The sequence below is a fragment of the Pseudescherichia vulneris NBRC 102420 genome (genome assembly GCF_000759795.1).
Lineage (GTDB): Bacteria > Pseudomonadota > Gammaproteobacteria > Enterobacterales > Enterobacteriaceae > Pseudescherichia > Pseudescherichia vulneris.
Genome location: NZ_BBMZ01000002.1, coordinates 456,168 through 571,157, shown reverse-complemented (window position 1 = coordinate 571,157; position 114,990 = coordinate 456,168). Strand labels below are relative to the sequence as shown.

Genomic DNA, 114,990 nt, shown 5'->3' with positions numbered 1-114,990 from the left:
TGGAGGGCTTATCGCCATTGCCCTCGGCGGATCCCGCAGTAAGAGCTAAAATTGAACAGATGGCGGCAGAGCAGGGGTGGGAAGCGCTGCACAAGCAGCTGGCAGAGGTAGATCCGCTAGCGAGTGCACGAATTCATCCCAACGACCCGCAAAGGCTTTCCCGGGCACTGGAAGTTTTTTTCATTTCGGGTAAAACTTTAACGGAACTGACGCAAACGTCAGGAGAAGCTCTGCCGTATCAGGTGCATCAGTTCGCCATCGCCCCGGCGAGCCGTGAACTGCTCCATCAACGAATTGAGCAGCGTTTTCATCAGATGTTGGCTTCAGGTTTTGAAGCAGAAGTGCGGGCGCTTTTTGCTCGTGGAGATTTGCATACGGACATGCCTTCCGTTCGTTGTGTGGGATATCGCCAGATGTGGTCCTATCTTGAAGGCGAGATCTCATATGATGAAATGGTTTATCGAGGTGTTTGCGCGACGAGACAGTTAGCGAAACGCCAGATAACCTGGCTTCGCGGTTGGGAGGGCGTTCACTGGCTCGACAGTGAAAAGCCAGAACAGGCGCGAAATGAAGTATTACAGGTTATTGGTGCTAACGCAGACTGAATGTGTACAATTACATCGGATCGTGCGCAAAATTTTACGCAGTTTTCAGGGCCTTCGGGTTCAAAGTACAAAACAAGCATATAAGGAAAAGATAGAATGGCTAAGGGGCAATCTTTACAAGACCCGTTTCTGAACGCGCTGCGTCGGGAACGCGTTCCGGTTTCTATTTATTTGGTGAATGGCATTAAGCTGCAAGGTCAAATTGAGTCTTTCGATCAGTTCGTGATCCTGTTGAAAAACACGGTCAGTCAGATGGTCTATAAGCACGCAATTTCTACTGTTGTCCCGTCGCGTCCGGTTTCTCATCACAGTAACAACACCGGTGGCGGCACCAGTAACTATCACCATAGCAGCAACGCGCAGGGTTCTTCTGCATCACAACAGGACAGCGAAGAGACCGAATAAGGTTTTTTGCTGTTTTCCATGTCGGGGAGCCAGGTGTTCCCCGCTGGTATTCTAAGAGGGTTTACGCTTGTTTGACCGTTATGATGCCGGTGAGCAGGCGGTGCTGGTACACATCTATTTTTCGCAAGACAAAGATATGGAAGATCTCCAGGAGTTTGAATCCCTGGTCTCTTCAGCTGGCGTCGACGCAATGCAGGTGATTACCGGTAGCCGTAAAGCACCGCACCCAAAATATTTTGTTGGTGAAGGTAAGGCAGTTGAAATAGCGGACGCCGTTAAAGCATCGGGTGCATCGGTTGTGCTCTTTGATCATGCCCTAACCCCAGCCCAGGAACGAAACCTGGAGAGGCTGTGCGAGTGTCGCGTTATCGACCGCACCGGACTCATTTTAGACATTTTTGCGCAACGTGCACGTACCCATGAGGGGAAATTGCAGGTTGAGCTGGCGCAGCTGCGCCATCTGGCAACGCGCCTCGTGCGCGGCTGGACCCACCTTGAGCGTCAGAAGGGCGGGATCGGTTTGCGTGGTCCGGGTGAAACCCAGCTCGAAACCGACCGTCGTTTACTGCGTAACCGTATCACTCTGATCCTCTCGCGCCTTGAGCGCGTTAGCAAACAGCGCGAGCAGGGGCGTCGGTCGCGCGCGAAAGCGGATATCCCTACGGTATCGCTGGTAGGCTACACCAACGCCGGTAAATCGACGCTGTTTAACCAGATCACCGAAGCGCAGGTCTACGCTGCGGACCAGCTGTTTGCCACCCTGGATCCGACCCTGCGCCGAATTAACGTCGCTGACGTCGGCGAGACGGTGCTGGCAGATACGGTAGGGTTTATTCGCCACCTGCCGCACGATCTGGTTGCTGCGTTTAAGGCGACCCTGCAGGAGACGCGCGAGGCTACGCTGCTGCTGCACGTGATCGATGCCGCCGACCTCCGTCTACAGGAAAATATTGATGCGGTGAATACCGTGCTCGAAGAGATTGATGCTCACGAGATCCCGACCCTGCTGGTCATGAACAAGATCGATATGCTGGACGAGTTCGAACCGCGTATCGACAGGGACGATGAAAACAGACCGATTCGGGTTTGGCTGTCAGCGCAAACCGGAGCGGGTGTACCACTGTTATTTCAGGCGCTAACCGAGCGTCTTTCCGGGGAGGTTGCCCAGCACACGCTGCATCTGCCTCCGCAGGAAGGGCGGTTAAGAAGCCGGTTTTATCAGCTTCAGGCGATAGAAAAAGAGTGGATGGAGGAGGACGGCAGTCTGGGTCTGCAAGTACGTATGCCGATCGTTGACTGGCGTCGCCTCTGTAAACAAGAACCTGCATTGGTTGACTACGTAGTCTGACCTGGCGGCTTGCCTGAAGACATTTCCCCTCCAGGGGATAACGAATAACAAATATGGAGCACATACATGGCGTGGAACCAGCCCGGTAACAACGGACAAGACCGCGACCCGTGGGGAAGCAGCAATAATCAAGGCGGCAACTCTGGGGGAAATGGAAATAAAGGCGGTCGCGATCAGGGGCCTCCTGATTTAGATGATATCTTTCGCAAGCTGAGCAAGAAACTGGGCGGCTTTGGCGGTGGCAAAGGAACCGGCTCCGGCGGTGGTGGCGCTGCGCCAGGCCCGCGCAGCCGTATGGGTGGACGCATTGTGACCATCGTTGCGGTTGCGCTCGTCATCTTCTGGGCGGCCAGCGGCTTCTACACCATCAAAGAGGCGGAGCGCGGCGTCGTGACCCGTTTCGGCAAATTTAGCCATCTGGTGGAGCCAGGCCTGAACTGGAAGCCGACCTTTATTGATAGCGTGACGGCGGTCAACGTGGAGTCGGTTCGTGAACTGGCGGCCTCCGGCGTGATGCTGACCTCTGACGAGAACGTGGTGCGCGTTGAGATGAACGTTCAGTATCGCGTAACCGATCCTGAGCGCTACCTGTTTAGCGTGACCAGCGCTGACGACAGCCTGCGTCAGGCCACCGACAGCGCCCTGCGTGGCGTGATCGGCAAATACACCATGGACCGTATCCTGACCGAAGGCCGTACCGTGATTCGTAGCGATACCCAGCGCGAGCTGGAAGAGACGATTCGCCCGTACAACATGGGTATTACCCTGCTGGACGTCAACTTCCAGGCCGCTCGTCCGCCGGAAGCCGTACAGGCCGCGTTTGACGATGCCATTGCCGCCCGTGAGAACGAGCAGCAGTCTATTCGTGAAGCGGAAGCCTACGCCAACGAAGTTCAGCCGCGTGCTAACGGCCAGGCGCAGCGTATCCTTGAGGAAGCGCGTGCTTACCGTACCCAGACCGTTCTGGAAGCGCAGGGTGAAGTGGCGCGCTTTGCTAAGCTCCTGCCGGAGTATAAAGCGGCCCCGGAAATTACCCGCGAGCGTCTCTATATTGAAACCATGGAAAAAGTGCTGAGCCACACCCGCAAGGTGCTGGTTAACGACAAGGGCGGTAACCTGATGGTTCTGCCGTTGGATCAGATGCTGAAAGGCGGCGCGCCTGCGGCAAAGAGCGATACCAGCGGGGCGAATAACCTGCTGCGCCTGCCGCCTGCGTCGAACACCAGCGCGAGCACCAGTAACGCACCGTCTGCTGGCCAGGGTGACATCATGGACCAACGCCGTGCTAACGCACAGCGTAACGACTACCAGCGTCAGGGGGAATAACGATGCGTAAGTCTGTAATTGCGATAATTATCATCGTGCTGGTAGTGCTCTACACCTCAATCTTTGTTGTGAAAGAGGGCGAACGCGGCATCACGCTGCGCTTCGGTAAAGTGCTGCGTGACGATGAGAACAAACCCCTGGTCTTTACGCCAGGCCTGCACTTTAAGCTGCCGTTTATTGAGGCGGTTAAAACGCTGGACGCGCGTATCCAGACCATGGACAACCAGGCCGATCGCTTTGTGACCAAAGAGAAGAAAGACCTGATCGTTGACTCCTATATCAAATGGCGCATCAGCGACTTCAGCCGCTACTATCTGGCAACCGGCGGCGGTGACGTCTCCCAAGCCGAAGTGCTGCTGAAACGTAAGTTCTCTGACCGTCTGCGTTCTGAAATCGGCCGTCTCGACGTGAAGGACATCGTAACCGACTCCCGCGGTCGTCTGACCCTGGAAGTGCGTGACGCGCTGAACTCTGGCTCTGCTGGCACGGAAGATGAAGTGGCTACACCAGCCGCTGACGATGAAATTGCCAAAGCGGCTAAGCGCATCACGGCGGAGACGAACGGCAAGGTGCCGGTCGTGAACCCGAACAGTATGGCTGCGCTGGGTATCGAAGTGGTGGATGTACGCATCAAGCAGATCAACCTGCCGAGTGAAGTCTCTGAGGCGATCTACAACCGTATGCGTGCCGAGCGTGAAGCGGTTGCCCGTCGTCACCGTTCACAGGGCCAGGAAGCGGCAGAAAAACTGCGCGCGACGTCTGATTACGAAGTGACTAAAACGCTGGCAGAAGCCGAGCGTCAGGGGCGCATCTTGCGCGGTGAAGGCGATGCGGAAGCGGCTAAGCTGTTTGCCGATGCATTCAGCCAGGATCCGGACTTCTACGCCTTTATCCGTAGCCTGCGTGCCTATGAGAGCAGCTTCCAGAGCAATCAGGATGTGATGGTTCTCAGCCCGGATAGCGACTTCTTCCGCTATATGAAAACGCCAGGAACGGTTACGCGCTAAGCCTGCAGCTGTAATTACGCTAACTAAACCACCGTCATCCTCCGGAGACGGTGGTTTTCTTTTGAAGGACGCATAATGAACTCCACCATTTGGCTGGCGCTGGCACTCGTTTTGGTGCTGGAAGGGCTGGGACCGATGCTCTATCCGCGCCTGTGGCGACGCATGATCGCCTCGCTGGCTCTGCTGCCGGATAACATGTTACGCCGTTTCGGCGGAGGATTAGTGGTTGCCGGGGTCGTGATCTACTATATGTTGAGGAAAACGATTGGCTAGAGAAATAGCACGCAGATTGGCCGAAATTTGCCGACAAAAAGTGCTGATTATCAGAAAAAGCGATGGTAGAATCCTTTTTTAAGCAAACGGTGATTTTGAAAAATGGGTAACAACGTCGTCGTACTGGGCACCCAATGGGGTGACGAAGGCAAAGGTAAGATCGTCGATCTCCTTACTGAACGTGCTAAATATGTGGTTCGCTATCAGGGCGGTCACAATGCAGGCCACACTCTCGTAATCAACGGTGAAAAAACCGTCCTCCATCTTATTCCATCAGGCATTCTGCGTGACAATGTGACCAGCATCATCGGTAACGGTGTGGTGCTCTCTCCTGCTGCGCTGATGAAAGAGATGAAAGGCCTGGAAGAGCGTGGTATTCCGGTACGCGAACGTCTGCTGCTCTCTGAAGCTTGCCCGCTGATCCTCGACTATCACGTGGCGCTGGACGTGGCGCGTGAAAAAGCGCGCGGCGCGAAAGCGATCGGCACTACCGGTCGTGGTATCGGCCCGGCTTACGAAGATAAAGTGGCCCGTCGCGGCCTGCGCGTTGGCGATCTGTTCGACAAAGAGACCTTTGCAACCAAGCTGAAGGAAGTGATGGAGTATCACAACTTCCAGCTGGTGAACTTCTACAAAGCCGACGCCGTTGACTACCAGAAAGTGCTGGACGATGTGATGGCGATTGCCGACATCCTGACCGGCATGGTGGTGGACGTTTCCGATCTGCTGGACCAGGCGCGCAAGCGTGGCGATTTCGTCATGTTCGAAGGTGCGCAGGGTACGCTGCTGGATATTGACCACGGTACCTATCCGTACGTGACCTCCTCCAACACCACCGCCGGTGGCGTGGCGACCGGCTCCGGCCTGGGTCCGCGCTACGTGGACTACGTGCTGGGGATCATCAAAGCCTACTCTACCCGTGTAGGCGCGGGTCCGTTCCCAACCGAGCTGTTTGACGACATCGGCGAGTTCCTCTGCAAGCAGGGTAACGAGTTTGGCGCGACCACCGGTCGTCGTCGTCGTACCGGCTGGCTGGATATCGTTGCGATCCGTCGTGCAGTGCAGATCAACTCCCTGTCCGGCTTCTGCCTGACCAAGCTGGACGTGCTGGATGGCCTGAAAGAGGTGAAAATCTGCGTGGCTTACCGTCTGCCGGACGGCCGCGAAGTGACCACCACGCCGCTGGCCGCTGACGACTGGGAAGGTATCGAGCCGATCTACGAAACCATGCCGGGCTGGTCTGAAACCACCTTCGGTGTGAAAGAGCGCAGCGGCCTGCCGCAGGCGGCGCTGGACTACATCAAGCGCATCGAAGAGCTGACCGAAGTGCCGATTGATATTATCTCTACCGGCCCTGACCGCAGCGAAACCATGATCCTGCGCGATCCGTTTGACGCGTAATGTGATGTGACTTTGCCCGGCGGCACTCTGCTTGCCGGGCTTGCTTGCCCTCTTTTCACTTCTTCTATTCAAATAAATTAGCTGCTTACTCTCTGGCTGGTTTATCATCAATAATGTTAATACCAACTGGTATCCCCCGTTTTTCCCTTTATCCTGAGGTTGATGTGCAGTTAACGAGTTTCACCGATTACGGATTGCGTGCCCTGATCTATATGGCGTCGCTACCGGAAGGGCGAATGACCAATATTTCTGAAGTGACGGCAGTGTACGGGGTTTCCCGCAACCACATGGTCAAAATAATCAACCAGCTAAGCCGGGCGGGCTACGTCGCGGCTGTTCGAGGGAAAAACGGCGGCATTCGCCTGGGCAGGCCTGCTAATACCATCCGCATTGGTGACGTCGTGCGTGAGCTGGAACCGCTCACGCTGGTGAACTGCAGCAGCGCATTTTGCCATATTACCCCTGCCTGCCGTTTGAAGCAGGCACTCTCTAAGGCCGTGAACAGTTTTCTGATGGAACTTGATCACTACACGCTGGCCGATTTGGTTGAAGATAATCAACCGCTGTATAAATTATTAATGGTGGAGTAAGAGAACGCTCTGCCAGAGCTGACAACGGAGGAACCGCTATGTCACATGATCCTTTCCAGGAGCGCGAAGCTGAGAAGTACGCGAACCCTATTCCTAGCCGCGAGTTCATTCTCGATCACTTATCAAAACGCGAAAAACCCGCTAACCGTGAAGAGCTGGCGCAGGAACTCAATATTGAAGGCGAAGAGCAGCTAGAAGGGCTGCGCCGCCGCCTGCGCGCTATGGAGCGTGACGGGCAGCTGGTCTTTACCCGCCGCCAGTGTTACGCCCTGCCGGAACGCCTTGACCTGCTCAAGGGGATAGTTATTGGCCACCGCGACGGCTACGGCTTCCTGCGCGTCGAAGGCCGCAAAGACGATCTTTATCTCTCCAGCGAGCAGATGAAAACCTGCATTCACGGCGACCAGGTGCTGGCTCAGCCGCTTGGTGCAGATCGTAAAGGCCGTCGTGAAGCGCGTATCGTACGCGTGCTGGTCCCGAAAACCGGCCAGATCGTGGGTCGCTACTTTACCGACGCGGGCGTAGGCTTTGTGGTGCCGGACGACAGCCGCATGAGCTTCGACATCCTTATCCCGCCGGAAGAGATTATGGGCGCGCGGATGGGCTTCGTGGTGGTGGTTGAACTCACCCAGCGCCCGACGCGACGCACCAAAGCTATTGGTAAAATTGTTGAGGTCCTTGGCGATAACATGGGCACCAGCATGGCGGTTGATATGGCCCTGCGTACCCATGAGATCCCCTACATCTGGCCACCTGCCGTTGAGCAGGAAGTCAGCGGCCTGAAAGAAGAAGTCCCGGAGTCAGCGAAAGCCGGGCGGGTCGATCTGCGTAACCTGCCGCTGGTCACTATCGACGGTGAAGACGCCCGTGACTTTGACGATGCAGTCTACTGCGAGAAAAAACGCGGCGGCGGCTGGCGTCTGTGGGTAGCCATTGCCGACGTAAGCTACTACGTTCGTCCGGGCACCGCCCTGGATGACGAAGCACGCAGCCGGGGTACCTCGGTCTACTTCCCGTCGCAGGTTGTACCGATGCTGCCGGAAGTGCTCTCCAACGGCCTCTGCTCCCTCAACCCGCAGGTTGACCGTCTCTGTATGGTTTGTGAGATGACCATCTCCACCAAGGGACGTCTGACCGGCTACAAATTCTACGAAGCGGTGATGAGCTCCCATGCACGTCTGACCTATAACAAGGTATGGCATATGCTGGAGGGAGACCAGGAGCTGCGTGAGCAGTACGCGCCGCTGGTGAAACACATTGAAGAGCTGCATACCCTCTACAAAACGTTGAGCCAGGCGCGGGAAGAGCGCGGCGGTATCTCGTTTGAGAGCGAAGAGGCGAAGTTTATCTTCAACGCCGAGCGCCGTATCGAGCGTATTGAGCTGACCGAGCGTAACGACGCTCACAAGCTGATTGAAGAGTGCATGATCCTCGCCAACATCTCTGCAGCCCGCTTTGTTGAGAAGGCGAATGAGCCAGCGCTGTTCCGTATTCACGACCGTCCGACCACCGAAGCCATCACCTCGTTCCGCTCGGTATTGGCCGAACTGGGTCTGGAGCTGCCTGGCGGTAACAAGCCGGAGCCGCGAGACTATGCCGCGCTGCTGGAGTCCATCGCCGATCGTCCTGACCATGAGATGCTGCAGACCATGCTGCTGCGCTCCATGAAGCAGGCGATTTACGATCCGGAAAACCGGGGCCACTTTGGTCTTGCGCTGCAATCGTATGCCCACTTTACCTCGCCGATCCGCCGCTACCCGGACCTCTCTCTGCACCGCGCCATTAAGTACCTGGTCGCCAAAGAGCAGGGGCTTGAGGGTAACAGCACCCCGTCGGGCGGCTGGCACTATCCGATGGAAGCGGTATTACAGCTGGGTCAGCACTGCTCGATGGCCGAACGCCGTGCCGACGAAGCAACTCGCGACGTTGCCGACTGGCTGAAGTGCGACTTCATGCAGGATCACGTGGGCAGCAACTTCCAGGGCGTGATCGCCAGCGTCACCGGCTTCGGCTTCTTCGTGCGCCTTAACGAGCTGTTTATCGACGGTCTGGTTCACGTCTCCTCGCTGGATAACGACTACTACCGTTTCGACCAGGTTGGTCAGCGCCTGATTGGCGAATCCAGCGGCCAGACCTACCGGCTGGGCGATCGCGTTGAAGTGCGCGTCGAAGCGGTAAACATGGACGATCGCAAGATCGACTTTGCGCTGATCTCCAGCGAGCGTGCTCCGCGCAACGTCGGCAAGACCGAACGTGAGCGTGCTAAAAAAGGCGCGCCGGGAAAACCCAGCGGCCGTCGTCGCCAGGTCGGTAAAAAAGGTAACTTTGAGCCGGACAGCGAGTTCCGCCGCGAGAAGGGCAAAGGTAAAGGAAAAGCGACCGACGGCGCACAGCCGAAGGTGAAGAAAGAGAAAGCGCCGTCGGCAAAAGCGCCCTCTGCGAAAACGCAAAAAATTGCCGCCGCCACCAAAGCAAAGCGCGCGGCAAAAAAGAAAACCGCTGAGTAACCTTATTAATCCCCTTTATGCGTAAAGGGGATTTTTTATTTCTGCCGTTAGCTAATTTCTGGCAATCGATATTTTTTATTTGTCCTTAGCCTAAAAGCCCGCCTGTGTATAGTAGCTGCATAATTGTTAAATATCTGATGCGTTAATTCGCAAGGAGCTATTATGCATCTGGCACGTTTCCCCCGCCTCTCCCTGGGCCATTTTCCGACGCCGCTTGAGCCTTTAGAGACTATCTCCGCACTGCTGGGCGGGCCGAAAATATGGATTAAACGCGACGATGCAACAGGCCTTGCGACCGGCGGAAATAAGACCCGTAAGCTTGAGTTTTTGCTGGCGGATGCACAGCAGCAGAACGCTGACGTGATTATTACCCAGGGTGCTACCCAGTCTAACCATGTACGCCAGACCATCGCTGGCGCGGCGAAGCTGGGTCTGCCAGCGAAAGTGCTGCTGGAGAAGCGGGTCACCGACTTCGGTGAGGATTATCAGCGCTCCGGCAACGTGCTGCTGGATGAGCTGCTCGGCGGTGAGATCGTCGCCCATCTGCCGGGTGGCACCGACATGCAGCAGGCCATGGAGAGCTATGCCAGCGAACTGCGCGATAAAGGCCATCGCCCCTACGTGATCCCCGGCGGCGGCTCTAACCCCATCGGGGCGCTGGGCTACGTTGCCTGCGCCGAAGAGCTTCTCTATCAATCTTCCCAGTTGCGCCTGCGTATTGACCATGTGGTCCACGCCACCGGCAGTACCGGCACCCAGGCCGGACTGGTAGCAGGGTTCCACGCCACCCATAGCCACGTTCCGGTGCTCGGCATTAGCGTGCGTGCGCCAAAGGTGAAGCAGGAGGAGAACGTCTGGAATCTGGCCTCCCGCACGCTTGAGCTGCTGAATGTGCCAGGCGAGCTGCCGCGCAATGCCGTCGTGGCTAACAGCGACTACGTTGGCGAAGGCTACGGGCTGCCGACCGAAGGCATGCTAGAGGCGCTGCGCCTGCTGGCGCGTCACGAGGGTATTCTGCTGGATCCGGTCTACTCTGGCAAAGGCTTTGCCGGGCTGGTGGATCTGATCCGCAAGGGCCATTTCCGCAAAGATGAGAACGTAGTATTCATCCACACCGGCGGCTCTGCCGGGCTGTTTGGTTATCGGCAGGTGCTGGAAGGATGAAACCGTTTTTGTTAGGCGTTCTCGGCGGCATGGGGCCGCTGGCGACAGTGGATTTTATGGCGAAGCTGCTGGCCGCCACGCCTGCGACCCGCGATCAGCAGCAGATCCCGGTCGTCGCCTGGAACGTTCCCCAGATTGCCGATCGGCAGAAGGCGCTGGCCGGGCTTGGCCCGTCGCCGCTGCCTCAGCTACTGAACGGCATCGAAAAGCTCAACGCCGCCGGGGCAAGCCATATTGCCATTCCCTGCAATACGGCCCATCACTGGTATGACGCCCTGAGCCGCGCCAGCGACGCGCCGATCCTGCATATCGTTGAGGCGACCCTTGAGCGTGTTGCCGAGCGTGCGCCGACGCGCGTCGGGGTCATCGCGACTCACGGCACGCTGGCGGCGGGTTGGTTTCAACAGGGGCTGGAACGCCTTAACGTTACCCCGGTTCTGCCTACTGAGCAGGAGCTGGAGAGCTGGTTTGTTCCCGGCTGCTACGCGGTAAAGCGCGGTGCGCTGCGCGAGGGCGGCGAGCTGCTCTCTCTTCAGGCCCAGGCGCTGGTTGAGCGGGGCGCGGAAACGCTCATTCTTGCCTGCACCGAAGTCCCAGTGGCGCTCGACGCCATTGACTCCCCCTTTCTTGCCCACGCCATCGATCCTGCCCAGGCGCTGGCGGAGCGATGTTCGGCCCTCTGGCAGAAATATCGTTAATCTCTTCACTCTCTAACAGGATAAATAAAATGAAAAAAAGTCTCTGCTTATTACTGGCAGCGGGTAGCTTGTGGACAAATATGACCTGGGGCGCCTCACCGGAAGAAGTGCGTGTCGCCTACAGCGGCGGTTCACAGGTATTAATGCTGGCGAAAGCCGACGGCTCGCTGGATAAAGCGTTAAACAGCAAAGTGAAATGGGTGCAATTTGCCTCCGGTGCGGATGCGCTGAGCTATTTCGCCAGCAACGCCATCGATATTGCTAATTTTGGATCCAGCCCGGCCACCGCTGGCGTCGTGCGTAAATTACCGGTAGAGATTATTGGCGTCTCCGGGGTGATTGCTAGCTACGAGCGCCTAATTGGCAAAGACGGCATTAATAACATTAAGGATATCGAAGGCAAACGCGTGGCTTACCCGCCTAACTCCACCGCACAGTACGCGCTGGAGGCGGCGATCAGCGTCAATAAGCTCGACCGCAGCAAAATTACCCTGCTGCCGCTGCGTCCGGCCGAGATGGTCGCCGCGTGGAAGCGGGGCGATATTGACGCAGGCTACGTCTGGGCCCCCTTTGCCCAGGAGCTGGAGTCGTCCGGCGGCCATCAAGTCTTCGCCACCAAAGATCTGCAGAAAGATGGCTACCTGATCTACAACAACTACGTGGTGCGTAAGGCCTTCGCCGAGCAGTATCCGGAAACCGTTAGCGCCTTCCTGCGCGTGCATCAGGAGAAGGTCGACGAGTTCAAGAAGGATCCTGAGCGGGCTGCAGCCATTGTGGCAAAAGAGGTCGGTGCCCCGGTAACGACCGCGGCTAACACCCTCGGCGGCCTGGAGTATCCGACCCTGGCCGAGCAGGGCACCGCCGCCTGGTTGGGCAACGGCACTCAGACTACCGACAGCGGTATCGGCAAGGCGCTGAGCAAAACCTCCAGCTTCCTCGCCGGCATCGGTGAGATCCGCAAGCGTGATATTCCCGCCAGCTGGGATCAGGCCATCAACTCCGAATATATTCGTAAAGCGGCGGTAGCTACGCAATGAGATTGAGTCAGCACATCGCCATCAGCGTTGCATCGGTGGCGATCTTTTTTGTGATTTGGCAGGTGGCGGCTACTCGGCAGTGGGTGGATCCGCTTCTGCTGCCGTCGTTAACCGATATCGGGTTAACCACGGAAGAGCTGCTGGCGGACGGCTACCGTCAGGTGCCGCTCTGGGAGCACGTCATGGTAAGCCTGGCGAGGGCGCTAAGCGCCTTTACCGTGGCGATTGTGGTGGGTATCCCGCTCGGGCTGCTGATGGGCCTCTCCAACGGCCTGTCGGCAGTGCTGAACCCCTTCGTTCAGTTTCTGCGCCCGCTGCCGAAGATTGCTCTGATCCCGCTGGCGGTGGTGTGGCTGGGCATCGGCGAAGCGTCGAAGTTCTTTCTGATCTTCATCGCCACCTTCCTGAGCGTGGTGGTGGGGGCCAGCGCAGCGGTTGAGCGCATCGGCCGGTCACGCATTCGCGTCGCCCAGACGCTGGGCGCCACCAGGGGGCAGATCTTTCTGCGGGTGGTGCTGCCGGACGCGCTGCCCGATCTGTTCACTACCGTCAGGCTCTCCATTGGCATCGGCTGGACCTCGCTTATCGCGGCGGAGATGGTGGCTGCCAGCTCGGGCCTCGGCTGGATGGTGATCAACGCCAGCTCCTACCTGCGTACCGACATTGTGATGCTGGGCATTCTGCTGCTCGGCGGAATTGGCTATCTGCTGGATCTTCTTCTTTTGGGCCTGCAACGCCTGTTTGTGCCGTGGGCGGGGAAAGAATAATGGCTGTACAGATTGCGCTGGAGAACGTATCTCTCCAATTTGCGGCGAAACCGCACCCTTTTACCGTGCTTGAGGATATCTCCCTCTCCCTACAGAAGGGTGAGTTTGTGGTGCTGCTGGGGCCGTCGGGCTGCGGTAAATCCACCATCCTCAACCTGGTGGCGGGCTTTAACCAGCCCGACAGCGGGCGCGTGCTGTGCGGCGGAGAGCCGGTGCGCCAGCCCGGCCCATCGCGGGGAATGATCTTCCAGCAGCCGAACCTGTTTCCGTGGCTGTCGGTGCTGGACAACGTCACCTTTGGCCCACGCCTGGGCAAGCATAACCGCGACAAGGTTAACGCCCAGGCGCGAGAGTGGCTAACGCGCGTTGGGCTGAGGGGCTTCGAGAACCACGCCCCCTGGCAGCTCTCCGGCGGTATGAAGCAGCGCGTGGCGCTGGCTCGCGCCTGGCTGCCTGGCCCAGAGGTGCTGCTGCTCGATGAGCCGTTTGGTGCGCTTGACGCCCAGACGCGCCTAATGATGCAGGAGCTGCTGCGCAACGCCTGGCTGGCAACTGAGACCACGCTGCTCTTCGTCACCCACGACGTGGAGGAGGCGCTGTTCCTCGCCGACCGCATTCTGATCATGTCGGCCAAGCCGGGAAAAATCGTCGAAGAGCTGACCCTGCCGTTTGGCCGCGAGCGCGATATCGAAAACCTGGCGGCGCACCCGCTGTATAGCGAGATCAAGCAGCACGTTCTGCACCGCGTCCGCCAGGAGGCAAAGCGCCATTTTTAGTGGATCCGTGGTTCCCGGTGTCGGGAATGAATCGACTGTCATCAACATAAGGTGGAAGCAATGAGCATTAGCGAATTAAAAGCCCGGCTGGAACAGAGTATTCACCAACACCGCGACGAATATATTGCGATCTCGAAAGATATTCATGCCCATCCGGAGACCGGGAATAACGAGTACTACGCCAACGGCCTGCTGACGGCGCTGCTGGCGAAAAACGGCTTCGAGGTAACCTCGAACGTGGCCGGACACGAAACGGCATTCTATGCGGTGAAAGAGAGCGGCAAACCGGGGCCGACCATCGCCTATCTGGCAGAGTACGATGCCCTGATCGACATCGGCCACGCCTGCGGGCATAACATCATTGGCGTGACCAGCATCGCGGCGGCGATCGCCCTGAGTGAGACCCTGGCCCAGACCGGCGGCAGGGTGGTGGTGCTCGGCACCCCTGCCGAAGAGGGCGGCCTGCGCGGCAAGGGCGGGCCAAACGGCAACGTCAAGGCGCGCTTCGTTGAGCACGGTTTCCTAAAGGACGTGGACGTGGCGATGATGGTGCACCCCGGCGGCAAAACCCAGCTGACCGGGCCATTCTTAGCGAACAACCATCTCTATTTCCACTTCTATGGCAAGCCTTCGCATGCGGGCAGCTCACCGCATAAAGGCGACAACGCCCTCGACGCGCTGGTGCTGCTCTATAACGGTATCAGCGTGCTGCGTCAGCAGCTGCCGGACGGCGTCCGCGTGCACGGCATCATCACCAACGGCGGCCAGGCCCCGAACGTGATCCCAGAGTATGCCTCTGCGCACTACTACATTCGGGCGGAAACCCGTGAGGCGGTGGAAGCTCTGGAGCCGCGCATCCGCGCCATTGCCGAGGGCGTCGCCATCGCCACCGGCACCACGGTAAAAATTGAGCACCAGGTTGGCCCGCGTGACTTCAATATCAACCAGACGCTGAACAACCTCTTCCTTGAGGAGTTTACCGCCGTGGGTGAACAGGTCGATCTGCGTCAGAAAGAGGGCAAAGGCTCCACCGACGTGGGGGATATCAGCCACGCCGTGCCGACTGCGCATCCGTCGATCAAGATTGGTCCGGACGATCTGATTGGCCACACCGTCGCCTTCCGCGAAGCCGCTAACTCCGAGCAAGGCTACGACGCGCTGGTGACCGGCGCGGTGGTGCTGGCTAACGCGGGTCTGCGCCTGCTGACCGAGCCAGCGCTGTTGCAGGAGGCGAAAGACGAATTTGCCGGGCGCAAAACTAGCCCACACGCCGACAGAACCCTGACCGGAGCCGCTGCTGAATGAAAAACGTGTTCTCTGCCGCCGCACTGTTGCTGGCGGCCTCTTTACCTTGGGGAAGCGCGCTGGCTGAAACCGTGAACCGCAACGCCACGCTGAATATCGCCTATGGCAACCGGCCCGGTACGCTGGATCCTTACTTAACCACTAACAACGCCACCTCAGATGTGGATCGCCACATCTTTGAAGAGCTGTTTACCATCAACGATAAGTTTGAGCCGGTGCCGGATCTGGTGGCGTCCTATACCCTGAGCGACGATCGCAAAACTTACACCTTTGTGCTGCGGGACGGTGTGCGCTTCCACGACGGGCAGCCGCTGACGGCGGATGACGTGGTCGCCTCGATGAGTCGCTGGCTGGCGGTTTCCACTCAGGGGAAAGCTAACCTCCCCGGCGCGGTCTTCAGCAAGGTTGATGATAAGACCGTGCGCCTGACGCTTCCCGAGCCGTCGCTGATTACGCTCAACGTGCTGGCCGACGTAAAGAACATCGCGGCCATCATGCCTAAACGCCTGATTGACGCAGCGAACAGCAGCAAAAAACCGGTAAGCGAGCTGATTGGCACTGGGCCGTATAAGCTGGCGGAGTTTAAGCAGGGCGAGTACCTGCACCTGACCCGCTACGACGGCTACGCCGCCCGCAGCGAGCCAGCCAGCGGCCTCTCCGGCCAGAAGCAGGCCAACGTGAAGGATATCTGGTTCCGCTACATTACCGATGAGTCAACCCGGCTGGCGGGGGCGATGACCGGCGAGTACGACATCGTCTTCAACCTGCCGAAAGACAATATCGATGCGCTGACCAGCGCGCCGGATCTCACTCTGGCCCAGCCGGAGAGCGGTGGGTCGCTCATCACCTACCTCTTCAACAAGCAGCAGGGGCCCTTTGCCAACGTCAAGCTGCGCCAGGCGTTTAACCTTGCCCTCGACGTTCACCAGACGCTGCTGGCAGGCTACAGCGATCCGCGCTTCTTCAAAGAGGATCCCTCTCTGGGCTTCCCTAATCAGGTCGACTGGTACAGCGAGGCGGGCAAGCCGTTCTGGAACCAGCATAAGCTCGATGAGGCCCGCCAGCTGGTGAAGGCGTCCGGCTATAACGGCGAAGAGGTGGTGATCATCGCCACCAAAGAGTATGCCGAGCTCTATAACCTGGCGATTGTCGCCCAGCAGGTGCTGAAGCAGATCGGCGTTAAGTCGCGCCTCGACGTCTACGACTGGCCCACCGTGCTGCAGCGCCGCCAGGATCCGAAAAACTTCGATCTCTGCGCGCTGGAGTTCTCGATGCGCCAGGTGCTGCACCAGTATCCGTTCCTCGACTCGCGGGCCAAGTTCCCGGGGCTGAGTAACAGCCCGGAGATTGACGGCGTGCTGGATGCGATCAAGCAGGCTCCATCGCTGAAAGAGGCCAGGCCGCTGGTGGATAAGCTCAACGTGCTCAGCTGGCAGTATCTGCCGGTGATTGTGCTGGGCCACGCCACACCGGAGCCGGTTGCCATCAAGAAAAACGTGAAGGGGTACCACGACCTGATTGGTCCGGTGCTGTGGAACGTGACCGTCAGCCAGCCCTGAGGGGAGTGACAGCCTATGAAGTGGTTTCTGTTTCACCGGATCATGGCGCTGCTGCCGGTGCTGTTCGTCGTCTCGCTGGTGGTCTTCTGCCTGGTGCATCTCGCGCCGGGCGATCCGGTTATGGTGATCCTCGGCAACGACGCCAGCCCGCAGGATATCGCTACTCTGCGCCAGCAGATGGGACTCGACAGGCCGCTGCTGGTGCAGTTTGTTCGCTGGTTCGGCGCGGTGCTCTCTGGCGATCTGGGCCACTCGCTGTTTCTTAACGCCAGCGTCAGCGAGCTGTTTTTGCAGCATCTGGCTCCGACGCTGGCCCTGGCGCTCTATGCTCAGGCGATTGCGCTGGTGCTTGGGCTGGCGAGCGGAGTCATCAGCGCCTGGCAGCACGGGCGCTTTGCCGATCGGGCGATCCGCGCCCTCGCGACCTTTGGCATGTCGGTGCCGGGCTTTCTGCTCGGCCTGTTTCTGATCTTCTTTTTCGCCGTGCAGCTGCGCTGGTTCCCGGTCGTGGGTTACCGCTCCACCAATGACGACTGGCTGCAAAACGTCTGGTATCTGACGTTGCCCGCCATCGCGCTGGGGTTTCGCATCGCGGCGCTGATCTCCCGCATGACCCGCGCCGTGATGCTCGACGTGTTGCAGGAGAACTTCATCAACACCGCCCGGGCGAAAGGGGTGCCGGAGCGCACGGTGCTGCTGCGCCATACCCTGAAGAACGCCCTGATCCCGGTCCTGACCATCTGTGGGGAGTCCTTCGCCTCGCTGGTCACCGGGACCATCGTCATTGAGAGCGTGTTTGGTATTCCCGGCGTTGGCTCGCTGATCGTCGACTCCATCGAGCGGCGTGACTTCACCGTGATCCAGGGCGTCGTGCTGCTGATCACCGTCTGCTACGTGCTGATTAACCTGGCGGTGGACGTGCTGAGCTACGTGGTCGATCCGCGCCTGTCCGTTGAGGGAGGGGAGCGCTCATGAAGGATCACAAGCTGCTGCTGTGGTGCGGCGTGCTGGCCGCCATTGTGCTGCTCTCGTTCTGCGGCAGCCTGTTTAGCCCGTGGGATGCCTACAGCATCGATCCGCTGAGCCGCCTGAAAGCGCCCAGCACCGTCCACTGGTTCGGTACGGATAACTTTGGTCGGGATCTCTTCGTGCGCGTGGCGCTGGCGGTGCGGGTCTCGCTGAGCGTCGGTGCGGCGGTGGCGCTGATTGCCGGGGCGGTTGGCATGGTCATTGGCCTGCTGTGCGCCTGGTATCGGTCGCTGGATCGCATCCTGATGCGCGTCTGCGACGGGCTGTTTGCCTTTCCGTCGCTGCTGCTGGCGATTGCCATCGTCGGCGTGCTCGGCCCCAACGTAGCGAACGTGGTGCTGGCCCTGTCGCTGGTCTACGTCCCCTCTATTGCCCGGGTGATCCGCGGCGCGGCGATGGTGGTGAAAGAGAAAAACTTTATCGAAGCGCTGCGCGCCCAGGGGGCGACCTCAGGACGGATCGTCTGGCTGCATCTGCTGCCCAACGTCATCTCCCCGCTGATTGTGCAGGTAACGTGGGTCTTTTCGGTGGCCATCCTGACCGAGGCGGCGCTGAGCTTTCTCGGATCCGGCGTGCCTGCCCCGACGCCGAGCCTCGGCAACCTGCTGCTGGAGGGCAAAGCGGTGATCTTCACGGCCTGGTGGATGACCTTCTTCCCCGGCATCGCCATCGTGCTGCTGATTCTGGCCCTGAATATTGTCGGTGACGATCTACGCGACAGCGCCGAACCGGGCCTCAGGCCGCTGCCCAGGCGCGTGCTGCGCCTGCTGAAAAAGGGAGAACAGCATGGTTAATCCACCGCCACTGCTTAGCGTGAATAATCTGCGGGTCAACTTTGCCACGCCGCAGGGCGTCGTCTCCCCGGTGCGCGGGGTCTCCTTTACGCTTCATCAGCAGGAGACGCTGGGCATTATCGGCGAGTCCGGCTGCGGTAAAAGCGTAACTGCTCAGGCGCTGATGGGCCTGCTCTCTCCGCGCACCAGCCACACCGTCGGCGAGGTGACCCTCAACGGCGCGCGGCTGGATACGCTCTCCACAAGAGCGAAGCGCCAGCGCTGCGGGCGCGATATGGCGATGATCTTTCAGGATCCGCTCTCTAGCCTGAACCCGGTCTTTACCATTGGTTTTCAGATCGACGAGAGCCTGAAGCTGCATACGTCGCTGGATCGTTCCGCACGGCGGGAGAAGATCCTTAGCCTGCTGGCACAGGTGGGGATCGCCGATCCGGCGCGCTGCGCGAATGCCTATCCTCACGAGCTCTCCGGCGGCATGCGTCAGCGGGTGATGATCGCCATTGCTATCGCCAGCGCCCCCTCGCTGCTGATTGCCGATGAGCCGACCACCGCCCTCGATGCCACGATCCAGGCGCAAATTCTGCGCGTGCTGGAGGAGATCAAGCAGCAGTCGGCGATGGGGATCGTGATTATCACCCACGATCTCAGCGTGGTGGCGCAGCTGTGCCAGCGGGTGGTGGTGCTCTACGCCGGGCAGGTGGTGGAGGAGTGCGACGTCAGCACGCTGTTCCATCGCCCGCGTCACCCCTATACCCAGGCGCTGCTGGCCGCGCGGCCATCGCAGGATCGCGCCCCGAAAACCCGGCTGGCAGAGATCCGCGGCAGCGTGCCGCCCCTTAACGCCCTGCCGGTGGGCTGCACCTTTGCCGATCGCTGCCCGCTGGCGACGGAAACCTGCCGCAGCCAGCCGCCCGCGCTGCGCGCTATCGACAGCCGCACGCACCAGGTGCGCTGCTGGCGGGCCGAAGAGACGGGAGTCAATGTATGAGCCAGCCCCTGTTAACCGTAGAGCATCTGTCGAAAACCTTTTCCCGCCGCGGGCATACCGTCCACGCGGTGCAGGACGTGAGCTTTACCCTCAACGCCGGAGAGACCTACGCCCTGGTGGGTGAGTCCGGCAGCGGTAAGAGCACCACCGGCCGCTCGATTCTGGGCTTGACCCCGGCCTCCGGCGGGCGGGTAGAGTTTGCCGGGCATTCGCTGCGCGATCTTAACCCCCGCCAGTGGCGGGAGATGCGGCGATCGATCCAGATGATTTTTCAGGATCCGCTCTCGACGCTGGATCCTAAACGCACGGTGGGTTACTCCATTGAGGAGCCGCTGATTATTCACGGCGAAAAGGATGCAGCGCTGCGCAAAAAGGCGGTTGCCGCTATGCTGACGCAGGTAGGGCTAGGGGCGCACGACGCCGGGCGCTATCCCCACGAGTTTTCCGGCGGCCAGCGCCAGCGCATCGGCATTGCCCGGGCGCTGATCCTGCGGCCAAAGCTGATTATCTGCGACGAGCCGGTATCGGCCCTGGACGTCTCTATCCAGTCGCAAATCCTCAACCTGCTGATGGATCTGCAACGGGAGTATGGCCTGGCCTACCTGTTTATCTCCCACGATCTTAACGTTGTGCGCCATATTGCCGATCGGGTGGGGGTGATGTATCAGGGACGCATCGTGGAGGAGGGGCCGTGTCTGGATCTCTTCGCCCGTCCGCAGCACGAGTACACGCGCTATCTGCTGGACGCCATTCTGCCCGCCCATCCGTCGGAAAAGCATGCGCTGGTGAAGGTCAGGGCGTAACGGGAAGGGACGTTGGGGGGCGTCGTGGGTTATAATGGGGCGGAAAGACCCTTTTAACCTCGATCGAGTACCCTTCATGAGTGAAATGATTTATGGCATCCACGCGGTGCAGGCACTGCTGGAACGCGCCCCGGAGCGCTTTCAGGACGTTTATATTCTGAAAGGACGTGAAGATAAACGTCTGATGTCGCTGATCCATGCCCTGGAAGCCCAGGGTGTGACTATCCAGGTGGCGAGCCGCCAGTTTATGGATGAAAAAAGCGAAGGCGCGGTGCACCAGGGGATCATTGCACGGGTGAAACCGGGACGTCAGTATCAGGAGAACGATCTGCCGGATCTGATCGCCAGCCTCGATCGGCCCTTTTTCCTGATCCTTGACGGCGTAACCGATCCGCATAACCTCGGGGCCTGCCTGCGCAGCGCCGACGCCGCTGGCGTCCATGCGGTGATCGTCCCGAAAGATCGCTCGGCCCAGCTTAACGCTACCGCGAAAAAAGTGGCTAGCGGCGCAGCAGAGAACGTGCCGCTGATCCGCGTGACCAACCTGGCGCGCACCATGCGTCTGCTGCAGGAAGAGAACATCTGGATCGTCGGCACCGCGGGCGAAGCGGATCACACCCTGTTCCAGAGCAAAATGACCGGCCCGATGGCGCTGGTGATGGGCGCAGAGGGCGAAGGCATGCGTCGCCTGACCCGCGAGCACTGCGACGAGCTGATCAGCATCCCGATGGCGGGCAGCGTCTCCTCCCTGAACGTCTCCGTCGCGACGGGCATCTGCCTGTTTGAAGCGGTTCGCCAGCGCGGCTAAGCTTCACCGTTGACCTAACCACCCTGCGGGGTGGTTTTTTGTGACCCCTGCTGCGGCCGAAAAATTCTCCCTGTGCATACTGAATGGCAACGCCATTGAACAGGGGAGAGAGTATGCGCTGGCAAACCCACACCGTTTTCAATCAACCCATTCCGCTCAACAACAGCAACCTTTTTCTTTCTGATGCCTCGCTACGCGACGCCGTAGCCCGTGAGGGCGCTGGCTGGGATGCCGAGCTGCTGGCCAGCATCGGGCAGCAGCTCGGCACAGCGGAGTCGCTGGAGCTGGGCCGGCTGGCGAACGCCAATCCGCCGGAGCTGCTGCGCTACGATCCCACCGGTGAGCGCCTCGACGACGTGCGCTTTCATCCCGCGTGGCATCTGCTGATGCAGGGGCTGTGCGCCAACCGCGTTCACAACCTCGCCTGGGAAGAGGAGGCCCGCGCCGGGGCGTTTGTCGCCCGCGCGGCGCGCTTTGTCCTCCACGCCCAGGTGGAAGCGGGCACCCTCTGCCCGGTCACCATGACCTTTGCCGCCACGCCGCTGCTCCAGCAGGCGCTGCCCGCGATGTTTCAGGGCTGGCACAAACCGTTGCTGAGCGATCGCTATGACGCCCATCTGGCCCCCGGCGGGCAGAAGCGCGGGGTGCTGATCGGCATGGGAATGACGGAGAAGCAGGGCGGCTCGGACGTGCTCAGCAACACCACCCGGGCAGAGCCGCTGGAACGCAAAGGCAGCGGTGAGGCCTATCGGCTGGTGGGTCACAAGTGGTTTTTCTCCGTACCGCAGAGCGATGCCCATCTGGTACTGGCTCAGGCAAAAGGCGGACTCTCCTGCTTCTTTGTACCGCGCTTTCTGCCCGACGGTACGCGCAACGCCCTGCGCCTTGAGCGCCTGAAAGATAAACTCGGCAACCGCTCCAACGCCAGCAGCGAGGTAGAGTTTTTAGACGCCACCGCTTGGCTGCTGGGCGAGGAGGGGGATGGCGTCCGGCAGATCCTCAGGATGGGCGGCCTGACGCGTCTCGACTGCGCCCTGGGCAGCCACGGCCTGATGCGCCGGGCCTTCTCCGTTGCGCTCTACCATGCCCATCAGCGGCAGGCGTTTGGTAAGCACCTGGTCGATCAGCCTCTGATGCGTGACGTGCTCTCTCGTATGGCGCTGCAGCTAGAGGGGCAGACGGCGTTTCTTTTCCGCCTGGCGCGAGCGTGGGAGAGCCGGGAGAGCGTGCAGGAGACGCTGTGGGCGCGCCTGTTTACGCCAGTGGCGAAGTACGCGGTGTGCAAGGCGGGGATCCCCTTTGTCGCCGAGGCGATGGAGGTACTCGGCGGCACGGGTTACTGTGAGGATAACGAGCTGCCGCGCCTCTATCGGGAGATGCCGGTTAACAGTATCTGGGAGGGATCGGGCAATATCATGTGTCTGGACGTGATGCGGGTGCTCGGCAAGCAGCCCGGCGTGATGGAGCTCCTGAGTGACACCTTTGGTGAGGTGAAAGGTCAGGATCGCCACTTCGATCGTGCCTGGCGACGGCTGCAGCAGCGGCTGCATCGACCGCAGGAGGCGCAGGCCCGGGAGATTACCCAGCAGCTCTACCTGCTGGCCGCCGGGGCGCAGATGCTGCGTTACGCCTCACCGCCTGTTGCCCAGGCGTGGTGTCAAGCTATGCTGGATACCCGTGGCGGCGCGCTGCTTAGCGCTCAGGTGCAAAACGATCTGCTGCTGCGCGCCACGGGTGGGGTAGGTTAGAGGCGGAACAGGCTAACCAGCTGCTTCAGGTGCGCGCCTTTTTCGCGTAGGGTCTGGGCTGTCTCTTCGCTGCGGGAAACGCGTTCAGCGTTGACGTGCGTCGCATCGCCAATGTGGGTCATCGCCAGGTTCACCTGGTTAATCCCTGCCGACTGCTCGCGGGAGGCGTGGTTAATCTCCGTCACCAGCTGGTTTATATTGTCCATGTGGTCGATGATCGATGTCATGGCCTGACGCGTCTGCTCAGAGAGCGTGTGTCCTTCGGTGACCTTTTGCAGCGTATCGGCAATCAACGTCTCAATCTCTTTTACGGCGTTGGCGCTGCGGGCCGCAAGGGCGCGAACCTCCTGGGCCACCACCGCAAAGCCTTTCCCATGCTCACCGGCGCGGGCGGCCTCAACCGCAGCGTTAAGGGCGAGAATGTTAGTCTGGAAGGCAATGGATTCAATCACCTGAGTGATATCCGCAATACGCTGTGAGGCGCTGCGGATATCGCTCATGGTCGCTACCGCCCGGCCTACCGTCTGCCCGCCGCTCTGCACCGCCTGTGAGGTTTCGTTTACCAGATGTTGCGTCTGCTCCATGCTGGCCGCGTTTTGCTGCACGGTGGCGGCAAGCTGCTCCATGCTGGCAGAGGTCTCCTCCACGCTGCTCGCCTGCTTGTTGATCTGATCGCTGATTTCGCTGCTGTCCGCCGCCAGGGCGTTGGTGGCGAAGTGAATATCGCCTGCCGCCTCGCGAACCTGATGCACCATGTTCTGCAGACCGTTGCCGATGCCATTGATAGCATGGATCAACTGACCTACTTCATCCTGGCGCGTAGAGGTGAGGGAGGCGCGCAGATCCCCGGAGGCGTAGGTCTGGGCAAGGGCCGTGACCTCGCGCAGCGGGCGGGTCAGCCAGCGGCGAGTAATGATCACAAACAGCGCGGCAAAGAGCAGGGAGACCAGCACGCCGGCAATCAGAAACTGGTTGCGCAGACGGGTCACATCCTGCAGCAGCACGGCCTTATCGACTTCGCCGACGATCGTCCAGTTCCAGCCCGGCAGGGCGGTCCAGGAGACCAGCAGGGTGCGGCCATCCTGAGTTTTACGCTCCAGCGTGCCGGAGGCCAGGGTCAACAGCTGTTGTTCAGCATCCTCGCCCCACTGCGGACGCTGTCCCTCTTCGCTGGCGTGGAACAGCCAGGTGCCGTAGTTTTTACCGGCGCTGCGGTTCAGAACGAAGAAATGCCCGCTCTCGCCCAGTCGGCGCTGGAGGATCTTGTCCCGCATGATGTCCCAGGAGCGGGTGATATCTACGCCAACGAACAGGATGGCAATGGTTTTACCGCTGGCGTCCTTCATCGGTTGATACTGGGTGATGTAGCGCTTGCCAAACAGCAGGGCGAGGCCGCGATAGATATCACCGCGCAGGACGGGAGCCAGGGCCGGGCTGGCGCTGTCCAGCTGAGTGCCGATAGCGCGTTCGCCGTCTTCTTTACGCAGGGAGGTTGCGACGCGCACAAAGCTGTCGCCGTTGCGCACGAACAGGGTCGCAATCGAGCCGGTGCGCTGGAAGAAGTCGTCCGGTATGGCGTTATTTTCGTGCAGCTCCGTCTCGCCGCCCTTCAGCAGGGGAACGGTGAGGCCGTTGATGGTGCGGGTTTGCGTTGCATCGAGAGAGACCGGCTGGGGAATAAAGGTGCTGAACTGACGGGTATAGCGCTCGACTTCGTCACTGAGGCTGCTGCTAAACATTTCAACCATATCGGCCACGCCGGTAGCCTGGTTATGCAGATCTTCAGTCGCCAGCGCTTCAAGCTGCTGGCTTGCCTTGTGGCTCATCAGAGAGGTAAACAGCAGAAAAAGTGCCGCGACGCTGATGCCCGTCAGCAACGAAAGCTTTGTGCCTAAACCAGCACGTCGAATAAGAGCGTTCATAGAGTGTCCGTTGCCCGAGAAGTGTGGCTCGTTCAACGGCAGTTACGCGCTAATATTTAGCGGATCTGTGTAACAAAATGTTACTAAAATGTATTGGCACACTCACAATATGGTAATTAAAAAGCAACAAAATGAGTAGCCACTGTTTTTAGGGGGCTTAGTTCAGAACGTGATCAAGCCGAACGGGCTTAGGCGTAGAGGATCGCCTGCGCCTGCCAGCTATTGGCGCTCTGTACCTCATCCATTTTGATGATGCGGTACCAGGAGGCGCCCTGTTCGTCGGCTTTCAGGGCAATGGCACGCTCTACATCCTGTACGCTGCCGGAGACGTTGCTCACGGAAATAAGGCCAATCTCATTCAGACCAGTCACACAATCGGCGCTGGCAAACTCTGCAGACTGCGCGGTGGTGCTCACCAAACCGACGGAAAGCAGCAGCGACGTTAAAGCAAGAGATCGTTTCATAAATCCGCTCCTTTTACCTATTCCTGACCGACCCTGAATGATTGTAAGTGCGAAAAAGTCTACGGACGCAAAGCAGTGTAAATATCCTTTAAAAAACAATGCGCCATTACTGACGATACAAAATGGCCTGTCCGTATCGTTGGCCGGGGACGACCGTTTCATCATCTAAAAGAATGACATAGTAGTCCGCCTTCATGGCCGCTGCTTTGGCTTTGATTTCCGACTCGACGTCCATCGGCGATCCACGCACCATCACGCTAATGGTTTCCATCTTTTGCAGACCTGCCGTCTGGTTGCGGCTGATCTCCTGCGGCTGGTCGCTCACCGGCGGGGCAGGATGCGGCGTATTTTGCAGCATGCTACAGCCGCTGAGGCTCAGTGCTAAAAAAAGTGGTGTGAGTCGATGCATAGCGTTTTCTCGTTTCCCGTTAGCCCTGTCCCGTTAGCGATAGTGTAGTGCTTCCTTTAATAACCTTATGGAGAATGTTCCCATTTTGTTAGCTCTCACGCTATTTTCCGCTGTAAATAATGCGAAAGCGTAATGTACTTCTCACTGTTTTCTTGTACGCGCAGCGGCAGCCGCTTGCGTAGCGCAGGGGGACGTGGCATACCAAGGGCTTTATCAGGAGATCGCCATGATTGAACTTGAAACGCGCCAGCTGGCAGGCATTGAGATCCTGCACGCGGCTCCCGCCGGAAAACGCGCCGTACCGCTGCCCACCGTGGTCTTTTATCACGGCTTTTGTTCATCGAAGCTGGTCTATAGCTACTTTGCCGTTGCGCTGGCGCAGGCGGGTTTTCGGGTTGTGATGCCCGATGCGCGCGATCACGGGGCACGCTTTAACGGTGACGAGCAGGCGCGGCTGGGGCAGTTCTGGCAGATCCTGCAGAGCAACTTTCATGAGTTTCCGGCGCTGCGGGATGCGCTGGCGCATGAAGGCTGGATTGCCGAGGGGCGTCTGGCAGTGGGCGGGGCGTCAATGGGTGGCATGACGGCGCTTGGCCTGATGTCACAGCACCCGGAGCTGGTGTGCGTCGCCAGCCTGATGGGCTCCGGCTACTTTACCTCGCTTGCCCGAACGCTGTTCCCGCCGCAGGCAGAGACGGCTGCCGAGCTTCACGACATTATCGCCCCGCTGGCTGCGTGGGACGTGGCGGATCGGCTGGCACAGCTTGCTTCCCGCCCGCTGCTGCTGTGGCACGGCGAAGACGATGACGTCGTCCCGGCGGCTGAATCGCACCGCTTACACAGGGCGCTACAGGATGCAGGCCTGGATCGACATCTGACCTGCCGCTGGGAGGCGGGCGTTCGCCATCGGATCACCCCAGCGGCGCTGGAAGCGGCGGTAGGCTTCTTTAAGGCGCATCTTTAGACGCGCATCACCTTAACGCCCTGCGCCTCAAGCTGCTTAACAATCTCCGGGCTGGCCTGCTTCCCGGTGATCACAATATCGATCTGGTCAGCGCGGCTAAAGAGCATCCCGGCGCGCTCGCCAACCTTGCTGCTGTCTACCAGCACCACCAGCTTGCCCACCACGTTAAGCATCTTTTGCTCGGCCATTGCCGTCAGCATGTCGGTTTTATAGAGGCCGTCGGCGGTCAGGCCGATGCCGCTGGTAAACATCCAGTGCCCGGCATAGAGGCTGTTTTCGCTGCCCTGTGGGCTCAGGGTGATGGACTGGCTCTTGTTGTACTGCCCGCCCATGATCACCACGCTCTCGTGCTCCTGATCGATCAGGTAGTTAGCCAGCGGCAGATAGTTAGTGATGATCTGCACCGGCCTGCCGCACATTTCACGGCCCAGCAAAAAGGCCGTTGAGCCGCAGTTGATCACCACGCTTTCGCCCGCGTTCACCAGCAGCGCGGCTGCTTTAGCGATACGCATCTTCTCATCAAGATGCTGCGCCTGATGGATGTTCATTGGCGACCAGCGCGGTCGCTGCTGGTTAACGATGGCCTCTGCGCCGTTACGGACCTTTTTCAGCCTGCCGCTCTCATCAAGCTTATTAATGTCGCGACGCGCCGTGGCGGGGGAGACGCTAAGCCGGTCAATGACCTGCTCTACGGTCACAAACCCGGTCTGCGCCAGCTGTTCAAGTAAAATTTGGTGTCGTTGCGCTTCCGTCATGAGCTATGCCGATTAAACATGATTTTTTACGATATTATTTGAAATAGTCGTGAATTACTAAGCCTACAGGTAAAAAGTGCCGGGCTTAGCCGGCACGTTCTGCGTTTTACAGGAAGGATTTAAACGGCAGGTCAGGCTCGCAGGTAAAGCAGTCATCAAACCCACGTGGGAAGTGGAATTCCAGATTGTCCTTGTCCAGCGGCCAGGTGAACTTGCCGCCCGGCTGCCAGATAAACGGCTTAAAGCCATACTTCAGGCGATCTTTTTTCATCTCCCACAGGACGCGGATCTCCTGTGGATCGGCCTGGAAGTTTGACCAGATATCGTGGTGGAACGGAATGACCACTTTAGTGTTCAGCGCCTCCGCCATGCGCAGGATATCGGCGCTGGTCATCTTATCGGTAATGCCGCGCGGGTTCTCGCCGTAGGAGCCTAGCGCGACGTCTATCTGATGCTCGTTGCCGTGCTTCGCATAGTAGTTGGAGTAGTGGGAGTCCCCGCTGTGGTACAGGGAGCCGCCGGGCGTTTTGAATAGGTAGTTTACGGCGCGCAGATCCATCCCGTCAGGCAGCACGCCTGCGGCTTTCTGATCCGCCGGCAGGGTGATCAGCGCCGTGCGGTCGAAGGCATCCAGGGCGTGGATCTCGATATCCTTCACCTTCACTACGTCACCGGGCTTCACCACGATGCAACGCTCCCGCGGCACGCCCCAGCCGACCCACAGATCGACGCAGGTTTGCGGTCCGATAAAGGGCACGTCGCTGGCGCAGTTCTGCATCACGGCGGCGGCGACGTTAACGTCAATATGATCGTTGTGATCGTGGGTGGCCAGCACGGCGTCGATCTCACGGATAGCAAAAGGATCCAGCACAAACGGCGTGGTGCGCAGGTTAGGCTGAAGCTTCTTCACGCCCGCCATGCGCTGCATCTGATGGCCGTTTTTCATCAGCGGATTGCCGTGGCTCTGCTTACCCGTACCGCACCAGAGATCGACGCAGACGTTGGTGCTGCCCTCTGATTTGAGCCAGATCCCGGTACAGCCCAGCCACCACATAGCAAAGGTGCCGGGAGCGACGCGCTCCTGTTCAATCTCTTCATTCAGCCAGCTTCCCCACTCTGGAAAGGTGCTCAGGATCCAGGATTCACGGGTAATGGTCTCCACTTTACTCATCATGCTGCTCCTTACGGATAGTCAATATAAATCATTTTGTGATTGCTTTTGATTTATGCTGTCACCGTTTTATCAGCAATGCAACGAGAAAATGTGGCTTAAAAAATACATTAGGGAATGCTGTTATGGCCATCACCTTGATTTAAACGCACTGTTATTTATTTAAGTGTTTGATATTAATATCTATTAATTGCATACATCTATTACCGTATGTAATGTAGGGAAATAAATTGCGCGATGCATCACAAATAATCACATTCAATCTTTTTGTGATTATTTTTGATGGGTAGAGTAGTGGGCACATCCTGTGGTGGGTCGCAAGATTCACTGCATTCACTCTCTGGAGAGCGTTATGGAGACCCTTTACACCCTCTTTACCGTGTTCTTTAACCAGGTCATGACCAACGCCCCGCTGCTGCTGGGTATTGTCACCTGTCTGGGTTATATCCTGCTGCGTAAAAGCGTGAGCGTTATTATTAAGGGCACGATCAAAACGATCATCGGTTTTATGCTGCTACAGGCCGGATCCGGGATCCTTACCAGCACCTTTAAACCGGTCGTAGCCAAAATGTCAGAGGTCTACGGTATCAATGGCGCTATCTCTGATACCTACGCCTCTATGATGGCCACCATCGACCGCATGGGCGATGCCTACAGCTGGGTGGGCTATGCGGTGCTGCTGGCGCTGGCGCTAAACATTATTTACGTCCTGTTCCGGCGCATCACCGGCATTCGCACCATTATGCTTACCGGCCACATCATGTTTCAGCAGGCGGGGCTGATCGCGGTTTCGTTCTATATCTTCGGCTATCCGATGTGGACCACCATTATCTCTACCGCCGTGCTGGTCTCTCTCTACTGGGGGATCACCTCGAACATGATGTATAAGCCGACCCAGGAGGTCACCGACGGCTGTGGTTTCTCCATCGGTCATCAGCAGCAGTTTGCCTCCTGGATTGCCTACAAAGTTGCCCCGTATTTGGGCAAAAAAGAGGAGAGCGTCGAGGATCTTAAGCTGCCGGGCTGGCTGAATATTTTCCATGACAACATCGTCTCGACGGCCATTGTGATGACGATTTTCTTTGGCGCGATCCTGCTCTCCTTCGGCATCGACGTGGTTCAGGCGATGGCGGGTAAAACCCACTGGACTATCTATATCCTGCAAACCGGTTTCTCGTTCGCGGTTGCCATCTTCATCATCACTCAGGGCGTGCGCATGTTTGTCGCCGAGCTCTCTGAGGCATTTAACGGCATCTCCCAGCGGCTGATCCCTGGCGCAGTGCTGGCGATTGACTGTGCGGCAATCTATAGCTTCGCGCCGAACGCGGTGGTGTGGGGCTTTATGTGGGGCACTATCGGCCAGTTGATCGCGGTTGGCATCCTGGTGGGCTGCGGCTCGTCCATCCTGATCATCCCAGGCTTCATTCCAATGTTCTTCTCTAACGCCACGATTGGCGTCTTTGCTAACCACTTTGGCGGCTGGCGCGCGGCGCTAAAAATCTGCCTGGTGATGGGGATGATTGAAATCTTCGGCTGCGTGTGGGCGGTGAAGCTTACCGGTATGAGCGCCTGGATGGGCATGGCGGACTGGTCAATTCTGGCACCGCCAATGATGCAGGGCTTCTTCTCAATCGGGATCGCCTTTATGGCCGTCATTTTGCTTATCGCGCTGGCGTATATGTTCTTCGCAGGACGCTCGCTGCGTGCTGAAGAAGATGCAGAAAAACAACTGGCAGAACAGTCTGCTTTATAAGGAGTTTTGGTTATGACCGTACGTATTCTGGCTGTATGTGGTAATGGGCAAGGCAGCTCCATGATCATGAAAATGAAGGTGGATCAGTTTTTAACCCAGTCAAATATCGATCACACGGTGAACAGCTGCGCAGTTGGGGAATATAAAAGTGAACTCAACGGCGCGGACATCATCATTGCCTCCACCCATATCGCCGGTGAAATTTCCGTCTCCGGCAACAAGTATGTGGTTGGCGTACGCAACATGCTCTCACCTGCTGATTTTGGCCCGAAGCTGCTGGAGGTGATCAAAGAACATTTCCCGCAGGATGTGAAGTAAGGACACCCGATGAAACTACGTGATTCGCTGGCACAGAACCACTCTATTTGCTTGCAGGCAGAGGCTGAAACCTGGCAAGACGCCGTAAAAATTGGCGTTGACCTGCTGGTGGCTGCCGACGTGGTGGAGCCGCGCTACTACCAGGCCATTCTCGACGGCGTCGAGCAGTTTGGCCCGTACTTTGTGATCGCCCCGGGGCTGGCAATGCCCCACGGCCGCCCGGAGGAGGGCGTCAAAAAAACCGGTTTTGCACTGGTGACGCTGAAGAAGCCGCTGGCGTTTAACCACGAAGATAACGACCCGGTCGATATCCTGATCACCATGGCTGCCGTCGATGCCAATACCCATCAGGAGGTCGGCATCATGCAGATTGTTAATCTGTTTGACGATGAGGCCAATTTTGACCGCTTACGCGCCTGCCGTACCGAGCAGGAGGTTCTTGATTTAATTGATAACGCCACTGCGGCGGCAGCTTAAAAGGAAGACGACGATGCCATTACCAATGTTACAGGTCGCGCTGGATAACCAGACCCTCGCCGATGCTTACGCCACCACGCGGCTGATTGCCGAAGAGGTAGACATTATTGAAGTGGGTACCATCCTCTGCGTAGGGGAAGGGGTACGCGCGGTGCGCGATCTTAAGGCGCTCTATCCGCATAAAATTGTGCTGGCCGACGCTAAAATAGCCGACGCCGGGAAGATCCTCTCGCGCATGTGCTTTGAGGCCAATGCCGACTGGGTCACGGTGATCTGCTGTGCGGATATCAACACTGCCAAAGGCGCGCTCGACGTCGCCCACGAGTTTAACGGCGATGTGCAGATAGAGCTGACCGGCTTCTGGACGTGGGAGCAGGCGCAGGCCTGGCGGGAAGCGGGCATTCAGCAGGTGGTCTACCACCGCAGCCGCGATGCTCAGGCGGCGGGCGTTGCCTGGGGCGAGGCGGATATCAGCGCGATCAAGCGTCTGGCGGACATGGGCTTTAAGGTCACCGTCACCGGCGGGCTGGCGCTGGAGGATCTGCCGCTGTTTAAAGGGATCCCTATCCACGTGTTTATCGCCGGGCGCAGCATCCGCGATGCCGCCGATCCGGTGCATGCCGCGCGGCAGTTTAAACGTTCTATCGCCCAGCTGTGGAGCTAAGGAGCGGCTATGCTGTCGAAAACCGTGCCGCTTGGCATCTATGAAAAAGCGCTCCCTGCCGGGGAGTGCTGGCACGAGCGCCTTACCCTGGCGAAAACGCTGGGCTTCGACTTTGTTGAGATGTCGATCGATGAAACCGATGCCCGGCTGGCTCGGCTGGCGTGGAGCCGTGATGAGCGGCTGGCGCTGGTGAAGGCGGTTGCCGACACCGGGGTGCGGGTTCCTTCCATGTGCCTGAGCGCCCATCGCCGCTTTCCGCTGGGCAGTGAAGATGATGCGGTGCGCGCCCAGGGGCTGGAGATCATGCGTCGCGCCATTCAGCTGGCGCAGGACGTCGGTATCCGCGTGATCCAGCTGGCCGGGTATGACGTTTACTATCAGCAGGCCAACGACGAGACGCGCCGCCGTTTCCGCGATGGTCTCAAGGAGAGCGTCGAGATGGCCAGCCGTGCGCAGGTCACGCTGGCAATGGAGATCATGGACTACCCGCTGATGAACTCTATCAGCAAAGCGCTTGGCTATACCCACTACCTGAATAACCCGTGGTTCCAGCTCTATCCGGATATCGGCAACCTCTCGGCATGGGACAACGACGTGCAGATGGAGCTGCGGGCGGGCAGCGGGCATATCGTGGCGGTGCACGTGAAGGATACGCAACCCGGCGTCTTTAAAAACGTTCCCTTCGGCACCGGCGTGGTGGATTTTGAACGCTGCTTCCGCACGCTGAAAGAGAGCGGCTACTGCGGGCCTTATCTGATCGAGATGTGGAGCGAGACGGCGGCCGATCCGCTTCAGGAGGTGGCGAAGGCGCGGGCGTGGGTTTGCGAGCGCATGGCGCGGGCCGGACTGCTGGAGGATGACCATGCAGCAGCTTAAACAGCAGGTTTTAGAGGCCAATTTGGATCTGCCGCGCTACGGCCTGGTGACCTTTACCTGGGGCAACGTCAGCGCCATTGACCGGGCGCGCGGGCTGGTGGCCATCAAGCCCAGCGGTGTGGCTTACGACGCGCTGAAGGCGGATGACATCGTGATAGTGGATCTGCAAGGTGAAGTCGTGGAGGGCAGACTGCGACCCTCTTCCGATACCGCGACCCATCTGGCGCTCTATCGTCGCTATCCCTCCCTCGGCGGAGTAGTTCATACCCACTCCACGCACGCCACCGCCTGGGCGCAGGCCGGACTGGCGATCCCGGCGCTGGGCACCACCCATGCAGACTACTTCCTGGGGGATATTCCCTGCACGCGGGCGCTAACCGAGGAGGAGGTGCGGGGCGAGTATGAGCTGAACACCGGCAGGGTGATCATCGAAACGCTTAAGGAGGCCGAGCCGCTGCATACTCCGGGCGTGGTGGTTTATCAGCATGGCCCCTTTGCCTGGGGCAAAGATGCGCACGATGCGGTGCACAACGCGGTCGTGATGGAAGAGGTGGCGCGGATGGCGTGGATCGCGCGCGGCATCAATCCGGATCTGAAGCCCATAGATAGCTATCTGATGGATAAACACTTCATGCGCAAGCACGGCGCACACGCCTACTATGGTCAGCAGTAAAATCGGTGAGAAGTAACGCTTAACGCTGCTGGTATGCTGCGGGGGTTAGCCGCATACCCAGCAGCGTAATCACGCAGATAATTGCCCCGGCGTAAAAGGTCGAGGCGGAGCCCAGGGTCTCCCACAGGATACCCGCGCCCGTGCTGGCGAGCAGCATCGCGATGCCGCTAATCAGATTGAACATGCCGAAGGCGGTTCCGCGCAGCGCCTGCGGAGCGGTATGGGCGATCATCGCGGCCAGCAGGCCCTGGGTCATGCCCATATGGATCCCCCAGAGGCCGACGCCAAGCAGCAGCGTTCCCCAGTGCTGGCTAAGCGCCAGGGCAATGTCTGCGGCAATCAGCACCAGCAGCCCAGCCTGCAACAGGCCGCTATGGCTCATGCGATCGGACAGCTTGCCAAACGGATAGGCCGTCACGCTGTATACGAGGTTCATGGCCACCATCACCAGCGGAATAGCAAACAGCGGGATCCCCATCTCATTGGCGCGCAAAACAAGAAACGCCTCGCTAAAGCGGGCAAGGGTAAAGATAGCCCCTAAGCCGACGACCCACCAGTAGGCAGCGCTGAGCTTCTTTAAGTTCTCCCGGCGCAGCGGGTTGGTGCGCTTATGGGCAATGGGATTTTTGGGCTCGCTCAGGCCAAACCAGAGTAGGGCGATGGACATGACGCCTGGAATGACGGCCACCCAGAAGATGGCGTGAAAATCGTTGTGCCAGAGAAACATCAGCGCCACCGCCAGCAGCGGCCCGAGAAATGCGCCAACGGTATCCAGCGATTGGCGTAGCCCGTAGGCCGCGCCGCGGATCTCAGGCGGCGTGACGTCCGCCACCAGCGCATCCCGTGGCGCGCCGCGAATGCCTTTCCCGACGCGGTCGATCATGCGTGCGGTAAGTACCATGCCCGAGGAGCCAGCAAGGGCGAAGAGCGGTTTGCTCAGTGCGCCGAGGCCATAGCCGAGCATAGCCAGCCCTTTGCGCTTGCCAAGGTAGTCGCTGAGCACGCCGGAAAAGACTTTGATCATCAGCGCAGTGGCTTCGGCGAGGCCTTCGATGATGCCAATGATAATGACGCTGGCACCCAGCGTGGTCGCCATAAACAGGGGCAGCAGGCTGTGGATCATCTCCGATGAGACATCCATAAGCAGGCTGACGCCGCCCAGAACCCAGACGCCTCGCGGGATACGACTCAGCGTCGTGGAGCGGTGTTCGGTGTTAGTCCTTTGCAGCGTGTGCCTCACTCTCTTGCGTGGGGGGCTGGCCAGCTTCACTGTCGGTGGCGTGATTGTGGTTTATATATACTACGCCTAAGCTCATCACGTCATCCATATTCCGTTCAGGATGGGGGTCGACATAAATAGCTGCCGTTGCGCTCGCGCTCAGCAATAGTGTCGTAAGAAGTAGAAAAGCAATATTTTTCATCATGCTGCACCCCAACTCACTCATCAACGGCTCACTGATGCGCGATCGTAGAGGAGCCGCTCCTCACTCGCGTTCGGGCTTATATAAAGTGTACGTCCCGGCGGGCAAACTCACCGCGATCGTTTCTGCTGCAGTTGTGCAAAAATTTACCGCAATGCTGATTGACCAAGCTTAGCCCCGCCGAAAAAGGGCACTTCACGCTTTGTGCGAATTATTTGTGCAATCACCTTGAGTTCGTCAGGCTTCGCAAGTATGATTACGCGTCAATTTTTCAGCCGCCTTTCAAACACGTTCCTTGCTTCCATGGGCCGCGGCTGACCCTGACAGGAGGCTGAATAATCCGTAAGGAGCAATTCGATGCGTCATTACGAAATCGTTTTTATGGTCCATCCTGACCAGAGCGAACAGGTTCCGGGCATGATCGAGCGTTACACTGGTGCTATCACTGCAGCAGAAGGCACGATCCACCGTCTGGAAGACTGGGGCCGCCGTCAGCTGGCTTATCCGATCAATAAACTGCACAAAGCACACTACGTTCTGCTGAACGTTGAAGCGCCGCAGGAAGCGATCGATGAGCTGGAAACTAACTTCCGCTTCAACGATGCCGTTATCCGCAGCATGGTTATGCGTACCAAAAACGCTGTTACTGAAGCATCTCCGATGGTTAAAGCGAAAGACGAGCGCCGTGAGCGTCGCGATGATTTCGCTAACGAAACCGCAGATGCTGAAGATGCTGGGGATTCTGAAGAGTAATTTCTGATGACCAACCGTCTGGTGTTGTCCGGCACCGTGTGCAGGATGCCCCTTCGCAAGGTCAGCCCATCAGGAATACCTCACTGCCAGTTCGTGCTTGAGCACCGCTCTGTGCAGGAGGAAGCCGGTTTTCACCGGCAGGCGTGGTGTCAAATGCCTGTAATAATCAGCGGGCAAGAGAACCAAGCCATTACTCACAGTATAACGGTCGGTAGCGCAGTTACCGTGCAGGGGTTCATTAGCTGCCACAAGGCAAAGAATGGCCTGAGCAAACTGGTTCTGCATGCCGAGCAGATTGAATTGATAGATTCTGGAGACTAGCCAAATGGCACGTTATTTCCGTCGTCGCAAGTTCTGCCGTTTCACCGCGGAAGGCGTTCAAGAGATCGACTATAAAGATATCGCAACGCTGAAAAACTACATCACCGAAAGCGGTAAGATTGTCCCAAGCCGTATCACCGGTACCCGTGCAAAATACCAGCGTCAGCTGGCTCGCGCTATCAAACGCGCTCGCTACCTGTCCCTGCTGCCGTACACTGATCGTCATCAGTAATCGGGCACGGTCCATTAATACGACTTTGAGAGGATAAGGTAATGCAAGTTATTCTGCTTGATAAAGTAGCAAACCTCGGTAGCCTGGGCGACCAGGTTAACGTTAAAGCGGGCTACGCTCGTAACTTCCTGGTACCGCAGGGCAAAGCTGTTCCTGCTACCAAGAAAAACGTTGAATTCTTCGAAGCACGCCGTGCTGAACTGGAAGCTAAACTGGCTGACGTTCTGACCGCTGCTGAAGCTCGCGCTGAGAAAATCAACGCACTGGGCACCGTTACCATCGCGTCTAAAGCAGGCGACGAAGGTAAACTGTTCGGTTCCATCGGTACTCGCGACATCGCTGACGCTGTAACTGCAGCTGGCGTTGACGTGGCTAAGAGCGAAGTTCGTCTGCCGAACGGCGTTCTGCGTACCACCGGTGAGCACGAAGTGGACTTCCAGGTTCACAGCGAAGTGTTTGCTAAAGTTATCATCAACGTGGTTGCTGAGTAATCTGCGACTCTCGTTTGAGATAACACCGAAACGCCTGCCTCGTGCAGGCGTTTTGCTTTTTGCGACCCCGCCGACACTCCCAACGGTGCTGGGTATCAATTCCTCACCCCTTCCCCGATAATAAATCAAAACACGATTTTAATTTTGGTGAGGAAATGGAAACAGTCTCTTCGGTACCGGTTTTTGCCCGTCGAAACGTCGCTTACGCCGGGGCTACGCTCTGCTGCCTGCTCTGGGGGAGCTCCTACCCCGCCATCAAGAGCGGCTATGAGCTTTTTGCTATCGCCACCGACGATATCCCCTCGAAGATCGTCTTTGCTGGCTATCGCTTTCTGTTTGCTGGTCTGCTGCTGCTGCTGTTTGCAATGGCGCAGCGCAAACCTATCGCCCGACTCAGCCAGCGTCAGTATGGTCAGATCGCTTTTCTCGGCCTGACGCAAACCTCGATTCAATACATCTTCTTTTATATCGGCCTCGCGTTTACCACCGGCGTGAAAGGCTCGATCATGAATGCCACGGGCACCTTCTTCAGCGTGCTGCTGGCCCACCTTATCTATAAAAACGACAGGCTCAGCTACAACAAGAGCATCGGCTGCGTGCTGGGCTTTGCCGGGGTGATGCTGGTGAACGTTAACCCTTCGCTGATGGATTTCAGCTTTAGCCTAATGGGGGACGGCTTTGTGGTGCTGGCGGCGTTTATACTCTCGGCCTCGATGCTGTATGGCAAACGCATCTCACAAACCGTCGATCCAACGGTGATGACCGGCTGGCAGCTGGCGTTTGGCGGTGGGGTATTGGTACTAGGGGGCTATCTTACCGGCGGCACGCTGGCGGTGCATAGCATGAAGGCGGCGGCGCTGCTCGGCTATCTGACGCTGCTCTCGTCCATCGCCTTCGCTCTGTGGAGCGTGCTGCTGAAGTACAACCGCGTCAGCATGATTGCGCCGTTTAACTTTGTCGTTCCGGTGGCGGGCACGGTGCTGTCGGCCATCTTCCTCGGGGAGAACATCCTGGAGATGAAATACGCCATTGCGCTGGTACTGGTCTGCTCGGGTATCTGGTGGGTTAATAAACCCAAAGCATGAATCGGGAAAACGCCGGATGGCGCTTCGCTTATCCGGCCTACAAGAGAGGTAGCCCCGGTAAGCGTTAGCGCCACCGGGGAGCGAAAGATGCATTATCGCGCGCGGATAAAGCTGCCGTTCGCCTGGCGGGTAAACAGCACGTCGCCATCGCCGGTTTCAATCGTCAGGCCGGTAACCACCCCGCTGGCGTTCTGGCGGATCTTCACCACCTGACCGGTTTGCAGCGTGCTGAGCGGCTTGCCGTTACCCTCGACCTGCGCCATCGCGTAAACATCCGTTGCCGGCAGATTATGATCGCGGAACAGCTGCGCCAGGGTTTGACCAGATGCGATGCGATAGGTCCGCCACTGCTGATCGATTCCCCCTGACTCCTGGAAGGGCTGCACGACATTATTCTGTGTTGTCGTCGGCTGCGTCTCTTCCGGCTGCTCCTGCTCCTGAATCGGCTCCGGGGCCACCGGTGCAACCAGCTGAGGATCGCTCACCGTGGGCGCGAGCTGCGGCTGGACGTTGGTAGACGGCTGGGAAGGGGCAATATCCAGCTGCGCGTCGCGCCTGACGGGCGCATCATCGACGTTGTCGCCAGAAGGCAGCAAAAGACCGATGACGACAAGCAGAGCCGCAATAATGATGCCGCGACGGTGCGCAGGGGGCAGCGGATCCATAATGCGAAAGTTATCCGGCGCGTACCAGATTTTCGCCAGAGTGGGTTTCAGTGCAAATCGCCCGGGCATGGCTTTCCTCCTGCTCCGCGTCGTTATTTTCCTGTATCACTGAGTATAGATTGCTAACTGCCTGACTCGCGTAGTAAAGCGCTCTTTCGTGACCTGGGATCGGGAATAATCTTACCCCTCTCTATTGTTTCTTTTTCGCTGCGATTTGTCACCCTCCCTGCGACAAAGTTTTACCCGGTGCGGCGTGGCTGCTATGCTGCCCGCTACTTTTAATACGATGAAAGGAAAACCCATGACAACCCCGACGTTTGACACTATCGAAGCACAGGCAAGTTACGGTATCGGCCTGCAGGTAGGCCAGCAGCTGAGCGAGTCTGGCCTCCAGGGCCTGCTGCCGGAAGCGCTGGTTGCCGGTATTGCCGACGCGCTGGCAGGTAAACAGCCTGCTGTGCCGGTGGATGTTGTTCATCGTGCGCTGCGTGAAATTCACGAGCGTGCCGATGCGGTGCGTCGCGAGCGCTTTGCCGCGATGGCTGAAGAGGGCGTGAAGTATCTGGACGAGAACCGCGAGCGTGAAGGCGTGAACAGCACCGAGTCTGGCCTACAGTTCCGCGTGATCAAGCAGGGCGAAGGCGCTATCCCGGCGCGTACCGACCGCGTGCGCGTGCACTACACCGGTAAGCTGACGGACGGTTCAGTCTTTGACAGCTCCGTAGCCCGTGGCGAGCCGGCCGAGTTCCCGGTTAACGGCGTGATCCCAGGCTGGATCGAAGCGCTGACCCTGATGCCGGTAGGCTCTAAGTGGGAGCTGACCATTCCACAGAACCTGGCCTACGGCGAGCGTGGCGCAGGCGCGTCGATCCCACCGTTCAGCACCCTGGTGTTTGAAGTCGAGCTGCTGGAAATCCTGTAACGCCGCTAAACGATTCCTCTCCCCAGGCGGGGGGAGGAAGCGACACACCCACATATCCTCCACCCTTTACACAAATGTCGATACTTAATCTTGCAAATGCTTTTTTTGCGTGTATTTTTGTGAGCCAAATCAAGGTAGGGGTGTGATATCACACTCATTTTTAACATAAGTGTAACATTGCTTTTAAATCGCAGTATTCATCCCTCCGATTCTTACCTAATATCGATGAGTCCACATTCAGGCGCCCCGCGCGTCAGCAATGAAAGGCCAGAAGAGCCTCAACAACACAGACAGGTACAGGAAATAAACACATGGTAGATCAGATCAAGGTCGCCGCCGATGAACAGGCACCGACCGAGCAATCGCTCCAGCGTCATCTCACTAACCGTCATATTCAGCTTATTGCCATTGGGGGTGCCATCGGTACCGGGCTGTTTATGGGATCGGGTAAAACAATCAGTCTTGCCGGCCCGTCGATCATATTTGTTTATATGATCATCGGCTTTATGCTCTTTTTCGTGATGCGCGCCATGGGCGAGCTGCTGCTGTCGAACCTTGAGTACAAGTCGTTCAGCGACTTTGCCGCCGATCTGCTCGGCCCATGGGCGGGCTACTTTACCGGCTGGACCTACTGGTTCTGCTGGGTAGTGACCGGTATGGCGGACGTGGTGGCAATCACCGCCTACGCCCAGTTCTGGTTCCCCGGCCTGTCGGACTGGGTGGCTTCGCTGGCGGTGATCGTGCTGCTGCTGAGCCTTAACCTGGCGACGGTGAAGCTGTTCGGCGAGATGGAGTTCTGGTTTGCAATGATCAAAATCGTTGCCATCGTGTCGCTGATTATCGTTGGCGTGGTAATGGTAATGATGAACTTCCAGTCGCCAACCGGGGTTGAGGCCTCCTTTACTCACCTGTGGGATGACGGCGGCTGGTTCCCGAAAGGGCTGAGCGGCTTCTTTGCTGGCTTCCAGATTGCGGTCTTTGCCTTTGTCGGTATCGAGCTGGTAGGCACCACGGCGGCCGAGACCAAAGATCCAGAGAAATCGCTGCCGCGCGCGATTAACTCTATCCCTATCCGCATCATTATGTTCTACGTCTTCGCGCTGATTGTGATCATGTCCGTGACGCCGTGGAGCTCCGTAGTACCGAACAAAAGCCCGTTCGTGGAGCTGTTTGTGCTGGTGGGTCTGCCCGCGGCGGCGAGCATCATCAACTTTGTGGTGCTGACCTCGGCGGCCTCTTCGGCTAACAGCGGCGTCTTCTCCACCAGCCGGATGCTGTTTGGCCTGGCCCAGGACGGTGTGGCACCGAAGAGCTTCGGCAAGCTGTCGAAGCGTTCTGTACCGGCAACCGGGCTGACCTTCTCCTGCATCTGCCTGTTAGGCGGCGTGGTGATCCTCTACGTTAACCCGAGCGTGATTGAAGCCTTCACCATGATCACTACCGTGTCAGCGATCCTGTTCATGTTCGTCTGGACCATTATTCTCTGCTCGTACCTGGTCTACCGTAAGCGCCGTCCGGAGCTGCACGCGAAGTCCATCTACAAGATGCCGCTGGGCAAGGTCATGTGCTGGGTGTGCATGGCGTTCTTTGCCTTTGTGCTGGTGCTGTTGACTCTGGAAGAGGATACCCGTCAGGCGCTGATGGTTACGCCGCTGTGGTTTGTGGTGCTGGGCGCGTTCTGGCTGCTGGTTGGCAAGAAGCGCGTAGAGAGTTTCCGCAAGTAAGACAGTCTGTAGGCCCGGCAAGCGTAGCGCTGCCGGGCTTTTTTTACTCGCCGTTTAACGCACGCGGGAAGAGCACGTTATTCTCCAGGCTGATGTGCTCCATCAGATCGTCAATCAGCTCGTTAATTCCGTTATACATTGCCTTCCACGTTGTGCATGCCTCCGGCGGCGGCGTCACGTTATGGGTGGTGTGCTTGATCACCTCCAGCAGCTCACCCGCCTCATCGTGCTCGCTCTCCATTACGCTTACCGGCCCCGCCGCATGGCTGCCCTGACCCTGTTTGATCATCGGGAAGAGGATCCGCTCCTCTTTCATCATGTGGTTAGAGAGCTCCTCATGCAGCATGGTCAGGTATTTGGTCAGCCCGCGCGGTACGTTGGGCTTATCAGCATGAACGCGCTCAACCTTGGTAGCCTGTAGGATCAGCTCCGGCAGCTGCTCACGGTGCCGGTCGTGATAGCGGACAATGATATGATCGATAATCTCGGCCAGCGGGGCCACGCGCCACTCTTTGTCCACCGGCTGCTCGGCCAGCTTCGCCAGCGCCGCCTCGATTTCTTCAACGTTCAGCTCTTTGCGCTGGGCTGCGCGGCCCAGCGTCTGCTTACCGCCGCAGCAGTAATCCATACCGTACTGCCGGAACAGGGCCGAGGCCCGAGGGATAGAGAGCGCCAGCTCACCTAAAGATTGGTCGCGAAAGGCCATAGCAGTTACCTCGATGTGTAAATAATAAGATGCATTTTAAATGCATCTTTAAAGCAGCGCTATAACCCTTTAGCGGCAGGGGCAAAAATGAGACGTACTTCACAATTATGTTCAAGAAACGGCCACGCCTGCCGATAGATACAGGCCAGACAATATCCTGCACCCTAAAAGGCAATACATGTTTAAACGTATGAAAGTCATTACCCTGTTGATTTCAGTCCTGCTGGCGCTAGGCCTCATGCAGCTGATCTCAGCCAGCGTGTTCATTACCGCGCTCAATAACGATAAAGATAATTTCAATGTTTCCCAGCTCTCCAGCCAGAACGTCGCCGAGTTTACCGATGCATGGATCAGCCTCAACCAGGCCCGCGTGACCCTCAACCGGGGCATGCTGCGTCTGCAAAGCAGCGAGGCAAGCCAGATTAACGGCGGGCAGCTCAGCGAGTTGGTCACCATAGCGAAAAACCTGCTGGCCGAGGCGAAGGACCATTACGACAAATACTATGCGCTGCCGGAAACGCCGGGAATGGATGAGCACATGGCTGACCGTCTGGAAGAGCAGTATCGCAACTACTCTACAACCCTGGCCAAGATGAACACCCTGCTGGCACAGGGCGATCTGGCCGGAATGTTCAAACAGAACGCCGAGCAGAAGCAGAAAGCCATGCAGGCGGTCTACCGTGAATGGCGTCAGGCGCAGGCGGATCTGGCCAGTAAAGGCGTTAAAGATAACGAGAGCGACTACAAACGTATTCTGTGGATCCTCTCTACGATTATGCTGGTGGTGATCGCCGTAATTATTACCAGCTGGATTGCGATGCGCCGTGTGCTGCTCCAGCCGCTGGATGAAGTGCTTGGTCACATCCGCGCTATCGCCGCAGGCGATCTGACCCGGCCAATTGCCGCCGAAGGCAAAAACGAAATGGCGCTGCTGGCGCATAACGTGAAGGAGATGCAGACGGCGCTGGCGAACACGGTTGGCGTGGTGCGCGGCGGGGCTGACGTGATCTATACCGGGGCGAGCGAGATCTCCACCGGCAGCAACGATCTCTCTTCCCGTACCGAACAGCAGGCGGCCTCTCTGGAGGAGACGGCGACCAGCATGGAGCAGCTGACGGCGACCGTGAAGCAGAATGCCGACAACGCCCGTCAGGCCTCCCGTCTGGCGCTGGATGCCTCCTCTACCGCGAAGAAAGGCGGCAGCGTCGTGGAGAGCGTGGTGCGGACGATGGATGAGATCGCCACCAGCTCCCACAAGATTGCCCAGATCACCAACGTGATTGACGGTATCGCCTTCCAGACCAACATTCTGGCACTGAACGCGGCGGTAGAAGCGGCCCGTGCTGGCGAGCAGGGCCGAGGCTTTGCCGTCGTCGCCGGGGAGGTACGTACCCTTGCCCAGCGCAGCGCCCAGGCAGCGAAGGAGATTAAAGGCCTGATTGATGATTCTGGCGACCGCGTCGATGCAGGCTCTGCGCTGGTGAATCAGGCCGGGGAGACCATGGCAGAGATTGTTAGCGCCGTCACCCGCGTGACCGACATCATGGGTGAAATTGCCTCTGCCTCTGATGAGCAGAGCCGTGGTATCGATCAGGTTGGCCAGGCAGTCGCAGAGATGGACCGCGTGACCCAGCAGAACGCCTCGCTGGTGCAGGAGTCTGCCGCCGCTGCCGCGGCGCTGGAAGAGCAGTCCGCCCGCCTGAGCGAGGCGGTCGCCGTGTTTAAAATTGCTCGTGAAGGCAGTCGCTAACGTTCTAATAATATGCCGGGCGGCACTGCGTTTGCCCGGCCTAGTGGACTGGTTTTCCCCTCACGGCCAGCGTCACCCCCACCACCAGCAGCAGAATACCGGATGCGGTCAGCACGGGCGGCAGGCTCTGGCGCAGCAGGAAGGTATAGAGCATTCCTGCCAGGCTTTCAAAGACGATCAGCGGCCCTAAGATGACCGTCGGCAGCTTCTGGCTGGCCACGTTCCAGCACAGTGCGCCCACCCACGAACAGAGCACGGCGATCGCCACGATTAATCCGACAAAAATCCAGGGCCGGGGTCCAAACGGCAGGGTAAATTCAGGTTGATCCAGTCTTAACCAGCCGCATACCGCGACGTAGCCAATCAGCGAGACGGGCAGGGTAACCAACGCCTGCGCGGTGGCCCACATCATCGGGTTTTTGTCCGGATTTTCCCGCAGCCAGCAGGCATTACGCAGGGCATACCAGGCCCAGCACACCACGGCGAGGACGGCCAGCAGAATACCGGAGACGTAGCGCCATCCGTCCACATCTGCCACACCGTGACGCAGTTCGGCGATGTTCACGCACGCCAGGCCAATAGCGATACACACCAGGGAGGGAACCATCTTCGACCAGGCCAGCTTGCCATCGCGATGGCTGTAGAGCAGGTTAGCGAAGACCGGGATCACCACGGGCAGCGTGCCGATAATCATGGTTGAGACAGGCGCACCGGTACGCTGAATGGCACTCACCAGGCAGGCGTAATAGATCAGATTGCCCATCATGGTCAGCTCTAGCGCTTTGAGCCAGTCCCGGCGGGCCAGCTTTTTCAAACGCTGACGGCCCAGCCATGCCAGCGGCAGGGCGATAAGCCCTAGCGCCAGATAGCGCCCCATCGACAGCAACAGCGCCGGGTACTCCGGCACAATCAATGGCCCAACAAAAATCAGTCCCCACATTAAACCTGCAAGCAGGGCATACAGTACGCCGCTAATCATTTCTCTATCTACCTCATTTGAACCAGCAGGCAGTGTAGAGAGGCAGCGGGCGGGCGTATTGTATGAGATTGCGCATTAGCGCCGGACCACCTGTTTCTGGTAGCGCACCGGCGTGATGCCGTAGCGGCGGGTGAACGCGCGGGTGAGGTGTGACTGATCGGTCAGCCCGGTGGTAGCAGCAACGTCAGCGGCGGGCATCCCTTGGGTGAGGAAAATTTTAGCCCGCCAGAGGCGGATTGCCATCAGCATCTGGTGCGGCGTGACGTGAAAATGAGCTTTGAACTGACGCTGGAAGTGATAGGGGCTCAGAGAGACCACCTGCGCCAGCTCGTCGAGGGTCAGGGAGTGCATATAGTTGTCGTGCAGGTAGTCGCGTACGCGCTCAAAGCGGTGCGCTCCCTCTGCTGGCACTGGCGCATGGTGCGCCAGCGGCCTGAAGGCGTCGATGAGATCCAGCATCAGGCCTTGCTGAGCAAGAGGATCGTCGCTCTGCCAGAGATGGTGGATAAGCGTAAAAATCTGCTGGGAGCGGAGCGGATCGTAGCGGGTCGCCTCAGCGAACCACCAGTGGCGGATCCCGGTGATCTGTTCAAGCCGATCCGGCTCAATATAGATCATGCGGTAGCGCCAGCCGTCAGCGGTGGCTGCCTCGCCGGTGTGTAGCTCCTCGGGATTCATGGTGACTACCGAGCGGGCCGAGGCAACATGCTGCGCGCCACGATAGCGAAAGCGCTCCGCGCCGCTCTCTATCGTACCGATGCCGAAAGCTTCATGCGTATGCGGCTCAAAGACATAGCGGGAGATATGGGCGTGATAAAGCTCCACGCCCGGAAACTGCGCCAGATGGCGAAAGCGGGCGCTATCTTTTTCATCGCTAAACTGTTCCGGTACGCCTTGCACTGGCTCTCTCCACGCGGGTCATCACTTCATTATCAGGAATGACCCGGTGGGATGCCACAAAAATTAACGGTTCTATTAGGTCAGACGATGTCGCGGATGCTGTCGTGGATCGGCGTGGTCGGGCGGCCAATCAGCGTGCTCAGCGTGCGGCTGTCGTCAAACAGGCCGCCTTTTGCCGCACCCGCGTCGGAGTCCGCCAGTAGGTTAGCAAACGCCTCCGGCAGGCCTGCATCTTTCAGCGCGGCAGCAAAATCGGCTTCGCTCAGGTTCTGATAAACCACCGGTTTGCCGCTCTGCTTGCTGAGCGCTGCCGCCAGTTCGCTGAGGGACCAGGCCTCGTCCCCCGCCAGCTCATACACCTTGCCCGCATGGCCTTCGCTGCTCATCACCTTGGCCGCCGCTGCTGCATAGTCACCCCGGGTGGCGGAGGCGATTTTGCCCTCGCCGGCGGAGCCAATAAAGACGCCGTGCTCTAACGCCGCCGGGGCGCTGGCCAGATAGTTTTCGCTATACCAGCCGTTACGCAGCAGGGCGTAAGGGATGCCGGAGGCCGCCAGATACTGCTCGGTTTCTACGTGCTCAACGTGCAGGCCCAGCGGAGAGCGATCGGCATGCAGCAGGCTGGTGTAGGCAATGAATTTTACGCCTGCCGCTTTCGCCGCATCGATAACGTTGCGGTGCTGAACCGCGCGCTGGCCCACTTCGCTGGAGGAGATCAGCAGCAGCTTATCAACGCCTTCAAGGGCGGCGGTGAGTGCTGCCTGGTCGCCATACTCGGCCTGACGCACGATGACGCCCTGCTGAGCCAGGGCTTCGGCTTTTGCCGGGTTACGCACAATGGCCACCAGCTGGTTGGCGGGAACGGTTTTCAGCAGTTCGGTAAGGGTCAGCTGGCCCAGGTGGCCGGTTGCGCCGGTCATTGCGATCATGTGATTTTCCTTCTTGTCGGTAGTGAGTTATGGCACACTAGCACTCTAACTAACTTTTAGTAAGTACGTACAAAAAGGTAAGTATGAAAATGGCAAATACGCCTCAGACGCTGAGTGAACGGCTGCGCGAAGGAAACCTGTTCGCCGAGCAGTGTCCCTCCCGAGATGTGCTTAAACACCTGACCAGCCGCTGGGGCGTGTTGGTGATGGTGGCCCTGCGCGACGGTACGCATCGCTTTAGCGATCTGCGCCGTAAGATGGGCGGCGTTAGCGAAAAGATGCTGGCGCAAACCCTGCAGTGGCTGGAGCAGGACGGGTTTATTAACCGGGTGGCGTATCCGGTAGTGCCGCCACACGTTGAGTACAGCCTGACGCCGCTGGGTGAAGAGGTGAGCGAGAAGGTGGCCGCGCTCGCCGACTGGATAGAGCTGAACCTGCCGGCGGTGCTGGCGAGGCGCGACGAGCGGGCGGCGTAGGGGGAGGAAAACGCCCGGCGGCGCTCACGCTTGCCGGGCCTACGGGTTACTTCGCGTTTAGATTAACTTTGTAAATGGCGAATCCAATGTCGTCGCTGCCCACCTGGGTCATCGGGTACTGGGCCTTCTCTTTAATAAACGCCGCTGCCTTAGCGGAGGGGGAGGTCTCAAAGCGAATATCCAGCGCCGTATCGCTGTGGATCGGTGCAAGTCGCCAGTTGTTGTCTGCCGCCGGGTGAATCGCTTTCGTGCGGGCTGACTCAGCGCTGATCCAGGCTGCCAGCACGGCGCGGTTCTCATCCGGCGAAGCAAAAGCAATGTGGCTGTCGCCGGTCCCGGCAAATTTGCCACCGTAGGCGCGATAGTTATTGGTCGCTACCAGGAAGGTGGCGTTGGGATCAATGGGTTTGCCGTTGAAGGTCAGCTTTTTAATGCGCTCCGCCTGCGGATTCAGGCTCTGGCACTCACCGTCATAGCGCGCGGGCTGGGTCACATCGACCTGGTAGTTAACGCCGTCAATCACGTCGAAGTTATAGGTGCGGAAGGTGTCCCAGTTAATCAGCGACTGCGGCTTGCTGCTGTGGGGATCGATCTGGTTAAACTGCCCGGCCGAGCACTCCAGCCACTCCTTCACCTCTTTGCCGCTTGCCTTCACCACCACCAGCGTATTTGGGTAAAGATAGAGATCGGCGGCGTTACGGAAGGTCAGCTGGCCCTTCTCGACCTCAACAAAGCTGGCCGGATCGTTCTTGCGCCCGCCTGCTTTAAAGGGCGCGGCAGCGGAGAGCACCGGCAGCGAAGCCAGATCCGGATCGCCCTGAATATAGTGCTCAACGTAGGCCTTCTGCGCCATATTGACCACCTGCACGGTGGGATCGTCCTGTACCAGGGAGAGATAGCTATACATGTTATCGGCAGACTGACCGATAGGTTTGCTGACAAACTCGCGGGTGGCGTCATGGGATGCTTTAAGAACTGATACCAGCTTGCTGTCCTCCGCTGCCAGCGATTTCTTCGCCGCCGCGTCGTAAATAGGGCGGGCCTCGGCGCGCGAGTGCGTGACCTTCCACGTGCCGCTATCGTTATTCAATACTAAATCGACTACGCCAAGATGATCGCCCCACATGCCTGGCATCACCGCAGGCACGCCGTTAAGGGTGCCGTTGGCGATATCTGCGCCTTTAATCGCGGCAAAATCTTTGCCAGGGAATACCGCGTGGGCGTGACCGAAGAGGATCGCGTCAACGCCGGGTACTTCGCTAAGGTAGTAAACCGAGTTCTCTGCCAGCGCCTTATAAGGCTCAGCCGACAGCCCGGAGTGAGCGATTACTACCACTACGTCCGCGCCTTTGCTGCGCATCTCTGGAACATACTTGCGCGCGGTCTCGGTAATATCGTTCACCGTTACCTTGCCGCTGAGGTTCGCTTTATCCCAGGTCATGATCTGCGGCGGCACAAAGCCGATATAGCCAATACGTAGGGTCTGAGGTTTGCCCTCTTTATCCTTAACCGTGGTCTCTTTGATCAGGTAGGGGGTAAACAGCGGCTGCTGGGTTTTCACGTCAATAATATTGGCGTTCACGTAGGGGAATTTCGCACCCGCCAGCGCACGATGCAGATAATCCAGCCCGTAATTAAACTCATGGTTGCCGAGGTTACCTACCGCATAATCGAGGCTGTTCATCGCTTGGTAAACGGGATGCACCTCGTTCGGGCTTAACCCTTTTGCCGCCATATAGTCTCCCAGCGGGCTGCCCTGAATCACGTCGCCGTTATCCACCAGCATGCTGTTGGCAACTTCCTGACGGGCGGCATTAATCAGCGTAGCGGTGCGTACCAGGCCGAACTTCTCCGTTGGCGTATCCTTGTAGTAATCAAAGTCCATCATGTTGCTATGCAGATCGGTGGTTTCCAGCAGGCGGAGATCCACGGTGGCGGCCTGGGCCCCGACCGCCGTCAGCATGGCCAGGAACGTTGCACTAAACTTAATCATCAGAGCGTCCTTTTAGATCTAATCCACAAAAGAGAATGTATTTACATCTGGTTGCTTACAGATTTGTGAATCTTGCCATGAAAGTGAGCAATAAAACCGCAGGTGTGGTCACAGATGGCAGTTCTGGCCGTGATAGGGTATAAGTAAAACAACGAGTTAAAACCACTGACACAGAGAGGTGGAGAATGTTAGACGCAATTTGTCAGCTCGCACGGGAAGCGGGTGAAGCTATCATGCAGGTTTACGACGGGAACAGCCCGATAGATGTGAACCGTAAAACCGACGATTCACCGGTGACCGCGGCGGATATTGCCGCTCACAAGGTGATAGTCAAAGGTTTGCAAGCGCTTACTCCGGATATCCCGGTGCTCTCAGAAGAGGATCCTCCGGCCTGGGAGGTTCGCCAGCACTGGCAGCGTTATTGGCTGGTGGATCCGCTGGACGGCACCAAAGAGTTCATCAAGCGCAACGGTGAGTTTACCGTTAACATCGCGCTGATCGAAGAGGGGAAGCCGGTGCTGGGCGTGGTCTATGCGCCGGTACTGAAAGTGATGTACAGCGCGGCAGAAGGTAAGGCGTGGAAAGAGGAGAACAACATTCGTAATCCGATCCAGGTGCGTGAAGCACGCCCGCCACGCGTGGTTATCAGCCGCTCGCATGCCGCGAATGATACCGAGCTGAAAGAGTATCTGGAGCAGATGGGAGAACACCAGACTACGGCGATCGGCTCGTCGCTCAAGTTCTGCCTGGTGGCAGAGGGCGAGGCGCAGCTCTATCCGCGCTTTGGGCCAACCAGCATCTGGGATACCGCCGCAGGTCATGCGATAGCGGTGGCTGCCGGGGCGCACGTCCATGACTGGCAGGGAAAAACGCTGGACTACACGCCGCGTGAATCCTTCCTCAACCCCGGTTTCCGCGTCTCTATCTTTTAGTCTTTAGCTCTCCAGCAGCTTACGCAGCAGGGCGATCACCTGCTGCGACTCCTGCTGGGTCAGTGCGCCATCTTTGGCGTAATGTACCCGACCCTCTCTATCTAGCACCACGACGGCGGAGCCTTCTTCCTCCAGCTGCCACGCCTTTCGCGTCACGCCATCACTGTCGACGATAAACTGCGACCAGGGGTAGAGCTGCTTGTTGCTCTCAATGCTGCTGCGCACAAACATCGCCGAGCCAGGGATAGCATCATCAGTATTGATAATAGTGGTGGTCTGATACCTGTCGTGCGGCAGATTCGCCGATTTGATCGCTTCGATCAGCGCCGCATTTTTCTCTTTCGCCGAGGTACGGCCAGCAATGTGCATCACCACACGAACTTTTCCGGTCAGCTGCGCGCTATTCCATTTTTTATAGCTAAACTTATTGTTATCGAAGACCAGCTCTCCCCGATCGGCCACGCCAACCGGAGGCACGCGCTGATTCTCTTCAAAACGGTGAGCCGAGGCCACCAGCGGCAGCAGCAGGCAGGTTACAGCCAGAGTGTTGCGTAACGTCATCATGTTTCCCTTATTCAGTGCAGGTGATCCGACCACTTGGTCTCTGCCCTTAATGATAAGTGCAATTAATCTTCTTTTCTCGCAAATGGGGTGCCAGTTTGCGGGCGGACGCACACATTTGCGCAAAAACCATGCCTTATACTGTCGTGCTCGGTGCCTGGGGTAGAAAATTCTGATTAATTGTAATCAAACGGTAAATAAACTTATGCATACTGGGTATCAATGAGTTTGTGGTCTATAGTCACTGGGCAACAAAATTTGCGTTCATTAAAGTCGAGCCAATTGTGGCGTCGCTTGGGCGTAAGATTCAGCAGGAGAGAAAGAAGAATGAAAATTTTCCAACGTTACAATCCGCTCCAGGTAGCGAAGTACGTGAAGATCCTGTTCCGTGGACGGTTGTATATCAAGGACGTAGGCGCTTTTGAGTTCGACAAGGGTAAGATCCTGGTCCCAAAAGTGAAAGACAAGCAGCACTATTCTGTGATGTCTGAAGTCAATCGCCAGGTTATGCGACTGCAAACCGACATGGCGTAAGCAACGTGCGATGCAGTAGTTCCGTAACATAATAAGACGGCCCCTAAAGGGGCCGTTGATGTTTTAAATGCCGTAGGCCTGACAAGCGTAGCGCCGTCAGGCGTTGCAGCTATGCCGGGTGGCGGCTTTGCCTGACCCGGCCTACAGCACCTTACGCCGCGCTTTGGTTTTCAGCGTCCGGCAGTTTCGGCATCAGCGTAGTGGGCTTGCTGTCAAGGCGGGTCACCAGCAGCTGGTCGATACGGTAGTTATCGATATCCACCACCTCAAACTTATAGCCCGAGTATTTCACCGAATCGGTGCGTTTCGGGATTTTTCGCAGCATAAACATCATAAAGCCGCCGATGGTTTCGTAGTTGCCGGACTGCGGGAACTCGTCGATATCCAGCACGCGCATCACGTCATCGATAGGCGTACCGCCATCGATAAGCCAGGAGTTCTCGTCGCGCGCCACAATCTGGTCCTCCTGTCCCTGACCAACCAAATCACCCATCAGGGTGGTCATCACGTCATTCAGGGTGATGATACCGACCACCAGCGCATACTCGTTCATGATCACCGCGAAGTCTTCCCCGGCGGCCTTGAAGCTCTCCAGCGCCTCGGAGAGGGTCAGGGTATCCGGCACGATCAGCGTATTACGGATCTGCACGCCGCTGTTCAGCGCCAGGCTCTGGTTGGCCAGCACGCGATTAAGCAGATCTTTTGAGTCGACGTAGCCCACGATATGATCGATATCCTGATTACAGACGAGGAACTTAGAGTGCGGATGCTCCGCCACCTTGCTCTTCAGGCTCTGCTCATCTTCGTGCAGATCGAACCAGATCACGTTTTCGCGCGAGGTCATCGACGACGGCACGGTACGTGACTCCAGCTCAAACACGTTTTCAATCAGCTCGTGCTCCTGCTTACGCAGCACGCCCGCTAGCGCACCGGCCTCAAATACCGCGTAGATATCATCGGAGGTAAGATCGTCCTTACGCTCCATCGGCAGCTTAAAGATGCGGAAGATGACGTTAGCCAGCCCGTTAAAGAACCACACCAGCGGACGGAAGATGAACAGACAGAAGCGCATCGGGTTGATGATGCGCAAAGCCACGGCTTCGGGCGCAATCATACCGATGCGTTTCGGGGTCAGGTCGGCAAAGAGAATGAACAATCCCGTGACAAGCGTGAAGGAGATAATAAAGCTGAGTCGATCCGCCAGCTCGGGCGACACCACGTTGACCAGCACACTGTAAAAGGCCGGAGAAAAGGCCGCGTCGCCGACAATACCACCGAGAATGGCGACGGCGTTAAGGCCAATCTGCACGACGGTAAAGAAGGTGCCGGGGCTCTCCTGCATTTTCAGGATGCGCTGGGCATTGATATTGCCATCGTCGGCCAGCAGCTTAAGTTTGATTTTACGGGAGGCCGCAAGCGAAATCTCCGACAGCGAGAAGAACGCACTTACGGCAATCAGACAAAGTATCAGTAGAATACTGTTTAACATATCTTATCCAGCCATCGGCCAGATCCTCAAGAAGGGAAGGTTGAAAATCCATGTAATACATCAGGTTAAACGCCGATCCACAGCGAGTGGACCTGCGATCCAAAGCCTAGTATAGCGTAAGCAGGGGGATGCCTGCCAGCATCGTCAGTACAAGGTTTAAACAGTAAAGACGCCGTACGGTTAGTGATTTAATTAGCCCAAATATCAGTCATCGCACGCCAAAAAAGGGGCTTTATTAAAAAGGCAAAGTAACTAAATTTATAAAAGCCAGGCTGACTCTCCTTATTAATAATCGAATTATTGCTGAGGTATCACTATGAGTGCGAACTACTATTCCCAAACGCCTAATTTTGTTAGCGCCTCGTCTGAGGACGTGGATCCACGTACCCGTCTGTTTAGCTTTCAACACTCTCTGGGACAACTTATTGGTAATAATGCCATGGGGCCAGAGTTCAATTTTTCTATAAGCTACTCTGCTACTACCGACGTTGATTATTTTGATTTGGGGATAGGTATAACCCTTTCGCTGACCATATTTGATGCTTCTAATGCGCAACTTTCACTGGCTTCAGGTGAAAGTTATAAGGTGAATATGTCAATGAATTCACCTATTATTGAACAAAATAAAATGCGCACCTTTGATTTTATCCAGACAACCATATCGGATGGAAGCCCCGGTTATCGGGTAACGGAGCATGATGGCAGCGTAACTGATTTAAGCGAGTTTAATGAGGGACAATTTGTTCCAATTAAAATGTATACTCCGCTGGGATATTCTTTAAACTTTGACTGGGTGTCTACCTCTCGGGGTTGGGTACTTGGCTCTATTAGCGATGACAGCAATACCACTCTTTTAAAATTCGATCATGATTATGATACGTTAACCTTCTATCCAGGGTCTACTGAAGAATATAAGCTTACGCTAACTAAAGAGAATGGCTACCTCACTAATATTTCCCACTCTGGGCTGCCTGAAGGTGATTGGCAATATAATTATACTGATATCGGTATGGGTAATGGTCTTTTGACGCTATTTGAAACTCAGTCAATTACCGGCTTATTAAAAACTGTCACCTATAATAATGGGCTAACGGATGGGCTAATGCTCTTTCCCACTGAGTCAGGACAGGATGCGTTACCTGCGGTAACGGAACTGGTTATCTCGCCTGGCTTTGGTCAGCCGGATATGGTCACAACATATACACCAGATTCGACTCAGGGCTTCCCTAACTACCTGGGATATGACGCCCCACAGGGCGGTAGCTGGGATCCTTCGACTGACTACTCTCTTACTCTGATTGGACAGAAGTATTCCTACTCTACTATCTTGACGCAAAAAGATAGCGATGGGCAGGAGATTGTCACAACCTATACCTATAACAATTTCCATCTTTTGAGCAAAGTAGAGGTGGCACAGGGCGATACTTACTACTCTGCCGAAACCAAGTACTATGCCGATGCATGGCAGGAAGATAACCCTAATACTACTTTTGACGAACTGCCTGCTCAGTATCAATTTCCGCTAACTCAAACGTTAACGTGGCGCGACAGCAGCGGCTCACGTAACGAACTCACACAGTACCAGTACGACGATTTCGGTAATCTTACCCAGCAGATCGATCCCGATGGTACGCAGACGGATTATGTGTTTTACAGCGCGGACGGTGAAGCGGATAGCGCCGATGGTTATACCGGCTGTCCGGCCGATCCCAATGGTTTTGCTAATCTTGTTAAAAGTAAAAAAGTTACGCCTGCACCTTCGGACTATGACGATGTACCTATTAGAGCAAATTATTATCGTTACGGCTCGCTCGCTGCGTTGGACGATAGGCCTATGACAACCAGCATTGTTAAAGTCAAAGAGTCACTGGTGAAATTAACCGACAGTGGCAAGCAGCCGTTGACTGCGCTGGATACGGAATACTATTCAGATGATAAAACTTCATTTAAATATGGTCACGTTTCGCTGAAAAACACAACTAACTATTATACGGACGATAAAGGCACGACCCCCTATATGCTGAGCCAGGCTCACGATTATAACTTAACAACAGCGTATGGCGATCCAGATGGTGATAAAGTAATTGAAAGTAATATGACCATAACAACATTTGACGGTCTGACACAAAACGGTACAATGACTCGCTCATATTATTCAGGTAAAATAATGTCGCTGAACGATCTGCTTGGCACACCGCATGAATACTACTACGACAGTGCAGGGCGCTTCGATAAGATGATTACCCATAAGGGTAATACGGAGTACGAAAGATCGGTCAGTGTAGCTTATACTATGGTCCTCGACTCATCAGGTAATGCATCTGCCTTGAATACAATTTTTATTAACCACAATGATAATACTGAGACGCGTCTCAATTATGATAGTAGTGGCCGTGTAATATCCATTGAGAAAAGTGCGTCAGAGCAGATAAATGAAGATTTCAGTACCGTATTAACGCGGGAGTATGACTTGTTAGGTCGTATTTATTATGAAAAAATAACTGATAGTTATCTCAATAATAATGGGGCTTTACAGAAGACCGCAATTAACATTAGAACTCTTTTCAATGACTGGGGCTACCCTTGTGGCCATGAGTTTTACTCAGATAGCAACGATCCTGATAACTCTGTTTATTTGTCACGAATTTTAAAGTTTTCACCAGTTGAGATGAAGTATTATAAAGAATTGCAATCAGCAAAAGGTGTATCGGAGCGGCGGGTTGTCCAACTCAACAATCTGTCGTTGCCTGAAACTGTTACCTTTTATGATGCAAATGATAATGAATATGCCAGTAAACATATTTATTATGATGGTCTCAGACGTTGTCGTCAGGAAATAGATCAAATGGGCCATCCTGTTTCTTATGAATACGATGATTTTGATCATACCAAAACCGCAACCTATGCTGATGGCACAGCCGTAAGCACTACCTATGCGCCACAATTTAGCATGGCTATTGCAATCACTAAAGCCGCAACCGATAAAGACGGTAATAGTTATAACGTCGGCTCACGTGAAATTGACGGTTTGGGACGGGTGAAAAATTCTACCGTCGGTGGGCGAACAGAGATTTATACCTACAAAACCAATGCTAATGATCCATCGACGGTAACTGATAATGCGAATCGCGTATTCACCTATACCTACGATCCACTACTGGAAAATGCCTTAACAAACATCAGTGCCACTTTTGAGGACCAGACGATAGATCAAAGCTATGCCTACTTCAAACAGCGTGGATTAATAGACACCGTTAAGGAGACGGGGCAGCAGACCAACTCTTATACCTGGTACAGTACAGGGCAGGCTGAAACGGAAACATTTATTAATGATATTGGTAGTAAAAAACCCTCCTATTACTGGAGCGTCATGAATAAACCTGTAAGGTATACTGACATTTCAGGTAATCAGCTTTGGGTTGACTACTATCTTTCCGATTCACAGGTTGCGAAACCTGAGAAGATTAGCGATCCCGTAGTGACTACAACGTTACATTATGATGACTTTGGAAGACTCTGGACGCAAACTGCCGAAGCGGTTAATGGCTCTGGCAAGCTTGAAACAAAAATTACTTATGATGATTATGGTCGCGAGCAGGTGCGCACGCTTACGCCCGACAGTGGCGACGTTATTATTATTACAACTCACTATTATGAAAACAACCAAGTCTATGGTGTAAAAATCGAGAAGGGGGGAACGGTACTTTGCGATAATAGCTACTATTACGATCCACGTAACAGGCTTCATCGGCATGATTGCAGCGGTAGTTCACTGCCTAAAGATGGTTATGGTCAAGAGTTTACCTCTCAAGTGTTTGAATATGACTGCCTAAATAATATTATAAAATGCACTACTATAGATAGTTACGGCACTCAAGATGTTGCAACGTTTAATTATAAAAATGAAAAGGACCCTACCCAGCTTACATCAATTGAGCACCAAGGAAATCCGGCTTATCCATCGATTATCAATCTTTCATATTATGACGATGGTCGGTTACAGTATGACGAGGCGGGCCGTTTGTTAGCCTATGATGCACTCGGTCGACTTTTTAGCATCGAAACAACTGAGGGTGCTCAATCAAACTATCGTTATGATGGCTTTAATAATCTCGTATTTCAGTCAATAAACGATGAAACGCGTTATCTATATTATCGAGGCTCTCTGCTAGTAAACCAGATAAACCAGACTCAGCAGCAGCAGGATAGATATATATCTGGCCTGTCAGGCTATTCTGCCGTAAGCGAGGAAACGCTATGAATTTTATTAGTATTAGTGCGATGTTCTGTCGGCATGTTTATCTCTTAATAGGAGTTTAAATTATGGCTATACAACTTCTTGGTGTGAATCAAAATAATAGTACACAGCTGGCTTACGACGGCAGTAATCAGCAGGTTAATCTTTACTCTGCATTTGGCAGCGGTAATAATTCGGCTAATAGCACGTTTCCCGGCTATAACGGCGAGCGGCAGGATCCCCTGACTGGAGTATCACATCTGGGCAATGGCTATCGTGCCTATAATCCCATACTAATGCGCTTTAACTGTCCGGACAACGAAAGTCCATTCGGGGTTGGAGGGATTAACCCTTATGCTTATTGTGAGAACGATCCAGTGAATTTTACCGATCCAAGTGGTCATGGGATTTTTAAATGGTTTATTGCTGGTATTGCTTCTCTTCTTAAATATGTGTTTACAGAAGAAACCGCTGCATCGGTAGCATCAAAAGTAGGAATGATGACTAAATATACGTTAACTTATGGTACGAAAATCGCATCAGCTATAACAAACTATAGCGCCTATATGGTAGGTGAAAATAATCCTCAAGCAGCTGTTAAATTAGAAAAAGCCTCTTTTGCTTTCGGTATTATCCATGTTGTCACATCAACATACTCTCCAGTGGATCGCCTTGTTAGAGCTATGAAGCACTTAGCCCCCCGGGGGGCGGAACATCTCTGGGAAGCTGTTAATAAACCCGTTTCACTTATTAATGAAGCCGGTGAATTAAAAAGCACCACTCATACTATAACCGAGGTCGTTGAAGCTATTTCGCCAAGGATTGAAAAATTTGATGTTGTAGTAGCGGTAGAAGAGGTTCTTGAAGAGGTCTCTGGTGTAGAAATAAACATTTTCTCTACAGCTGAAAATGTTGATAGTGGTCTGAGTAACACAAAATTAATTTATGAGTCCATCAATGCTATATTAAATCTTTCAAGTACTGGATTTAGCATTGCCAGTGCGGCAGTCAGGGAGAAAAATCCCCAGGTGGCAGAAGATTTATCATTTATCTCGACTGCTTTTGGCATCGCTAATTTTGGGATGAGCTTTGGACGTAAGGTGCACAACGCATACGATGACGTGGTATGGGGTAAGGACAAAGGGAAACAGTTCTTAGACTATGTTAAATATAAAAGAAGCATTATGAAACTGAATCATGCTTAAATTTAAAAGAAGTATTTTGAAACGGAGTCGTCATTAGATATGTAACGCGTATTTGACAAAATACAATTGTGCCACGCACCTGCGTGGCACAATTACTCCGCTAGACCGTCTGCGGCGGCAGACACACCCCAATCCCACCGATCCCGCAGTACCCGTACGGGTTCTTGTGCAGATACTGCTGGTGATCGTCCTCGGCATAGTAGAACGGGCCAGCGGTTTTGATCTCGGTGGTCACGGTGCGATCGTCCCCGGCAGCGCGCATCGCCGCCTGGAAGCGGGCCAGGCTCGCTTTCGCAGCCGTTTCCTGCTCCGGCGTCAGCGGATAAATCGCTGAGCGGTACTGGGTGCCATGGTCATTGCCCTGACGCATGCCCTGGGCTGGATCGTGGTTCTCCCAGAAGACCTGCAACAGCTGCTCGTAGCTAATCACGCTCGGGTCATACACCACGCGCACGGCTTCAGCGTGGCCGGTCTGGCCGGAACATACTTCGCGGTAGGTCGGATTCGGCGTATAGCCGCCCGCGTAGCCTGCGGCGGTGCTGTAGACGCCGGGCAACACCCAGAACAGGCGCTCTACGCCCCAGAAGCAGCCCATCGCAAACAGCGCGGTCTCCATTCCCTCGGGGACGTTAGTCATTGAGTGCTCGTTAACGGCATGCAAACTGGCAACCGGCATAGGTGTATTGCGTCCTGGCAATGCATCCGCTTGAGTAACAAGGCGCTTCTTATCAAATAGACTCACGGTGTGGCCTCCCAGGAACAGATGTGTGATCGAGGTTGTAACGCAGCGTTGAATTGAACACAATAAATGCTGCAAATACGGCTAGATTTAAACATTAAGAAATATTGGGCTAGCCAGCCATTTTTCAACCCATTATGTTGGGTTATTTGTTAAGCCGGGGAGCGGCATTTCGGTTTCCTTACCTCAGGGAGCCTGATATTCAGGAGAGAACGTGCCACACATCCGACTGATAGGTTTCACTACCCTGCTGCTGGTAAGCGGGACGGCCTTAGCGGCAAACGTCCGTTTACAGGTGGAGGGGTTATCGGGCGCGCTGCAAAAAAACGTTCGCGCCCAGCTTTCGACCATTGAGAGTGATGAAGTAACGGCGGACCAGCGTTTCCGCGCTCGCGTTGATGATGCTATCCGCGATGGATTAAAAGCGCTGGGCTACTATGAGCCGACCATCGATTTTGAACTGCGTCCGCCGCCGGCGAAGGGCCGTCAGGTGCTAATCGCCCGCGTCTCGCCCGGCACGCCTGTGCGCGTAGGGGGGACGGATGTGATCCTGCGCGGCGGAGCGCGCACCGACAGTGATTACCTCGATCTGCTAAAAACCCGTCCGGCGATCGGCACCGTGCTGAACCACAACGACTACGACAGCTTTAAGAAGGGCCTCACCAGCGTGGCGCTGCGCAAAGGCTACTTCGATAGCGCCTTCAACAAAAGCCAGCTCGGCATTGCCCTCGACCGTCATCAGGCATTCTGGGATATCGATTACGACAGCGGGCAGCGCTACCGCTTCGGCAAGGTGACGTTTGAAGGCTCACAGATCCGCGACGAATATCTGCAAAACCTGGTGCCCTTTAAAGAGGGCGATGAGTATCAAACCAAGGATCTGGCGGAGCTGAACCGCCGTCTCTCCGCCACCGGCTGGTTTAACTCGGTGATTGTTGCCCCAGAGTTTGAAAAATCCCGTAAAACCAAGGTGCTGCCGCTGCATGGCGTGGTCTCGCCGCGGACGCAGAATACGATAGAGACCGGGGTGGGCTACTCCACCGACGTGGGTCCGCGCGTGAAGGCCACCTGGCGCAAGCCGTGGATCAACTCCTACGGCCACAGCTTTACTACCTCTACCAGCATCTCCGCCCCTGAGCAGCAGCTCGACTTTAGCTACAAGATGCCGCTGCTGAAAAACCCGCTGGAGCAGTACTACCTGGTGCAGGGCGGCTTTAAGCGTACCGATCTTAACGATACCGAGGCGGATTCTACTACTCTGGCGCTCTCCCGCTACTGGGATCTCTCTAGCGGCTGGCAGCGCGCCATTAACCTGCGCTGGAGTCTGGATCACTTTACCCAGGGCAGCGTGACCAACACCACCATGCTGCTTTACCCTGGCGTGATGATTAGCCGGACCCGCTCCCGCGGCGGCCTGATGCCGACCTGGGGCGACTCCCAGCGCTACTCCATCGACTACTCCAACACCGCCTGGGGTTCCGACGTCGACTTCTCGGTACTGCAGGCGCAGAACGTCTGGATCCGTACCCTCTACGATCGCCACCGCTTTGTCGTACGCGGCAATCTGGGCTGGATCGAAACCGGCGACTTCGACCGCGTGCCGCCAGATCTGCGCTTCTTCGCCGGGGGCGATCGCAGCATCCGTGGCTATAAATACAAATCGATTTCACCAGAGGATAGCGAAGGCAAGCTGAAGGGGGCCTCGAAGCTGGCAACCGGCTCGCTGGAGTATCAGTACAACGTTACCGGCAAGTGGTGGGGCGCGACCTTCATCGACAGCGGCGAGGCGGTGAGCGACATTCGTCGCAGCGACTTTAAAACCGGCGCAGGCGTGGGCGTGCGCTGGCAGTCGCCGGTCGGGCCGATAAAGCTTGATTTTGCCGTGCCCATCGCCGACGACGATAAACACGATCTACAGTTCTACATCGGTCTGGGGCCTGAATTATGAGTTTATGGAAGAAGATAAGCCTCGGAGTGGTAGTGTTTATTGTGCTGCTACTGGGGGCGGTGGCGTTCCTGGTGGGCACCACCAGCGGGCTGCATATTCTGTTTAAGGCCGCGAACCGCTGGGTGCCGGGGCTGGAGATTGGCCAGGTTACCGGCGGCTGGCGCGACCTGACCCTGCGTAATATTCGCTATGACCAGCCCGGCGTGGCGGTTAACGCCGGCGAGATCCACCTTGCGGTCAAGCTTGCCTGCCTGCGGGACAGCAGCCTGTGCGTTAACGATCTGTCGCTAAAAGACATTAACGTGACGGTAGATAGCACCAAGATGCCGCCTGCCGCTCAGGTGGAGGAGGAGGATAGCGGGCCGCTCGATCTCTCTACCCCCTATCCGATTACCCTCAGCCGAGTGGCGCTGAACAACGTCAATATCAAGATCGATAACACCACCGTTTCGGTGATGGATTTCTCCACCGGCCTGAACTGGCAGGAGAAAAACCTGACCGTTAAGCCCACCTCCTTACAGGGGCTGCTGATTGCCCTGCCGAAGGTGGCCGACGTGGCTCAGGAGCAGATCGTCGAGCCGAAGATCGAGCAGCCGAAGCCCGAGGAGAAGCCTCTGGGTGAAACGCTGAAGGATCTCTTCTCTAAGCCGGTGCTGCCGGAGATGACCGACGTTCATCTACCGCTCAACCTCAATATTGAAGAGTTTCGCGGTGAGCAGCTGCGCCTTACCGGTGATACCGACATTGTGGTGCGCAACCTGCTGCTGAAGGTGAGTAGCATCGACGGCAACACCCGGCTCGACACCCTTGATATCGACTCAAATCAGGGCACGGTTAACGCCACCGGCACGGCGCAGCTGAGCAACACTTGGCCGGTCGATATCACCCTCAACAGCACGCTGAACGTCGATCCCCTGAAGGGCGAGAAGATGAAGCTCAAGATCGGCGGCGCACTGCGCGAGACGCTTGACGTGGGGGTTAACCTTTCTGGCCCAGTGGACATGGTGCTGCGGGCGAAGACGCAGCTGGCAGAGGCCGGGCTGCCTCTGAACCTGGACATCATTAGCGAGCAGCTCTACTGGCCCTTTACCGGCGAACGGCAGTACCAGGCTGACGACCTGCGGCTGAAGCTGAGCGGTAAGATGACCGACTACACCCTCTCGTTCCGCACGGCGGTAAAAGGGCAGCAGGTTCCGCCTGCGACCATCACGCTGGACGCGAAAGGCAACGAGCAGCAGATCAATCTCGACAAGCTGACCATCGCCGCGCTGGAGGGTAAAACCGAGCTGAAGGCGCTGCTCGACTGGCAGCAGGCCATCAGCTGGCGTGGGGAGCTGACGCTTAACGGCATCAATACGGCCAAAGAGGTGCCCGACTGGCCGTCGAAGCTCAACGGCCTGATTAAAACCCGCGGCAGCCTCTACGGCGGCAGCTGGCAGATGGAAGTGCCGGAGATGAAAATCACCGGCAACGTCAAGAACAACAAAGTTAACGTCAACGGTTCGCTCAAGGGCAACAGCTATATGCAGTGGACCGTACCGGGCCTGCACCTTGAGCTGGGGCGTAACAGCGCCGACGTCAAAGGCGAGCTGGGCGTGAAGGCGCTGAATCTCGACGCCAACATCGACGCACCGGGGTTGGATAACGCGCTGCCGGGCCTGGGCGGCACGGCGAAGGGGTTAGTCAAAGTACGGGGCACAGTGGATGCGCCGCAGGTGCAGGCGGATATCACCGCCAACAACCTGCGCTGGCAGGAGCTCTCTATCGCCCGCGTGCGCGTTGAGGGCGACATAAAGTCCACCGATCAGATCGCCGGTAACCTCACCGCCCGCGTGGAGCGCATCGTGCAGCCGGGCGTTAACCTGAGCCTGGTCACCCTGGATGCCAAAGGCAGCGAGAAGCAGCATGAGCTGAACCTGCGGGCGCAGGGCGAGCCGGTGTCCGGCCAGCTCCGCCTGGCGGGCAGCTTTGATCGCGCTAACCAGCGCTGGAAAGGCACCCTGAGCGATACGCGTTTTGCTACCCCGGTCGGGCCGTGGTCGCTGAATCGCGCCATCGCCCTCGACTACCGTGGCGAGGAGCAGAAGGTAAGCATTGGGCCGCACTGCTGGACGAACCCTAATGCGGAGCTGTGCGTACCTCAGACCGTGGACGCAGGCGCAGAGGGGCGGGCGGTGGTTAACCTGAACCGCTTCGACCTGGCGATGCTGAAACCCTTTATGCCAGATACCACCCAGGCCAGCGGATCGTTCAGCGGCCGGGCGGATGTCAGCTGGGATACCACCAAACCGGGGCTGCCGCAGGGTGAAGTGACCCTGGCCGGACGCAACGTGCGGGTGACGCAGACCGTCAACGATGCGCCGCTGCGGGTGGCGTTCGATACGCTTAACCTCAATGCCAGGCTGCGTGATAACCGCGCCGATCTCGGCTGGATGATGCGCCTGACCAATAACGGTCAGTTTGACGGCCAGGTGCAGGTCACCGATCCTCAGGGGCAGCGTAACCTCGGCGGCACGGTCAATATCCGCAACTTCTCCATCGCGATGATCAACGCCATCTTCTCCCGAGGCGAGAAGGCAGCGGGTACGCTCAACGCGAACCTGCGGCTGGCGGGCAACGTGCAGAGTCCGCAGCTGTTTGGCCAGATGGGGCTGAACGGCGTGGATATCGACGCCAACTTTATGCCGTTTGAGATGCAGCCTAGCCAGGTGGCGATGAACTTCAACGGTCAAAGCTCGACGCTGCAAGGGGTAGTCCGCACGCGGCAGGGCGAGATTAACCTGAGCGGTAACGCCGACTGGAGCCAGATCGACAACTGGCGCGCACGGATTGCGGCGAAGGGCAGCCGGGTACGCATTACCGTCCCGCCGATGGTCCGTCTTGATGCCTCCCCGGACGTGGTATTTGAGGCCACGCCGCAGCTCTTCACTCTCGACGGCAGCATTGACGTGCCATGGGCGCGCATCGTGGTTCACGACGTACCGGAGAGCGCGGTAGGGGTCTCCAGCGACGAAGTGATGCTTAACAACCAGCTGCAGCCGGAGGAGCCACAGACCGCAGGCATCCCGATCAACAGTAATTTAACCGTTCACGTGGGCAATAACGTGCGTCTGGACGCGTTTGGCTTAAAAGCACGCTTAACGGGCGATCTTAAAGTTGCTCAGGATAAACAAGGACTTGGTTTAAACGGGCAGATTAATATTCCCGAAGGTCGCTTCCACGCGTACGGTCAGGATTTGATTGTGCGCAAAGGTGAGTTATTGTTCTCGGGTCCGCCGGATCAACCTTTGCTTAACATCGAAGCGATCCGTAACCCGGAATCCACTGAAAACGACGTTATAGCTGGCGTACGTGTGACCGGAACTGCCGACGAACCGAAGGCGGAGATCTTCTCTGACCCGGCGATGTCGCAGCAGGAAGCACTCTCCTATCTGCTTCGCGGCCAGGGGCTGGAGAGCACACAGAGCGACAGCGCAGCGATGACGTCGGCGCTGGTGGGCTTGGGCGTTGCCCAGAGCGGACAGGTTGTGGGTCGAATCGGCGAGACCTTTGGCGTTAGCAATCTGGCATTGGACACGCAGGGCGTAGGCGACTCCTCCCAGGTGGTGGTCAGTGGCTATGTTCTGCCGGGATTGCAGGTGAAGTATGGCGTGGGTATTTTTGACTCTCTGGCGACGCTTACGTTACGCTATCGCCTAATGCCTAAGCTATATCTGGAAGCGGTGTCTGGCGTAGACCAGGCACTAGATCTGCTCTATCAGTTTGAGTTTTAGCAATGCGAATATTTGTTTACGGCAGTTTACGACGCAAGCAAGGTAACAGTCATTGGATGACTAACGCTCAATGGCTGGGCGATCACAGCGTTGAGAATTATCAACTATACAGTCTGGGGCACTACCCTGGTGCGGTGCCCGGTCCGGGCCATGTGCTGGGTGAAGTTTACCGTATTGACGCCGAGACCCTGGCCGAGCTGGATCAGCTCCGCACCGCTGGCGGGGAGTACAAGCGTCAATTGATTCAGACACCGTACGGCAGTGCATGGATGTACGTGTACCAGCTATCGGTGGATGATCACACGCGGATAGAGACCGGGAACTGGTTAGACAGGGATCGGGACTAACAGCAGCGCCACCTTCGGGTGGCGCTGTTTTATCCATAAAAAAACACCGCCGTTAGGGCGGTGTTTCTGTTTATACTGCGGGCAAATATTACTTCTTCGCAGCGCGCTCGAAAGAGGCCACGATTTCAGCTTTCGCCGCTTCGGCGTTATCCCAGCCGTCAACCTTAACCCATTTGCCTTTCTCGAGATCTTTGTAGTGCTCGAAGAAGTGGGTGATCTGCGCTTTCAGCAGTTCCGGCAGGTCGTTCACGTCTTTGATGTGATCGTACTCTTTGCTCAGCTTGGTGTGCGGAACCGCAACCAGCTTGGCATCTTCGCCCGCTTCGTCGGTCATCTTCAGCACGCCAACCGGACGGCAGCGAACCACTGAACCCGGCTGCAGCGGGTACGGGGTCGGGACCAGCACGTCAACCGGGTCACCGTCCAGGGAGAGGGTGTGGTTGATGTAGCCGTAGTTGCACGGATAGAACATCGCGGTAGACATGAAGCGGTCAACGAACAGCGCGCCCGTGTCTTTGTCGATTTCGTATTTGATCGGATCGGCGTTTGCCGGGATCTCGATAACTACGTAGATGTCTTCTGGCAGATCTTTACCCGCCGGTACGTTCAGTAAGCTCATGTTTGTTTCCTTTAAAATGTGTGGCAAACAAGTGCCGGGTATTATAGCCAACTCACGCTGAAAGTCTTCGCCTGTTTTCGCTTTCCCCGTACCAATCGCGCGTTTCTCAGACCATTCACATGACTGAAAAGTACATAACCTCAGCCGCATTTTTCATAGCAAAATGAAAGCGATTACAAACTTGTGATTAACGTTTTATTTACTTTTTTGAAGTGTGATGTAACGCAATTCGTAACATCTTTCATTCGCTATAGTCTCTTCGCGAACATCTTTTAGCCAAACAATAATCACCCCTACGAGGACGTTATTATGTGGAAGCGCTTACTTCTGGTCACAGCAGTCTCAGCAGCCATGTCGTCTATGGCGATGGCAGCCCCGTTAACCGTCGGTTTTTCACAGGTCGGCTCCGAGTCCGGCTGGCGAGCCGCTGAAACCAACGTTGCGAAAAGCGAAGCTGAAAAACGCGGTATTACGCTGAAAGTCGCCGACGGTCAGCAAAAACAGGAGAACCAGATCAAGGCGGTGCGCTCCTTCATCGCCCAGGGGGTGGATGCCATCTTTATTGCTCCCGTAGTAGCGACCGGCTGGGAGCCGGTGCTGAAAGAGGCTAAAGATGCCGAGATCCCGGTGATCCTCCTCGACCGCTCTATTGATGTGAAAGATAAGTCGCTCTACATGACCACGGTGACCGCCAATAACGTGTTGGAAGGCCAGCTGATCGGCGAGTGGCTGATCAAAACCGTCGGCGATAAGAAGTGTAACGTTGTCGAGCTACAGGGCACGGTAGGAGCGAGCGTAGCGATTGACCGTAAAAAAGGGTTCGCTGACGCCATTGCTAAAGCACCAAATATCAAAATTATCCGCTCCCAGTCCGGCGACTTTACCCGCAGTAAAGGGAAAGAGGTCATGGAGAGCTTTATCAAAGCCGAGAACAACGGCAAGAACATCTGCATGGTTTATGCCCATAACGACGATATGGCCATCGGCGCTATTCAGGCTATCAAAGAGGCAGGCCTGAAGCCGGGCAAAGATATTCTGACCGGCTCCATCGACGGCGTGCCGGATATCTTTAAAGCGATGATTGAAGGCGAAGCCAACGCCAGCGTTGAGCTGACGCCAAACATGGCTGGCCCGGCCTTCGACGCGCTGGAGAAATTCAAAAAAGATGGCACCCAGCCTGAGAAGATGACCATGACCAAATCGACGCTCTACCTGCCGGATACGGCGAAAGAAGAGCTCGAGAAGAAGAAAAATATGGGTTACTGAGCCTGAGCTTCATGGGCCATGGTAAACATGGTTTTGTAGGCCTGATAAGCGTAGCGCCATCAGGCAATGCCGCGCCGGATGGCGACGCAGGCGTCTTATCCGGCCTACAGGGTGCTGTGGCATCAAGTCGTATCAGGTTCGTTTCGGGGAGGCCATCATGACCACCGACCAACACCAGGAAATTCTGAGTACCGAAGGGTTAAGTAAATTTTTCCCCGGCGTAAAGGCGCTTGATAACGTCAACTTTAGCCTGCGCCGGGGCGAAATTATGGCCCTCCTCGGTGAGAACGGGGCCGGTAAATCAACGCTCATCAAGGCGTTGACCGGCGTCTACCATGCCGATCGCGGCGTTATCCGCCTCGAAGGCCAGGCGATCTCGCCTAAAAACACCGCCCATGCCCAGCAGTTGGGCATTGGGACGGTCTATCAGGAGGTTAACCTGCTGCCGAACATGTCGGTGGCAGATAACCTGTTTATCGGCCGCGAGCCGCGGCGCTTTGGTTTCCTGCAGCGTAAAGAGATGGAGCGCCGCGCCACGGCGCTGATGGCTTCCTACGGCTTCTCGCTTGACGTGCGCGAGCCGCTGAACCGTTTTTCGGTAGCGATGCAGCAGATTGTGGCTATCTGTCGCGCCATCGACCTCTCGGCGAAGGTGTTGATCCTTGATGAGCCTACCGCCAGCCTCGATACCCAGGAAGTGGAGATGCTCTTCACCCTGATGCGCCAGCTGCGCGCCCAGGGGGTAAGCCTGATCTTCGTCACCCATTTCCTCGATCAGGTGTATGAGGTCAGCGACCGCATCACCGTTCTGCGCAACGGCGGCTTTGTCGGCTGCCGCGAAACCCGCGAGCTGCCGCAGATCGAACTGGTGAAAATGATGCTGGGGCGCGAGCTGGAGAGCAACGCCCTGCAACGGGCGGGCCGGACGCTGCTCAGCGACAAGCCGGTGGCCGCCTTCACTGATTTTGGCAAGAAGGGAACCATCGCCCCCTTTAGTTTTGAAGTGCGTCCCGGTGAGATCGTCGGCCTCGCCGGGCTGTTAGGCTCCGGGCGGACCGAAACCGCCGAGGTGATCTTCGGCATCAAGCCCGCCGACAGCGGCAAGGCGCTCATCAAAGGCAAGCCGCAGACTCTGCGCTCGCCACATCAGGCGTCGAGCCTGGGGATCGGCTTCTGTCCCGAGGATCGCAAAACCGACGGGATTATTGCTGCGGCCTCGGTGCGGGAGAATATCATTCTCGCCCTGCAGGCCCAGCGCGGTTGGCTGCGGCCCATTCCCCGCCGGGAGCAGAACGAGATCGCCGAGCGCTTTATTCGTCAGCTGGGTATTCGCACCCCCAGCGCCGAGCAGCCGATTGAGTTTCTCTCCGGCGGCAACCAGCAGAAGGTACTGCTCTCCCGCTGGCTGCTGACCAAACCCCAGTTCCTGATCCTCGACGAGCCGACGCGCGGCATCGACGTAGGGGCGCATGCCGAAATCATCCGGCTTATTGAAACCCTGTGCGCCGACGGCTTAGCGCTGCTGGTGATCTCCTCCGAGCTGGAGGAGCTGGTTGGCTATGCCGATCGGGTGATCATCATGCGCGACCGCAAGCAGGTGGCAGAGATCCCGCTCGCGGAACTTTCAGTTCCAGCGATCATGAATGCCATCGCGGCATAAGGAGTAGAGTGTGATGCCCCGTTCCCTTCCGCAAACCGGCCAGCCGAAGCGGCGAATAAGCTGGCCGACGGGTATGCCGCAGCTGGTGGCGCTGATCCTGGTGCTGCTGGTCGACAGCCTGGTTGCGCCGCATTTTTTCCAGATCGTTCTGCAGGATGGGCGGCTGTTCGGCAGCCCTATTGATATTCTTAACCGCGCTGCACCCGTGGCGCTGCTGGCAATCGGCATGACGCTGGTGATCGCCACCGGTGGGATCGACCTCTCCGTAGGGGCCATTATGGCAATTGCCGGGGCAACGGCGGCGTCGATGACCGTAGCCGGGCACAGCCTGCCGATTGTGCTGCTGGCGGCAATCGGCAGCGGCGTGCTGGCCGGGCTGTGGAACGGCGTGCTGGTGGCTATCCTCAAGATCCAGCCCTTTGTTGCCACCCTGATCTTGATGGTCGCCGGGCGCGGAGTAGCACAGCTGATCACCTCCGGGCAGATCGTCACCTTTAACGCCCCCAGCCTCTCCTGGCTCGGCAGCGGCTCGCTGCTGCTTTTCCCGACCCCGGTGATTATCGCTCTGGTAACGCTGGTGGTGTTTTGGCTCTTTACCCGCAAGACGGCGCTGGGCATGTTTATTGAAGCGGTGGGGATCAACATCCGCGCGGCGAAGAACGCCGGGGTGAATACCCGCCTAATGGTAATGCTGACCTACGTCCTGAGCGGCGTCTGCGCCGCCATTGCGGGCATCATCGTCACGGCGGACATTCGCGGGGCGGATGCCAACAACGCCGGGCTGTGGCTGGAGCTGGATGCCATCCTCGCGGTGGTGATTGGCGGTGGCTCGCTGATGGGCGGGCGCTTTAACCTGCTGCTGTCGATTGTCGGGGCGCTAATTATCCAGGGAATGAACACCGGCATTTTACTCTCGGGCTTCCCGCCGGAGCTGAACCAGGTCGTGAAGGCCATCGTCGTGATGTGCGTGCTGATTGTGCAGTCGCCGCGCTTTATCGATCTGATTAAGAGGAGCCGTGGTCATGATAAAACGTAACCTGCCGCTGATGATCACGCTCGGCGTGTTCGTGCTCGGCTATCTCTACTGCCTGACCCAGTTTCCGGGCTTCGCCTCGACGCGGGTTATCTGCAACATTTTGACCGATAACGCCTTTCTGGGGATTATCGCCGTTGGCATGACCTTCGTGATCCTCTCCGGCGGCATTGACCTCTCGGTGGGGTCAGTGATCGCCTTTACCGGCGTCTTTCTGGCGAAGGCGATAGGCTTCTGGGGGATCTCACCTCTGCTAGCCTTCCCGCTGGTGCTGGCGATGGGCTGCGCCTTCGGTGCCTTTATGGGCCTGCTGATCGACGCCCTGAAGATCCCGGCGTTTATCATCACCCTCGCCGGGATGTTCTTCCTGCGCGGCGTCAGCTACCTGGTCTCTGAAGAGTCGATTCCCATTAACCACCCGATCTACGACACCCTCTCCAGCCTGGCGTGGAAAATTCCCGGCGGCGGTCGCCTGAGCGCGATGGGGCTGCTGATGCTGGGCGTGGTGGTGATAGGCATCTTCCTCGCCCACCGCACGCGCTTTGGTAATCAGGTCTATGCCATCGGTGGCAGCGCTACCTCGGCCAACCTGATGGGCATCTCAACTCGCAGCACCACGATCCGCATCTATATGCTCTCAACCGGGCTGGCGACGCTGGCGGGCATTGTCTTCTCTGTCTATACCCAGGCAGGCTATGCCCTGGCGGGAGTTGGGGTAGAGCTGGACGCTATCGCCTCGGTGGTGATTGGCGGCACGCTGCTCAGCGGCGGCGTGGGGACGGTGTTAGGCACGCTGTTTGGCGTGGCGATCCAGGGGCTGATCCAGACCTACATTAACTTCGACGGCACGCTCAGCTCGTGGTGGACAAAGATCGCCATCGGCATTCTGCTGTTTATCTTTATCGCCCTGCAACGCGGCCTGACGGTGCTGTGGGAGAACCGGCAGAACTCTCCGGTAACGCGAGTGAGCATCCCGGCAACGAAGTCATAACTTTTTGATATGGTTAAAAAATAGCTAAAGCTTTCCCGGTAGCGGTCGATAACTGTTCGAATCAGCACTATTCACGCTACGAAGTCTCTCTGCTACCGGGATCGCCATCATGCTTAGAACGCTTTCGATTCGCACAGGCCTGCTCTCTCTGCTGGCCGTAATGACGTTACTTCTCCTTCTGGTCAGCGGCATCGGTATTTATGCCCTGACCCAAAGTTCCTCCTCGCTACAGCGCATTAATCACCTTCAGGGTGAGCAGATGGCGCGCCTGAACGAGGGCTACACCCTGATCCTGCGCGCGCGCAACGAAGCCGGACAGGCAGTGCGCATGATGGAGGTCGGGTTGTTAGACGACGCAGGCAAGTCGGTAAAAAACATCAATAGCGAAGTGGCGCAGGCCCAGAAAGAGTTGCAGGAGACCATCGGCGCGGGCGTAGAGGACGCGAGCGGCCAGGCCCTGCTGGCGGCGGTCGCCAAAAGCTATCAGGCATACAACACCCAGGGCATCGTCCCGATGCTGACGGCGCTCAACCAGCAGAGTGCAGACGACTACTATTCACTGCTGGAGAACCAGCTGGTGCCGGTATCGCGCCAGTTTGATAACGATATGCAGGCGTTTCTGAACTGGGGCGAAGCACGCGGTAAGGCGGAAGTAAACGCGGTGCAGGCGAGCAAAAAACGGGTGATGGCGCTGATCGTCATCGCCGCGCTGGTGACCGCCGGCATCATTGCCCTGGCGTGGCTGGCGCTGCGCCATATGCTGCTTAAGCCGCTTAGCGTCTCTATCCAGCAGCTGGAGCAGGTGGCGGCGGGCAACCTGACGCCCGCGCAGGCTGAGATGACCAGCAAAGAGTTCTCCCGCCTCAACGCCGCCATTGAGAACATGCGTCATTCGTTGGTGAGCTCGGTGACCCGCGTTCGCGATGCCAGCGCGCAGATTGATACCGGCAGCCGGGAGTTAACCGCAGGCAACGTCGATCTGGCCCAGCGCACCGAATCTACCGCCTCCTCCCTTGAACAGACTGCCGCCAGCATGGAGCAGATCACCGCCACGGTGAAGCAGAACGCCGCCAACGCCGAGCAGGCACACCAGCTGGCGAAGACGGTCTCTGATACTGCCGATCGCGGCAGCGAAATGGTCTGCTACGTGATCGAGAAGATGCAGGATATCTCCGGCAGCTCGGCGCGCATCGCCGATATTCTTAGCGTTATCGACGGCATTGCTTTCCAGACCAACATTCTGGCCCTTAACGCCTCGGTAGAAGCGGCGCGGGCAGGGGAACAGGGCCGTGGCTTTGCCGTGGTAGCGGGCGAAGTCCGTAATCTCGCGAGCCGCAGCGCCGACGCGGCGAAAGAGATCCGCACCCTGATCACCGACTCGCAGACTCACGTCGGGGAGGGTAGCAATCTGGCAATGCAGGCCGGTGAGACGATGGATGAGATCGCCAGCGAAGTGACGCGCATGACGAAGCTGATGCGGGAGATTGCGAATGCGTCCCACGAGCAGAGTCGGGGTATTGAGCAGGTGAATATCGCGGTGAACCAGATGGATGAAACCGCCCAGCAGAATGCCGCGCTGGTGCAGCAGTCCTCTGCCGCGACCCACTCCCTGGAGCAGCAGTCCCGCGAGCTGGTGGCCGCTATGGCCTCATTCCGCCTGCAGGCCGCAGGCTAAAACAATTTACCCTCTCCGGGCGGAGAGGGTAACGTGACTGCGGGTTAGGCGTCCGGGTACTCGCGCATAAAGCGCTCTACGTCCTCAACCATCGTGTTGGTGCCGACGAAGAACGGACGGCGCTGGTGCAGCGACTCCGGAATAATATCCAGAATACGCTCTTTACCGTCGCTCGCCTTGCCGCCCGCCTGCTCGGCCAGGAAGGCCATCGGGTTGCACTCGTACAGCAGGCGCAGCTTGCCTTCCGGGTGAGTCGCGGTGCTTGGGTAGAGGTAGATCCCGCCTTTCACCAGGTTGCGGTGGAAGTCCGCCACCAGCGAGCCGATATAGCGTGAGGTGTAGGGACGGTGGCTAAGCTTATCCTCTTCCTGGCAGAACTTGAGGTACTTCTTCACGCCCTGCGGGAACTTCATGTAGTTGCCTTCGTTAATGGAGTAGGTGTTACCCAGCTCAGGGAACTGCATGCGCTCCTGGCAGAGGGCAAAGACGCCAAGGGAAGGATCGTAGGTGAAGGCGTGCACGCCGCAGCCGGTGGTGTAAACCATAATGGTTGAGGAGCCGTAGAGCACGTAGCCCGCAGCGACCTGTTTGTTGCCCGGCTGCAGGAAATCTTCCACGGTGACCGGGGTGCCTACCGGCGTGACGCGGTGGTAGATAGAGAAGATGGTGCCAACGGAGACGTTAACGTCAATGTTGGAGGAGCCATCCAGCGGATCCATCAGAACCACGTATTTCGCGTGCTCGTAGCCATCAAAAACAACGATCTCATCTTCTTCTTCTGAGGCGATACCGGCCACGATATTGCGCGCACGCAGCGCCGCCTTCAGTTTTTCATTCGCGAACAGATCAAGTTTTTGCTGCACCTCGCCCTGCACGTTTTCGGCCCCGCTGGCCCCCAGAATATCGACCAGCCCCGCTTTATTAATATCGCGGTGGATGATTTTGGCGCCCAGCTTTATCGCCGACAGCAGCGAGGTCAGTTCCCCGGTGGCATGGGAGAAATCATGCTGCTTCTCAACGATAAATTCACCTAACGTTTTCATAACACTTTCCCTGCAATTAATGTGGAGTAAAGCGACTGTAACAATACTAACAAAGATCCGAATTAATGCGCACAGGTGAATCGCGCCAGCCAGAGTGAGATTCCGCTTAAATGCGTTTCTCTGGGCCGGACATGTGAGTAAAATAGGCGCCAGTTAAAATAAGGACCGACGTATGCGCATTCATATTTTAGGAATTTGTGGAACCTTCATGGGCGGGCTGGCGCTGCTGGCACGTGCTTTAGGTCATGAAGTAACGGGATCGGACGCCAATGTGTATCCGCCGATGAGCACCCTGCTGGAGAAGCAGGGCATCTCTTTAATTCAGGGTTACGACGCCAGCCAGCTCGATCCGGCTCCGGATCTGGTGATTATTGGTAACGCCATGACGCGAGGTAATCCGTGCGTTGAGGCGGTGCTGGAGAAGAGCATCCCTTATATGTCCGGCCCGCAGTGGCTGCACGACTTTGTGCTGCGCGACCGCTGGGTGCTGGCGGTGGCCGGTACCCACGGTAAAACCACCACGGCGGGCATGGCGACCTGGATCCTCGAAGCCTGCGGCTACAAGCCTGGCTTTGTGATCGGCGGCGTGCCGGGCAACTTCGACGTCTCCGCGCGCCTGGGCGAGAGTCCGTTCTTCGTGATTGAGGCCGACGAGTATGACTGCGCCTTCTTTGATAAGCGCTCCAAGTTCGTGCACTACGCGCCGCGCACGCTGATCCTCAACAACCTTGAGTTCGATCACGCCGACATCTTTGACGATCTGAAGGCGATTCAGAAGCAGTTCCACCACCTGGTGCGGATCGTGCCGGGGCAGGGCAAGATCATCCTGCCGGAGAACGACATCAACCTGAAGCAGGTGATGGCGATGGGCTGTTGGAGCGAGCAGGAGCAGGTGGGCGAGCAGGGCCACTGGCAGGCGAAAAAGCTCACTAACGACGCCTCGCAGTGGGAAGTGCTGCTGGACGGCGAGCGCGTCGGCCAGGTGAAGTGGGATCTGGTTGGCGAGCACAATATGCATAACGGCCTGATGGCGATTGCCGCCGCCCGCCACGTCGGCGTCACGCCTGCGGATGCGGCTAACGCCCTCGGCACGTTCGTCAACGCCCGTCGCCGTCTGGAGCTGCGCGGCACCGCCAACGGCGTCAGCGTCTACGACGACTTTGCCCACCATCCGACCGCGATTCTGGCTACCCTCGCCGCGCTGCGCGGCAAGGTCGGCGGCACGGCGCGTATTATTGCGGTGCTGGAGCCGCGCTCGAATACCATGAAGATGGGGCTGTGCAAGGACGATCTGGCCCCGTCGCTGGGCCGGGCCGATGAGGTCTTCCTGCTGCAACCGCAGCATATTCCCTGGCAGGTATCGGAAGTGGCAGAGGCCTGCGTGCAGCCTGCCCATTGGCATGTGGATGTCGATGCCCTGACGGATATGATCGTGAAAACCGCCCAGCCGGGAGATCACATTCTGGTGATGAGCAACGGCGGCTTCGGTGGCATCCACCAGAAGCTGCTGGACAGGTTAGAGAAGAAATAGGGGAATTGCCCGGTGGCGCTAACGCTTACCGGGCATTTTACAAACTACTCTTCGGCTTCCGACAGCTCGCGCAGATACTGGAAGATCAGACGCGCGGACTTCGGCGGCTTGTTGCCGTCGCGCTCTTTCTGCGCGTTACGGATCAGCGAGCGCAGCTGCTGACGGTCAGCGTTGGGCCACAGGTTTAACACCTCTGGCACCGCGTCGTCACCCTCGGCGATCAGGCGATCGCGAATGTGCTCCAGCTTGTGGAAGAACGCCACCTGCTGGTTATGGCGGTTTTTCAGCTTGTCCAGCGCCTGGCGAATCGGCTCGACATCGCGCTGGCGCAGCAGTTTGCCAATCAGCTGCATCTGGCGGCGGCGGCCCTCTTTCTTGATGCGCTGCGCCAGCTCAATGGCCGCGCGCAGATCGTCATCCAGCGGGATCTTATCGAGGGCGTTCTTGCCCAGGTCTACCATCTCTGCGCCGAGGCGTTTTAACTCTTCCGCATCGCGCTTAATTTCACTTTTACTGACCCAGATGATCTCATCATCTTCATCGTTGATATCATCACCGGGTACGTCGTCGAGCCAGTCATCGGGCTGCTTGGTCATCTCAGGCTCCTTAAAAAAGAGGCTAATACTAACACCCTGGGAGCACACTGAGAATGGGTTCTCTGTTAGACTTCTTTAAAACTCCCCTTACATTATGGCATTGGCGATGAAAGTAATCACACAAGTTGCAGAGCAACGCAAAGCACTGGAAGAAGCCGTCTCCACCGCCCTGGGCTTAGCCGCAGGTAAATCAGACGGCGCAGAAGTGGCGGTATCGAAGACTACCGGTATTAGCGTCAGCACCCGCTACGGTGAGGTGGAGAACGTTGAATTCAATAGCGATGGCGCACTGGGCATCACCGTTTATCATCAAAACCGCAAGGGCAGCGCCTCGTCCACCGACCTGAGTCCGGACGCTATCGCCCGTACCGTACAGGCGGCGCTGGATATCGCCCGCTACACCTCGCCGGATCCGTTTGCCGGCGTGGCGGACCGCGAGCTGCTGGCGTTTGAGGCTCCGGATCTGGATCTCTTCCACCCGGCGGAGATCACGCCGGATCAGGCCATTGAGCTGGCCGCCCGTGCCGAGCAGGCATCGCTGAAGGCGGACAAGCGCATCACCAACACCGAAGGCGGCAGCTTCAACAGCCACTACGGAATTAAAGTTTTCGGCAACAGCCACGGCATGCTGCAAAGCTACTGCTCCAGCCGCCACTCGCTCTCCAGCTGCGTGATTGCTGAAGAGAACGGTGACATGGAGCGCGACTACGCCTACACCATGGGCCGTGCGCTGGGCGATCTTAAGTCGCCGGAGTGGGTGGGAGACGAGTGCGCCAGACGCACCCTGGCACGCCTCGCGCCGCGCAAGCTCTCCACCATGAAAGCCCCGGTGATCTTCGCTAACGAAGTCGCTACCGGGCTGTTTGGTCACCTCGTCGGGGCGATTGCCGGCGGCGCGGTTTACCGTAAATCCACCTTCCTGCTGGACTCCCTCGGCAAGCAGATCCTTCCGGAGTGGCTGACCATCGAGGAGCATCCGCACCTGCTGAAAGGGTTGGCCTCAACGCCGTTCGACAGCGAAGGCGTGCGCACCGAACGTCGGGACATCATCAAGGATGGCATCCTGACCCAGTGGCTGCTGACCAGCTACTCCGCACGCAAGCTGGGGCTGAAAAGCACCGGTCACGCGGGCGGTATCCATAACTGGCGTATTAAGGGCCAGGGCCTTAACTTTGAGCAAATGCTGAAAGAGATGGGCACCGGGCTGGTGGTCACCGAGCTGATGGGCCAGGGCGTGAGCGGAATTACCGGCGACTACTCTCGCGGCGCAGCGGGCTTCTGGGTCGAGAACGGTGAAATTCAGTATCCGGTGAGCGAAATTACTATCGCCGGTAACCTCAAAGAGATGTGGCGCAATATGGTGACCATTGGTGACGATATTGAAACACGCAGCAATATACAGTGTGGTTCTGTGCTGCTGCCGGAGATGAAGATCGCCGGTCAGTAAGCCATTTTGACAATAATAAAAGGACATGAGCAATGCGGAAAACGTTGTTAGCGATGTTAGCAGTCTCCTCTCTCGTTCTGGCCTCTTCTGCCGCGTTTGCGGCAGATCTGGAAGAGGATATGGAGACCCTCAACGATAATTTGAAAGTGGTACAGAAAACGGATGATGCGGCGGAAATGAAGGACGCATTAACCAAGATGCGCACCGCCGCGCTGGACGCGCAGAAGGCGACGCCGCCGAAAATGGAAGACAAAGCGCCGGACAGCCCGGAGATGAAAGACTATCGTCACGGGTTTGATATTCTGGTCGGCCAGATCGACGGGGCGTTGCAGCTGGCCAATGCCGGTAAGGTCAAAGAGGCGCAGGCGGCGGCAGAAGGGTTCAAAACCACCCGCAATACCTATCACCAGAAGTTCCGCTAATCGTTTTCTCATTGCTTAACGGCGGGAGTCACCTCCCGCCTGACCTGTTTTATTCCCCCACGCTATCAGGATTATTATAGGCCTCTACCACCTTCACCTCCGCCGGGGAAATAGTCTGCTGAAGATCCTGTCGCGTTATTCGCTGCCCGGACAGGGTGTCAATAATCTCTTCGCTGCCGTTTGGGTATTGAGTGACTGAGATGAGACGGCCGCCATACAGCGGAATACCGGTTAATTCCATTGTATAGTCGGTCTTCTTTATCTCCTCTTTTTTTATCTGCTGCTGTTTATCGATCTCATCCTGCGTTTTAGACGTGAGCGTTATCTTCGTGCTGCTGTCGTCAGAATTTGTCGTATTATTATCGCTATTAATCTCTGCTAATTTGCTGTTATTTAGCAGAGTAGAGGGATTATCGCCGTTAGATAAATGCGAATCACCCTGCGCACTGACGGCGCTTATTTTTTCTATGCTATTCATCATCATCTCCGAAAAAAATATGCTGTGTAGAAGGCAGGAGAACAGTGCCCCCAAGGGAGGTGACTACATCTGCGTTGGATAAACGAGACAGAAAAGTTATCGGCAATGAGGGGAAATGATTTAATAAAAGCCTGCGCCAGACTAGCGCAGGTAGTGAACAACCTGATTGCTGCTGCCGCGCCAGATCAGCATGGGATCTTTCAGATCCTGAACAAACTTACCGTCAATAAGCACGTTAATCAGATCGACGACGGCCAGCTGGTCACGGCTTAGCTCGTCCAGCTTGTAGCCGGTCCAGACCCAGATATCCTTTCCGGGGCATTCGGCACGGATGCGCTGCACCAGCCGGAGAATATCCGGCACGTTTTGCGGATGGAGCGGATCGCCGCCGGAGAGCGAAATGCCCTGACGTTTGATCCGCGTATCGTTGAGATCGTTAATAATCCGGTCTTCCATCTCGGCGGTAAAGGGCTTGCCCGAGTTGAGCCGCCAGGTGCTTTTGTTATAGCAGCCGGGACACTCGTGCACGCACCCCGAAACGAATAGCGTACAGCGCGTGCCGGGGCCGTTAACGATGTCGACAGGGTAATATTGGTGATACTGCATTACCCAATCTGCCCGTTGCCCAAATGCTTGACGCGGCGCTTCACCTCTTCCTGCTTGCCGGCGTTAAATGGCCGGGCATCCGGGCTGCCTAAATAGCCGCAGACGCGGCGGGTGACCGAGACGCGGGCGGCGTCGTGGTTGCCGCATTTCGGGCAGGTAAAGCCTTTGCTGGTGCACTCGAACTCGCCGGTAAAGCCGCACTCGTAGCACTCATCGATCGGCGTATTGGTGCCGTAGTAGGGCACGTGCTGATAGCTGTAATCCCAGACATCCTCCAGCGCCTTCAGGTTGTGCTGGATGTTTGGGTACTCGCCGTAACAGATAAAGCCGCCGCTGGCTAACGGTGGGTAGGGTGCTTCGAAATCAATCTTGTCGTAAGGATTAACCTTCTTCTCCACGTCGAGGTGGAAGCTGTTGGTGTAGTAGCCCTTGTCGGTGACGCCCGGCACCACGCCGAACTCGGCGGTATCGAGACGGCAGAAGCGGTCGCAGAGGTTTTCGCTCGGCGTGCTGTATAGACTGAAGCCGTACCCGGTCTCGTCTTTCCACTGGTCTACCGCCTGGCGCATCCGCTCGACGATGGCGATGCCTTTTGCACGCAGCATCTCGCTGTCGTACATGTGCGTGTCGCCAAACAGGGCGTTAATGGTTTCGTGAATGCCGATATAGCCCAGCGAAATCGAGGCGCGGCCGTTCTTAAAGATCGATGACACCTCATCGTCGGCCTTCAGCCGCACGCCGCAGGCGCCTTCCATATAGAGGATCGGTGCAACGCGGGCCTTCACCCCTTCCAGACGCGCAATGCGGGTCATCAATGCCTTGCGGGCCAGCATCAGGCGCTCGTCGAGCAGCGTCCAGAACGCCGCCTCGTTGCCTTTCGCCTCCAGGGCGATGCGCGGCAGGTTCAGGCTGATGACGCCGAGGTTGTTGCGCCCGTCGTGGATCTGCTCCCCGTTCTCATCTTCATACACGCCAAGGAAGCTGCGGCAGCCCATCGGGGTTTTAAAGGAGCCGGTCACCTTCACCACCTGATCGTAGTTGAGGATATCCGGGTACATACGCTTGCTCGCGCACTCCAGCGCCAGCTGCTTGATATCGTAGTTAGCGTCGCCAGGCTTATGGTTCAGCCCGTCGCGGATAGCGAATACCAGCTTCGGGAACACCGCCGTTTTGCGGTTTTTACCGAGACCGGCAATGCGGTTGCGTAGAATTGACTGCTGGATCAGGCGTGATTCCCAGCTGGTGCCCAGCCCAAAACCAAAGGTCACGAACGGCGTCTGGCCGTTGGCGGTGTGCAGGGTATTGACCTCGTACTCCAGCGACTGGAAGGCGTCGTAGCACTCTTTCTCGGTGCGCGAGCGGGCGTAGCCGTCGGCGTCAGGGATCTGCCACTCCTCCGCCGTTTTGCGGTGCTTGTCGAAGCTAGCGGTCACGAAGGGAGCCAGTACCTCATCAATACGGTTGATGGTGGTGCCGCCGTAGATGTGGCTCGCCACCTGGGCGATGATCTGCGCGGTAACCGCCGTGGCGGTAGAGATAGACTTTGGCGGTTCGATCTCGGCGTTGCCCATCTTGAAGCCCTGGGTCAGCATCCCCTTGAGGTCGATTAGCATGCAGTTAAACATCGGGAAGAAGGGGGAGTAGTCGAGATCGTGGTAGTGGATATCCCCGCGCTCGTGGGCCAGCACCACGTCGCGCGGCAGCAGGTGCTGACGGGCGTAGTGCTTGGCAACGATGCCCGCCAGCAGATCGCGCTGGGTCGGGATCACCTTGCTGTCTTTGTTGGCGTTCTCATTGAGCAGGGCGGAGTTGGTCTGCTCTACCAGGCCGCGGATCTCCTGATTCAGGCGGCCGCGCTTCTCGCGGGCGATATCGCGGTCGTGGCGATACTCAATATAGGCCCGCGCCAGCTGCTTATAGGGGCCAGCCATCAGCTGGTTTTCCACTGCAGTCTGGATCTCGCTGATGTCTACCTGCGATCGCGCCTGCATCTGCTGTCTGACCACCTCTGCGACGGTAGCGCAATAGTCGGCATCATCAACGCCCGCCGCAGCGGCGGCGCGCAGAATAGCTTCCTGAATACGCTCTGATTTGAACTGTACCTTACAGCCATCTCGCTTCATCACATGCGGGGTCATGTTCTCTCCATAGTTAAACGGTTATCCACGGCGTTGTTGGAATAATAGGCGATTAATACAATATGTAGCGCCGGGACGGCATTTTAAGTGCTACATATAGTGATTTGCATCAAACAAGTTTGCGATTTTATTGACGCAGAACAAGGTAAAAAGGGGAGCGTACAGAGGACGGGCGCTGCGAGGAAATGTAAATATTTCAGAGAAAAAAGCCCCTGCTGAGCTGGCAGGCGGTGCGCCGCCAGGGCACGCTGGTTTAACGAACGTTTAATTATCAGAGCGTATCGTACCGCCCGAATAGCCATAAAAAGTGTGGCGATATCAATCTACCCTATACCAACTTTACTCTTTACCTTACCGGAGGCGACATGGATCCCGATCCCACCCCTCTCCCTCGATGGAGAACCCCTTTTTTCCGGTAAGCCTCACGTTATTGCCTTACCGGATGCGTAGGGCAGTAGCGTCCTGAACGTTCCTGCATAAATTTTTCAGTGCCTGTCAGGTACGGCTTTGCCACGCCTGATGGCTGAACTGCGCTCGCTGCGGCGAGCGTGGGGGACATATCATGCTTATCAATATTACTCGCTGGCTGCGTCTGCGGCTGAACCGTCATCTGCCGCGCCGTCTGGTGCAGCGCGATCCGTTGCCAAATGCGAAAAATGTGGCTGGCGCAGCCATTCCGCCAACCCTGACGGCGCAGTGCCTGCGCGCGGCGGCGCTGGAGAAGCACGCGCTGTGGCAGGAATTTCACTCCCATCCTGAGGGGTTGAATGCGGGGGAAGTAGAAAAGAGCCGCGCCGCTCATGGTGACAACGCGCTTCCGTCAGAGACGCCTGCACCATGGTGGGTGCACCTGTGGCTATGCTATCGCAACCCCTTTAACCTGCTGCTTACCGCGCTTGGCATTGTCTCCTATGCTACGGAAGATCTCTTTGCCGCGGGCGTTATCGCGCTGATGGTCGGGATCGCTACCCTGCTGAATTTTGTTCAGGAGGCGCGCTCCACCAGAGCGGCCGATGCGCTCAAGGCGATGGTCAGCAACACCGCCACGGTTCTGCGCGTTATTAACGAGAAGGGCGAGAGCGCGTGGCTTGAGCTGCCACTCGATCGGCTGGTGGTTGGCGATATCATTAAACTCTCAGCCGGGGACATGATCCCGGCAGACTTACGCATTTTTCAGGCGCGGGATCTCTTTGTCGCCCAGTCGTCGCTTACCGGTGAGTCGCTGCCGGTGGAGAAAGTGGCGTCCAGCCGTCACCCGCAACAAGGTAATCCGCTGGAGTGCGATACGCTGTGCTTTATGGGCACCACGGTAGTCAGTGGGAGCGCGCAGGCGTTGGTTATTGCTACCGGGGGCGATACCTGGTTTGGGCAGCTCGCCGGGCGCGTGAGCGAGCAGGAGAGCGAGCCAAACGCCTTTCAAAAAGGCATCAGCCGCGTCAGCCTGCTGCTGATCCGCTTTATGATGGTGATGACGCCAATTGTGCTGCTGATCAACGGCTACACCAAAGGCGACTGGTGGGAGGCGGCGCTGTTTGCACTCTCGGTTGCCGTGGGGTTAACCCCTGAGATGCTGCCGATGATCGTGACCTCAACCCTGGCGCGGGGCGCGGTGAAGCTGTCAAAGCAGAAAGTGATCGTGAAGCATCTTGATGCTATCCAGAACTTTGGCGCAATGGACATCATCTGTACCGACAAAACCGGCACGCTAACCCAGGATAAAATTGTGCTGGAGCACCACACCGATATCTCCGGCAACACGAGCACGCGCGTTCTGCACAATGCCTGGCTAAACAGCCACTACCAGACCGGTTTAAAAAATCTGCTCGATGTCGCGGTGCTGGAAGGCACTGATGAAGCGTCTGCCCGCACGCTCTCAAACCGCTGGCAAAAGGTGGATGAGATCCCGTTTGATTTCGAGCGCCGCCGGATGTCGGTCGTAGTCAGCGAGCAGGCCGACGTGCACCAGCTGATCTGTAAGGGCGCATTGCAGGAGATCCTCAGCGTCTGTACTCAGGTGCGCTACCACGACGATATCGTTCCGCTAGATGAGACCATGCTGCGCCGCATCAGACGCGTGACCGATAATCTCAACCGCCAGGGGCTACGCGTGGTCGCCGTTGCCGGTAAGATCCTGCCGGCACGGGAAGGGGACTACCAGCGCATCGACGAGTCCGATCTGATCCTCGAAGGCTACATTGCCTTCCTCGATCCACCGAAGGAGACTACCGCCCCGGCGCTAAAAGCGCTGAAGGCCAGCGGCATTAGCGTAAAAATCCTCACCGGCGACAGCGAGCTGGTGGCGGCGAAGGTATGCCACGAAGTAGGGCTGGAGGCGGGCGAGGCGGTCACGGGCAGCGACATTGAAACGCTCTCCGATGACGAGCTGGCTCAGCTGGCGCAGCGTACCACGCTGTTTGCTCGCCTGACGCCGCTGCACAAGGAGCGCATCGTCTCGCTTCTGCGCCGCGAGGGGCACGTGGTGGGCTTTATGGGGGACGGCATTAATGATGCTCCGGCGCTGCGGGCGGCGGATATCGGCATCTCCGTGGATGGCGCGGTAGATATCGCGCGTGAAGCCGCAGACATCATCCTGCTGGAGAAGAGCCTGATGGTGCTGGAAGCCGGGGTGATTGAAGGCCGCCGTACCTTTGCCAACATGCTGAAGTACATAAAAATTACCGCCAGCTCTAACTTTGGCAACGTCTTTAGCGTTCTGGTCGCCAGCGCATTTCTGCCCTTTTTGCCGATGCTGCCCCTGCATCTGCTGGTACAGAACCTGATGTACGATCTTTCTCAGGTGGCGATCCCGTTTGATAACGTGGATGAGGAGCAGATCCGCAAGCCGCAGCGGTGGAACCCCGCCGATCTTGGGCGCTTCATGCTGTTCTTTGGCCCGATCAGCTCTATTTTCGACATTCTGACCTTCTGCCTGATGTGGTTTGTCTTTCACGCCAATACGCCAGCAGAGCAGGGGCTGTTTCAGTCTGGTTGGTTTGTCGTCGGGCTGCTGTCGCAAACCCTGATTGTGCATATGATCCGTACCCGGCGGATCCCGTTTATCCAGAGCCGTGCCGCCTGGCCGCTGATGCTCATGACGCTGCTGGTGATGGTCATCGGGATCGCGCTGCCCTTCTCACCGCTGGCGAGCTATTTGCAGCTTCAGGCTCTGCCGCTGAGTTACTTCCCGTGGCTGATTGCGATTCTGGCGGGGTATATGGCGTTAACCCAGCTGGTCAAAGGGTTCTACAGCCGTCGGTATGAGCGGCAGTAAGCGATCGTCTTCAGAGCAGCTGTACGAGGCCGTATCCACAGGCGCAGCCAAGAAGAATCAGGGCGAGCCAGCAAAACTGGTAAAACGCGTTATTTGACCCTAATCCCGTGCGCGCGAGAGAGGTGTTTTCCGCTTTAATATGCTTTGCCGAGATGCTGCGATAGCGGCGGATATAGTAGAGGCAGTAGAGGATAAAGAGGGGCATCACCAGCGCGCCAACCGCTTTCGAGAAGGCAAGGGTGAGTAACAGAGCGGCAGCGATAGCAGCCAGAAAGACGAGCCCTGCGGAGGATTCTGCCTGCTTTAACTCGCCTCGGATGCCTTCAGCGTGTAACGCCTGCCAGCGCCGCAGCGTGCTGTGGCTAAAGCCATATTTTTCGCACAGTTCGTGGTCGGGTGTGCCGCGTTTAGCCTGATCGAGAAAAGCGGCGATTTGCTCATCGGTAAAACGTGGTTTTGCCATTAACATCCTCCCTGACGAAGCAGGCCGCTTACCGCCGGGCATCACGGTGCTACCCGGCGTTGCACGGTCGATTAACGACGTACGGCGATCGCTTCGATCTCGATCTTCACGTCTTTCGGCAGGCGGGCGACTTCTACGCAGGAGCGCGCCGGGAAGGCAGCCTGGTGCTCGTTAAAGAACGCTTCGTAGGTTGCGTTAACGGTGGCGAAATCGTTGAGATCTTTCACGAACACCGTGGTTTTAACAATATCGCCTACCTTCAGGCCAGCGGCTTCCACGATAGCCTTAACGTTATCCAGCGACTGGCGCGCCTGAGCGGCGATATCCTCCGGCACGCTGCCGGTTTTTGGATCGACCGGGATCTGGCCAGACGTAAGGATCATATTGCCGAGATCGACCGCCTGAACGTAAGGACCAATGGCTGCCGGTGCATTTTCCGTCGCGATGATTTTTGTCATGATTTCTCCTGAAAGCGAATGGTATTGAGGTTCCGCGCCATTATAGGCAGCGCGGAGGCGATGACCAATCTGAATTAACGGGTGTGTGACAGCACCACCGTGTGAGAAAACTCTTTCTCGCAGTATTTGCACTTCAGGGCAATGTCGTTGGTGCGCTGCTTCACTGCAAAGCTGGAGAATACCGGCTCGGCGTGGCTGATGCAGTTGCTGTTGGGGCAGATCAGCACCGCCTCGATGCGCGACGGCAGGTTAGGCCGCGACTTGCCTACCACCTCATAGTCGTCGATGCGGTTCACCGTCGCCTGTGGGGCATAGAGCGCCAGCTGGTTAACCTGTTCGTCGGTGAGGAAGGTGTTTTCGATCTTGATCAGATCCTTGCGGCCCATCTCACCTGAGGGCAGATTCAGGCCAATGGTGATCCGCTGATCGGTTTCGGTCAGCTTAAACAGGGTCAGCAGCTTAAAGCCCACCTGCGCCGGGATATGGTCGATCACCGTGCCGCGTTTAATCGCTTCGACCTGCAGTTTGTTGTCGTGTGTCATCTTGTTTCCCCCCCCTTTGTTAGGCCAAATCGCGGTTAAGCACCAGCGCCAGCAGCGCCTGACGAGCATAGATGCCGTTGCCCGCCTGCTGGAAGTACCAGGCGTGCGGCGTCTTATCCACGTCGGTAGCAATTTCATCGACGCGCGGCAGCGGGTGCAGCACCTTCATATTGCTGCGGGCGCTGTGCAGGTCACTGGCGCGCAGGACAAACTGCGCCTTCACGTTGGCATACTCGGACGGATCCAGACGCTCTTTCTGCACGCGGGTCATGTAAAGGATATCCACCTCCGGGATCACCTCTTCGATGGTGGCGTGCTGGCTCCAGGCGATCCCGCGCTCATCCAGCATATCGAGGATGTACTGCGGCATCGCCAGCGCATCGGGGGCGATAAACAGGAAGCGGTTGCCGTTGAACTTCGCCAGCGCCTGGGCCAGCGAGTGGACGGTGCGGCCATACTTGAGGTCGCCCACCATCGCGATATTGAGGTTCTCCAGTCGGCCCTGGGTCTCCTGAATGGTAAAGAGATCGAGCAGGGTCTGGGTCGGGTGCTGGTTTGCGCCGTCGCCCGCGTTCAATACCGGAATACCGCCGGAGAACTCGGTGGCCAGCCGCGCCGCGCCCTCCTGCGGGTGGCGCATCACAATGGCGTCAACGTAGGTGCCGATCACGGAGATGGTGTCCGCCAGGGTCTCGCCTTTTTTACCCAGCGAGGTGTTGCTGCTGTCGGAGAAGCCGACCACGCTTGCGCCCAGGCGGTGCATCGCGGTCTCAAACGACAGGCGGGTGCGGGTAGAAGCCTCAAAGAAGCAGCTGGCGATCACCTTGTGCTTCAGCAGCTCCGGCTGCGGGTTAGCCTTCAGGCTGGCAGCGGTCTCCAGCACCAGTTCCAGTTCTTCGCGGCTGAGATCGTTTATGGAAATGATATGTTTCTGATAGAGCGGATTAGCCATGGTTATCTCCTGACGTCTGCGCAAAAAAAAGCCCCTCAAAAGAGGGGCTATAGAAATAGGTGAGCATTGGGAAGAAAAACGGCAGGCCAGCGCCCTCTTTCAGGCGCGGTGAGACAGTGTGTCGAACGGACTTGACCATGCTTCCTCCCGGCAAATTGTCGGCGATTATACTCAGCTCATAATGCGAATCAAGGGATCGATGCGCTATTTATCAGAAGTAAACGGTTATTTTGCATATATATGCATTTTTAGTAGATGGTTAACGCGGTTGCGCACCTGGGCGGTACGCTGCACGTCACGCGGGGCGACCCAGACGATGCTGCTGCCTGCCACTACGCCAAGGATCTCCGGCAGCGCGTGGTAGTCAAGGATGCGGGCTACCGCTCGCCCGTATCCCGCAGCGGTATGAATAAGAATAAACTCGCGATTATGCTCGACGTTAAGCACCATATCGGAGAGGCAGCGGGTGGCATCCGGTGCCGGGCGCAGCTGCGGATTGAGGGCATAGATCCGCTGCCCCTTGGCATTGCGGATCTTGATAATCCCCAGCAGCTTCAGCAGGCGCGATACCGTGGACTGGCTGATGCCGTCAAAGCCGTGCCGCTGGAGGTCCCGGCGGATCGCCTCCTGCGACAGATAGCTCTTCTCGGTCACCAGTCGTCGACAGGCGGCCAACTGCTGCTGTTCTCTGGTGGAGCAGTCGCGATAGTCCTTCATACTCTTTCCTCCCTGTGGTGGTTAAAGCAGCGCGCCGAGGCTCAATATCAGGCAGATCAGCACGGTCAGCATTAGCAGCAGCGGCGCAACCCACTTCAGATAGCGGACGTAAGGCACGCGGGCAATCGCCAGCCCGCCCATCACCACCGCCGAGGTGGGGGTAACCAGATTGACAATGCCGGACGCGGCCTGGTAGGTAGTGACCACCAGATCGCGATCGACGCGGGCAAAATCTGCCAGCGGCGCCATGATCGGCATGGTCAGCACCGCCAGCCCCGAGGAGGAGGGCACCAGAAAAGAGAGCACTACCTCCAGCCAGTACATCACGTTAATAAACACCATGCTGGAGAGGCCGCCCACCAGCCCCTCGGCGCTGTGCAGGATGGTATGGGTAATCATGCCCTTGTCCATCACCACCACGATGCCGCGGGCAATACCGATAATTAACGCCACGCCAAGCAGATCCCGCGCGCCGTCAATAAAGGTGGAGGTCAGCTCCTCCTCGCTCATGCGGGCCAGCAGCCCGGTAATAATGGCCGCCGCCAGAAAGACACCGGAGATCTGCCCCATCCACCAGCCCAGCACCGCCACGCCGTAGATCATCACCGCAAACGCGAGGGCGAAGATAACCAGGATCAGCTTGCGCGTGCCGGTGAAGGCCAGATCCTGCTGGCGCTTGCCCCCCAGGAAGTGGGCGATGTTCTCGTCCTGCTTATCCGCCACGACGGATTTGCTGGGATTCTGCCGTACCTGACGCGCATAGCGCATGACCCACGCGACGCAGATAAGCCAGCCCGCCACCAGCAGCGCCACGCGCAGCCAGATGCCAGTGGTAAACGGAATGCCCGCCGCGTTGGCGGCAATCACCGTGGCGAAGGGGTTTATCGTGGAGCCGAGCGTGCCGATGCCTGCCCCCAGCAGCACCGTAGAGGCGGCGACCAGTGGATCGAAGCGTGCCGCCATCATGACCGGCACCAGCAGGGTGTAGAACGGCAGCGACTCTTCTGCCATGCCGTAGATCGTACCGCCTGCGGCAAACAGCCCCATCAGGATCGGAATCATCCACTCTTCGCGGCCGCTGAGCTTCTGCGTGACGCGTTCGATCCCGGCGTCGATGGCCCCGGTTTTATTGACGATCCCCAGAAAGCCGCCGATGATCAGCACAAATAGCGCAACGTCAATTGCGCCCGCCTGACCGGTATCGGGATCGTACAGGCCGCTGATGGGGGCCATAATAACGGACACGATCCCCTGCGGTTGGGCCGCAACGTGCGCATAGGTGCCTGCGACGGGGACCTCTTTGCCCAGCGTCTCGTTCATGACCATCTGATAGTGCCCGGCCGGGACAATCCAGCTCAGCGCGGCAACCAGCGCGATCAGGATAAACAGAATGGTGTAAGCAGAGGGGAATTTAAATCTGCGCATAGGGTGTTCTCCCTGTTTGGGCGTCGCAGATGCCGCGACGCCCGGAGTGGTTACTCGCCGAGGGTCGCCACCATCACGGCTTTGATGGTGTGCATCCGGTTCTCTGCTTCATCGAACACAATAGAGTGGGCGGATTCGAACACCTCTTCGGTGACCTCCAGCCCCTTCAGACCATAGGCCAGCTCGATTTCGCGTCCCACGGTGGTGTGCTCGTTATGGAACGCGGGCAGGCAGTGCATAAACTTCACCTGCGGATTGCCGGTGGCCTCTATGACCTGCTGGTTGACCTGATAAGGCTTCATCAGGCTGACGCGCTCGCCCCACGCCTCTTTTGGCTCACCCATCGAGACCCAGACGTCGGTGTAGAGGAAATCAACGCCGGCGACACCCTCGGAAACGTTCTCGGTCAGGGTGATTTTTGCCCCGGTCTCCCACGCAATCTCCTGGCACTGCGCCACCAGCGCCTCTTCCGGCCAGAACGCTTTTGGCGCCACCAGCCGGATATCCATGCCCATTTTGGCTGCGCCAACCATTAGGCTGTTGCCCATGTTGTTACGCGCATCGCCCAGGTAGGCAAAGCGCAGCTCGGAGAGGCGTTTACCCGGCGCGTGCTCCAACATGGTCATCAGATCGGCCAGGATCTGCGTGGGGTGAAACTCGTTGGTCAGCCCGTTCCATACCGGCACGCCCGCGAACTCTCCCAGCTCCTCAACGATCGCCTGGCCATAGCCGCGATACTCAATGCCATCGTACATGCGACCGAGCACGCGCGCAGTGTCCTTCATGGACTCCTTATGGCCGATCTGCGATCCGCTCGGTCCGATGTAGGTCACCTGCGCACCCTGATCAAAGGCGGCCACCTCAAAGGCGCAGCGGGTACGGGTAGAGCTTTTCTCAAAGATCAGCGCAATGTTTTTGCCGCTCAGGGTCTGCTTTTCACAGCCCGCTTTTTTCGCGGCTTTCAACTCCATCGCCATATCGATCAGGAAGTGGATCTCATCGGGGGTAAAATCCAGCAGCTTGAGGAAGTTGCGGTTTTTCAAAGCGATTTTCATACGTCATCCTTAATCTATTTATTGAAGGGGATCGTTGCGGATCAGGGTTCCTCGCTCGCCGAGCAGAATGGCCGGGCCATCCGCCAGGGAGCCTATCCCGGCCATGCCATTGCAGGTCTTCACAAAGCGGCAGCAGGCGGCGATTTTTGGCCCCATCGAACCGGCGTCGAAGGTAAGCCCGCTCAGCTGCTGTGGTGTGGCCTCGGCGAGCGGGCGCTGTTCTGGCGTACCCCAGTTGAGATAGACCGCGTCGGCATCGGTGAGGATCAGCAGCGCGTCGGCCTCCAGCTGGCGGGCCAGCAGCGCCGCAGAGAGGTCTTTATCAATCACCGCTTCAATACCGTGGAAGCCGTCAGCCTGCTCAACCACCGGCACACCGCCACCGCCGTTGCAGATCACCAGATGGCCGCGCTGGAGAAGCGCCTCGATTGCATCGCGCTCGACGATGCGCATCGGCTGCGGGGAGGGAACCACGCGGCGGAAATAGCTGCCGTCGGCTTTAAAGCACCACCCTTTTTCGGCGGCCAGCGCATCGGCCTGCGGCTGGTCATACACCGGCCCAATGTATTTCGTGGGATTGGCGAGGGCAGGATCGGCGGGATCCACCGCCACCTGAGTCAGCAGGACGCTGACCTCGCATTTCGGCAGCCGGTTTTTCAGTGACTGTTGCAGCATGTAGCCAATCATGCCCTGACTCTCGGCCCCCAGCACATCCAGCGGATAGGGCGTAACGCCGGTATAGGCGCTGTTCTGTAGCGCCAGCAGCCCCACCTGCGGACCGTTGCCGTGCACCAGCACCACCCGCCAGCGCTGGGTAAGCTGAGCAATCGTCTCGGCAGCCAGATCGATATTTTTACGCTGGATTGCGGCCTCCAGCGGCTCGCCGCGTTTTAGCAGGGCGTTGCCGCCAAGGGCGACCACGAGGGTCGGTTTCATCTCCGTTTTCATTCTCTGCTCCTTGCCTTAAATCGCGTCGCGTTCCAGCGGACAGCTCATGCAGCGTGCGCCGCCGCGTCCGCGTCCCAGTTCATCGCCTGGAATAGGCAGAACGGTGATCCCCGCCTTGTCATACTTCTCGTTGGTCCAGACGTTGCGCTCGTAGCCGATCACCACGCCGGGGCGCAGGGTCAGTACGTTATTGGCGTCGTTCCACTGCTCGCGCTCGGCCTCAAAGGCGTCGCCGCCGGTGGTGATCAGCTGGATCTGCGTGACGCCCAGCGCTTTCTCCAGTGCGCGCAGCAGGGTCGTCTCCTGGCGACGGGCAATCCCACCGTGGCCATTGGGCGTGAGCATCCAGCACTGCACGTCCGGGCGAACCACTTCCGGGTAGACGGAGAAGGTGTCGATATCGACGTGGGTCATCACCGTATCGAGATGCATACAGGAGCGGTGTTTCGGCAGCTCGACGGCAATAACGCGTTCGGCCTGGCGGTGGGTGAACAGGGCGGAGGCAAGGAACTCGACCCCCTGCGGCGTGGTGCGTTCAGACAGGCCGATTAATACCGTGCCCCGGCCAATGACTAATACATCGCCCCCCTCCAGGGTGGCGTGGTCGTAATTAATGTCTTCGTCACCGAAATATTTAATAAAGTCGCCATTAATAAACAGCGGATGCCAGCGATAGATGGCCCGCAGATTATTGGTCTCACGCTGGCGGGCCGGTTTTGCCATAGGATTGATGGAGACGCCGTTATATATCCAGCAGGAGGTATCGCGGGTAAAGAGATGGTTAGGCAGCGGCTTCATAATAAAGTCATTCGCGGTATGAATATCGACAACCATATTGTTAATCGAAGCCGGTATTTCACCGTAGGTCAGCCCGCCGCTTAACCGTCGGGCCAGCTCGCGATGGGGCATATCCGCCAGCCAGCCGCGTACATCGCTGGCAAAAGCGGGCCCCAGGCGGTAGTCAGAGACCTGGGTTTGCAGCAACCACTCCTTGGCGTCTGGCGTATCCAGCGTCTGGGTTAAGAGATCGGTCAGTAGTAGCACCTCAACGCCCTGCTCACGCAGGGTAGTGGCGAAAATATCGTGCTCTTCACCTGCGCGCTCGACGGATAATACATCATCAAATAACAGCTCCTGACAATTAGAGGGCGTCAGTCTTTTCAGGCTCAGATTAGGACGGTGCAGCATTACGCTGCGTAACTGACCCACTTCCGATCCGACGTAGTGTTTTTCCATAACGGTTCCTTACGTTTTCCGGCAATAAGAGGGGGAACGCTATGAAATGCGTTATTTCATAGCGCACGAGCTTCGCTGGATTTCGTGGCTATAATAGATACCTGTTGCATTAATTATGTGATGCCGCTCACGTGGGAATAGGGATGGGATAACCCAATTTGGTTTATTTGAGATGGTTCAGAGAATCCGCTTTTTATTGAATTAACGCAATGCATCGCTACGCATTAATACGTGGCAATATTTTATTTTGTTAATGGTATGTACGGATGCGCACCACGCCAATGATTCTATCTATTTGAAATTAAATAACTTAATTTAAGCGTGTGCATGATTATTCATTTTTCTGTTTTTTTATTTCTACGATCAAAGAATGATAAAATAAATATGCGAAAATAATTGAAAATGCGTTGGGAAGTAATGTGTGATCCTGTGGCGGTTTTTTTTATTAACACTGTTTTTTCAGCAGCATAATGTACAGCTGGTTAAATATAAAGCGGCACTTATGCGACGAGAGTGCATAATATTGCCCTGGCTTTTAACAAAAGGTTAACTTCTTTACCAATAAATATGCGCTATCGCAAGGGTTCGCTAAAAAGGGGTGGTAGGGTAGGCAAAATTCTCGTATAAAAGTTAAAAATGAAACAATGTTTTATATCGAGAGGTTACCCATGATCACAGGCAACATTCACAACCTTCAGTCCTGGCTGCCGCAGGAGCTGGCCGAGGCCATTGAGTACGTCAAACAGCACGTTAACGACGCGACGCCGACGGGCAAGCACGATATCGACGGCTCGCGGCTCTTCTTCCTGCTCTCAGAAGATATGACCGAGCCGTTTGCCAAACGCCGTGCGGAGTATCACGCCCGCTATCTGGATATCCAGATCGTACTGAAAGGTCAGGAAGGAATGACCTACAGCACCCTGCCAGCCGGCACGCCGGACACCGACTGGCTGGCGGATAAGGACATCGCGTTTCTGCCGGAAGGCGAGCAGGAGAAGACCGTGGTGCTGAGCGAAGGGGATTTCGTGGTCTTCTATCCGGGCGAGGTGCATAAGCCGCTGTGCGCGGTGGGCAATCCGGCCCAGGTGCGTAAAGTGGTGGTTAAGCTGCTGGTGGCGTAATAAGCCATGTAAACGCCGGGCGGCGTTAGCGCTTGCCCGGCCTACGGCAACGAAAGTTTTACTCGGCGAGGGTGGCGACCATGACCGCTTTGATGGTGTGCATCCGGTTTTCCGCCTGGTCGAACACGATACTGTTCGGCGACTCAAACACCTCGTCGGTCACCTCCATGCCGCCGTGCAGACCATAGGTCTCCGCCATCTGTTTGCCGAGGACGGTCTGGTCGTCGTGGAAGGCGGGCAGGCAGTGCAGGAACTTCACCTGCGGGTTGCCGGTCAGGGCCAGCATCTGGCTGTTAACCTGATAGTCGCGCAGCAGCGCGATACGCTCGGCCCACTTCTCTTTGGCTTCGCCCATCGATACCCACACATCGGTATAGATAAAGTCCGCGCCTTTTACCCCCTCGGCAATGTTCTCCGTCAGGGTAATGCTGCCGCCGTTCTGCTGCGCCAGGGCGCTACACTCGGCCACCAGGCTCGCTTCCGGCCAGCACGCTTCAGGGGCCACCAGACGCAGATCCAGCCCCACCAGCGCGGCGGCCTCCAGCATAGAGTTGCCCATGTTGTTGCGCGCGTCGCCCGCGTAAACCAGCGTCATCTCGTTAAAGGCTTTGCCCGGCAGGTGCTCCTGCATGGTCAGCAGATCCGCCAGCAGCTGGGTCGGATGAAACTCGTTGGTCAGGCCATTCCACACCGGCACGCCGGCAAATTCGGCCAGCGCCTCGACGATTTCCTGGCCGTGGCCGCGATACTGAATGCCATCATACATGCGACCCAAAACGCGGGCGGTATCCTTAATTGACTCTTTATGCCCGATCTGACTTCCGCTTGGCCCCAAATAGGTGACGCGAGCGCCCTGGTCGTAGGCGGCAACTTCGAAAGAGCATCGGGTACGGGTAGAGTCTTTTTCGAAGATGAGCGCGATGTTTTTTCCAGTCAGCTTCTGTACTTCAGTGCCTTGTTTTTTATCTTTTTTGAGCTGGGCGGCGAGCTGGAGCAGGGCGTGAATTTCGGCAGGGGTAAAGTCGAGCAGTTTTAAAAAGTGTTTCTGGTAGAACGCAGACATGTTTCCCTCACATGGCTCAAGCCAATAATTGAATTAAAATTCACTTTATATGTCTAAATATTCATTTGCAACCCTGTTCAACAAATCTTTTCCGTCAGGAGTGGAGGCATTGGCAACGGTATGTGAAAATAAGAGTATCTGCCGCACATTATGAGGAACAACCTATGGCAAACCAGGAACATCTGGAAGAGCAGCGTGAAGAGACCCGTCTGATCATTGAAGAGCTGCTGGAGGACGGTAGCGATCCTGATGCGCTCTACACTATCGAGCATCACCTCTCCGCCGATGATTTTGAAACGCTGGAGAAAGTGGCGGTAGAGGCGTTCAAAATGGGTTATGAAGTGACCGAGCCGGAAGAGCTGGAAGTAGAAGAGGGTGACACCGTGATCTGCTGCGACATTCTGAGCGAGTGCGCCCTGAATGCCGATCTGATCGACGCTCAGGTTGAGCAGCTGATGACCCTGGCAGAGAAGTTTGAGGTTGAGTACGACGGCTGGGGCACCTACTACGAAGATCCTAACGGCGAAGAGGGTGATGACGAAGACGACGAAGATTACGTCGACGAAGACGATAACGGTACTCGTCACTAAGTCTTTACGTCGCTAAGAACAGGCTTTGATTGTTCGTGCGGTAGCGCCCGCTGCCGCACTGCAAGGAACTCCATGGACTACGCCCAGATACTCTCTCCGATACACACCTTCCTGCACTGCCCAACGCCTCAGGCGTGGATCGACAAAGCCCGCGATCCGGCAAACCTGCCCCTGCTGCTAACCGATCATATGGTGTGCGAGCTGAAGGCCGCCCAGACGGCGATGCTGCTGGTCCGCAAGTACGTAGCGGACAAGACCGGCGGCGATACGCTGCTTGAGTGGCTTAAACCTTATGAGGCCTTTACCTTCCGCGAGGGGCCAGAGCCGGATTTTGTCGCCCTGCACCGGCAGATTGGCAAAGGTGTGATGCCGCAGACCAACGATCCCTGGGGCCGCCTGCTGATCGACAGCATGGTGCTGCTGATTAAAGAGGAGCTGCACCACTTCTGGCAGGTGCGCGAGACGATGACGGTGCGGAACATTCCCTACGTTAAGATCACCGCCAGCCGCTACGCCAAAGGGATGCTAAAAGAGGTACGGACCCACGAGCCGCTAACGCTGATTGATAAACTGATCTGCGGGGCATATATCGAGGCCCGCTCCTGCGAGCGCTTTGCCGCCCTGGCACCCTATCTTGAAGAGGATTTGCAGAAGTTCTATCTGTCGCTGCTGCGATCCGAGGCGCGGCACTACGAGGACTACCTGACGCTGGCCCAGCAGATCTCACCGCAGGATATCACGCCCAGGGTGCGCTTTTTTGGCGAGGTGGAGGCGGCGCTGATTGCCACCCCCGACAGCGAGTTTCGTTTTCACAGCGGTGTACCGGTCTGATTTCAGGCCAGCGCTTTTAACATCCGCACTTCACAGTCGACGTGTCCGGTACAGCCCAGCGGCCCGTCGATGTGTTCAAAGCCCAGATGCTCATAGAGGCCAATCGCCTCTTTCAGAAACGCGGTGGTCTCCAGATAGCAGCGGGTAAACCCCTGCGTACGGGCGTGATCCAGCGCGGCGAGCGCCAGCTTTTTCGCCATCCCTTTGCCGCGTACCACGGGCAGGAAGTACATCTTCTGCAATTCACAGATATCGGGTTCGCTGCACTGGAGCGGCGCGATGCCGCCGCCGCCCACCACCTGGCCGTCCTGCTCAATCACCCAGTAGGCGTGGCCCGGCTGGCTGTAGAGCGCATACAGCTCGTCAAGGTTGGGATCGGCAACGGTGTAGCCCTTGTCGGCGGTCAGGCCATACTCCGCTGACACCTGGCGAATAACGGCGGCAATAGCCGCGTTGTCTTCAGGCGTGATACGGCGCATGTGCAGTTGAGTGGCGGTTGCAACATTCATGGTGAGGCTCTTCGTTGATAAGTGCCCCTTACCGGAGAGGTAAGGGGCGAACGCGATTACAGCGCGCTGATGACGTTCTGCTGTTCGGCGAGTTTAACTTTCGCTTCGGCCAGGGCGGTCAGACGCTCACGCTCTTTGGCAACGACCGCTTCCGGCGCGCGCGCCACAAAGCCTTCGTTACCCAGTTTGCTCTCGATACGACCAATTTCAACGTCCACTTTGACGATCTCTTTTGCCAGACGCTCCAGCTCGGCAGCCTTGTCGATCAGGCCAGCCATCGGGATCAGCAGCTCTGCGCCGTCGATGATCTTGGTCACGGAGACCGGGCCTTTATCATCGGCAGGCAGCAGGGTGATGCTCTCCAGACGCGCCAGGGTCTGCAGGAAGCTGCGGTTATCGTTCACACGACGTACCGCATCGCTGCTGCAGCCGCGCAGCAGCAGCTCCAGCGGCTTAGCCGGAGAGAGGTTCATCTCGGCGCGGATGTTACGCACCGCGACAATCGCCTGCTTCAGCCACTCGGTATCCGCTACCGCGGCTTCATCAACCTGGGCGGCATCGAAGGCCGGGAACGGTTGCAGCATGATGCTTTCGTTTTGATGAGAAAGGGAGTTGTTACCGGTAAGCACCTTCACGCGCTGCCAGATGGTTTCGGTAATGAACGGAATGATCGGGTGCGCCAGGCGCAGCAGACCTTCCAGCACCGTCACCAGCGTGTTGCGCGTGCCGCGCAATTCGGCTTCAGAGCCACCGTTCATCACCGGCTTGGTCAGCTCCAGATACCAGTCACAGAACTGGTTCCAGGTGAACTCATACAGGATGCCCGCGGCGATATCGAAGCGGTAGCTGTCCAGCGCTTCACGGAAGGCTTTCACCGTCTGGTTGAACTCGGCACGGATCCAGCGATCCGCCAGGGAGAGGGTCATCTCGCCACCGTTGAAGCCGCAATCCTGCTCTTCGGTGTTCATCAGCACAAAGCGGCTGGCGTTCCACAGCTTGTTACAGAAGTTGCGGTAGCCTTCCAGGCGCTTCATGTCCCAGTTGATGTCGCGGCCGGTAGAGGCCAGCGCCGCCAGGGTAAAGCGCAGGGCGTCAGTGCCGTGCGGCTCAATACCGTTCGGGAACTGCTTCTCGGTGCGCTTGGCAATTTTCTCGGCCAGCTGCGGCTGCATCATGTTGCCGGTACGCTTCTCCAGCAGGTCCGCCAGGGAGATACCGTCTACCATATCCAGCGGATCGATCACGTTGCCCTTGGATTTGGACATCTTCTGGCCTTCGTCGTCGCGGATCAGACCGGTCATATAGATGGTCTTGAACGGGATCTGCGGCTTGCCGTCTTCATCTTTGATGAAGTGCATGGTCATCATGATCATGCGGGCGATCCAGAAGAAGATGATGTCGAAGCCGGAAACCATCACGCTGGTCGGGTGGAACTGACGCAGGGCGTCGGTGTTCTCCGGCCAGCCGAGGGTAGAGAAGGTCCACAGCGCGGAGGAGAACCAGGTGTCCAGCACGTCTTCGTCCTGGCGCAGCGCCACATCGGCACTCAGGTTGTTCTCCTGGCGCACTTCCTCTTCCGTACGGCCAACAAAGACGTTGCCTTCGTTGTCGTACCATGCCGGGATACGATGGCCCCACCACAGCTGACGGGAGATACACCAGTCCTGAATATCGCGCATCCAGGAGAAGTACATGTTCTCGTACTGCTTCGGTACGAACTGGATGTCACCGTTCTCAACCGCTTCCACCGCCGGTTTTGCCAGCACGTCGGCACGGACGTACCACTGGTCGGTCAGCATCGGCTCGATCACTACGCCGCCACGGTCGCCGTACGGTACGGTCAGGTCGTGAGGCTTGATCTCTTCCAGCAGGCCAAGGGCGTCAACGGCAGCCACTACCGCTTTACGGGCGGCAAAGCGCTCCAGCTTCTGGAACTCAGCCGGGATCTCGCTGGAGTAGACGTCGGTTTCGTTGCCTTTGGTGTCGTACACCTCTGCGCTTTCACGGATATCGCCGTCAAAGGTCAGGATGTTGATCATCGGCAGGGCGTGACGACGACCGACTTCATAGTCGTTAAAGTCGTGCGCCGGGGTGATCTTCACGCAGCCGGTGCCCTTCTCCATGTCGGCGTGCTCGTCGCCCACAATCGGAATGCGACGGTTAACCAGCGGCAGCACCACGAATTTACCGATCAGATCTTTATAACGCGGATCTTCCGGGTTTACCGCGACGCCGGTATCCCCCAGCAGGGTCTCCGGACGGGTAGTGGCGACCACCAGGTAATCTTTACCGTCGGCGGTTGTTGCGCCGTCGGCCAGCGGGTAGCGAATGTGCCACATGGACCCTTTCGATTCGCGGTTCTCAACTTCCAGGTCGGAAATCGCGGTGCGCAGCTTCGGATCCCAGTTTACCAGGCGCTTGCCACGGTAGATCAGATCTTCTTTATAGAGGCGAACGAACACCTCTTTCACGGCGTTGGAGAGGCCCTCGTCCATGGTGAAGCGCTCGCGCTCCCAGTCCACGGAGTTGCCGAGACGGCGCATCTGACGGGTGATGGTGCCGCCGGACTCGGCCTTCCACTGCCAAATTTTGTCGATGAAGGCATCGCGACCGTAGTCGTGGCGGGTTTTCCCCTCTTCAGCGGCAATCTTACGCTCAACCACCATCTGGGTCGCAATGCCCGCATGGTCGGTCCCGGCCTGCCACAGGGTGTTTTTGCCCTGCATGCGCTGGTAGCGGATCATGGTATCCATGATGGTCTGCTGGAAGGCGTGGCCCATATGCAAACTGCCGGTCACGTTCGGCGGCGGGATCATGATGCAGAAGCTCTCCTGGCTCTCATCGCCATTCGGTTTGAAGTAGCCCTGCTGCTCCCAGTGCTCGTAAAGCGGCTGTTCGATATCTTGGGGGTTATATGTCTTTTCCATTATTTCCAGGTTGCCGTGTTCAGGTTGAAACCAGCCAGGCGATAGGCCTTATAGCGTTCGCGAGCCAGTTGTTTCAGAGTTTCTTCGTGAGGAACGAAGTCTACCACTTCTGTGAAAGCGGTGGCAAAATCTGCAAAGTTCACCCGCAGGCTGATCAGCAGATCGCGCGGGCTGCTGTTGCGCTTTTGCGGCCAGGCAATCTCCACCGGCGCACCGCCGCGCGGACCTTCGCCCGCCAGATTATGCGGCACAAAGCTCTCGGCCGGACGCGCCCACAGGGCTTCGTCGAGGCGTACCGCCTGCCGCTCATCTTCGCAGGCGATCAGAACGCGTTTACCTGCGCGCCAACGTTCTGCGGCAATCTCACACACCAGTAGTTCAACGGCGCTTAAGCCATCCTGCTGCGTGTCATTGTCCAGAAGGTAGAACGTTGCATTCTTCATATATGGGGCTTCTTGTGGTCACTTTAAATGCGAAGCCGGGTGGCGCTACGCTTACCCGGCCTACGATTTACTGCTGTATTACGCTTACTCTTCGCCGTTAAAACCGGCGCGGTTCAGCAGGAACTGCGACAGCAGGGCGACAGGACGACCGGTTGCGCCTTTGGCTTTGCCGGAGCGCCATGCGGTACCGGCGATGTCGAGGTGCGCCCAGTTGTATTTCCGGGTAAAGCGCGACAGGAAGCAGCCCGCGGTGATCGCCCCACCGGGACGCCCGCCGATGTTTGCCATATCAGCAAAGTTCGACTCCAGCTGCTCGTAGTACTCATCGCTCATCGGCAGACGCCACGCGCGATCCCCTGCCTGCTCGGACGCGCCGATCAGCTCGTGGGCCAGCGGGTTGTGGTTCGACATCAGGCCGGTGATGTGATGGCCAAGGGCAATCACGCATGCGCCAGTCAGGGTAGCAATGTCGATCACCAGCTCGGGATCGAAGCGCTCTACGTAGGTTAAGACGTCGCACAGCACCAGACGCCCTTCGGCATCGGTATTCAGCACTTCCACGGTCTGGCCGGACATGGTGGTCAGGACGTCGCCGGGACGGAAGGCGCGACCGCCGGGCATGTTTTCACAGCCCGCCAGCACGCCCACCACGTTCAGCGGCAGCTTCAGCTCGGCGACCATGCGCATCACGCCGTACACCGCCGCCGCGCCGCACATGTCATACTTCATCTCATCCATGCCCTCGGCAGGCTTGATGGAGATGCCGCCGGAGTCAAAGGTCAGCCCTTTGCCCACCAGCACAATCGGACGCGCCTCGGCATCGCTGCTGCCTTTGTACTCAATGACCGACATCAGAGATTCGTTCTGCGAGCCCTGGCCTACCGCCAGGTAGGAGTGCATTCCCAGCTCGCGCATCTGCTGCTCGCCGATCACCCGGGTGGTGATGTTCTCGCTGTTGGAGTCCGCCAGCTGACGCGCCTGCGAGGCGAGGTAGCCTGCGTTACAGATATTCGGCGGCATGTTGCTGAGATCTTTTGCCGCTTTGATGCCGCAGGCGATCGCCAGACCGTGCTGAATGGCACGCTCGCCGCTGGTCAGCTCCCGGCGGGTCGGCACGTTGAAGACCATTTTGCGCAGCGGACGACGCGGCTCGGATTTGTTGGTTTTCAACTGATCGAAGCTGTAGAGGGTCTCTTTTGCCGTCTCGACGGCCTGGCGCACTTTCCAGTAGGTATTACGCCCTTTAACGTGCAGTTCGGTCAGGAAGCAGACCGCTTCCATCGAGCCAGTATCATTCAGCGTATTTATCGTTTTCTGAATAACCTGCTTGTACTGGCGCTCGTCCAGCTCACGCTCTTTGCCGCAGCCAATCAGTAAAATGCGCTCTGACAGGACGTTAGGAACATGGTGCAGCAACAACGTCTGTCCCGGCTTGCCTTCTAGCTCTCCACGGCGCAGCAGCGCGCTGATGTAGCCGTCGCTGATCTTATCGAGCTGCTCGGCGATAGGGGAGAGCCGGCGCGGTTCAAACACGCCAACCACGATGCAGGCACTCCGCTGTTTCTCCGGGCTACCGCTTTTTACACTGAACTCCATGCACTACGCTCCTGAATCTTAAAGACAACAGCCGGGGCTACGGATAGAATTGCAAGCTTTCGTAACTCATGTCCGCTGTTGCGGTGACTTCGTGTTAATCTTAGTTCGACACGTCAGAACATATCCTGAAACGTGCATCCGCTAAGTTTCATACATCTTAGCGATGCTTTCGACGACTCAAGAGAATAAATGACGTTTAAGCCATGAAACAAGCGATTTTCCTGCAAAAAGACGGGTTTTTACGGGCGTATTTATAGTGATAATCATAAGATATCTGGTTCGGGAGACGCTAAAAAGTCAACTTGCGATCCTATTCATCCTGCTGCTGATCTTCTTCTGTCAGAAGCTGGTGCGGATCCTCGGTGCAGCCGTTGACGGTGATATCCCGACAAATCTGGTGCTCTCCTTATTGGGGCTGGGCGTACCTGAAATGGCGCAGTTAATCCTGCCGCTTAGCCTGTTCCTCGGGCTGCTGATGACCTTTGGCAAGCTCTACACCGACAGTGAGATCACGGTGATGCACGCCTGCGGCCTGAGCAAGGCCGTGCTGGTGAAGGCCGCGATGGTGCTGGTGATCTTTACCGGCATTCTGGCTGCCGTTAACGTGATGTGGGCCGGGCCGTGGTCCTCGCGCCATCAGGATGAGGTGCTGGCGGAAGCCAAAGCCAACCCTGGCATGGCGGCGCTGGCGCAGGGTCAGTTCCAGCAGGCCACCGACGGCAACTCGGTGCTGTTTATCGAGAGCGTCAGCGGCAGCAGCTTCCACGACGTCTTCCTCGCGCAGCTGCGTCCTAAAGGCAACGCGCGCCCATCGGTGGTGGTGGCTGACTCCGGCCAGCTCTCGCAGCGCAAAGACGGTTCGCAGGTGGTCACGCTCACCAAGGGAACGCGCTTTGAAGGCACCGCGCTGCTGCGCGACTTCCGCATTACCGACTTCCAGGACTACCAGGCGATTGTTGGCCATCAGGCGGTGGCGCTGGATCCGGACGATACCGAGCAGATGGACATGCGTACCCTGATGCGCACCGACACGCCGCGGGCAAGCGCAGAGCTGCACTGGCGCTTAACCCTCATCTTCGCCGTGTTCGTGATGGCGCTGATGGTGGTGCCGCTCAGCGTGGTGAACCCGCGCCAGGGCCGCGTACTGTCGATGCTGCCCGCGATGCTGCTCTACCTGGTGTTCTTCCTGGTGCAGACCTCGCTGAAGTCCAACGGCGGCAAGGGCAAGCTCGATCCGATGATCTGGATGTGGGCAGTGAACCTGCTCTATCTGGCGCTGGCGGTGGTGCTGAACCTGTGGGACACGGTGCCGATGCGCCGCATACGCGCCCGCTTTGTGCGTAAAGGAGCGTTATAATGCAGGCTTTTGGCGTACTCGATCGCTATATCGGTAAAACTATCTTCACCACCATCATGATGACGCTGTTCATGCTGGTGTCGCTCTCTGGCATCATCAAGTTTGTCGATCAGCTCAAGCGTGCCGGGCAGGGGAGCTATGACGCGATGGGCGCGGGGATGTACACCCTGCTCAGCGTGCCGAAAGATATTCAGGTCTTCTTCCCGATGGCGGCCCTGCTGGGCGCGCTGCTGGGCCTGGGGATGCTGGCCCAGCGCAGCGAGCTGGTGGTGATGCAGGCCTCCGGCTTTACTCGCTTCCAGGTAGCGCTGTCGGTCATGAAGACGGCGATCCCGCTGGTGCTGCTGACTATGGCCATCGGTGAGTGGGTGGCGCCGCAGGGCGAGCAGATGGCGCGTACCTATCGGGCCCAGGCCATTTACGGCGGCGCGATGCTCTCTACCCAGCAGGGGCTGTGGGCCAAAGACGGCAACAGTTTTGTCTACATCCAGCAGGTCTCCGGCACCAACGAGCTGAACGGCGTAAGCATCTACAGCTTCAACGATCAGCGTCGTTTGCAGTCGGTGCGCTACGCGGCACACGCGGCCTTTGACGAGCAGCAGAAGCTCTGGAAACTGTCGCAGGTAGACGAGTCCAACCTGCAAGATCCCAAGCAGATCACCGGCTCCCAGACCGTGAGCGGCACCTGGAAGACCAACCTGACGCCGGACAAGCTTGGCGTGGTGGCTCTGGAGCCGGATGCCCTCTCTATCAGCGGCCTGCGTGACTATGTGAAGTACCTGAAGTCAACCGGGCAGGACTCCGGGCGCTACCAGCTCAACATGTGGAGTAAGATCTTCCAGCCGATGTCGGTAGCGGTAATGATGCTGATGGCCCTGTCGTTCATCTTTGGTCCGCTGCGCAGCGTGCCGATGGGCGTGCGCGTGGTCACCGGGATCAGCTTCGGCTTCGTCTTCTACGTGCTGGACCAGATCTTCGGCCCGTTGACGTTGGTATACGGCATCCCGCCGATTATCGGCGCGCTGCTGCCGAGCGCCCTGTTCCTCGCTATCAGCGTCTGGCTGATGATGCGCCGGGCGTAACTCTGCCTCCTCCCCGCTCTTTTTTTGGGCGGGGAAAACTCCGCTTTCATACTTTGCGCTTCGTCACACCGTCTATGCTTTCCTTACGATTAATTAACCGCTCGGGAAGCTATGTCCAAATTTTTCTTCAACGACCGCAAGCAGCTGGTCAATGATGCCATCGAAGGCTTAATTATCTCCGCGCCGCACGCTAACCTGGTGCGTTTCGATATCGATCCCGCTATCCGCATCGTGGCGCGCGGCGACTGGGACAAGGGCCGCGTGGCGGTCATCTCCGGCGGTGGTTCCGGCCACGAGCCCGCCCACGCGGGCTTCGTTGGCAAAGGCATGCTCACCGCTGCCGTCTGCGGGGACGTATTCGCCTCCCCCAGCGTCGACGCGGTGCTTAACGCCATCGTTGCCGTCACCGGCGATCGCGGCTGCCTGCTGATCGTCAAAAACTACACCGGGGACCGCCTCAACTTCGGCCTCGCGGCGGAGAAAGCCAAACGCCACGGCCTGAAGGTGGAGATGGTGATCGTCGCCGACGATATCGCTCTGCCGGATAACAAGCAGCCGCGCGGCATCGCCGGCACGGCGCTGGTGCATAAGATTGCGGGCTACGCCGCCGAGCAGGGTAAATCCCTCGGCGAGGTGCGGGCGATAGCCCAGCAGGCCAGCGACAGCGTCTGGAGCCTCGGGCTGGCGATGGAGAGCTGCAACCTGCCGGGCAGCGGCGAAGAGGAGGAGAACCGCATCCAGCGCGGCAAGGTCGAGTTGGGCCTCGGCATCCACGGCGAGCCAGGGGCCAGTATTGTCGACACCCACAACAGCAAAACCCTCATCGACACCCTCGTTGAGCCGCTGAAGGCAAAAGCGGGTAACGATCGCGTGGCGGTGCTGATCAACAACCTTGGCGGCGTCTCGGCGCTGGAGATGGCTCTCCTCACCAAAGAGCTGGCGCACTCTGCGCTCAAGGACCAGATTGCCTACCTCATCGGCCCTGCGCCGCTGGTCAGCTCCCTGGATATGAAAGGCTTCTCGCTCTCGCTGCTGCGCCTCAACGACGAGTTCGAGCGCGCCCTCAATGCAGACGTCGAGACCGTCGGCTGGCAAAAACCGGTGGCCTTTGCCCCGGTGCGTACGGTTAAGCACAACGCGATTAACACCGGCATCGAGACCCAGCCCTCTGACAACCCGGAGGTTCGCGCCATCGTTAACGCCGCCACCGAGACGCTGATTAGCCTTGAGAACCGACTCAACGCCCTGGATGCCAAAGTAGGCGACGGTGATACCGGCTCGACCTTTGCCGAGGGCGCACGGGATATCGCCCAGCAGCTTGAGCAGGGTAAGCTGCCGCTGGACAACAGCGCTCAGCTCTTCCAGCTCATCGGCGAGCGCCTGGCGACGGTGATGGGCGGCTCCAGCGGGGTGCTGATGTCCATATTCTTCACCGCTGCGGGGCAGGCGATCCACGACGGAGCTAACATCGCCGATGCGCTGCTGAAGGGCCTTAAGCAGATGAAGCACTACGGTGGAGCGGATCTGGGGGACCGGACGCTGATCGACGCGCTACAGCCTGCGCTGGAGGCGTTGCAGAGCCAGGATCTCAGCGCTGCGGTTGCGGCTGCTCAAGAGGGGGCAGAGAGCACGGCTAAGATGGAGAAAGCAGGGGCGGGGCGTTCATCGTACGTTAACAGCGACAGCCTGACCGGCGTAACCGATCCGGGCGCGGTGGCCGTCGCCGAGGTTTTTGCTGCTTTAGTGAAGGTATAACAGTAGGCCCGGCAAGCTCACGCTGCCGGGCGTTTACTATTTAAAAATCTGCCTTCAATACCACGCGATAGCGGGCCTTGCCGTCACGAACGTGCTGCAGGGCTTCGTTGATCTGTGACATCGGGAACAGCTCGGTCTGCGGTGCGACCTTGCTGCGACCGGCAAAGCGCAGCAGCTTGCGCAGCTCGTACGGCGTCCCGGTGGCGGAACCGGAGATGCTGCGGTCGCCACCAATCAGGGTAAAGGCCGGAACCGGAAGCGGCTTCAGCACTGCGCCGACGGTGTGGAAGTTTCCGCCGTGGGCCAGCGCCTCGAAGTAGGGCTGCCAGTTCAGGTCGACGTTAACGGTGTTGATGATCAGATCGAACTGACCCGCCAGGGCTTTCAACGCCTCTGGATCGCGGCTGTTCACCACCTTATCCGCCCCGAACCCTAATACTTCCTGCTCTTTCGCCGGGTTAGAGCTGAACGCTGTCACTTCACAGCCCATAGCGTGCAGCAGCTTAATGGCGATATGACCCAGACCGCCGATACCGATCACCCCGACGCGGCTGGTGGCGGTGATGTTGTGCATCAGCAGTGGTTTAAACACCGTGATGCCGCCGCAGAGCATTGGCCCAGCGGATTCAATATCGATGCTGTCCGGAAGCGGGATCACCCACTGCCAGTCGGCGCGCAGCTTATCAGCAAAGCCGCCGTGGTTAAGGATGGTCGGCGTCGCGCCTTCCAGACAGTTGATCTGGTTACCGCTGATACAGGCATCGCAGTGGCCACAGCTGCGCGCCGTCCAGCCGATACCCACACGCTGGCCCACCTTCAGACCTTTATCCTGCGCCGCGCTGCCCAGGGCTACCACGCGACCAATCACCTCGTGCCCGGCGATCAGCGGATATTGGGACATGCCCCACTCGTTGTCGATCATCGACAGGTCAGAGTGGCAGATACCGCAGTAATCTACCTGGACCTCAACGTCTCCCGCCTGCAGTTCGCCGGGATCGTATTCGTACAGCTCCAGTTCGCTCCCAGCTTCTTTTGCGGCATAGCTTTTTATTGTGCTCATTGTGGTTTCCTCAGGTTCAGCGTTGATTAGGAAGTGTAGAGCATGGGGTAGGGGGACGCATGGGCGGAAGGTGCGGGATGGTAGTCTATTCAGACAGATGCTTACGCAGCAGCGCGTTCAGCCAGACCTCATCGCGCTCGGGGCGTTTGTCCTGCGTCGTCCACTGCTCGACGATACCTACCTGCGGCAGGGCCGCTACCAGCGCCTCAAGTTCGGCCTCGTTCAGGTCGGTAAAATGCCGTCCCGCTTTCTCCCGCTCGCCGACACCGTATTTAAACGACAGATACCAGATGCCGCCAGGCTTCAGGGCGCGGGCGAGACGACGCATCGCCTCGGGCAGCTCGGCCTGAGGAAGATGCAGCAGCGAGGCGCAGCACCAGATCCCGTCGTAGCGCTCCTCGGCCTCCAGCATGTTGAACGTCATCTGCCTGACCGGCAGGCCGGTATAGGCCGCGGCAAGCCTCACCATCTCCGCCGAAGCGTCGAACGCCTCCACCTGATAGCCCAGCGCGCTGAACGCTTTAGCGTCGCGCCCGGAACCACAGCCCGCATCCAGCACCCGTCCACCGGGAACAACCCGGTTCAGGAAGGATGCGTAGAGGGAGGACATATCTACTCCCACCGTCGCGTCGAAAAACGTCTGCGCGTTGCGCTGGTAATACGTGATTGTCATCTGAACATCACCTCTCCGGCGGCATCCGGCTGCCAGATACGGAACCGGCAGGCGAGGGCGGCGTTCCAGATATCGTTTAAGAACGTGCGGCGCACCGGCTCGCTCTTGCCGGTCTGGTTAATGATCGCCTCATGCAGCGGCAGCCTGCTGTTAATAAAATACTCGTTGCGGGCATGGAGACGATACAGCAGATCGAGGGCCGGAACTTGCGCCATCTTGCCATTCTCCCCCCGGTTGCAGGACTGGCAGGCCAGGACCAGGTTCCAGACGCCGTTGAGGTTCATGCCTGGCATCTGCCTCTGGGCCACCAGCGGGATAAAGTGATCCACATCGGCCAGCAGCGGATGCCCGGACTCCAGGCTTATCGGCGCGTTGCAGTAGAAGCAGTGCCCCTTCTGATAGCCGTTCAGGCTGTTGCGGCAGCTGGTGAGCGAGATGCGGTAGCTGTTGAGCTGGGTAAAGAGAGTTTCACTCCCGGCATCGTAATGGACGTCCAGCAGCTGCGGAGGCAGATCCATCTCCCAGGCCTTCTCAACCAGCCGCCAGCGGGCGTCGGTTTCATGCACCAGGTTACAGAACTGCTGCGTTTCCGTCAGGCGATAGAACTCATCCGTCAGACGGATGCCCTTGTGCTCTCGCCGTTCGTTGATGAAGAACTGCTTCTCCAGCGGCCCGCCGTTGACGTTGTGGAAGGCATCCAGCACCACCGAGAAGCCGTAGCGAACCGTCATTCGATGCAGCTCATCCTCGTCTATCTCGCCGAGGTTGTATTGCAGGCAGGCGGTAATCAGCTTGCCGGGTTTCTTGTCGTTGAGGATCTGCCGAGGGGCATTTTTCAGGTGCTCGCAGATATGCCTGCTGAAGGGCACGGCCAGGTCATCGAGCTTCACCAGGGTATCGCTGCGATCGACATCGTACAGGGCATGGGCCAAGGCGAACTTGTAGGTGGCAAAGTTGTTGCCGAAGAGGATCACGCCGCGCCAGTAGTTCTCCAGCGTGGGATCGACCTGATAGAAGCGCATGCCTGCATCCTGATGTCTGTTGATGGGATAACCCCAGCCAATAACAGAATCAAATAACAAACAGGGGATAATGTAAACCTCGGATTGTGTTGCAGGTTTTTGCGAGGGAGCTTGAGGAGGGAAAGAAGGGAAGGGGGCGGTGGTTTTTTATGCGGTTAGCGCTGGAGGCGGGAAGGGGAGCTTGCATGCCGATCCGCAACGGGTATAATGCAACCGCTATCTGTACATCCCCTTCAGTGCCGGAGTGGCGAAATCGGTAGACGCAGTTGATTCAAAATCAACCGTAGAAATACGTGCCGGTTCGAGTCCGGCCTTCGGCACCAAGCGATGCAAAAACGAGCTACCTTAGGGTGGCTTTTTTTGTGGCTGGAATTCGCGTTAGATAAGCTTTCCGCCGTTTTACCCATTGCTTATAGGGTGGTTTAATCGACTCTGCGCATGAGATTGCCGATGCGGTTGCTACCAAAAAAGACAGTATCTTGTATTGCTGAAGCAGATAGGGGCCCTTCCTCTTAACGGCAAATTTAATCCTCGTCACAAGTATACAGCACACAGGAAGTCTAACCCGTGAGGTCGTTCCACTGGGCTCTCATGATTAAGTCTATACAGCATTTAACTGTCTAGTGCTGGCTTACTTTAACTCTCACTTCGACAAGAAGCATCATGAAATCTTACCTGTATAAGTGCTTAAAATTCCGAAACGAAGCTCAGTTGTAACTATGTCCTGACCTAGGGAATGCTTGCTTTCTATTCGCCATTAAATGAAAATTATCATACATATCATTGAGCGTTATCTGATGGCACACTAAAAGTTAGAGGTTTACTTGAACTGTCTACTGTAATTGCATACAGTTATGCGAAGGTAGCGGTATCTCTTCATATGCTTCGCGTTGATTCGAAGAGATGTGGTGGTTCTTTTTACAACGACGCTCAATGTAACCTTAGCGGTGCAGCAACACCTGCTTTAATCGAGTGAGGCGCTCATGTTTATAGAAATAAATTACTGTATAGAAAAGCTGCATCGTAGTACGATTTTAGCTGTAATAGGATAACCCGATGGCTGCTTCCATCAACTAGAATTTGGCTAACAAATATGAAGTCACCATCGTTCAAATTTATCGACTTGTTCGCCGGCTTGGGCGGATTTCACCTTGCCTTAAATAGGCTCGGTGGGCAATGTGTTTTTGCAGCTGAGTGGCAAAAGCATTTGCAGGATCTATACCAAATTAATTTCAACCTTCGTCCTGAAGGAGATATCACTCTGATATCTCCCAGTGATGTGCCTATACATGATGTCCTAACTGCGGGTTTTCCCTGCCAGCCATTCTCCAAGGCCGGGGAACAGCTTGGGTTTGAGTGCACGAAACAAGGTGACTTGTTTTTCAATGTAGTAGCAATACTTGAGCAGAAGAAGCCGAGCTTCTTCATTCTTGAAAATGTACCAAATTTGCTCAAACATGATGAAGGTCGAACTTGGAAAGTTATTCAGGAGATCTTAGGATTAGGTCCAAAAGGACTGGGGTATCACATTGCCGCGGAACGCTTCTCGCCACATCATTTTGGGATACCACAGATTCGGGAGCGCGTATACATCATCGGCTCACGAAAGCCTCTAAAAGATTTTTCTTGGCCTCAAAGAAATCCGGCAGAGACATCCATTGACAACATCCTAGATGATCATCCCGCTAATGCGAAGCCACTTTCTACGCAGGTTCTAGATTGTCTTAATGTCTGGGCAGATTTTTTGAAACGCTGCCCAGCAGATGTTGAATTGCCTTCTTATCCTTTATGGTCAATGGAGTGGGGAGCGACATACCCATACGAAGAGAATACGCCCTACGCTTTAAAAGAAGACTATGGTATAGACGGCCTTAAAGGTTTTGCAGGGAGTCACGGACGCAAGATCGGCTACCTGCGCACTCTCGAAGAACGGTGGTTGGCGTTGCCTAGCCATGCTCGTACTCCTCAGCGTAAGTTTCCCAAGTGGAAGGTAGATTTCATTCGCCAGAACCGCCAATTCTATGCTGACAATAAGGAATGGATTGATTCTTGGAGGAAAGATATCTTGAAGTTTCCTTCGAGCCTTCAAAAATTAGAATGGAATGTCAAGGGAGGGAAGCGCGATTTGTGGGAATACGTTCTGCAATTCCGCGCATCAGGCGTAAGGGTGAAACGCCGCAACACAGCTCCTAGCCTAATTGCGATGACGGACACACAAGTGCCCATCATCGCATGGCAGCGGCGTTACATGACTCCGGAAGAGTGTGCCCGTCTGCAGAGTTTAGACGAATTGAAGGCGCTACCATCTACGCCTACTAAGGCATTTCATGCACTTGGGAATGCGGTGAACTCGACGGTCGTTGAGCGTGTTGCCCGTGCTCTGTTGGGAGATTTTATAGAACAACTTCCGGCAACTGGCGACAGTAAAATTAGCAATGAAAAGGTCGATGCATGACGGATAGTCAGAACTCTAGCCAATTATCAGCTATTGAAATCCGCCCTGAAGTAACGATGCTCTCGGTGCTACGTCACCTAAATTACAAACCATGGTTTGCCATGGCCGAGTTCGTCGACAACGCAATTCAGAGCTTGATCGCCAACAACGATCAATTGCAATTATTGCATGGTGGTAAATTTCAACTGAAGGTGGATGTAAAAATAGATACTTCTGGCCCCGGCATTATTGTTATTAGTGATAATGCTGCCGGAATATCAGAGGTAGATTTTCCTAGAGCATTTCGGGCTGCTCAAGTTCCTGAAGATCGTAGTGGGCTTTCTGAGTTCGGTATGGGGATGAAGAGCGCGGCATGCTGGTTTGCAGAGAAATGGAGTGTCCGTACCAAAGCAATTGGCGAATCAATAGAGCGCACAATATACTTCGATATTCGAAACATTGTCGAAAACAAGATTGAAAGTTTGAATACTGAAGTTCGTAAGGTCGACCCATTATCGCATTACACAGTGGTGACTCTTCGAGGTCTACATCACATGCCGCAAGGACGAACGGTCGGCAAGATTCGTGACCACTTAGCCAGCATTTATCGAATGTTTCTAAGGGATGGGAGACTGTCACTCTACTTAAATGGTTCACCGCTTTCATATCAACTTCCTAATATACTCACAGCAGTTGCTTATACATCTCCCGGGGTACAAGCGCAGGGTGATGAGGTAGTGCCTGTTGAATGGCGGAAAGATATTGATCTGGATTTTGGCGGAAACCAGCGTATCAAAGGTTTTGCCGCGTTACGGGAAGTTGGTTCGACACCACTGGCCGGTTTTGCTTTATTCCGGCGTGACAGATTAATAGAAGGTAGCCTGGATGAGAGCTATCGGCCTAGCTATGTATTCAAACAAACTAACAGTTACCCTTATCAACGATTGTTTGGTGAACTGCATGTTGAAGGATTTGAAGTTAGCCATACGAAAGATGGCTTTCGCTGGGAAGAGTACGAAGATATTTTTCTGGAATATTTGAAAGCTCAAATCGAAGAGCCTCCACTTAACTTACTCGCCCAAGCCGAAAATTATCGGGCACTTCCTTCGCGAAAAAGTATTGAGACGCGAGCTGTTGCAGCGACTGCCGCTGTTGCAAACTACGTCGAAAAAGAAGTTGCTCCGCTGTTGATTGAGGCTAATCAATATCCTACAGATGCAAATGCTTTGCCGTCCGAACTCGTTGCAGGAGCACTCCAAGCATCTGAGCGTATTGTCGAAGTTAATGATGGCAATTATCAATGGGTAATAACTTTGAGAACCTCCGTGGATCCTGTAACAGAGGATTGGGTTTCAGTCGCAATTACTCAGCAGTCCACTGACTCGGGTGATGACATTCGGCGGTTGACTGTTGATCTTTCATTGGCTCATCCCTTTTCCGTTGAATTTTTGGGAGTGAACAATGAGAACGTTGAAGTATTACTACGTATTTCAACAGCGATATGCATTGCTTTGATCTTAACCCAGGATGTTACAGGAGAATCACCAGAGAGTTTTCTTTATCATTTCAACTACTTGATGAGAGGGGCTCTATTGAGAACCTCGTTAGAGAAATAAAATATGGCAACCTCTATCGAAATTCTAAAAACTCTTCAACCTCCTTTACGTTGGGTGCCGGAAAAAAAAGAAATTACTGAGGATTTTCTTCGAAGCAAATCCAATGATCCTAATGGTCCTAGCTATGAGGATTTAGCTGATGGTATGAATTCTGTGCTTCAAGAAGCACAACGAATTCTTGGTCGTTGCTTACCCCCGACAGAGCCCGCAGGGCGAGAAACAGGGTTAGTAGTGGGTTATGTGCAAAGCGGCAAAACAATGTCGTTCGAAACAGTAATTTCTCTGGCACGAGATAATGGCTACGGACTTGTCATTGTATTAGCAGGTACAAAGAATAATCTTCGTGATCAATCGGAAAATCGCTTGAAGAAAGACCTTGGTATCGATGACGGAGAGAACTGGTATCACTATTCTAATCCTACTGTGAATGCTAAAAGGCAGATTGAAGATAAGCTTTTTGCTTGGAAGAGGAAACCCACAAAAAAAGCCATCTTAGTTACAGTGCTCAAACATGGTGGCCATCTCGAAAACTTAGCTACCTTAGTTAAAAAGTTGCCAGTTTCAGATGTCCCATCTTTGATTATTGATGATGAGAGCGACCAAGCAAGCTTAAATACGCAGTCGGCTAAGATTCGTAGCGGAAAAGTTGCACCTTCAGAAATGAGTACGACCTACGAAAAAATTTGTAAGCTTCGTGACGAACTCCCGCATCACTCATATCTGCAGTACACGGCTACCCCACAGGCTAATCTTCTACTGGCGCAAACTGATTTGCTGAATGCTTCGTTTGCAGAACTGGTGACACCAGGTGAGGCTTATACAGGTGGAAAATCTTTCTTCGGGAAGAATACTTCCCTCGTTAGAGACATTCCATCAGAGGAAGTACCCGGACCCACTAATATATTGAAATCGGCACCTAAAAGTTTACTGAGTGCCTTACGTTATTTCTTATTAGCATGTGCTCATCACGCGTTAACTCGTGAACGAAAAAAAGATAGAAATCGCTCAATGATGATTCATCCTGCGATGGCGACTAAATCCCATACTCATTACATGGAGTGGCTTGATAGGTCCTTAAAGACGCTAAAGTCATTTGTTGAGCAGCAATATATTAATAAAATCGATGCTGTAGCTCAGTTGTTTCAAGCTGAATATGATTCTCTTAAAAATACATATCCAAAAATAAAACCATTGAGTGACTTACTTACCGCAATGGTTGATGAGGTATTCAGTGAAATGAATCACGTCGTGGTCAATGGAACTAAGGACGCGGAGAAAAACATTGACTGGAAAGCCACGCCATACTGGATTCTAGTGGGCGGCGCTAAGCTAGATCGAGGTTATACAGTCGAAGGCCTTTGCGTGACCTATATGCCACGCCCCTTAGGGACTTCGCCTGCAGCAGATACTCTGCAGCAGCGAGCACGGTTTTTCGGATACAAGAAAGCATATTTGGGGCTCTGTCGTGTATTTGTTCAGAAGAATGTGAGCGAGGCTTTCACTGAGTATGTAGAGCATGAGGAGTTTGTTCGAGAGGCCTTAGAGAATTCACGGGGCAAACCTCTTTCTGACTGGCGCCGAGATTTTGTGCTCACATCGATGCTTAAGGCTACTCGTGCTAATGTAGTAGGACTAGATACGCGCCGTATCCCTGCTAATGGCTGGATGGTGCCTGATGTTCTGCAAAGGGATGATAATGCTGCTTTAAACAATAAAGAGCTGCTTTCTTTCGTGGTAAGCAAATGGGCTACTGAGTATGGTGATCCTATCAACGCGGCAGAGTTTTCTCAATTCAGAGGCGGTAAAAATTTATCACCGCACTTCATGTTTAACCCCATCCCGTTAAAAGCGGTACTTGAAGATTTTCTGCTTGAGGTAAAAGTTAAAGATCCCTTTGATGCTGAGGAACATAGCGCGATGTTGCTCGCGATAGCTGCACTTCTCAGGAAGAGTCCAGATCTCAAGGCTGATGTATTTCTTATGAACAACTTAGTTGCAGGTTATCGAACACGATCCTCTGGACGTGGCGTAGAAGCTAAGAACCGCTTTGCACCAATCAATCAGTATTTCAGCCAAAGTGCAGACACTGTTAATGACAGGAGTTTTTGCTCCAATGAACGTGTCTCTATCCAGTTACGTCGATTTAACTTAGGTACGACGCTGCGTGACTCTGGTAGCGCTGATATTAAGGAGGTCACTTGGTTTGCATTACATGTGCCAAGCAAGTTGAGAACGGATTTACTAATCGAGGCGCGTCGTTAGTATGAGTATTTTCGATAATTTCTTAAATCTGCCTTGTGCAACGTCAGAGACGAGTTTTACGGCGATCCCCTTATCTACACACCGAAAAGATTTTCTCGCAAAAGGTTCTGATGGCTCCCCCATTTTTTTATTGCATGATGCCAGTGAGGCACAGTACATCCCTAGTATGCAGTTCAGGTATTTGAACGCGCAATTTCATGCTACCTGCAGAATTCATACCGATGATAAGGTGATACAAGATCAGTTTGCCCTTGTTTCTTGTGATGGTACCGTAACGGATCTACATGAGATATTCGTGCGTTGTTTCAGCGCTGCGATCGAGGAGCTTCCTATTAATTCTGGTACGCGAGAACTTAATACTTGTATTCAGAAACTCGTGGATCTTTTTAGGGCCCTTTCTAAACCAAATGGGAAAGATGTTTTGGGTTTATGGGCTGAACTCTACGTAATCGCAAATAGCGGCAATATTGTGGGCGCTATGGCTAGTTGGCACGAAGATCCATTCGATCGCTTTGATTTTTCATGGGAGCATGGATGTCTAGAAGTGAAGGCATCTATGCAATCAACTCGTATTCATACCTTTTCGCTTGAGCAGTTGATGAATCCTAAGAAAGGAAATGGCTATGTTACGTCATTGCTATTACAACCTTTGACCGGTGGACTCGGGTTGATTGATCTTGCGAATTTGATTGAAATGGAAGTAAGCCATTCACCTGTGTTGACGTTGAAGCTTTGGAAAAATTTGGCTAATGCTTTGGGTAGTGATTTTTCTGCAAAGCTGGATAAGCGATTTGATATCTCTTATGCCGATCGTAATGTCATTGTGTATGCCATGGATGATGTTCCAAGGCCTGAGAAACCAAATGATTCGCGAGTGATTTCAATTCGGTTTACCGTAGATCTTACGGCAACTTCGTCCTCTCTCAAAAAAAATTCATTGCCAGCTTTAGGCGGCATTTTTAGGTCTGTATTATGACAGAGCGTCGTAAACCAAATCAAATAAATTCCACTTTCGCTCATAGCGGAAAGTGATCAATGTTGTTAGTAATTCAATATCTATGATAAAAGATTTAATACCAGCTTAAGCCTTGCTTTGATAGTCATATTGCTTTTCAACAGATATGACTTTACCCATTAGCAAGGGCTATTTTTGGCACAGATTTTTATCTTTGGGCACAAATGCGAGTATGACTAATTATGCTGCTTAGGAAACTAAATTTATATCAGTTTATTAGATGTCGTTTCGAGTCCGGCCTTTGCACATAATCATTGTTCAACAGGTGCCCCATTAACAAACTCCCCAACAGCCTCTCCCGCGAAGCCATCATAGCCGCAGCCCACGCCTACGATGCGGGAGTTAATTACGCCTTTTCTAACTCCCGAGACTACGACGTCATTATCAACGACCGCCGTTACCCACCAAAAGCCATCGTCGGCATCGCTGCATCTGCACTCACTGGCCTTACTTTCATCCCAGCAGACTTCAGCGGCGGGATAAAATCAAAGTGCGTTAGGCTGCTCACCGACCAAGGCTTTCAGGTCGTCCATAAAAAACGATCTATCGAACCAAACCTCTTCCCC

General features: G+C 56.6%; 107 protein-coding genes and 1 tRNA gene (2 of these 108 running past the window's edge). 67 read left to right on the top strand and 41 right to left on the bottom strand.

Annotated features, from left to right (window positions below):
• From miaA to EV102420_RS02715, 22 genes are all read left to right on the top strand, one after another.
• Positions 1–605, top strand: the 3' portion of a protein-coding gene (gene miaA / locus EV102420_RS02820; protein ID WP_042388552.1) for a tRNA (adenosine(37)-N6)-dimethylallyltransferase MiaA. It extends 358 nt beyond the left edge of the window; only the last 605 of its 963 coding nucleotides appear in the window; the start codon falls outside the window, past its left edge; the stop codon is at positions 603–605.
• A 96-nt stretch (positions 606–701) separates the two neighbouring features.
• Positions 702–1,010, top strand: coding sequence for an RNA chaperone Hfq (hfq, locus tag EV102420_RS02815; protein ID WP_042388550.1), 309 nt, complete (start codon positions 702–704; stop codon positions 1,008–1,010).
• Between the two features lie 67 nt (positions 1,011–1,077).
• Positions 1,078–2,358: a ribosome rescue GTPase HflX gene (hflX, locus tag EV102420_RS02810; RefSeq protein ID WP_042388548.1), complete on the top strand. Its 1,281-nt coding sequence runs from the start codon at positions 1,078–1,080 to the stop codon at positions 2,356–2,358.
• Between the two features lie 66 nt (positions 2,359–2,424).
• The gene (gene hflK / locus EV102420_RS02805; RefSeq protein ID WP_042388546.1) at positions 2,425–3,684 is read left to right on the top strand and encodes an FtsH protease activity modulator HflK; all 1,260 of its coding nucleotides are present in this window, start codon (positions 2,425–2,427) and stop codon (positions 3,682–3,684) included.
• Between the two features lie 2 nt (positions 3,685–3,686).
• Positions 3,687–4,691: a protease modulator HflC gene (gene hflC / locus EV102420_RS02800; protein ID WP_042388545.1), complete on the top strand. Its 1,005-nt coding sequence runs from the start codon at positions 3,687–3,689 to the stop codon at positions 4,689–4,691.
• 75 nt (positions 4,692–4,766) lie between these two features.
• Complete coding sequence (locus tag EV102420_RS02795) at positions 4,767–4,964, top strand: DUF2065 domain-containing protein (protein ID WP_042388541.1); 198 nt, start codon at positions 4,767–4,769, stop codon at positions 4,962–4,964.
• A 102-nt stretch (positions 4,965–5,066) separates the two neighbouring features.
• On the top strand, positions 5,067–6,365 hold the full coding sequence (locus EV102420_RS02790; protein ID WP_042388538.1) for an adenylosuccinate synthase: 1,299 nt from the start codon (positions 5,067–5,069) through the stop codon (positions 6,363–6,365).
• A 164-nt stretch (positions 6,366–6,529) separates the two neighbouring features.
• Entirely contained in the window at positions 6,530–6,955 is a 426-nt protein-coding gene (nsrR, locus tag EV102420_RS02785) for a nitric oxide-sensing transcriptional repressor NsrR (protein WP_042388535.1), read from the top strand.
• 38 nt (positions 6,956–6,993) lie between these two features.
• Positions 6,994–9,462: a ribonuclease R gene (gene rnr, locus EV102420_RS02780; RefSeq protein WP_042388533.1), complete on the top strand. Its 2,469-nt coding sequence runs from the start codon at positions 6,994–6,996 to the stop codon at positions 9,460–9,462.
• Positions 9,463–9,624: 162 nt separating this feature from the next.
• Positions 9,625–10,626 carry a D-cysteate sulfo-lyase gene (cuyA, locus tag EV102420_RS02775; RefSeq protein ID WP_042388532.1) on the top strand — a complete coding sequence of 334 codons (1,002 nt, stop codon included), beginning with the start codon at positions 9,625–9,627 and terminating at the stop codon, positions 10,624–10,626.
• A complete protein-coding gene (cuyB, locus tag EV102420_RS02770; RefSeq protein WP_042388531.1) occupies positions 10,623–11,324 on the top strand; it encodes a cysteate racemase in 702 nt (233 codons plus the stop codon). The genes cuyA and cuyB overlap by 4 nt, the downstream gene beginning before the upstream one ends.
• 29 nt (positions 11,325–11,353) lie before the next feature.
• On the top strand, positions 11,354–12,361 hold the full coding sequence (locus tag EV102420_RS02765; RefSeq protein WP_106403889.1) for a taurine ABC transporter substrate-binding protein: 1,008 nt from the start codon (positions 11,354–11,356) through the stop codon (positions 12,359–12,361).
• On the top strand, positions 12,358–13,128 hold the full coding sequence (locus EV102420_RS02760) for an ABC transporter permease (RefSeq protein WP_042388529.1): 771 nt from the start codon (positions 12,358–12,360) through the stop codon (positions 13,126–13,128). Before EV102420_RS02765 ends, EV102420_RS02760 begins: the two co-directional genes overlap by 4 nt.
• The gene (locus EV102420_RS02755) at positions 13,128–13,904 is read left to right on the top strand and encodes an ABC transporter ATP-binding protein (RefSeq protein ID WP_042388528.1); all 777 of its coding nucleotides are present in this window, start codon (positions 13,128–13,130) and stop codon (positions 13,902–13,904) included. The genes EV102420_RS02760 and EV102420_RS02755 overlap by 1 nt, the downstream gene beginning before the upstream one ends.
• A 60-nt stretch (positions 13,905–13,964) precedes the next feature.
• Positions 13,965–15,209, top strand: a complete 1,245-nt coding sequence (locus tag EV102420_RS02750; protein ID WP_042388524.1) for a M20 family metallopeptidase — start codon at positions 13,965–13,967, stop codon at positions 15,207–15,209.
• Positions 15,206–16,768 carry an ABC transporter substrate-binding protein gene (locus EV102420_RS02745; protein WP_042388523.1) on the top strand — a complete coding sequence of 521 codons (1,563 nt, stop codon included), beginning with the start codon at positions 15,206–15,208 and terminating at the stop codon, positions 16,766–16,768. The genes EV102420_RS02750 and EV102420_RS02745 overlap by 4 nt, the downstream gene beginning before the upstream one ends.
• Before the next feature lie 15 nt (positions 16,769–16,783).
• Positions 16,784–17,743 carry an ABC transporter permease gene (locus EV102420_RS02740; protein ID WP_042388522.1) on the top strand — a complete coding sequence of 320 codons (960 nt, stop codon included), beginning with the start codon at positions 16,784–16,786 and terminating at the stop codon, positions 17,741–17,743.
• On the top strand, positions 17,740–18,591 hold the full coding sequence (locus tag EV102420_RS02735) for an ABC transporter permease (protein WP_042388519.1): 852 nt from the start codon (positions 17,740–17,742) through the stop codon (positions 18,589–18,591). Before EV102420_RS02740 ends, EV102420_RS02735 begins: the two co-directional genes overlap by 4 nt.
• Positions 18,584–19,579 (top strand): ABC transporter ATP-binding protein, encoded by a 996-nt coding sequence (locus EV102420_RS02730; RefSeq protein WP_042388517.1) that lies wholly within the window; start codon positions 18,584–18,586, stop codon positions 19,577–19,579. The genes EV102420_RS02735 and EV102420_RS02730 overlap by 8 nt, the downstream gene beginning before the upstream one ends.
• Positions 19,576–20,382 carry an ABC transporter ATP-binding protein gene (locus EV102420_RS02725; RefSeq protein ID WP_052512312.1) on the top strand — a complete coding sequence of 269 codons (807 nt, stop codon included), beginning with the start codon at positions 19,576–19,578 and terminating at the stop codon, positions 20,380–20,382. The genes EV102420_RS02730 and EV102420_RS02725 overlap by 4 nt, the downstream gene beginning before the upstream one ends.
• An 85-nt stretch (positions 20,383–20,467) precedes the next feature.
• Positions 20,468–21,190: a 23S rRNA (guanosine(2251)-2'-O)-methyltransferase RlmB gene (gene rlmB / locus EV102420_RS02720; protein WP_172462275.1), complete on the top strand. Its 723-nt coding sequence runs from the start codon at positions 20,468–20,470 to the stop codon at positions 21,188–21,190.
• A 113-nt stretch (positions 21,191–21,303) separates the two neighbouring features.
• Complete coding sequence (locus tag EV102420_RS02715; RefSeq protein ID WP_042388513.1) at positions 21,304–22,938, top strand: isovaleryl-CoA dehydrogenase; 1,635 nt, start codon at positions 21,304–21,306, stop codon at positions 22,936–22,938.
• Here the strand turns inward: EV102420_RS02715 and EV102420_RS02710 are convergent.
• The 3 genes from EV102420_RS02710 to bsmA form a co-directional block, all read right to left on the bottom strand.
• Positions 22,935–24,860, bottom strand: a complete 1,926-nt coding sequence (locus EV102420_RS02710) for a methyl-accepting chemotaxis protein (protein ID WP_042388512.1) — start codon at positions 24,858–24,860, stop codon at positions 22,935–22,937. The genes EV102420_RS02715 and EV102420_RS02710 overlap by 4 nt on opposite strands.
• Positions 24,861–25,048: 188 nt before the next feature.
• Complete coding sequence (gene yjfN / locus EV102420_RS02705) at positions 25,049–25,324, bottom strand: DUF1471 family protease activator YjfN (RefSeq protein WP_042388511.1); 276 nt, start codon at positions 25,322–25,324, stop codon at positions 25,049–25,051.
• A gap of 106 nt (positions 25,325–25,430) precedes the next feature.
• On the bottom strand, positions 25,431–25,733 hold the full coding sequence (gene bsmA / locus EV102420_RS02700) for a biofilm peroxide resistance protein BsmA (protein ID WP_042388510.1): 303 nt from the start codon (positions 25,731–25,733) through the stop codon (positions 25,431–25,433).
• Positions 25,734–25,959: 226 nt separating this feature from the next.
• Here bsmA and yjfP point away from each other — a divergent pair, with 226 nt between their 5' ends.
• Entirely contained in the window at positions 25,960–26,697 is a 738-nt protein-coding gene (gene yjfP, locus EV102420_RS02695; protein WP_042388508.1) for an esterase, read from the top strand.
• On the opposite strand, the gene ulaR is transcribed toward yjfP, so the two are convergent.
• Together ulaR and ulaG are read right to left on the bottom strand one after the other, a co-directional pair.
• On the bottom strand, positions 26,694–27,452 hold the full coding sequence (gene ulaR, locus EV102420_RS02690) for an HTH-type transcriptional regulator UlaR (RefSeq protein ID WP_042388505.1): 759 nt from the start codon (positions 27,450–27,452) through the stop codon (positions 26,694–26,696). The genes yjfP and ulaR overlap by 4 nt on opposite strands.
• A gap of 106 nt (positions 27,453–27,558) precedes the next feature.
• Positions 27,559–28,623: an L-ascorbate 6-phosphate lactonase gene (gene ulaG / locus EV102420_RS02685; RefSeq protein WP_042388502.1), complete on the bottom strand. Its 1,065-nt coding sequence runs from the start codon at positions 28,621–28,623 to the stop codon at positions 27,559–27,561.
• Positions 28,624–28,975: 352 nt separating this feature from the next.
• Here ulaG and ulaA point away from each other — a divergent pair, with 352 nt between their 5' ends.
• Genes ulaA through EV102420_RS02655 form a run of 6 tightly spaced genes read left to right on the top strand, consistent with a single transcriptional unit; the run spans position 28,976 to position 33,384 of the window.
• Positions 28,976–30,376: a PTS ascorbate transporter subunit IIC gene (gene ulaA / locus EV102420_RS02680; protein WP_042388498.1), complete on the top strand. Its 1,401-nt coding sequence runs from the start codon at positions 28,976–28,978 to the stop codon at positions 30,374–30,376.
• A 12-nt stretch (positions 30,377–30,388) separates the two neighbouring features.
• On the top strand, positions 30,389–30,694 hold the full coding sequence (ulaB, locus tag EV102420_RS02675) for a PTS ascorbate transporter subunit IIB (protein ID WP_003856022.1): 306 nt from the start codon (positions 30,389–30,391) through the stop codon (positions 30,692–30,694).
• 9 nt (positions 30,695–30,703) lie between these two features.
• Complete coding sequence (gene ulaC, locus EV102420_RS02670; RefSeq protein ID WP_042388496.1) at positions 30,704–31,171, top strand: PTS ascorbate transporter subunit IIA; 468 nt, start codon at positions 30,704–30,706, stop codon at positions 31,169–31,171.
• A gap of 13 nt (positions 31,172–31,184) precedes the next feature.
• Entirely contained in the window at positions 31,185–31,835 is a 651-nt protein-coding gene (locus EV102420_RS02665) for a 3-keto-L-gulonate-6-phosphate decarboxylase UlaD (RefSeq protein WP_042388493.1), read from the top strand.
• 9 nt (positions 31,836–31,844) lie between these two features.
• Positions 31,845–32,711, top strand: a complete 867-nt coding sequence (locus tag EV102420_RS02660; RefSeq protein WP_042388491.1) for an L-ribulose-5-phosphate 3-epimerase — start codon at positions 31,845–31,847, stop codon at positions 32,709–32,711.
• Positions 32,698–33,384 (top strand): L-ribulose-5-phosphate 4-epimerase, encoded by a 687-nt coding sequence (locus tag EV102420_RS02655; RefSeq protein WP_042388487.1) that lies wholly within the window; start codon positions 32,698–32,700, stop codon positions 33,382–33,384. The genes EV102420_RS02660 and EV102420_RS02655 overlap by 14 nt, the downstream gene beginning before the upstream one ends.
• Before the next feature lie 19 nt (positions 33,385–33,403).
• On the opposite strand, the gene EV102420_RS02650 is transcribed toward EV102420_RS02655, so the two are convergent.
• On the bottom strand, positions 33,404–34,624 hold the full coding sequence (locus EV102420_RS02650) for an MFS transporter (RefSeq protein ID WP_370678332.1): 1,221 nt from the start codon (positions 34,622–34,624) through the stop codon (positions 33,404–33,406).
• Positions 34,599–34,808: a hypothetical protein gene (locus tag EV102420_RS02645; RefSeq protein ID WP_131405989.1), complete on the bottom strand. Its 210-nt coding sequence runs from the start codon at positions 34,806–34,808 to the stop codon at positions 34,599–34,601. The genes EV102420_RS02650 and EV102420_RS02645 overlap by 26 nt, the downstream gene beginning before the upstream one ends.
• 354 nt (positions 34,809–35,162) lie before the next feature.
• On the opposite strand from EV102420_RS02645, the gene rpsF reads away from it, so the two are divergent.
• The 5 genes from rpsF (at position 35,163) to EV102420_RS02620 (ending at position 37,687) form a co-directional block, all read left to right on the top strand.
• Positions 35,163–35,558, top strand: coding sequence for a 30S ribosomal protein S6 (rpsF, locus tag EV102420_RS02640; protein ID WP_042388484.1), 396 nt, complete (start codon positions 35,163–35,165; stop codon positions 35,556–35,558).
• A gap of 6 nt (positions 35,559–35,564) precedes the next feature.
• Positions 35,565–35,879, top strand: a complete 315-nt coding sequence (priB, locus tag EV102420_RS02635; protein WP_042388482.1) for a primosomal replication protein N — start codon at positions 35,565–35,567, stop codon at positions 35,877–35,879.
• Between the two features lie 4 nt (positions 35,880–35,883).
• Positions 35,884–36,111 carry a 30S ribosomal protein S18 gene (gene rpsR, locus EV102420_RS02630; RefSeq protein ID WP_000135199.1) on the top strand — a complete coding sequence of 76 codons (228 nt, stop codon included), beginning with the start codon at positions 35,884–35,886 and terminating at the stop codon, positions 36,109–36,111.
• A gap of 41 nt (positions 36,112–36,152) precedes the next feature.
• The gene (rplI, locus tag EV102420_RS02625; protein ID WP_042388480.1) at positions 36,153–36,602 is read left to right on the top strand and encodes a 50S ribosomal protein L9; all 450 of its coding nucleotides are present in this window, start codon (positions 36,153–36,155) and stop codon (positions 36,600–36,602) included.
• Between the two features lie 155 nt (positions 36,603–36,757).
• On the top strand, positions 36,758–37,687 hold the full coding sequence (locus tag EV102420_RS02620) for a DMT family transporter (RefSeq protein ID WP_042388478.1): 930 nt from the start codon (positions 36,758–36,760) through the stop codon (positions 37,685–37,687).
• A 92-nt stretch (positions 37,688–37,779) separates the two neighbouring features.
• On the opposite strand, the gene EV102420_RS02615 is transcribed toward EV102420_RS02620, so the two are convergent.
• Entirely contained in the window at positions 37,780–38,421 is a 642-nt protein-coding gene (locus tag EV102420_RS02615; RefSeq protein WP_042388476.1) for a LysM-like peptidoglycan-binding domain-containing protein, read from the bottom strand.
• Positions 38,422–38,653: 232 nt separating this feature from the next.
• On the opposite strand from EV102420_RS02615, the gene bamJ reads away from it, so the two are divergent.
• Both bamJ and cycA read left to right on the top strand, forming a co-directional pair.
• Positions 38,654–39,274, top strand: a complete 621-nt coding sequence (gene bamJ / locus EV102420_RS02610; RefSeq protein WP_042388474.1) for a BamJ family beta-barrel-assembly machinery protein — start codon at positions 38,654–38,656, stop codon at positions 39,272–39,274.
• A gap of 311 nt (positions 39,275–39,585) precedes the next feature.
• On the top strand, positions 39,586–40,998 hold the full coding sequence (gene cycA, locus EV102420_RS02605) for a D-serine/D-alanine/glycine transporter (RefSeq protein ID WP_042388471.1): 1,413 nt from the start codon (positions 39,586–39,588) through the stop codon (positions 40,996–40,998).
• Between the two features lie 43 nt (positions 40,999–41,041).
• On the opposite strand, the gene ytfE is transcribed toward cycA, so the two are convergent.
• On the bottom strand, positions 41,042–41,704 hold the full coding sequence (ytfE, locus tag EV102420_RS02600; protein WP_042388468.1) for an iron-sulfur cluster repair protein YtfE: 663 nt from the start codon (positions 41,702–41,704) through the stop codon (positions 41,042–41,044).
• Positions 41,705–41,882: 178 nt separating this feature from the next.
• Between ytfE and EV102420_RS02595 the strand changes: the two genes are divergently transcribed.
• Positions 41,883–43,454: a methyl-accepting chemotaxis protein gene (locus tag EV102420_RS02595; protein ID WP_042388466.1), complete on the top strand. Its 1,572-nt coding sequence runs from the start codon at positions 41,883–41,885 to the stop codon at positions 43,452–43,454.
• Positions 43,455–43,494: 40 nt separating this feature from the next.
• Here the strand turns inward: EV102420_RS02595 and EV102420_RS02590 are convergent, their stop codons facing one another.
• The 3 genes from EV102420_RS02590 to EV102420_RS02580 all read right to left on the bottom strand — a co-directional run bounded on the left by EV102420_RS02590 (position 43,495) and on the right by EV102420_RS02580 (position 46,262).
• Complete coding sequence (locus tag EV102420_RS02590; RefSeq protein ID WP_042388464.1) at positions 43,495–44,433, bottom strand: DMT family transporter; 939 nt, start codon at positions 44,431–44,433, stop codon at positions 43,495–43,497.
• Between the two features lie 75 nt (positions 44,434–44,508).
• Positions 44,509–45,333, bottom strand: coding sequence for an AraC family transcriptional regulator (locus tag EV102420_RS02585; RefSeq protein WP_042388461.1), 825 nt, complete (start codon positions 45,331–45,333; stop codon positions 44,509–44,511).
• A gap of 80 nt (positions 45,334–45,413) precedes the next feature.
• A complete protein-coding gene (locus EV102420_RS02580; protein WP_042388457.1) occupies positions 45,414–46,262 on the bottom strand; it encodes an SDR family oxidoreductase in 849 nt (282 codons plus the stop codon).
• An 89-nt stretch (positions 46,263–46,351) separates the two neighbouring features.
• Here EV102420_RS02580 and EV102420_RS02575 point away from each other — a divergent pair, with 89 nt between their 5' ends.
• Complete coding sequence (locus EV102420_RS02575) at positions 46,352–46,738, top strand: winged helix-turn-helix transcriptional regulator (protein WP_072015177.1); 387 nt, start codon at positions 46,352–46,354, stop codon at positions 46,736–46,738.
• A 46-nt stretch (positions 46,739–46,784) separates the two neighbouring features.
• On the opposite strand, the gene EV102420_RS02570 is transcribed toward EV102420_RS02575, so the two are convergent.
• On the bottom strand, positions 46,785–48,731 hold the full coding sequence (locus EV102420_RS02570; RefSeq protein WP_042388452.1) for a bifunctional 2',3'-cyclic-nucleotide 2'-phosphodiesterase/3'-nucleotidase: 1,947 nt from the start codon (positions 48,729–48,731) through the stop codon (positions 46,785–46,787).
• A gap of 185 nt (positions 48,732–48,916) precedes the next feature.
• Here EV102420_RS02570 and cysQ point away from each other — a divergent pair, with 185 nt between their 5' ends.
• Positions 48,917–49,663 carry a 3'(2'),5'-bisphosphate nucleotidase CysQ gene (gene cysQ, locus EV102420_RS02565; protein WP_042388450.1) on the top strand — a complete coding sequence of 249 codons (747 nt, stop codon included), beginning with the start codon at positions 48,917–48,919 and terminating at the stop codon, positions 49,661–49,663.
• A gap of 3 nt (positions 49,664–49,666) precedes the next feature.
• On the opposite strand, the gene EV102420_RS02560 is transcribed toward cysQ, so the two are convergent.
• Positions 49,667–50,224, bottom strand: a complete 558-nt coding sequence (locus tag EV102420_RS02560) for a YtfJ family protein (protein ID WP_042388448.1) — start codon at positions 50,222–50,224, stop codon at positions 49,667–49,669.
• Between the two features lie 327 nt (positions 50,225–50,551).
• Here EV102420_RS02560 and EV102420_RS02555 point away from each other — a divergent pair, with 327 nt between their 5' ends.
• Entirely contained in the window at positions 50,552–50,758 is a 207-nt protein-coding gene (locus tag EV102420_RS02555; protein WP_042388447.1) for a DUF1107 domain-containing protein, read from the top strand.
• A 151-nt stretch (positions 50,759–50,909) separates the two neighbouring features.
• Here the strand turns inward: EV102420_RS02555 and paeA are convergent, their stop codons facing one another.
• On the bottom strand, positions 50,910–52,247 hold the full coding sequence (paeA, locus tag EV102420_RS02550) for a polyamine export protein PaeA (RefSeq protein ID WP_042388445.1): 1,338 nt from the start codon (positions 52,245–52,247) through the stop codon (positions 50,910–50,912).
• Between the two features lie 316 nt (positions 52,248–52,563).
• On the opposite strand from paeA, the gene EV102420_RS02545 reads away from it, so the two are divergent.
• Positions 52,564–56,508 carry an RHS repeat domain-containing protein gene (locus tag EV102420_RS02545; protein ID WP_042388443.1) on the top strand — a complete coding sequence of 1,315 codons (3,945 nt, stop codon included), beginning with the start codon at positions 52,564–52,566 and terminating at the stop codon, positions 56,506–56,508.
• 62 nt (positions 56,509–56,570) lie between these two features.
• A complete protein-coding gene (locus EV102420_RS02540) occupies positions 56,571–57,689 on the top strand; it encodes an RHS repeat-associated core domain-containing protein (RefSeq protein ID WP_042388441.1) in 1,119 nt (372 codons plus the stop codon).
• Positions 57,690–57,789: 100 nt separating this feature from the next.
• Here EV102420_RS02540 and msrA read toward each other — a convergent pair whose 3' ends face one another.
• Entirely contained in the window at positions 57,790–58,431 is a 642-nt protein-coding gene (msrA, locus tag EV102420_RS02535; RefSeq protein WP_042388438.1) for a peptide-methionine (S)-S-oxide reductase MsrA, read from the bottom strand.
• Between the two features lie 211 nt (positions 58,432–58,642).
• Here msrA and tamA point away from each other — a divergent pair, with 211 nt between their 5' ends.
• The 3 genes from tamA to EV102420_RS02520 are packed head-to-tail and all read left to right on the top strand — an operon-like array spanning position 58,643 to position 64,496.
• Positions 58,643–60,376 carry an autotransporter assembly complex protein TamA gene (gene tamA / locus EV102420_RS02530; protein ID WP_042388435.1) on the top strand — a complete coding sequence of 578 codons (1,734 nt, stop codon included), beginning with the start codon at positions 58,643–58,645 and terminating at the stop codon, positions 60,374–60,376.
• Positions 60,373–64,149: an autotransporter assembly complex protein TamB gene (gene tamB, locus EV102420_RS02525; RefSeq protein ID WP_042388434.1), complete on the top strand. Its 3,777-nt coding sequence runs from the start codon at positions 60,373–60,375 to the stop codon at positions 64,147–64,149. Before tamA ends, tamB begins: the two co-directional genes overlap by 4 nt.
• 2 nt (positions 64,150–64,151) lie before the next feature.
• Positions 64,152–64,496 (top strand): gamma-glutamylcyclotransferase family protein, encoded by a 345-nt coding sequence (locus EV102420_RS02520; protein ID WP_042388432.1) that lies wholly within the window; start codon positions 64,152–64,154, stop codon positions 64,494–64,496.
• An 88-nt stretch (positions 64,497–64,584) separates the two neighbouring features.
• Here the strand turns inward: EV102420_RS02520 and ppa are convergent, their stop codons facing one another.
• Positions 64,585–65,115: an inorganic diphosphatase gene (gene ppa, locus EV102420_RS02515; RefSeq protein WP_042388429.1), complete on the bottom strand. Its 531-nt coding sequence runs from the start codon at positions 65,113–65,115 to the stop codon at positions 64,585–64,587.
• Between the two features lie 309 nt (positions 65,116–65,424).
• Between ppa and ytfQ the strand changes: the two genes are divergently transcribed.
• From ytfQ to EV102420_RS02490, 5 genes are all read left to right on the top strand, one after another.
• Positions 65,425–66,381 (top strand): galactofuranose ABC transporter, galactofuranose-binding protein YtfQ, encoded by a 957-nt coding sequence (gene ytfQ, locus EV102420_RS02510; protein ID WP_042388427.1) that lies wholly within the window; start codon positions 65,425–65,427, stop codon positions 66,379–66,381.
• A gap of 157 nt (positions 66,382–66,538) precedes the next feature.
• Complete coding sequence (ytfR, locus tag EV102420_RS02505) at positions 66,539–68,041, top strand: galactofuranose ABC transporter, ATP-binding protein YtfR (protein WP_042388425.1); 1,503 nt, start codon at positions 66,539–66,541, stop codon at positions 68,039–68,041.
• A 10-nt stretch (positions 68,042–68,051) separates the two neighbouring features.
• Entirely contained in the window at positions 68,052–69,077 is a 1,026-nt protein-coding gene (gene ytfT / locus EV102420_RS02500; RefSeq protein ID WP_106403888.1) for a galactofuranose ABC transporter, ATP-binding protein YtfT, read from the top strand.
• Positions 69,064–70,065, top strand: coding sequence for a galactofuranose ABC transporter, permease protein YjfF (gene yjfF / locus EV102420_RS02495; protein ID WP_042388421.1), 1,002 nt, complete (start codon positions 69,064–69,066; stop codon positions 70,063–70,065). Before ytfT ends, yjfF begins: the two co-directional genes overlap by 14 nt.
• Positions 70,066–70,174: 109 nt before the next feature.
• Complete coding sequence (locus EV102420_RS02490; RefSeq protein ID WP_042388420.1) at positions 70,175–71,740, top strand: methyl-accepting chemotaxis protein; 1,566 nt, start codon at positions 70,175–70,177, stop codon at positions 71,738–71,740.
• A gap of 44 nt (positions 71,741–71,784) precedes the next feature.
• Here EV102420_RS02490 and fbp read toward each other — a convergent pair whose 3' ends face one another.
• The gene (gene fbp / locus EV102420_RS02485) at positions 71,785–72,783 is read right to left on the bottom strand and encodes a class 1 fructose-bisphosphatase (RefSeq protein ID WP_042388419.1); all 999 of its coding nucleotides are present in this window, start codon (positions 72,781–72,783) and stop codon (positions 71,785–71,787) included.
• 172 nt (positions 72,784–72,955) lie between these two features.
• Between fbp and mpl the strand changes: the two genes are divergently transcribed.
• Complete coding sequence (gene mpl / locus EV102420_RS02480; RefSeq protein WP_042388417.1) at positions 72,956–74,314, top strand: UDP-N-acetylmuramate:L-alanyl-gamma-D-glutamyl-meso-diaminopimelate ligase; 1,359 nt, start codon at positions 72,956–72,958, stop codon at positions 74,312–74,314.
• 44 nt (positions 74,315–74,358) lie between these two features.
• Here mpl and yjgA read toward each other — a convergent pair whose 3' ends face one another.
• Positions 74,359–74,910: a ribosome biogenesis factor YjgA gene (gene yjgA / locus EV102420_RS02475; RefSeq protein WP_042388415.1), complete on the bottom strand. Its 552-nt coding sequence runs from the start codon at positions 74,908–74,910 to the stop codon at positions 74,359–74,361.
• Between the two features lie 94 nt (positions 74,911–75,004).
• On the opposite strand from yjgA, the gene pmbA reads away from it, so the two are divergent.
• Both pmbA and cybC read left to right on the top strand, forming a co-directional pair.
• Positions 75,005–76,357: a metalloprotease PmbA gene (gene pmbA, locus EV102420_RS02470; protein ID WP_042388412.1), complete on the top strand. Its 1,353-nt coding sequence runs from the start codon at positions 75,005–75,007 to the stop codon at positions 76,355–76,357.
• Between the two features lie 32 nt (positions 76,358–76,389).
• Entirely contained in the window at positions 76,390–76,779 is a 390-nt protein-coding gene (cybC, locus tag EV102420_RS02465; RefSeq protein WP_042388409.1) for a cytochrome b562, read from the top strand.
• 49 nt (positions 76,780–76,828) lie between these two features.
• On the opposite strand, the gene EV102420_RS02460 is transcribed toward cybC, so the two are convergent.
• The 3 genes from EV102420_RS02460 to nrdD all read right to left on the bottom strand — a co-directional run bounded on the left by EV102420_RS02460 (position 76,829) and on the right by nrdD (position 80,001).
• A complete protein-coding gene (locus EV102420_RS02460; RefSeq protein WP_131405988.1) occupies positions 76,829–77,257 on the bottom strand; it encodes a hypothetical protein in 429 nt (142 codons plus the stop codon).
• Between the two features lie 141 nt (positions 77,258–77,398).
• A complete protein-coding gene (gene nrdG / locus EV102420_RS02455) occupies positions 77,399–77,863 on the bottom strand; it encodes an anaerobic ribonucleoside-triphosphate reductase-activating protein (RefSeq protein WP_042388407.1) in 465 nt (154 codons plus the stop codon).
• Entirely contained in the window at positions 77,863–80,001 is a 2,139-nt protein-coding gene (gene nrdD / locus EV102420_RS02450) for an anaerobic ribonucleoside-triphosphate reductase (RefSeq protein ID WP_042388403.1), read from the bottom strand. Before nrdD ends, nrdG begins: the two co-directional genes overlap by 1 nt.
• A gap of 365 nt (positions 80,002–80,366) precedes the next feature.
• Here nrdD and mgtL point away from each other — a divergent pair, with 365 nt between their 5' ends.
• Entirely contained in the window at positions 80,367–80,420 is a 54-nt protein-coding gene (gene mgtL, locus EV102420_RS22825) for a mgtA regulatory leader peptide MgtL (RefSeq protein WP_370678336.1), read from the top strand.
• A 143-nt stretch (positions 80,421–80,563) separates the two neighbouring features.
• A complete protein-coding gene (gene mgtA / locus EV102420_RS02445) occupies positions 80,564–83,272 on the top strand; it encodes a magnesium-translocating P-type ATPase (RefSeq protein ID WP_042388400.1) in 2,709 nt (902 codons plus the stop codon).
• A 10-nt stretch (positions 83,273–83,282) separates the two neighbouring features.
• Here the strand turns inward: mgtA and EV102420_RS02440 are convergent, their stop codons facing one another.
• The 10 genes from EV102420_RS02440 to arcA form a co-directional block, all read right to left on the bottom strand.
• The gene (locus EV102420_RS02440; RefSeq protein ID WP_042388397.1) at positions 83,283–83,735 is read right to left on the bottom strand and encodes a transposase; all 453 of its coding nucleotides are present in this window, start codon (positions 83,733–83,735) and stop codon (positions 83,283–83,285) included.
• A gap of 71 nt (positions 83,736–83,806) precedes the next feature.
• Positions 83,807–84,193, bottom strand: a complete 387-nt coding sequence (ridA, locus tag EV102420_RS02435; protein WP_042388394.1) for a 2-iminobutanoate/2-iminopropanoate deaminase — start codon at positions 84,191–84,193, stop codon at positions 83,807–83,809.
• A 74-nt stretch (positions 84,194–84,267) separates the two neighbouring features.
• Entirely contained in the window at positions 84,268–84,735 is a 468-nt protein-coding gene (pyrI, locus tag EV102420_RS02430) for an aspartate carbamoyltransferase regulatory subunit (RefSeq protein ID WP_042388392.1), read from the bottom strand.
• Positions 84,736–84,754: 19 nt separating this feature from the next.
• A complete protein-coding gene (gene pyrB, locus EV102420_RS02425) occupies positions 84,755–85,687 on the bottom strand; it encodes an aspartate carbamoyltransferase (RefSeq protein WP_042388389.1) in 933 nt (310 codons plus the stop codon).
• Entirely contained in the window at positions 85,680–85,826 is a 147-nt protein-coding gene (locus EV102420_RS21040) for a pyrBI operon leader peptide (protein ID WP_174435470.1), read from the bottom strand. The genes pyrB and EV102420_RS21040 overlap by 8 nt, the downstream gene beginning before the upstream one ends.
• Positions 85,827–85,912: 86 nt before the next feature.
• A complete protein-coding gene (locus EV102420_RS02420; protein ID WP_042388386.1) occupies positions 85,913–86,404 on the bottom strand; it encodes an arginine repressor in 492 nt (163 codons plus the stop codon).
• Between the two features lie 21 nt (positions 86,405–86,425).
• A complete protein-coding gene (locus EV102420_RS02415; protein ID WP_042388384.1) occupies positions 86,426–87,829 on the bottom strand; it encodes a YfcC family protein in 1,404 nt (467 codons plus the stop codon).
• Positions 87,830–87,879: 50 nt separating this feature from the next.
• The gene (gene argF, locus EV102420_RS02410) at positions 87,880–88,884 is read right to left on the bottom strand and encodes an ornithine carbamoyltransferase (RefSeq protein WP_042388382.1); all 1,005 of its coding nucleotides are present in this window, start codon (positions 88,882–88,884) and stop codon (positions 87,880–87,882) included.
• An 18-nt stretch (positions 88,885–88,902) separates the two neighbouring features.
• Complete coding sequence (gene arcC, locus EV102420_RS02405) at positions 88,903–89,832, bottom strand: carbamate kinase (RefSeq protein WP_042388381.1); 930 nt, start codon at positions 89,830–89,832, stop codon at positions 88,903–88,905.
• A 15-nt stretch (positions 89,833–89,847) separates the two neighbouring features.
• Positions 89,848–91,068, bottom strand: a complete 1,221-nt coding sequence (gene arcA, locus EV102420_RS02400; RefSeq protein WP_042388379.1) for an arginine deiminase — start codon at positions 91,066–91,068, stop codon at positions 89,848–89,850.
• A 668-nt stretch (positions 91,069–91,736) separates the two neighbouring features.
• Here arcA and EV102420_RS02395 point away from each other — a divergent pair.
• Positions 91,737–92,189 carry a YhcH/YjgK/YiaL family protein gene (locus EV102420_RS02395; protein WP_042388375.1) on the top strand — a complete coding sequence of 151 codons (453 nt, stop codon included), beginning with the start codon at positions 91,737–91,739 and terminating at the stop codon, positions 92,187–92,189.
• A gap of 58 nt (positions 92,190–92,247) precedes the next feature.
• On the opposite strand, the gene argF (EV102420_RS02390) is transcribed toward EV102420_RS02395, so the two are convergent.
• Positions 92,248–93,252: an ornithine carbamoyltransferase gene (argF, locus tag EV102420_RS02390; protein WP_042388374.1), complete on the bottom strand. Its 1,005-nt coding sequence runs from the start codon at positions 93,250–93,252 to the stop codon at positions 92,248–92,250.
• Complete coding sequence (locus EV102420_RS22960; protein WP_238085486.1) at positions 93,222–93,296, bottom strand: hypothetical protein; 75 nt, start codon at positions 93,294–93,296, stop codon at positions 93,222–93,224. Before EV102420_RS22960 ends, argF (EV102420_RS02390) begins: the two co-directional genes overlap by 31 nt.
• A gap of 120 nt (positions 93,297–93,416) precedes the next feature.
• On the opposite strand from EV102420_RS22960, the gene rraB reads away from it, so the two are divergent.
• Together rraB and miaE are read left to right on the top strand one after the other, a co-directional pair.
• Complete coding sequence (gene rraB / locus EV102420_RS02385; RefSeq protein WP_042388372.1) at positions 93,417–93,842, top strand: ribonuclease E inhibitor RraB; 426 nt, start codon at positions 93,417–93,419, stop codon at positions 93,840–93,842.
• A 72-nt stretch (positions 93,843–93,914) separates the two neighbouring features.
• Entirely contained in the window at positions 93,915–94,673 is a 759-nt protein-coding gene (gene miaE, locus EV102420_RS02380) for a tRNA isopentenyl-2-thiomethyl-A-37 hydroxylase MiaE (RefSeq protein ID WP_042388370.1), read from the top strand.
• A gap of 2 nt (positions 94,674–94,675) precedes the next feature.
• Here miaE and EV102420_RS02375 read toward each other — a convergent pair whose 3' ends face one another.
• The 4 genes from EV102420_RS02375 to pepA form a co-directional block, all read right to left on the bottom strand.
• Positions 94,676–95,182 (bottom strand): GNAT family N-acetyltransferase, encoded by a 507-nt coding sequence (locus tag EV102420_RS02375; RefSeq protein WP_042388367.1) that lies wholly within the window; start codon positions 95,180–95,182, stop codon positions 94,676–94,678.
• A gap of 56 nt (positions 95,183–95,238) precedes the next feature.
• Entirely contained in the window at positions 95,239–98,109 is a 2,871-nt protein-coding gene (locus EV102420_RS02370; RefSeq protein ID WP_042388366.1) for a valine--tRNA ligase, read from the bottom strand.
• Positions 98,109–98,552 carry a DNA polymerase III subunit chi gene (holC, locus tag EV102420_RS02365; protein ID WP_042388362.1) on the bottom strand — a complete coding sequence of 148 codons (444 nt, stop codon included), beginning with the start codon at positions 98,550–98,552 and terminating at the stop codon, positions 98,109–98,111. The genes EV102420_RS02370 and holC overlap by 1 nt, the downstream gene beginning before the upstream one ends.
• 84 nt (positions 98,553–98,636) lie before the next feature.
• Positions 98,637–100,148 (bottom strand): leucyl aminopeptidase, encoded by a 1,512-nt coding sequence (pepA, locus tag EV102420_RS02360; protein WP_042388360.1) that lies wholly within the window; start codon positions 100,146–100,148, stop codon positions 98,637–98,639.
• Positions 100,149–100,404: 256 nt separating this feature from the next.
• Between pepA and lptF the strand changes: the two genes are divergently transcribed.
• The 3 genes from lptF to EV102420_RS02345 all read left to right on the top strand — a co-directional run bounded on the left by lptF (position 100,405) and on the right by EV102420_RS02345 (position 104,342).
• The gene (gene lptF / locus EV102420_RS02355; RefSeq protein WP_042388359.1) at positions 100,405–101,505 is read left to right on the top strand and encodes an LPS export ABC transporter permease LptF; all 1,101 of its coding nucleotides are present in this window, start codon (positions 100,405–100,407) and stop codon (positions 101,503–101,505) included.
• Positions 101,505–102,587, top strand: a complete 1,083-nt coding sequence (gene lptG, locus EV102420_RS02350; protein ID WP_042388356.1) for an LPS export ABC transporter permease LptG — start codon at positions 101,505–101,507, stop codon at positions 102,585–102,587. Before lptF ends, lptG begins: the two co-directional genes overlap by 1 nt.
• A gap of 111 nt (positions 102,588–102,698) precedes the next feature.
• A complete protein-coding gene (locus EV102420_RS02345) occupies positions 102,699–104,342 on the top strand; it encodes a glycerone kinase (protein WP_042388355.1) in 1,644 nt (547 codons plus the stop codon).
• 40 nt (positions 104,343–104,382) lie between these two features.
• Here the strand turns inward: EV102420_RS02345 and ahr are convergent, their stop codons facing one another.
• From ahr to EV102420_RS02330, 3 genes are all read right to left on the bottom strand, one after another.
• Positions 104,383–105,402, bottom strand: a complete 1,020-nt coding sequence (ahr, locus tag EV102420_RS02340) for an NADPH-dependent aldehyde reductase Ahr (protein ID WP_042388353.1) — start codon at positions 105,400–105,402, stop codon at positions 104,383–104,385.
• A gap of 85 nt (positions 105,403–105,487) precedes the next feature.
• Positions 105,488–106,075 carry a class I SAM-dependent methyltransferase gene (locus tag EV102420_RS02335; protein WP_042388350.1) on the bottom strand — a complete coding sequence of 196 codons (588 nt, stop codon included), beginning with the start codon at positions 106,073–106,075 and terminating at the stop codon, positions 105,488–105,490.
• Positions 106,072–107,097: an HNH endonuclease family protein gene (locus EV102420_RS02330; protein WP_042388349.1), complete on the bottom strand. Its 1,026-nt coding sequence runs from the start codon at positions 107,095–107,097 to the stop codon at positions 106,072–106,074. The genes EV102420_RS02335 and EV102420_RS02330 overlap by 4 nt, the downstream gene beginning before the upstream one ends.
• 238 nt (positions 107,098–107,335) lie before the next feature.
• Here EV102420_RS02330 and EV102420_RS02325 point away from each other — a divergent pair.
• The 6 genes from EV102420_RS02325 to EV102420_RS02300 form a co-directional block, all read left to right on the top strand.
• A tRNA-Leu gene (locus EV102420_RS02325) sits at positions 107,336–107,420 on the top strand.
• A 770-nt stretch (positions 107,421–108,190) separates the two neighbouring features.
• The gene (locus EV102420_RS02320; RefSeq protein WP_042388346.1) at positions 108,191–109,552 is read left to right on the top strand and encodes a DNA cytosine methyltransferase; all 1,362 of its coding nucleotides are present in this window, start codon (positions 108,191–108,193) and stop codon (positions 109,550–109,552) included.
• Positions 109,549–111,147 carry an ATP-binding protein gene (locus EV102420_RS02315; protein ID WP_217996432.1) on the top strand — a complete coding sequence of 533 codons (1,599 nt, stop codon included), beginning with the start codon at positions 109,549–109,551 and terminating at the stop codon, positions 111,145–111,147. The genes EV102420_RS02320 and EV102420_RS02315 overlap by 4 nt, the downstream gene beginning before the upstream one ends.
• Positions 111,148–111,150: 3 nt before the next feature.
• Positions 111,151–113,409, top strand: coding sequence for a Z1 domain-containing protein (locus tag EV102420_RS02310; protein WP_042388344.1), 2,259 nt, complete (start codon positions 111,151–111,153; stop codon positions 113,407–113,409).
• A 1-nt stretch (position 113,410) separates the two neighbouring features.
• Positions 113,411–114,385, top strand: a complete 975-nt coding sequence (locus EV102420_RS02305) for a PD-(D/E)XK motif protein (protein ID WP_042388341.1) — start codon at positions 113,411–113,413, stop codon at positions 114,383–114,385.
• Positions 114,386–114,696: 311 nt separating this feature from the next.
• Positions 114,697–114,990: the start of an HNH endonuclease gene (locus EV102420_RS02300; protein ID WP_042388619.1), read on the top strand. It continues 351 nt past the right edge of the window; the window shows 294 of its 645 coding nt (coding positions 1–294); the start codon lies at positions 114,697–114,699; its stop codon lies off the right edge, out of view.

Coding starts and splice junctions, on each gene's coding strand:
- rpsR (WP_000135199.1), top strand. CDS start 35,884: ATGGCACGTTATTTCCGTCGTCGCAAGTTCTGCCGTTTCACCGCGGAA.
- rraB (WP_042388372.1), top strand. CDS start 93,417: ATGGCAAACCAGGAACATCTGGAAGAGCAGCGTGAAGAGACCCGTCTG.
- pepA (WP_042388360.1), bottom strand. CDS start 100,148: ATGGAGTTCAGTGTAAAAAGCGGTAGCCCGGAGAAACAGCGGAGTGCC.
- cuyA (WP_042388532.1), top strand. CDS start 9,625: ATGCATCTGGCACGTTTCCCCCGCCTCTCCCTGGGCCATTTTCCGACG.
- EV102420_RS02725 (WP_052512312.1), top strand. CDS start 19,576: ATGAGCCAGCCCCTGTTAACCGTAGAGCATCTGTCGAAAACCTTTTCC.
- EV102420_RS02790 (WP_042388538.1), top strand. CDS start 5,067: ATGGGTAACAACGTCGTCGTACTGGGCACCCAATGGGGTGACGAAGGC.
- EV102420_RS02645 (WP_131405989.1), bottom strand. CDS start 34,808: ATGATGAAAAATATTGCTTTTCTACTTCTTACGACACTATTGCTGAGC.
- ulaG (WP_042388502.1), bottom strand. CDS start 28,623: ATGAGTAAAGTGGAGACCATTACCCGTGAATCCTGGATCCTGAGCACC.
- bsmA (WP_042388510.1), bottom strand. CDS start 25,733: ATGCATCGACTCACACCACTTTTTTTAGCACTGAGCCTCAGCGGCTGT.
- EV102420_RS02345 (WP_042388355.1), top strand. CDS start 102,699: ATGTCCAAATTTTTCTTCAACGACCGCAAGCAGCTGGTCAATGATGCC.
- hflK (WP_042388546.1), top strand. CDS start 2,425: ATGGCGTGGAACCAGCCCGGTAACAACGGACAAGACCGCGACCCGTGG.
- rlmB (WP_172462275.1), top strand. CDS start 20,468: ATGATTTATGGCATCCACGCGGTGCAGGCACTGCTGGAACGCGCCCCG.
- EV102420_RS02540 (WP_042388441.1), top strand. CDS start 56,571: ATGGCTATACAACTTCTTGGTGTGAATCAAAATAATAGTACACAGCTG.
- arcA (WP_042388379.1), bottom strand. CDS start 91,068: ATGGAAAAACACTACGTCGGATCGGAAGTGGGTCAGTTACGCAGCGTA.
- EV102420_RS02305 (WP_042388341.1), top strand. CDS start 113,411: ATGAGTATTTTCGATAATTTCTTAAATCTGCCTTGTGCAACGTCAGAG.
- EV102420_RS02595 (WP_042388466.1), top strand. CDS start 41,883: ATGTTTAAACGTATGAAAGTCATTACCCTGTTGATTTCAGTCCTGCTG.
- pyrI (WP_042388392.1), bottom strand. CDS start 84,735: ATGACACACGACAACAAACTGCAGGTCGAAGCGATTAAACGCGGCACG.
- ahr (WP_042388353.1), bottom strand. CDS start 105,402: ATGAGCACAATAAAAAGCTATGCCGCAAAAGAAGCTGGGAGCGAACTG.
- yjfP (WP_042388508.1), top strand. CDS start 25,960: ATGATTGAACTTGAAACGCGCCAGCTGGCAGGCATTGAGATCCTGCAC.
- EV102420_RS02745 (WP_042388523.1), top strand. CDS start 15,206: ATGAAAAACGTGTTCTCTGCCGCCGCACTGTTGCTGGCGGCCTCTTTA.
- cybC (WP_042388409.1), top strand. CDS start 76,390: ATGCGGAAAACGTTGTTAGCGATGTTAGCAGTCTCCTCTCTCGTTCTG.
- EV102420_RS02580 (WP_042388457.1), bottom strand. CDS start 46,262: ATGATCGCAATGACCGGCGCAACCGGCCACCTGGGCCAGCTGACCCTT.
- EV102420_RS02420 (WP_042388386.1), bottom strand. CDS start 86,404: ATGAAGGACTATCGCGACTGCTCCACCAGAGAACAGCAGCAGTTGGCC.
- EV102420_RS02490 (WP_042388420.1), top strand. CDS start 70,175: ATGCTTAGAACGCTTTCGATTCGCACAGGCCTGCTCTCTCTGCTGGCC.
- EV102420_RS02620 (WP_042388478.1), top strand. CDS start 36,758: ATGGAAACAGTCTCTTCGGTACCGGTTTTTGCCCGTCGAAACGTCGCT.
- rpsF (WP_042388484.1), top strand. CDS start 35,163: ATGCGTCATTACGAAATCGTTTTTATGGTCCATCCTGACCAGAGCGAA.
- priB (WP_042388482.1), top strand. CDS start 35,565: ATGACCAACCGTCTGGTGTTGTCCGGCACCGTGTGCAGGATGCCCCTT.
- rnr (WP_042388533.1), top strand. CDS start 6,994: ATGTCACATGATCCTTTCCAGGAGCGCGAAGCTGAGAAGTACGCGAAC.
- ppa (WP_042388429.1), bottom strand. CDS start 65,115: ATGAGCTTACTGAACGTACCGGCGGGTAAAGATCTGCCAGAAGACATC.
- EV102420_RS02330 (WP_042388349.1), bottom strand. CDS start 107,097: ATGCGCTTCTATCAGGTCGATCCCACGCTGGAGAACTACTGGCGCGGC.
- ulaC (WP_042388496.1), top strand. CDS start 30,704: ATGAAACTACGTGATTCGCTGGCACAGAACCACTCTATTTGCTTGCAG.
- ytfQ (WP_042388427.1), top strand. CDS start 65,425: ATGTGGAAGCGCTTACTTCTGGTCACAGCAGTCTCAGCAGCCATGTCG.
- mgtA (WP_042388400.1), top strand. CDS start 80,564: ATGCTTATCAATATTACTCGCTGGCTGCGTCTGCGGCTGAACCGTCAT.
- yjfF (WP_042388421.1), top strand. CDS start 69,064: ATGATAAAACGTAACCTGCCGCTGATGATCACGCTCGGCGTGTTCGTG.
- cuyB (WP_042388531.1), top strand. CDS start 10,623: ATGAAACCGTTTTTGTTAGGCGTTCTCGGCGGCATGGGGCCGCTGGCG.
- yjfN (WP_042388511.1), bottom strand. CDS start 25,324: ATGAAACGATCTCTTGCTTTAACGTCGCTGCTGCTTTCCGTCGGTTTG.
- EV102420_RS02655 (WP_042388487.1), top strand. CDS start 32,698: ATGCAGCAGCTTAAACAGCAGGTTTTAGAGGCCAATTTGGATCTGCCG.
- EV102420_RS02315 (WP_217996432.1), top strand. CDS start 109,549: ATGACGGATAGTCAGAACTCTAGCCAATTATCAGCTATTGAAATCCGC.
- EV102420_RS02395 (WP_042388375.1), top strand. CDS start 91,737: ATGATCACAGGCAACATTCACAACCTTCAGTCCTGGCTGCCGCAGGAG.
- EV102420_RS02660 (WP_042388491.1), top strand. CDS start 31,845: ATGCTGTCGAAAACCGTGCCGCTTGGCATCTATGAAAAAGCGCTCCCT.
- EV102420_RS02735 (WP_042388519.1), top strand. CDS start 17,740: ATGAAGGATCACAAGCTGCTGCTGTGGTGCGGCGTGCTGGCCGCCATT.
- EV102420_RS02440 (WP_042388397.1), bottom strand. CDS start 83,735: ATGGCAAAACCACGTTTTACCGATGAGCAAATCGCCGCTTTTCTCGAT.
- EV102420_RS02560 (WP_042388448.1), bottom strand. CDS start 50,224: ATGACGTTACGCAACACTCTGGCTGTAACCTGCCTGCTGCTGCCGCTG.
- argF (WP_042388374.1), bottom strand. CDS start 93,252: ATGTCTGCGTTCTACCAGAAACACTTTTTAAAACTGCTCGACTTTACC.
- bamJ (WP_042388474.1), top strand. CDS start 38,654: ATGACAACCCCGACGTTTGACACTATCGAAGCACAGGCAAGTTACGGT.
- paeA (WP_042388445.1), bottom strand. CDS start 52,247: ATGTTAAACAGTATTCTACTGATACTTTGTCTGATTGCCGTAAGTGCG.
- EV102420_RS02590 (WP_042388464.1), bottom strand. CDS start 44,433: ATGATTAGCGGCGTACTGTATGCCCTGCTTGCAGGTTTAATGTGGGGA.
- EV102420_RS02570 (WP_042388452.1), bottom strand. CDS start 48,731: ATGATTAAGTTTAGTGCAACGTTCCTGGCCATGCTGACGGCGGTCGGG.
- EV102420_RS02750 (WP_042388524.1), top strand. CDS start 13,965: ATGAGCATTAGCGAATTAAAAGCCCGGCTGGAACAGAGTATTCACCAA.
- EV102420_RS02335 (WP_042388350.1), bottom strand. CDS start 106,075: ATGACAATCACGTATTACCAGCGCAACGCGCAGACGTTTTTCGACGCG.
- EV102420_RS02755 (WP_042388528.1), top strand. CDS start 13,128: ATGGCTGTACAGATTGCGCTGGAGAACGTATCTCTCCAATTTGCGGCG.
- ulaR (WP_042388505.1), bottom strand. CDS start 27,452: ATGACGGAAGCGCAACGACACCAAATTTTACTTGAACAGCTGGCGCAG.
- EV102420_RS02615 (WP_042388476.1), bottom strand. CDS start 38,421: ATGCCCGGGCGATTTGCACTGAAACCCACTCTGGCGAAAATCTGGTAC.
- argF (WP_042388382.1), bottom strand. CDS start 88,884: ATGAAAATCGCTTTGAAAAACCGCAACTTCCTCAAGCTGCTGGATTTT.
- EV102420_RS02760 (WP_042388529.1), top strand. CDS start 12,358: ATGAGATTGAGTCAGCACATCGCCATCAGCGTTGCATCGGTGGCGATC.
- mpl (WP_042388417.1), top strand. CDS start 72,956: ATGCGCATTCATATTTTAGGAATTTGTGGAACCTTCATGGGCGGGCTG.
- EV102420_RS02545 (WP_042388443.1), top strand. CDS start 52,564: ATGAGTGCGAACTACTATTCCCAAACGCCTAATTTTGTTAGCGCCTCG.
- ulaA (WP_042388498.1), top strand. CDS start 28,976: ATGGAGACCCTTTACACCCTCTTTACCGTGTTCTTTAACCAGGTCATG.
- ridA (WP_042388394.1), bottom strand. CDS start 84,193: ATGACAAAAATCATCGCGACGGAAAATGCACCGGCAGCCATTGGTCCT.
- hfq (WP_042388550.1), top strand. CDS start 702: ATGGCTAAGGGGCAATCTTTACAAGACCCGTTTCTGAACGCGCTGCGT.
- ytfE (WP_042388468.1), bottom strand. CDS start 41,704: ATGGCCTTTCGCGACCAATCTTTAGGTGAGCTGGCGCTCTCTATCCCT.
- EV102420_RS02740 (WP_042388522.1), top strand. CDS start 16,784: ATGAAGTGGTTTCTGTTTCACCGGATCATGGCGCTGCTGCCGGTGCTG.
- EV102420_RS02460 (WP_131405988.1), bottom strand. CDS start 77,257: ATGAATAGCATAGAAAAAATAAGCGCCGTCAGTGCGCAGGGTGATTCG.
- hflC (WP_042388545.1), top strand. CDS start 3,687: ATGCGTAAGTCTGTAATTGCGATAATTATCATCGTGCTGGTAGTGCTC.
- EV102420_RS02575 (WP_072015177.1), top strand. CDS start 46,352: ATGGCAAATACGCCTCAGACGCTGAGTGAACGGCTGCGCGAAGGAAAC.
- cycA (WP_042388471.1), top strand. CDS start 39,586: ATGGTAGATCAGATCAAGGTCGCCGCCGATGAACAGGCACCGACCGAG.
- EV102420_RS02520 (WP_042388432.1), top strand. CDS start 64,152: ATGCGAATATTTGTTTACGGCAGTTTACGACGCAAGCAAGGTAACAGT.
- EV102420_RS02710 (WP_042388512.1), bottom strand. CDS start 24,860: ATGAACGCTCTTATTCGACGTGCTGGTTTAGGCACAAAGCTTTCGTTG.
- nrdD (WP_042388403.1), bottom strand. CDS start 80,001: ATGACCCCGCATGTGATGAAGCGAGATGGCTGTAAGGTACAGTTCAAA.
- yjgA (WP_042388415.1), bottom strand. CDS start 74,910: ATGACCAAGCAGCCCGATGACTGGCTCGACGACGTACCCGGTGATGAT.
- pmbA (WP_042388412.1), top strand. CDS start 75,005: ATGGCATTGGCGATGAAAGTAATCACACAAGTTGCAGAGCAACGCAAA.
- EV102420_RS21040 (WP_174435470.1), bottom strand. CDS start 85,826: ATGGTCAAGTCCGTTCGACACACTGTCTCACCGCGCCTGAAAGAGGGC.
- lptG (WP_042388356.1), top strand. CDS start 101,505: ATGCAGGCTTTTGGCGTACTCGATCGCTATATCGGTAAAACTATCTTC.
- EV102420_RS02795 (WP_042388541.1), top strand. CDS start 4,767: ATGAACTCCACCATTTGGCTGGCGCTGGCACTCGTTTTGGTGCTGGAA.
- holC (WP_042388362.1), bottom strand. CDS start 98,552: ATGAAGAATGCAACGTTCTACCTTCTGGACAATGACACGCAGCAGGAT.
- EV102420_RS02730 (WP_042388517.1), top strand. CDS start 18,584: ATGGTTAATCCACCGCCACTGCTTAGCGTGAATAATCTGCGGGTCAAC.
- nrdG (WP_042388407.1), bottom strand. CDS start 77,863: ATGCAGTATCACCAATATTACCCTGTCGACATCGTTAACGGCCCCGGC.
- EV102420_RS02665 (WP_042388493.1), top strand. CDS start 31,185: ATGCCATTACCAATGTTACAGGTCGCGCTGGATAACCAGACCCTCGCC.
- rplI (WP_042388480.1), top strand. CDS start 36,153: ATGCAAGTTATTCTGCTTGATAAAGTAGCAAACCTCGGTAGCCTGGGC.
- EV102420_RS02320 (WP_042388346.1), top strand. CDS start 108,191: ATGAAGTCACCATCGTTCAAATTTATCGACTTGTTCGCCGGCTTGGGC.
- tamB (WP_042388434.1), top strand. CDS start 60,373: ATGAGTTTATGGAAGAAGATAAGCCTCGGAGTGGTAGTGTTTATTGTG.
- cysQ (WP_042388450.1), top strand. CDS start 48,917: ATGTTAGACGCAATTTGTCAGCTCGCACGGGAAGCGGGTGAAGCTATC.
- miaE (WP_042388370.1), top strand. CDS start 93,915: ATGGACTACGCCCAGATACTCTCTCCGATACACACCTTCCTGCACTGC.
- EV102420_RS02765 (WP_106403889.1), top strand. CDS start 11,354: ATGAAAAAAAGTCTCTGCTTATTACTGGCAGCGGGTAGCTTGTGGACA.
- ulaB (WP_003856022.1), top strand. CDS start 30,389: ATGACCGTACGTATTCTGGCTGTATGTGGTAATGGGCAAGGCAGCTCC.
- pyrB (WP_042388389.1), bottom strand. CDS start 85,687: ATGGCTAATCCGCTCTATCAGAAACATATCATTTCCATAAACGATCTC.
- arcC (WP_042388381.1), bottom strand. CDS start 89,832: ATGAAAACGGAGATGAAACCGACCCTCGTGGTCGCCCTTGGCGGCAAC.
- EV102420_RS02415 (WP_042388384.1), bottom strand. CDS start 87,829: ATGCGCAGATTTAAATTCCCCTCTGCTTACACCATTCTGTTTATCCTG.
- EV102420_RS02310 (WP_042388344.1), top strand. CDS start 111,151: ATGGCAACCTCTATCGAAATTCTAAAAACTCTTCAACCTCCTTTACGT.
- EV102420_RS02715 (WP_042388513.1), top strand. CDS start 21,304: ATGCGCTGGCAAACCCACACCGTTTTCAATCAACCCATTCCGCTCAAC.
- ytfR (WP_042388425.1), top strand. CDS start 66,539: ATGACCACCGACCAACACCAGGAAATTCTGAGTACCGAAGGGTTAAGT.
- EV102420_RS02555 (WP_042388447.1), top strand. CDS start 50,552: ATGAAAATTTTCCAACGTTACAATCCGCTCCAGGTAGCGAAGTACGTG.
- fbp (WP_042388419.1), bottom strand. CDS start 72,783: ATGAAAACGTTAGGTGAATTTATCGTTGAGAAGCAGCATGATTTCTCC.
- EV102420_RS02370 (WP_042388366.1), bottom strand. CDS start 98,109: ATGGAAAAGACATATAACCCCCAAGATATCGAACAGCCGCTTTACGAG.
- EV102420_RS02375 (WP_042388367.1), bottom strand. CDS start 95,182: ATGAATGTTGCAACCGCCACTCAACTGCACATGCGCCGTATCACGCCT.